Source organism: Maribacter sedimenticola, from assembly GCF_900188415.1.
Lineage (GTDB): Bacteria > Bacteroidota > Bacteroidia > Flavobacteriales > Flavobacteriaceae > Maribacter > Maribacter sedimenticola.
The window spans coordinates 57,672-173,014 of the sequence record NZ_FZNV01000004.1; the positions used below are offsets into that span (position 1 = coordinate 57,672).

The 115,343-nt window shown below is 37.4% G+C and carries 81 protein-coding genes (2 of these 81 cut by a window edge); 48 read left to right on the forward strand and 33 right to left on the reverse strand.

Annotated elements, in window-relative coordinates; all coding sequences use genetic code 11:
- The 7 genes from CHB68_RS12855 to CHB68_RS12885 form a co-directional block, all read left to right on the forward strand.
- Positions 1-1,285 carry the 3' portion of an exonuclease domain-containing protein gene (locus CHB68_RS12855; RefSeq protein WP_089261321.1) on the forward strand. Its footprint begins 98 nt before the window's first position, so only the last 1,285 of its 1,383 coding nucleotides appear in the window; its start codon lies off the left edge, out of view; the stop codon is at positions 1,283-1,285.
- Positions 1,286-1,522: 237 nt separating this feature from the next.
- Positions 1,523-3,946, forward strand: a complete 2,424-nt coding sequence (locus tag CHB68_RS12860; protein ID WP_089261322.1) for a TonB-dependent receptor — start codon at positions 1,523-1,525, stop codon at positions 3,944-3,946.
- Between the two features lie 61 nt (positions 3,947-4,007).
- Positions 4,008-5,135: a PepSY-associated TM helix domain-containing protein gene (locus CHB68_RS12865; RefSeq protein ID WP_089261323.1), complete on the forward strand. Its 1,128-nt coding sequence runs from the start codon at positions 4,008-4,010 to the stop codon at positions 5,133-5,135.
- Between the two features lie 162 nt (positions 5,136-5,297).
- Complete coding sequence (uvrA, locus tag CHB68_RS12870) at positions 5,298-8,129, forward strand: excinuclease ABC subunit UvrA (protein WP_089261324.1); 2,832 nt, start codon at positions 5,298-5,300, stop codon at positions 8,127-8,129.
- Positions 8,130-8,167: 38 nt separating this feature from the next.
- Positions 8,168-8,854: an LOG family protein gene (locus CHB68_RS12875; RefSeq protein WP_089261325.1), complete on the forward strand. Its 687-nt coding sequence runs from the start codon at positions 8,168-8,170 to the stop codon at positions 8,852-8,854.
- Between the two features lie 53 nt (positions 8,855-8,907).
- Entirely contained in the window at positions 8,908-11,712 is a 2,805-nt protein-coding gene (locus CHB68_RS12880) for a gluzincin family metallopeptidase (RefSeq protein ID WP_089261326.1), read from the forward strand.
- A gap of 157 nt (positions 11,713-11,869) precedes the next feature.
- On the forward strand, positions 11,870-14,281 hold the full coding sequence (locus CHB68_RS12885; RefSeq protein WP_089261327.1) for an alpha-ketoacid dehydrogenase subunit alpha/beta: 2,412 nt from the start codon (positions 11,870-11,872) through the stop codon (positions 14,279-14,281).
- Positions 14,282-14,349: 68 nt separating this feature from the next.
- Here CHB68_RS12885 and CHB68_RS12890 read toward each other — a convergent pair whose 3' ends face one another.
- On the reverse strand, positions 14,350-17,130 hold the full coding sequence (locus tag CHB68_RS12890) for a M16 family metallopeptidase (protein WP_089261328.1): 2,781 nt from the start codon (positions 17,128-17,130) through the stop codon (positions 14,350-14,352).
- A 120-nt stretch (positions 17,131-17,250) separates the two neighbouring features.
- Here CHB68_RS12890 and CHB68_RS12895 point away from each other — a divergent pair, with 120 nt between their 5' ends.
- Positions 17,251-19,536 carry an aminotransferase class III-fold pyridoxal phosphate-dependent enzyme gene (locus tag CHB68_RS12895; protein ID WP_089261329.1) on the forward strand — a complete coding sequence of 762 codons (2,286 nt, stop codon included), beginning with the start codon at positions 17,251-17,253 and terminating at the stop codon, positions 19,534-19,536.
- A 5-nt stretch (positions 19,537-19,541) separates the two neighbouring features.
- Positions 19,542-19,919, forward strand: coding sequence for a DoxX family protein (locus tag CHB68_RS12900; RefSeq protein WP_089261330.1), 378 nt, complete (start codon positions 19,542-19,544; stop codon positions 19,917-19,919).
- Between the two features lie 2 nt (positions 19,920-19,921).
- Here the strand turns inward: CHB68_RS12900 and holA are convergent, their stop codons facing one another.
- Positions 19,922-20,923, reverse strand: a complete 1,002-nt coding sequence (holA, locus tag CHB68_RS12905) for a DNA polymerase III subunit delta (protein WP_089261331.1) — start codon at positions 20,921-20,923, stop codon at positions 19,922-19,924.
- 26 nt (positions 20,924-20,949) lie between these two features.
- Between holA and CHB68_RS12910 the strand changes: the two genes are divergently transcribed.
- From CHB68_RS12910 to CHB68_RS12920, 3 genes are all read left to right on the forward strand, one after another.
- Positions 20,950-21,396: a type I restriction enzyme HsdR N-terminal domain-containing protein gene (locus tag CHB68_RS12910; RefSeq protein WP_089261332.1), complete on the forward strand. Its 447-nt coding sequence runs from the start codon at positions 20,950-20,952 to the stop codon at positions 21,394-21,396.
- Positions 21,397-21,408: 12 nt separating this feature from the next.
- A complete protein-coding gene (locus CHB68_RS12915) occupies positions 21,409-22,410 on the forward strand; it encodes a glycosyltransferase family 2 protein (RefSeq protein ID WP_089261333.1) in 1,002 nt (333 codons plus the stop codon).
- Between the two features lie 98 nt (positions 22,411-22,508).
- Entirely contained in the window at positions 22,509-23,363 is an 855-nt protein-coding gene (locus CHB68_RS12920) for an OmpA/MotB family protein (RefSeq protein WP_089261334.1), read from the forward strand.
- Positions 23,364-23,437: 74 nt separating this feature from the next.
- Here CHB68_RS12920 and CHB68_RS12925 read toward each other — a convergent pair whose 3' ends face one another.
- Both CHB68_RS12925 and CHB68_RS12930 read right to left on the reverse strand, forming a co-directional pair.
- Positions 23,438-24,058, reverse strand: coding sequence for an L-threonylcarbamoyladenylate synthase (locus CHB68_RS12925; protein ID WP_089261335.1), 621 nt, complete (start codon positions 24,056-24,058; stop codon positions 23,438-23,440).
- Between the two features lie 45 nt (positions 24,059-24,103).
- On the reverse strand, positions 24,104-26,431 hold the full coding sequence (locus tag CHB68_RS12930) for an ATP-dependent helicase (RefSeq protein ID WP_089261336.1): 2,328 nt from the start codon (positions 26,429-26,431) through the stop codon (positions 24,104-24,106).
- A gap of 206 nt (positions 26,432-26,637) precedes the next feature.
- Between CHB68_RS12930 and CHB68_RS12935 the strand changes: the two genes are divergently transcribed.
- From CHB68_RS12935 to CHB68_RS12950, 4 genes are all read left to right on the forward strand, one after another.
- Positions 26,638-27,948, forward strand: coding sequence for an amidohydrolase (locus CHB68_RS12935; protein WP_089261337.1), 1,311 nt, complete (start codon positions 26,638-26,640; stop codon positions 27,946-27,948).
- Between the two features lie 5 nt (positions 27,949-27,953).
- Complete coding sequence (locus CHB68_RS12940; protein ID WP_089261338.1) at positions 27,954-29,531, forward strand: FMN-binding glutamate synthase family protein; 1,578 nt, start codon at positions 27,954-27,956, stop codon at positions 29,529-29,531.
- 5 nt (positions 29,532-29,536) lie between these two features.
- Positions 29,537-30,307, forward strand: coding sequence for a hypothetical protein (locus CHB68_RS12945; RefSeq protein WP_143815210.1), 771 nt, complete (start codon positions 29,537-29,539; stop codon positions 30,305-30,307).
- Positions 30,308-30,392: 85 nt separating this feature from the next.
- Positions 30,393-30,911 (forward strand): DUF7935 family protein, encoded by a 519-nt coding sequence (locus CHB68_RS12950; RefSeq protein ID WP_089261340.1) that lies wholly within the window; start codon positions 30,393-30,395, stop codon positions 30,909-30,911.
- A gap of 39 nt (positions 30,912-30,950) precedes the next feature.
- Here the strand turns inward: CHB68_RS12950 and CHB68_RS12955 are convergent, their stop codons facing one another.
- Together CHB68_RS12955 and CHB68_RS12960 are read right to left on the reverse strand one after the other, a co-directional pair.
- The gene (locus CHB68_RS12955) at positions 30,951-31,865 is read right to left on the reverse strand and encodes a patatin-like phospholipase family protein (protein WP_089261341.1); all 915 of its coding nucleotides are present in this window, start codon (positions 31,863-31,865) and stop codon (positions 30,951-30,953) included.
- Position 31,866: 1 nt separating this feature from the next.
- Positions 31,867-33,945: a M1 family metallopeptidase gene (locus tag CHB68_RS12960; RefSeq protein WP_089261342.1), complete on the reverse strand. Its 2,079-nt coding sequence runs from the start codon at positions 33,943-33,945 to the stop codon at positions 31,867-31,869.
- 111 nt (positions 33,946-34,056) lie between these two features.
- On the opposite strand from CHB68_RS12960, the gene recG reads away from it, so the two are divergent.
- The 5 genes from recG to leuB all read left to right on the forward strand — a co-directional run bounded on the left by recG (position 34,057) and on the right by leuB (position 41,038).
- Positions 34,057-36,162 (forward strand): ATP-dependent DNA helicase RecG, encoded by a 2,106-nt coding sequence (gene recG, locus CHB68_RS12965; RefSeq protein WP_089261343.1) that lies wholly within the window; start codon positions 34,057-34,059, stop codon positions 36,160-36,162.
- A 105-nt stretch (positions 36,163-36,267) separates the two neighbouring features.
- Positions 36,268-37,686 (forward strand): 3-isopropylmalate dehydratase large subunit, encoded by a 1,419-nt coding sequence (leuC, locus tag CHB68_RS12970; protein WP_089261344.1) that lies wholly within the window; start codon positions 36,268-36,270, stop codon positions 37,684-37,686.
- 83 nt (positions 37,687-37,769) lie between these two features.
- Positions 37,770-38,366: a 3-isopropylmalate dehydratase small subunit gene (gene leuD / locus CHB68_RS12975; protein ID WP_089261345.1), complete on the forward strand. Its 597-nt coding sequence runs from the start codon at positions 37,770-37,772 to the stop codon at positions 38,364-38,366.
- A 26-nt stretch (positions 38,367-38,392) separates the two neighbouring features.
- On the forward strand, positions 38,393-39,907 hold the full coding sequence (locus CHB68_RS12980) for an alpha-isopropylmalate synthase regulatory domain-containing protein (RefSeq protein ID WP_089261346.1): 1,515 nt from the start codon (positions 38,393-38,395) through the stop codon (positions 39,905-39,907).
- 75 nt (positions 39,908-39,982) lie between these two features.
- Entirely contained in the window at positions 39,983-41,038 is a 1,056-nt protein-coding gene (gene leuB / locus CHB68_RS12985; protein WP_089261347.1) for a 3-isopropylmalate dehydrogenase, read from the forward strand.
- 74 nt (positions 41,039-41,112) lie between these two features.
- Here leuB and CHB68_RS12990 read toward each other — a convergent pair whose 3' ends face one another.
- Entirely contained in the window at positions 41,113-42,381 is a 1,269-nt protein-coding gene (locus tag CHB68_RS12990) for a serine hydrolase domain-containing protein (RefSeq protein WP_245838936.1), read from the reverse strand.
- A 348-nt stretch (positions 42,382-42,729) separates the two neighbouring features.
- Here CHB68_RS12990 and CHB68_RS12995 point away from each other — a divergent pair, with 348 nt between their 5' ends.
- Positions 42,730-43,863 carry an FIST signal transduction protein gene (locus tag CHB68_RS12995; protein WP_089261349.1) on the forward strand — a complete coding sequence of 378 codons (1,134 nt, stop codon included), beginning with the start codon at positions 42,730-42,732 and terminating at the stop codon, positions 43,861-43,863.
- The gene (locus CHB68_RS13000) at positions 43,860-45,635 is read left to right on the forward strand and encodes a PAS domain-containing hybrid sensor histidine kinase/response regulator (protein ID WP_089261350.1); all 1,776 of its coding nucleotides are present in this window, start codon (positions 43,860-43,862) and stop codon (positions 45,633-45,635) included. Before CHB68_RS12995 ends, CHB68_RS13000 begins: the two co-directional genes overlap by 4 nt.
- A 75-nt stretch (positions 45,636-45,710) precedes the next feature.
- Here the strand turns inward: CHB68_RS13000 and CHB68_RS13005 are convergent, their stop codons facing one another.
- The gene (locus CHB68_RS13005) at positions 45,711-46,910 is read right to left on the reverse strand and encodes an MFS transporter (RefSeq protein WP_089261351.1); all 1,200 of its coding nucleotides are present in this window, start codon (positions 46,908-46,910) and stop codon (positions 45,711-45,713) included.
- 250 nt (positions 46,911-47,160) lie between these two features.
- Here CHB68_RS13005 and CHB68_RS13010 point away from each other — a divergent pair, with 250 nt between their 5' ends.
- Both CHB68_RS13010 and CHB68_RS13015 read left to right on the forward strand, forming a co-directional pair.
- Positions 47,161-49,314 carry a TonB-dependent receptor gene (locus tag CHB68_RS13010; RefSeq protein WP_089261352.1) on the forward strand — a complete coding sequence of 718 codons (2,154 nt, stop codon included), beginning with the start codon at positions 47,161-47,163 and terminating at the stop codon, positions 49,312-49,314.
- 108 nt (positions 49,315-49,422) lie between these two features.
- On the forward strand, positions 49,423-50,061 hold the full coding sequence (locus CHB68_RS13015; protein WP_089261353.1) for a hypothetical protein: 639 nt from the start codon (positions 49,423-49,425) through the stop codon (positions 50,059-50,061).
- Positions 50,062-50,091: 30 nt separating this feature from the next.
- On the opposite strand, the gene CHB68_RS13020 is transcribed toward CHB68_RS13015, so the two are convergent.
- The 11 genes from CHB68_RS13020 to CHB68_RS13070 all read right to left on the reverse strand — a co-directional run bounded on the left by CHB68_RS13020 (position 50,092) and on the right by CHB68_RS13070 (position 63,342).
- Entirely contained in the window at positions 50,092-51,678 is a 1,587-nt protein-coding gene (locus CHB68_RS13020) for an NADP-dependent glyceraldehyde-3-phosphate dehydrogenase (RefSeq protein ID WP_089261354.1), read from the reverse strand.
- An 86-nt stretch (positions 51,679-51,764) separates the two neighbouring features.
- Positions 51,765-53,030: a threonine ammonia-lyase gene (gene ilvA / locus CHB68_RS13025; RefSeq protein ID WP_089261355.1), complete on the reverse strand. Its 1,266-nt coding sequence runs from the start codon at positions 53,028-53,030 to the stop codon at positions 51,765-51,767.
- A 157-nt stretch (positions 53,031-53,187) separates the two neighbouring features.
- Positions 53,188-54,663 (reverse strand): ketol-acid reductoisomerase, encoded by a 1,476-nt coding sequence (gene ilvC, locus CHB68_RS13030; RefSeq protein ID WP_089261356.1) that lies wholly within the window; start codon positions 54,661-54,663, stop codon positions 53,188-53,190.
- Between the two features lie 41 nt (positions 54,664-54,704).
- The gene (ilvN, locus tag CHB68_RS13035; RefSeq protein WP_089261357.1) at positions 54,705-55,223 is read right to left on the reverse strand and encodes an acetolactate synthase small subunit; all 519 of its coding nucleotides are present in this window, start codon (positions 55,221-55,223) and stop codon (positions 54,705-54,707) included.
- A 59-nt stretch (positions 55,224-55,282) separates the two neighbouring features.
- The gene (locus tag CHB68_RS13040) at positions 55,283-55,861 is read right to left on the reverse strand and encodes an O-methyltransferase (protein WP_089261358.1); all 579 of its coding nucleotides are present in this window, start codon (positions 55,859-55,861) and stop codon (positions 55,283-55,285) included.
- A gap of 18 nt (positions 55,862-55,879) precedes the next feature.
- Positions 55,880-57,613, reverse strand: a complete 1,734-nt coding sequence (gene ilvB / locus CHB68_RS13045; RefSeq protein WP_089261359.1) for a biosynthetic-type acetolactate synthase large subunit — start codon at positions 57,611-57,613, stop codon at positions 55,880-55,882.
- Positions 57,614-57,709: 96 nt separating this feature from the next.
- On the reverse strand, positions 57,710-59,386 hold the full coding sequence (gene ilvD / locus CHB68_RS13050; RefSeq protein ID WP_089261360.1) for a dihydroxy-acid dehydratase: 1,677 nt from the start codon (positions 59,384-59,386) through the stop codon (positions 57,710-57,712).
- Positions 59,387-59,838: 452 nt separating this feature from the next.
- On the reverse strand, positions 59,839-60,678 hold the full coding sequence (locus tag CHB68_RS13055; protein WP_089261361.1) for a 5-oxoprolinase subunit C family protein: 840 nt from the start codon (positions 60,676-60,678) through the stop codon (positions 59,839-59,841).
- Positions 60,671-61,408 carry a 5-oxoprolinase subunit PxpB gene (pxpB, locus tag CHB68_RS13060; protein WP_089261362.1) on the reverse strand — a complete coding sequence of 246 codons (738 nt, stop codon included), beginning with the start codon at positions 61,406-61,408 and terminating at the stop codon, positions 60,671-60,673. The genes CHB68_RS13055 and pxpB overlap by 8 nt, the downstream gene beginning before the upstream one ends.
- Positions 61,405-62,145 carry a LamB/YcsF family protein gene (locus tag CHB68_RS13065; protein ID WP_089261363.1) on the reverse strand — a complete coding sequence of 247 codons (741 nt, stop codon included), beginning with the start codon at positions 62,143-62,145 and terminating at the stop codon, positions 61,405-61,407. The genes pxpB and CHB68_RS13065 overlap by 4 nt, the downstream gene beginning before the upstream one ends.
- Positions 62,146-62,148: 3 nt before the next feature.
- A complete protein-coding gene (locus tag CHB68_RS13070; protein ID WP_179213202.1) occupies positions 62,149-63,342 on the reverse strand; it encodes an Nramp family divalent metal transporter in 1,194 nt (397 codons plus the stop codon).
- Positions 63,343-63,556: 214 nt separating this feature from the next.
- On the opposite strand from CHB68_RS13070, the gene CHB68_RS13075 reads away from it, so the two are divergent.
- Positions 63,557-64,003: a hypothetical protein gene (locus CHB68_RS13075; protein WP_089261365.1), complete on the forward strand. Its 447-nt coding sequence runs from the start codon at positions 63,557-63,559 to the stop codon at positions 64,001-64,003.
- Between the two features lie 10 nt (positions 64,004-64,013).
- A complete protein-coding gene (locus CHB68_RS13080) occupies positions 64,014-64,580 on the forward strand; it encodes a hypothetical protein (protein ID WP_089261366.1) in 567 nt (188 codons plus the stop codon).
- An 88-nt stretch (positions 64,581-64,668) separates the two neighbouring features.
- On the opposite strand, the gene CHB68_RS13085 is transcribed toward CHB68_RS13080, so the two are convergent.
- From CHB68_RS13085 to tilS, 10 genes are all read right to left on the reverse strand, one after another.
- Positions 64,669-66,087, reverse strand: coding sequence for a KAP family P-loop NTPase fold protein (locus CHB68_RS13085; protein WP_089261367.1), 1,419 nt, complete (start codon positions 66,085-66,087; stop codon positions 64,669-64,671).
- 255 nt (positions 66,088-66,342) lie between these two features.
- Positions 66,343-66,732: a hypothetical protein gene (locus CHB68_RS13090; protein ID WP_089261368.1), complete on the reverse strand. Its 390-nt coding sequence runs from the start codon at positions 66,730-66,732 to the stop codon at positions 66,343-66,345.
- A gap of 238 nt (positions 66,733-66,970) precedes the next feature.
- A complete protein-coding gene (locus tag CHB68_RS13095) occupies positions 66,971-67,534 on the reverse strand; it encodes a hypothetical protein (protein ID WP_089261369.1) in 564 nt (187 codons plus the stop codon).
- Positions 67,535-68,293: 759 nt separating this feature from the next.
- On the reverse strand, positions 68,294-68,695 hold the full coding sequence (locus CHB68_RS13105; RefSeq protein ID WP_089261371.1) for a hypothetical protein: 402 nt from the start codon (positions 68,693-68,695) through the stop codon (positions 68,294-68,296).
- A 569-nt stretch (positions 68,696-69,264) separates the two neighbouring features.
- Positions 69,265-69,672: a hypothetical protein gene (locus tag CHB68_RS13110; protein WP_089261372.1), complete on the reverse strand. Its 408-nt coding sequence runs from the start codon at positions 69,670-69,672 to the stop codon at positions 69,265-69,267.
- A gap of 804 nt (positions 69,673-70,476) precedes the next feature.
- On the reverse strand, positions 70,477-70,935 hold the full coding sequence (locus CHB68_RS13120) for a hypothetical protein (protein ID WP_143815211.1): 459 nt from the start codon (positions 70,933-70,935) through the stop codon (positions 70,477-70,479).
- Positions 70,936-70,938: 3 nt separating this feature from the next.
- On the reverse strand, positions 70,939-71,304 hold the full coding sequence (locus CHB68_RS13125) for a hypothetical protein (protein WP_089261375.1): 366 nt from the start codon (positions 71,302-71,304) through the stop codon (positions 70,939-70,941).
- 482 nt (positions 71,305-71,786) lie between these two features.
- Complete coding sequence (locus CHB68_RS13130) at positions 71,787-74,180, reverse strand: penicillin acylase family protein (protein WP_089261377.1); 2,394 nt, start codon at positions 74,178-74,180, stop codon at positions 71,787-71,789.
- Between the two features lie 110 nt (positions 74,181-74,290).
- A complete protein-coding gene (locus tag CHB68_RS13135; protein ID WP_089261379.1) occupies positions 74,291-76,255 on the reverse strand; it encodes a protein-disulfide reductase DsbD family protein in 1,965 nt (654 codons plus the stop codon).
- Positions 76,252-77,559 carry a tRNA lysidine(34) synthetase TilS gene (gene tilS / locus CHB68_RS13140; RefSeq protein ID WP_089261381.1) on the reverse strand — a complete coding sequence of 436 codons (1,308 nt, stop codon included), beginning with the start codon at positions 77,557-77,559 and terminating at the stop codon, positions 76,252-76,254. The genes CHB68_RS13135 and tilS overlap by 4 nt, the downstream gene beginning before the upstream one ends.
- A 530-nt stretch (positions 77,560-78,089) precedes the next feature.
- Here tilS and CHB68_RS13145 point away from each other — a divergent pair.
- On the forward strand, positions 78,090-79,274 hold the full coding sequence (locus CHB68_RS13145; protein ID WP_089261383.1) for a heparan-alpha-glucosaminide N-acetyltransferase domain-containing protein: 1,185 nt from the start codon (positions 78,090-78,092) through the stop codon (positions 79,272-79,274).
- Positions 79,275-79,340: 66 nt separating this feature from the next.
- Here CHB68_RS13145 and lpdA read toward each other — a convergent pair whose 3' ends face one another.
- Positions 79,341-80,747: a dihydrolipoyl dehydrogenase gene (gene lpdA, locus CHB68_RS13150; protein ID WP_089261385.1), complete on the reverse strand. Its 1,407-nt coding sequence runs from the start codon at positions 80,745-80,747 to the stop codon at positions 79,341-79,343.
- Between the two features lie 48 nt (positions 80,748-80,795).
- Positions 80,796-81,254: an Lrp/AsnC family transcriptional regulator gene (locus CHB68_RS13155; RefSeq protein WP_089261387.1), complete on the reverse strand. Its 459-nt coding sequence runs from the start codon at positions 81,252-81,254 to the stop codon at positions 80,796-80,798.
- Between the two features lie 149 nt (positions 81,255-81,403).
- Here CHB68_RS13155 and CHB68_RS13160 point away from each other — a divergent pair, with 149 nt between their 5' ends.
- The 11 genes from CHB68_RS13160 (at position 81,404) to ribB (ending at position 92,409) form a co-directional block, all read left to right on the forward strand.
- The gene (locus CHB68_RS13160) at positions 81,404-82,624 is read left to right on the forward strand and encodes an aminotransferase class I/II-fold pyridoxal phosphate-dependent enzyme (protein ID WP_089261389.1); all 1,221 of its coding nucleotides are present in this window, start codon (positions 81,404-81,406) and stop codon (positions 82,622-82,624) included.
- A 74-nt stretch (positions 82,625-82,698) separates the two neighbouring features.
- The gene (gene nhaC / locus CHB68_RS13165) at positions 82,699-84,177 is read left to right on the forward strand and encodes a Na+/H+ antiporter NhaC (RefSeq protein ID WP_089261391.1); all 1,479 of its coding nucleotides are present in this window, start codon (positions 82,699-82,701) and stop codon (positions 84,175-84,177) included.
- A gap of 223 nt (positions 84,178-84,400) precedes the next feature.
- Positions 84,401-85,045 (forward strand): peroxiredoxin, encoded by a 645-nt coding sequence (locus tag CHB68_RS13170; protein WP_089261393.1) that lies wholly within the window; start codon positions 84,401-84,403, stop codon positions 85,043-85,045.
- A 64-nt stretch (positions 85,046-85,109) separates the two neighbouring features.
- The gene (locus tag CHB68_RS13175) at positions 85,110-85,424 is read left to right on the forward strand and encodes a thioredoxin family protein (protein WP_089261395.1); all 315 of its coding nucleotides are present in this window, start codon (positions 85,110-85,112) and stop codon (positions 85,422-85,424) included.
- Entirely contained in the window at positions 85,405-85,662 is a 258-nt protein-coding gene (locus tag CHB68_RS13180) for a DUF6952 family protein (RefSeq protein ID WP_089261397.1), read from the forward strand. The genes CHB68_RS13175 and CHB68_RS13180 overlap by 20 nt, the downstream gene beginning before the upstream one ends.
- Positions 85,663-85,781: 119 nt before the next feature.
- Positions 85,782-86,285: a thiol peroxidase gene (tpx, locus tag CHB68_RS13185; protein ID WP_089261399.1), complete on the forward strand. Its 504-nt coding sequence runs from the start codon at positions 85,782-85,784 to the stop codon at positions 86,283-86,285.
- Positions 86,286-86,295: 10 nt separating this feature from the next.
- Positions 86,296-86,664, forward strand: coding sequence for a diacylglycerol kinase family protein (locus CHB68_RS13190; protein WP_089261401.1), 369 nt, complete (start codon positions 86,296-86,298; stop codon positions 86,662-86,664).
- Between the two features lie 61 nt (positions 86,665-86,725).
- Positions 86,726-89,095: an FtsK/SpoIIIE family DNA translocase gene (locus CHB68_RS13195; RefSeq protein ID WP_089261403.1), complete on the forward strand. Its 2,370-nt coding sequence runs from the start codon at positions 86,726-86,728 to the stop codon at positions 89,093-89,095.
- A gap of 13 nt (positions 89,096-89,108) precedes the next feature.
- Positions 89,109-89,753 (forward strand): LolA family protein, encoded by a 645-nt coding sequence (locus CHB68_RS13200; RefSeq protein WP_089261615.1) that lies wholly within the window; start codon positions 89,109-89,111, stop codon positions 89,751-89,753.
- Positions 89,754-89,827: 74 nt separating this feature from the next.
- On the forward strand, positions 89,828-91,261 hold the full coding sequence (locus CHB68_RS13205; protein ID WP_245838937.1) for an LptF/LptG family permease: 1,434 nt from the start codon (positions 89,828-89,830) through the stop codon (positions 91,259-91,261).
- 11 nt (positions 91,262-91,272) lie between these two features.
- Positions 91,273-92,409, forward strand: coding sequence for a 3,4-dihydroxy-2-butanone-4-phosphate synthase (ribB, locus tag CHB68_RS13210; RefSeq protein WP_089261407.1), 1,137 nt, complete (start codon positions 91,273-91,275; stop codon positions 92,407-92,409).
- A gap of 1 nt (position 92,410) precedes the next feature.
- Here ribB and CHB68_RS13215 read toward each other — a convergent pair whose 3' ends face one another.
- The gene (locus CHB68_RS13215) at positions 92,411-93,607 is read right to left on the reverse strand and encodes a DegT/DnrJ/EryC1/StrS family aminotransferase (RefSeq protein ID WP_089261409.1); all 1,197 of its coding nucleotides are present in this window, start codon (positions 93,605-93,607) and stop codon (positions 92,411-92,413) included.
- 147 nt (positions 93,608-93,754) lie between these two features.
- Positions 93,755-95,917, reverse strand: coding sequence for a thioredoxin domain-containing protein (locus tag CHB68_RS13220; RefSeq protein WP_089261411.1), 2,163 nt, complete (start codon positions 95,915-95,917; stop codon positions 93,755-93,757).
- Between the two features lie 384 nt (positions 95,918-96,301).
- On the opposite strand from CHB68_RS13220, the gene CHB68_RS13225 reads away from it, so the two are divergent.
- The 9 genes from CHB68_RS13225 to CHB68_RS13265 form a co-directional block, all read left to right on the forward strand.
- Positions 96,302-99,298, forward strand: a complete 2,997-nt coding sequence (locus tag CHB68_RS13225; protein ID WP_245838938.1) for a SusC/RagA family TonB-linked outer membrane protein — start codon at positions 96,302-96,304, stop codon at positions 99,296-99,298.
- A 20-nt stretch (positions 99,299-99,318) separates the two neighbouring features.
- Positions 99,319-100,803 (forward strand): RagB/SusD family nutrient uptake outer membrane protein, encoded by a 1,485-nt coding sequence (locus CHB68_RS13230; RefSeq protein WP_089261413.1) that lies wholly within the window; start codon positions 99,319-99,321, stop codon positions 100,801-100,803.
- Positions 100,804-100,912: 109 nt separating this feature from the next.
- Positions 100,913-104,221 (forward strand): VCBS repeat-containing protein, encoded by a 3,309-nt coding sequence (locus CHB68_RS13235; RefSeq protein ID WP_245838939.1) that lies wholly within the window; start codon positions 100,913-100,915, stop codon positions 104,219-104,221.
- Between the two features lie 210 nt (positions 104,222-104,431).
- Positions 104,432-106,603, forward strand: coding sequence for an alpha-glucuronidase family glycosyl hydrolase (locus CHB68_RS13240; protein WP_089261415.1), 2,172 nt, complete (start codon positions 104,432-104,434; stop codon positions 106,601-106,603).
- 29 nt (positions 106,604-106,632) lie between these two features.
- On the forward strand, positions 106,633-110,802 hold the full coding sequence (locus CHB68_RS13245) for a two-component regulator propeller domain-containing protein (protein ID WP_089261417.1): 4,170 nt from the start codon (positions 106,633-106,635) through the stop codon (positions 110,800-110,802).
- Between the two features lie 208 nt (positions 110,803-111,010).
- Complete coding sequence (locus tag CHB68_RS13250) at positions 111,011-112,162, forward strand: endo-1,4-beta-xylanase (RefSeq protein WP_089261419.1); 1,152 nt, start codon at positions 111,011-111,013, stop codon at positions 112,160-112,162.
- Positions 112,163-112,186: 24 nt separating this feature from the next.
- The gene (locus CHB68_RS13255; protein ID WP_089261421.1) at positions 112,187-113,638 is read left to right on the forward strand and encodes an MFS transporter; all 1,452 of its coding nucleotides are present in this window, start codon (positions 112,187-112,189) and stop codon (positions 113,636-113,638) included.
- Positions 113,639-113,641: 3 nt separating this feature from the next.
- Positions 113,642-114,682 carry a glycoside hydrolase family 43 protein gene (locus CHB68_RS13260; RefSeq protein WP_089261423.1) on the forward strand — a complete coding sequence of 347 codons (1,041 nt, stop codon included), beginning with the start codon at positions 113,642-113,644 and terminating at the stop codon, positions 114,680-114,682.
- 12 nt (positions 114,683-114,694) lie between these two features.
- Positions 114,695-115,343, forward strand: the 5' end (the start) of a protein-coding gene (locus tag CHB68_RS13265) for a sialate O-acetylesterase (protein ID WP_218822507.1). It continues 1,286 nt past the right edge of the window; 649 of the gene's 1,935 nt are visible here — the first part of the coding sequence; the start codon lies at positions 114,695-114,697; the stop codon falls past the right edge of the window.

Genomic DNA, 115,343 nt, shown 5'->3' on the forward strand with positions numbered 1-115,343 from the left:
GGAACATGGTACAAAAACATTTTCCTCCTATATTAACCCAGAGCAAAGAATCCCTTTTTATATAGAACAAAGAACCGGCCTTACTGATGAAATATTGTTAAAGGCCCCTACTTTTAGGGAAGTATCGGAAACCATTCTGTTAGAATTGGAAGATTGTATCCTAGTAGGACATAACGTCTCTTTTCTACATTTTGCGCTACAATCAGAATTTAAATTTTTGGGTCATCTATTTAAAATGCCACAAATTTGTACGCAGCGACTTTCAAAAAAACTACTGCCCCATATGGTGAATTATGAGTTGCCATACCTCTGTAATGTACTCAACATTCCCTTTTTTGACAGATTTGATATTCATGAAGAAAATGATGCGGTAACCACTTTGTTCCAAAGGCTGTTACGGTTAGATGAAGACGATAATTATATCGATACATTCTTATATCAAAAAAACAAAAAAGAAGTATTTGTTCCCAAGTCTACCGCATATAAGTATGTAGAACATTTACCCCCTTTACCTGGCGTATATAAATTTCAAGATATACATGGGGAAGTAATTTATGTAGGGAAGGCCAAAAATATAAAAAAACGTGTGCAAAGCCATTTTTATAATTCTTCGGAAAAAGAATTGCAATTATGTACGGCCACACAAAGTATAGATTTTGAACTTACCGGCAGTGAATTACTGGCCTTGTTAAGAGAGGCAGATTTAATTCAAAAATTGGATCCTGAGCACAATTACATTCAGAAGAAAGCATATATAACCTATCATATTGTACCCCAAAAAGACAAAAAGGGGGTCTTACGTTTAAAGATAGAACGGCGCCCTTATCAACATACACCCACGGAAATCTTTTTAAAACGTGGGGATGCCATTAACCGATTAATTGAGCTTACTGAAAAATTTAACCTATGCCCTACCGCAACAGGTTTAACAAGTAAATTGGGCAAATGCTCGCCCATAAGTTATAATGCTTGCAAAGGAATCTGTAAAGGACTGGAGGAACCCTCCGTATATAATGCCAGAGTATCCCAGGCTTTGGACTTTTTAAATAGGGAAAATGACAATTATGCGATTTTTGAAAAAGGTAGAACGCGATCAGAACGTAGTTTTGTACTTGTACTCCATGGAGTGTATCAAGGCTTTGGTTTTTTGGACCCTTCCATGGCAATTGCATCCATCCAAGACTTAGAAGGGTTATTGATGCCCAAGCGCCATACGTACCATACCGCTAAAATTGTTATGGCCTATAAAAAGAAAAATCCCCATAAAATTACATATTTAAATTAGGCGTATGAAGCTATATTCACCTAACTACAATAGAAAAAATTCCTTTTGACACCAATTATATAAATCTATATTTCACTGATATCCAAACTATTACTAGCATATAGACAGTGAATCAAAATATACTACATTACAATTAAGTATTTGCTTATTTAGATTTAATATAAATAATTTGGCAAAACAATTCCGTCCTAATATATTTGCCAAAATTATTATTTATAATTAGTCTAAATAAAATCAATGAGCAAACTATACATATTACTCGGTATTATATTCATAACGCATAGTGCATATGGACAATCATCAAAAATTACTGGAACCATTACGGATATCAATCAAACACCCTTATTTGGTGTCAATGTTCTGGTACAAAATAGCACTTTGGGTACGCAAACGGATGAAAACGGAAATTTTAGCATTCAACCTACATCCAACGAAAAAATCACCCTGCAATTTTCATATTTAGGTTTTAAAAGCAAAGAAATAAAGCTAGACTCCAACAGTAATCAACACATAGACTTGGGCAACATTATCCTCTATGAAGGAAATGAAATTTTGAACGAAGTAATCGTTGAAGGAGAACGACTAAATAAATTTTCTCGAAAAAAGACTGCATACGTATCCAAGTTACCTCTAAAGGATATAGAAAACACACAGGTATATAGCACAGTAACGACAGAACTTTTAAAATCCCAATTGGTCGTAAATTTTGACGATGCCCTTAATAACGCAACTGGGGTAGAAAGTCTATGGTCGTCCACGGGTCGTGGAGGTGACGGTGCAGGATATTATTCCCTAAGGGGATTTTCCGTACAGCCCCAACTGGTTAATGGCCTGCCAGGTCTAACGAATGGTACCATAAATCCGGCCAATATAGAACGGATAGAAGTTTTAAAAGGTCCATCTGCAACATTGTTCGGGAATGCTGTTAGTTCTTATGGAGGCTTGATCAATGTAGTTACCAAAAAACCTTATGTAGGTACCGGTGGTGAACTTACCTTTACTTCCGGAACGTATGGTCTTAATCAAATTATTGGTGATTTTAACACTGCTCTGAGCAAGAAGGACGACATCTACTTTAGAATCAATACGGCATATACTACGGAACAAAGCTTTCAGGATGCAGGTTTTAGAAAATCCTTTTTTGTGGCCCCATCACTTTCCTATAAGGTGAACAATAAGCTTTCATTCTCGTTTTATGGTGAAATAACACAGGCCGAACAGACCAACCCTACCTTTTTATTCTTGAACAGGGCGGCACCGTCCGTAGCCACAAATCTTGAAGAACTTGGGTATAACAATAAGCTATCGTTTACCAGTAATGACTTAAGTTTGGAAAATCCCACCCAGAATTATAGGGTTGAAATGGATTATAAACTTTCAGACACATGGCAATCCCAAAGTTTACTGTCCAATAGCTCTACTTCTACCACAGGGTATTATACCTATCTTTATGATTACGGCATTTTAGAAGGAAATACCTTTTCCCGTTACTTGAACAAGCAAAACGCCAATACACAGACTACTGACATTCAACAGAATTTTATTGGCGATTTTAAGATAGCCTCTCTTCGTAATAGAATGGTCATAGGTGTGGATTATTTTAACCAGACCCAAACGGATAATAGTACGGGTTATGGGTTTTATGGCAACGTTATGCCAAATGGCGGTTTTAATGGTGATAATCCATTCACGCCTGAGGTAGAGACAGATGCATACCCCCTTTCAACATCTGGCGTAGATGCCGTATTGGCTGCACAAGGGGTAAATAACATTAAGTCCAAGTTTCATATCTATAGCCTTTATGCTTCAGATGTTCTGAATTTAACCGACAATCTATCCGCAATGATCGGTTTACGATTAGACCATTTTGACAACGAAGGTAACCTCTCTAACGAAGAGGATGATTATACTCAAACCACAATCTCCCCAAAATTTGGTCTATTATACCAACCTATAAAGGATCGTTTGACTGTTTTTGGCAACTATCAAAATGGATTTACCAATGTTGCCCCCGTATTGGTTGGCGACCCCAATGATGGACAGCAGACACTAAAGACCTTTGACCCGGAGCAGGCCAATCAATTGGAGTTCGGCGTAAAGACCAATATGTTCAATGGCAGATTAAATGCAACGGTAAGTTATTATGATATAACGGTGAAGGACCGCGTAATAACCGACCCAGCTTCTCCTTTCAATAAAATTCAAGGCGGAGAAGTGGTGAGCAAAGGCATAGAAATTGAATTGAACGCAAATCCCCTAAAGGGATTGAACATAAGGGCCGGATATAGCAATAACGATAGTGAGACCACGGTCTCTGACAATACTGAAATTTTAAACAGAAGACCCTTGGAGGCAGGCCCGGAAACTTTATACAACCTTTGGGCCAATTATGAATTCCAATCAGGCCAATTTGATGGTTTTGGCCTAGGTTTTGGTTTAAATGGATCAAGTGAGCGTTTTGCAATTAATTATGCATCTACCGGTGAATTCATTTTGCCCAGCTACACCATTGCCAATGCATCCATCTTCTATCAAGCCAACAACTACAGGCTGGGGGTAAAATTGAACAACGCATTTAATAAGGAATATTATAAAGGATGGACAACTATTTCTCCACAGACACCTAGAGCATTACTGGCCAACCTTACCTATACCTTCTAAACGAAATGAATTTAACCAAGGGCAACTTTTATATAAAGTTGCCCTTTAATTTCTAAAGGAAATGACAATTAGAAAATTCATATTGCAACTACACAAAATTTTGGGTCTGGTCACGGGCGTTGTGGTTTTTATTGTGGCCATAACCGGTTGCTGTTGGTCATTTAGGGAAGAGATAGAAAGTTTTTATGATGGTTACAAAAAAGTAATGCCCCAAGAGCTTCCTATGCTTACCCCAAGCAAAGCTAGGGATATAGCCATGAAAGTATTGCCTGGACATCATGTACACGGTACCTTGTACCAACAAGCGGATGATGCCATAGAGGTTATTTTTTATGATCTTGAACCAGAATTTTATCAAAGTGTATTCCTTGATCCGTATACAGGAAAAGTTATAAAGGTTGTTGACCATTTTTCCGGTTTTTTTGCCTTTATCCTTGATGGCCATATGCACCTTTGGTTACCTAAAAAAATAGGCGCTCAAGTAGTAGGTATTTCTATACTGGTCTTTATGGTAATAATCATCTCCGGAATATTCCTGTGGCTTCCCAAAAAACGAAAAAACCTAAAACAGCGATTAACGTTCGATTGGAAACAAACCACCCGATGGAAACGTAAGAACTTTGACTTACATACCGTTATTGGGTTTTATATATGTTCACTGGCCCTACTACTTGCATTTACAGGTACCATAATGTCCTATACATGGTTTCATTATGCAGTATATAAGTCAATTGGCGGACAAAAAGATGTGGAGTTCATTATTCCTGCCAATAAAAGTAACGGCCAAGAATTGGGCAACATATTGCCAATGGATGCACTGGTTACCAAATTAAGGCAAGAATCCCCAGATGCCAAAAGTATAGAACTGCACTATCCTGCTACGGAAAATGAAAGTATTTATGTTGAAATTTCTAATAGTGACGGTTTGTATTATAATGCCGACTATAGATTTTTTGACCAGCACACATTGGAAGAAATTGAAACTCCAAGCCTGTATGGAAAATATGAAAACGCCAAGGCCGCGGACAAATTACTTAGGATGAACTATGATATACATATAGGTGCCATAGGCGGACTTGCAGGAAAAACAATCGCATTTTTGATAAGCCTGTTAACGGCAACATTACCCGTAACGGGTGCATTCTTATGGTATGGCAGGCATTATAAAAAAAGGTCAACAAATACATAATGGTTTACATCAAATCACTTCATTGTTCCATAAAAAATCCAAACAATGGTAAGATGTAAGTTTATTAACACATTTATCTTTGCAATAAGGTCATTCAAAGAGTCTTATAGGGGTATTTAATTCGCACTCAAAATCGTACTTTTGCAACTTTGCTATGAATACATGATTGAATACGAAGAAAATATAGAGGTCAAGGGCGCACGTGTGCACAACCTTAAAAATATAGATGTTACCATACCCAGAAATAAGCTTGTAGTCATAACGGGGCTATCTGGCAGTGGAAAATCTTCCCTAGCTTTTGATACCATTTATGCCGAAGGACAACGACGGTACATAGAAACGTTCTCGGCTTATGCCAGACAATTTTTAGGAGGTCTTGAACGACCGGATGTAGATAAGATAGACGGTTTATCGCCGGTTATCGCCATTGAACAAAAAACCACTTCCAAATCTCCAAGATCAACCGTAGGTACTATTACGGAAGTTTATGATTTCTTACGCTTACTTTTTGCACGTGCCGCAGATGCGCATAGTTATAATACGGGCGAAAAAATGGTAAGTTATAGTGATGAGCAGATCAAGAATCTAATTATTGCATCCTATGCCGATAAGAAAATCAATATTTTGGCACCTATAATTAAATCCAGAAAAGGACACTATAGGGAACTATTTGAGCAAATTGCCAAACAGGGCTTTGTAAAAGTAAGGGTAGACGGGGAAATCAAGGACCTGGTCAAAGGCATGAAGGTTGACCGTTACAAAACACATGATATTGAAATAGTAATTGACCGCTTAAAGGTCGTTGAAAGTGAAGACTTTCATAAACGTCTTTCCGAAACCATCAATACCGCAATGTACAGTGGTAACAATGTATTAATGGTCTTGGAAGAAGGTACAGAGGTTCCAAGGTATTTTAGCAGGGACTTAATGTGCCCAACCACCGGCATCTCCTACCCTACACCAGAACCAAATACTTTTTCCTTCAATTCCCCAAAAGGCATGTGTCCCTACTGCAGTGGTCTTGGACATGTATATGAGGTCAATGAAAAGAAGATTTTTCCCAACAAGAAATTATCCATAAAGGCGGGAGGAATTGCTCCACTAGGAGAATTTAAAAAATCATGGGCCTTCAAACAGATAGAAACTATTGCCCAACGGTACAACTTTGAACTGACCGATGCAATTGCGGACATACCAAACGAGGCGATTGATGTCCTTTTGAACGGAGGCAAGGAAAGTTTTGAGGTAGATTCCAAAACCTTGGGGGTTAAAAGAACATACAAAATTGATTATGAAGGAATATCCAACTTCATAAAAAATCAATTTGAAGAAGCAGCATCAACTTCCATTAAACGCTGGGCCAAGGATTATATGGATAAAATAACCTGTCCGTCCTGCAATGGTTTTAGACTTAAAAAGGAGTCGCTTTATTTTAAATTGGAAGGTAAGAACATAGCGGAGTTGGCCAATTTGGATATAGTGGAGTTATCGGCATTCTTTTTAGGGTTGAACCAAAAACTAGAGGGCAACCAACAGAAGATAGCAGAGGAAATTATTAAGGAAATCAATACGCGAATACAGTTTTTATTGGATGTAGGGTTGGATTATTTATCCTTGAACCGTAGTTCCAAATCGCTTTCCGGTGGTGAGGCACAACGCATTAGGTTGGCTACCCAGATTGGTTCCCAATTAGTAGGTGTGCTTTATATATTGGATGAACCAAGTATTGGTCTGCACCAAAGGGACAATGAACGTTTGATTAAATCCTTGGAGTCTCTAAGGGATATTGGAAACTCAGTAATCGTGGTGGAACATGACCGAGATATGATAGAACGGGCGGACCATGTGATAGACATTGGTCCAAAGGCCGGTAAAAATGGTGGAGAGATTATTTCACAAGGTACACCAGAGCAGCTTAAACATGTACATACATTGACTGCGGATTATATGACCGGTGTCAAGGAAATAAAGGTCCCTAAAAAAAGAAGGCCAGGAAATGGCAATGAAATAGTACTGTCCGGCTGCACGGGCAACAATTTAAAAAATATTACGGTCAAGTTTCCATTAGGAAAAATGATAGGCGTAACCGGTGTTTCCGGAAGTGGTAAATCTACTTTGATCAACGAGACGCTTTACCCGATAATGAACGCCCATTATTTTAATGGCGTAAAAAAACCAATGCCTTACAAGAAAATTACCGGACTGGAGCATATAGACAAGGTAATAGATATTAACCAATCGCCGATCGGCAGGACACCAAGATCAAACCCGGCAACATACACGGGAGTTTTTAGTGAAATAAGGTCCTTATTTGCAAAAACCACAGAAGCCTCCATAAGGGGATATAAACCCGGCAGGTTTAGTTTTAATGTTAAAGGTGGTCGTTGTGAAACCTGTCAAGGAGGTGGACTTCGGGTAATAGAAATGAATTTTTTACCTGATGTTTACGTAGAGTGTGAAACGTGTAACGGCAAACGTTTTAACAGGGAAACTTTGGAAATTAGGTATAAAGGTAAATCTATAAGCGATGTACTGGAAATGACGATCAATGAAGCGGTAGATTTTTTTAAACCTATTCCTAAAATATATCGTAAGTTGAAGACCATACAAGATGTTGGACTAGGTTACATATCTTTGGGACAACAGTCTACCACCTTGTCGGGAGGTGAGGCCCAACGTATAAAATTGGCAACCGAACTATCTAAGCGAGATACGGGAAACACCTTTTATATATTGGACGAGCCCACCACAGGCCTACATTTTGAGGACATACGTGTATTAATGGATGTGCTGAACAAGTTAGCCGATAAAGGAAATACCGTATTGGTCATAGAACACAATATGGATGTAATTAAAATGGTAGATTACATTATTGATATTGGGTATGAAGGAGGGCGTTCCGGTGGGCAATTGGTTGCAAAAGGAACTCCAGAAGAAGTGGCAAAGAATAAGAAAAGCTATACAGCTACGTTCTTAAAAAGAGAATTGGCATAAGTTCAATTTAAATAAAAGGTAAGAATACATAAATATATATGAGATCAGAGAAACATCACAAAGGCTGGAATGAAATTAAGACAAATGACTCTTGGGCCATTTTTAAGATTATGGGCGAATTTGTCAACGGTTTTGAACGCATGAGTAAAATTGGGCCTTGTGTATCTATATTTGGATCGGCAAGAACCAAGGAAGAAGACCCATATTATGAATTGGCGGTATCTATTGCAAAATCAATAGCAGAAGCAGGTTATGGAGTTATAACAGGCGGTGGCCCAGGAATTATGGAGGCTGGTAACAAAGGCGCCAGCCTTGCGGGTGGCACCTCTGTAGGTCTAAATATAGATTTACCATTTGAACAGCATGACAATCCGTATATAGATGGCGATAAAAGTCTTGACTTTGATTATTTCTTCGTTAGAAAAGTAATGTTCGTGAAATATTCACAAGGTTTTGTGGTTATGCCAGGCGGCTTTGGTACGTTAGATGAACTCTTTGAGGCAATAACCTTAATACAGACCCATAAGATTGGCAAATTTCCAATTATTTTGGTAGGGAGCGATTTTTGGACAGGTTTAATGGATTGGGTAAAGAACACCATGCTGAAGGTAGGTAATATTAGTCCAGAGGATTTAAACTTGATAAAAATTGTTGATACTGAAGATGAAGTTGTAGAAATTATCGATTCTTTCTATAAAGGTCATTCTATGAGTCCTAATTTTTAATCCTAGCCTTGGCCTCTAAATTCAAATCTTTTTTTTATATCGTTGTTGTCCTTATGCTTATTATGGGCATAAAGGGTCATGCACAATATGAGACAAGTCTAACGGTAAACTTGAACGAGTATACCAAAGAACTGGAAATCAAACAAGAATTTACCTATTATAACAATTCCAATTATAATTTGGGAGTACTCTATTTTAACGATTGGGCCAATGCCTATTCGGATAAAAATACGGGGCTTGCTAAAAGATTTGCTCAGGAATTCAAAAAATCCCTACATCTAGCCAAAGCTGACGAAAGAGGAATTACTACTATAGTCAGCGTTGTAGATGATGCCTATAATGGGTTACAATGGGGCCGTACCGAAGGTAAGGATATCTTGAAAGTTACCCTGAACAAAATGTTACCGCCTAAGGAAACGACCAAAATTTTTATAACCTATAAAGTTAAATTACCTCCCAATAAATTTACACCTTATGGTTATGACCCTAAAGGTGGATATTATTTAAAGGATTGGTATTTGACCCCTGCGGTATATGATGGCAAATGGGCTTTATACTCCAATAAAAATCTTGAGGACCTCCATACCAATGTCACCAATACGGTAATTGATTTTAAATTTCCCGATAGTCTTTACTTGGCTTCAAATTTTAACGTTACCTCATCTTCTTCCTTTCCCAATGGACAATTTGCCCAACTACGGGGAAACTTGCAGAGAGGCGGTGAAATTATATTGAAGACCAATGATGAGTTTATCACCCATACCACGCCGTACATGACATTTTTGACCAATATCAAGGCTCCAAGATATAGCCCAATTGGTCAAGGTTTGTCTATCAATAAAGTAGCGGATTTTATCTACAACAACCTTGGGGAATATCCGCACGAAAAGGTTTTGGTTAGTGAGCTGGATTATAATAAGGACCCTTTGTATGGTCTAAACCAGCTTCCATCGTTCATAAGACCATATGAAGAGCAATTTCAGTTTGAAATGAAGTTCCTTAAAACTGCCCTGAACAGTATATTAAAGGAAACCATGTTCTTAAATCCAAGAAAGGAGCAATGGTTGAACAGTGCCATAGCAAATTATCTAATGATTGCCTATGTGGAGCAATACTACCCTGATCAAAAACTGTTGGGTAAATTATCCAGAATTTGGGGTGTTAGAAGTTTTGAGTTGGCCAAAATGGATTTTAATGATCAATATGCCTTTTTATATAACTTAACTGCACGCAAGAATTTAGATCAAGCTTTACAGACACCAAACGACTCTTTGATCAAGTTCAACCAAAAAATTGCGAATAAATATAAGGCAGGACTGGGATTGGCCTATTTGGCAGACTATATAGGAAAGGAAAAGGTAGATGAGAGCATTAAGACCTTTTATAAGTATTATAAATTAAATACGGTTAAGGTCCTTGATTTTGAATCTATTTTAAAACGTTCCACCACACAGGATATCAATTGGTTTTTTAAGGATTATGTATCTACGGATAGGAAGATAGATTTCAAAATAAAGAAAGTCAAAAAAACTGAAGATTCCCTTTTGGTGACGATCAAAAACAAGGAAGGTACCAATGTTCCTATATCAGTATTTGGCTTAAAGAACGATTCTGTAATATCTGAATATTGGTTCAGTGATATTGCGTTGGAAAAAACGTTTACCATAGCCAACAATCAAGAGGATAAATTGGTTCTTAACTATGATCAAAAAATACCGGAATTTAACCAAAGGGATAACTGGAAATCCTTAAAAGGTTTCCTTTCAAGTAACAAAAAATTGAAATTTACTTTTTTTAAGGATGCTGAAAACCCGTATTTTAATCAGGTTTTTTATGTTCCGGTCTTAAATTTCAACGTGTATGACGGTTGGGTACCCGGCATGCGCCTTTACAACAAAACCTTGTTGGAAAGACCATTTGTCTATGATTTTTCCCCCTCCTACTCGTTTAAGGAAAAAGCCTTTGTAGGATATGGCAAATTCAGTTATAGAAAATACTTGAGCAAGAGTGGTCTCTATGTGGCCAACTACGCCATTGGCGCATCAACATCGCATTTTAATGTAAATTCCAGATATACCTCCATAACACCCTCTTTTAGTTTAGGTTTTAGGCCTGCGGATTTAATTAGTAATAAAAGGGAATTTTTATCTTTTAGGTATGTCAATATCTTAAGGGATTTTGACCCTTCATTACAAAATTTGGCCAATGACCCGGACAATCCGGATTATAGTGTCTTCAATGCGCGATATATAAACAGGAACAATGGTATTTTGGATTATAATTCCTGGTTCGTGGATTTTCAATTGGCAGGAAACTTTAGCAAACTTTCCTTTGAATACGAGTATCGTAAATTATTTGAGAACAATAGACAGCTCAACCTTAGGTTCTTTGCAGGTAAATTTCTGAGTAATAGGACACAGACAGATTTTTTTAGTTTTGCCCTGGATAGACCTACGGATTATTTGTTTGACTACGGCTATTTAGGAAGGTCTGAAGATTCAGGTATTTATAGCCAACAGATTATTATTGCCGAAGGCGGATTCAAATCCTTTTTGGATAAGGAATATCGGTTTTCAAATAATTGGATGGCCACGGTGAACGGAAGCTTTAACCTTTGGAAATGGATTGAGTTGTATGGGGATGCAGGCTTGGTAAAAAATAATGGGTTTAGTGAAAAGTTTGTGTATGATTCCGGTGTACGTTTAAACCTGGTTACGGATTATTTTGAACTGTACCTTCCTTTATATTCCAACAACGGTTGGGAAGTCTCCCAGCCCAATTACGGAGAAAAGATACGGTTCATTATTACCGTTAGTCCCAAAACCCTAACTGGGTTATTTACAAGAAAATGGTTTTAAACTATCAAATTTTAATTCAGAACCTTCTTTTTTGTTATTAAATTAAAAATTATACAGATTTCCACCTTTTTTGTTGACAAATATGGAATAAATTAACTAGCAACGACGTTGCTATAATCTACATGAATTGGTAGTTTTGTAAAAATCGGTAACACACATGGACGTTTCATCAAAAACAAGCAATGATATTTCTTTTGACGACTTTAAGGAGCAGATCATAAGTGATTATGAAATTGCTTTTTTAAGTAGGACCTGTAGTCTTTTGGGCAGAAAGGAAGTGCTTACCGGCAAAGCCAAATTCGGAATTTTCGGTGATGGTAAGGAACTGCCCCAATTGGCCATGGCCAGATCCTTCAAAAATGGGGATTTCAGAAGTGGATACTACAGGGACCAAACATTTATGATGGCTTTGGGCCTATTGAACCCAAAGCACTTTTTCCATGCGCTTTATGCTACAACGGATATAGAAAAAGAACCAATGAGCGCCGGTAGACAAATGGGCGGTCATTATCTCACCCATAGTCTTAATGCAGATGGCAGCTGGAAAGACCTTACCAAACAAAAGAATAGTAGTGCAGACATATCGTGTACGGCAGGACAAATGCCCAGATTATTAGGATTGGCACAGGCATCTAAGGTATATAGAAATTTAGATGGATTGGATAGTGCCAAATTTTCCAACAACGGAAATGAAATAGCTTGGGGTACTATTGGCAATGCCAGTACTAGTGAAGGTATGTTCTTTGAAACCATTAATGCGGCCGGGGTGCTACAAGTACCTATGGTCATTAGCATATGGGACGACGAATATGGCATATCCGTACCGGCCAAATACCACACCACCAAAGAGGATATTTCAAAAGTCCTTTCAGGTTTTCAACGCACAGATACCGATAAGGGATTTGAGATATTCAAGGTCAATGGTTGGGATTATACCGCATTAATGCATGCCTATGAAAATGCTGCGGATATTGCACGTCAAGAACATGTACCCGTATTAATCCATGTAAAGGAACTTACGCAACCACAAGGTCACTCCACCTCTGGTTCCCATGAACGATACAAGGATAACGCCAGATTGGAATGGGAGCGGGACAATGACTGTAACAAACGTTTTAAGGAATGGATATTGGAGTCTGGCATAGCAACCGTAGAGGAGCTGGAGACTATAGAAAAAAGAATAAAACGAACGGTCAGGGAAGCAAAAAAAGAAGCATGGAGCGAGTATCTACAAGGTCTACTCAATGCTAAAAAAAGTTTGATTCACTTAATTGACCAAGCGGCCTCAAAAAGTGCGAACAAGAATTTTTTAAATAAAATTAAGAATGACCTGATAGCCGTAGAGGAACCTATCAAAAAAGATTTGGCCATTGCCGCCCGTAAGTCATTACGGTATCTATTAGGCGAACAAACTGCTGAAAAAAATGCGTTGAATACATGGACTACAAAGTTCCTAAATGATGCCCAACACGTTTACAGCGCACATCTTTATAATGAAAATGAAAACAAGGCTTCAAATATAAAAGCCATACCGCCTACCTATAAAAATGAAAACGAACAGGTTGATGGCCGTGTCATTTTAAGGGACAATTTTGATAAATTGTTTGAAAAATACCCAAATACTTTAATTTTTGGTGAAGATACCGGTGCCATTGGTGATGTCAACCAAGGATTGGAAGGCATGCAGGAGAAATATGGCAAAATTAGGGTAGCGGATACAGGAATACGAGAAACTACTATAATTGGCCAAGGTATAGGTATGGCATTAAGAGGCCTAAGGCCCATTGCCGAAATTCAATATCTGGACTATATCTTCTACGCGCTCCCAACGTTAACAGATGATTTGGCGTCATTGCTTTACCGTACCGCCGGTAAGCAAAAAGCTCCGTTGATCATTAGGACCAGAGGGCATAGACTTGAAGGTATTTGGCATTCTGGTTCCGAAATGGGAGGATTGATCCACTTGCTGAGGGGAATTTATATTTTGGCACCAAGGAATATGACCCAAGCGGCAGGGTTTTACAATACACTACTTAAAAGCGATGAACCTGCTTTGGTAATTGAAAGTTTAAACGGATATCGACTAAAGGAACCTAAACCGAGTAATCTTGGAGAATTCTGTACACCTATTGGTAAAGTAGAGACCATTAGGGAAGGTAATGATGTTACTATTGTCTCCTATGGATCAACCTTAAGAATTGTTGAAAAAGCGGCAAAAGAGCTTCTTGAAGTTGGTATTGATGTGGAAATCATTGACGCGCAGTCCTTACTACCTTTTGATATTGAAAAAGATGTACTTAAAAGTATCAAAAAAACGAACAGGATATTGGTTGTAGATGAAGATGTACCGGGTGGCTGTTCTGCGTATCTAATGAATGAGATTATAGAAAAGCAAGGGGCTTTTAATTATTTGGACAGTGCACCCCAAACGCTGAGCGCCATGGCCCACAGACCCGCATACGGTACCGATGGTGATTATTTTTCAAAACCAAATAGGGAAGATATATTTGAAAAGGTATATGCTATTATGCACGAGGCAAATCCCAAGGGTTTTCCTAAATTGAGATAAGTATTCCTTTAAAATAAAAAGAGCGCCCATCAATACTTGATGGGCGCTCTTTTTAAAAATTACTAAAATCAATTTTTAATATCGGTTTTGGTCGTTTTTACCGCAGGCATTTTTGGGTTACCATCCGCATCAATTTCAATAATAGCATCAAAACCAAGGGCATCTAAATTTTCGGCTATTTTTGCCCTATCCCCTACCATGAACCAATTTACTTTTTCAGGGTGTACAACTTTTTTGCTAACATCCCTTACTTCTGCCAAGGAAAGGTTACGAACATTACTGTCATAGGTTTGATAATAATCGTCCGCTAAATCATACTTTACAATATTGACAATAGATTGGTTTACCGCACTGTTGGTTTCCCATTGCCCTGGTAAACTTAAAATTTGATTGGTCTTTACTTTGTCCAGTTCCTCCTGGGTTACCGGCCTGGTTGAAATAAATTCTGATATTTCCTTTCTAAGTTCAGTAACCGATTCTGCAGACTTGTCCGTTTGCACGGGTGCGTACATAATGAACGGTCTTTCTGCCTTAGCGCCCATTACAAATCCACTTGCTCCATAAGCCCAATGTTTATCTTCCCTAAGGTTCATGTTTATTCTAGATGTAAAATCGCCCCCAAGAATACTCACCATTTGTTCCAGTGCAATTTGTGATACATCCCCATATTTTTCGGTCAAATGCCCGGCCAGGATTACGGACTGTTCTGATTCTGGTCTATCCATGAGATATAAGGTGTTCTTAGAATTTACCTTTGGTGTAGCAAAGTTTATGGTGGGCACATCTGCCTTTTTCCATTTACCCAATGCTTTTTCCAACTTAGATTTTAAATCTTTCATCTCCACATCTCCCGTAACTACCAATGTTGCGTTGTTAGGCCTGATCCAGGTAGTATAAAATGACTCTATATCACTCTTGGTCAACTTATTAACCGTTTCCACATAACCCGTTCCCGTATATGGATTACTGTACGGATGACCTTCACCATATAAATATTTGTTCATTACCCTTAATGCCATGGAAATTGGTTGCGATTTTTCTTGGTTTATTGTGTTGATTTGTTCCTCTTTAAGTCTTTCAAATTCCTTTTCCGGAAAGGCAGGGTTCAAAATTACATCCGCAAATAAATCTATACTGGCGTTAAGACTTGGTTTCAACGTATTTAAATAGACATTGGAATTATCCTGACTTGAATAACTATATAAACTTGCGCCCAACAATTGTAGGCGTTCATTAATTTCCAATGAATTCAATTCCTTTGTTCCCTCATCCAATAGATTCATGGCCAATTCCGCTGTACCCGGACTGGACAGATAATCGGTCTTATAACCGGCATCGAACATAAGGTTCATGACTACGGTAGGAACACCGGTCCTTTTTGCCAATACAATGTTTAATCCATTAGACAATTTATCTCTTTGCAATTCTGGAAATACCGAACTTTTTGCTTCGCCTACCTCTGGCAATTTACTACGATCCACCGTACTTTCAGTAACCGTATATTCTGGAAATGGCTTGCACAATAATACATGTTTACCTTTGGTCAACCATTTTTTAGCGGTTGCCTGTACATCTGCCGTTGTGGCCTCTTCCACATATTTCAAGACCGTTTTATAGTATCCTGCGTCACCGAAGTAGGTCTGGTTGGAGGCAAGAATATCTGACACGCCACCAAAACCACCAATCCGCTCAAGCCCTTTGATAAAATTTGCAAAATAGGATGCTTTTACCCTCTTCAATTCCTTTTCCGTAGGACCTTCAGCAATGAGTCTGGCCAATTCCTCTTCCATGATTTCCTGAACCCGCTTTTCATCGCCCCCAGGTTTTACATTGGCCCAGGTTACAAAATTACTGGCAATTTCACTAGAGGATTGAAAAGACACAACAGAACTTGCTAATTGTTCGTCATATACCAAACGTTTAAAAAGTCTGGAATTTTTACCGCTGGTCAAAATGGCCGAAATCAAATCAAAATGGATATCCTCTTTATTCCCAAATTCAGGTGTGTTCCAAGTAAGTAATATACGTGCTTCTGGCACCCTGTCTTCATAGACTTGATACGAATCGGTAGATTTTACGGGAATATTGACCTCTTGCCTCATAATCGTTGGTCCGGCGGGTATATCCCCAAAATAACTCAACACTTTCTTATAGACCTCTTGTGGCTCCACATCCCCTGCAATTGCAATAACCGCATTGGCGGCACCATAATAAGCCTTAAACCATTCCTGTACATCTTCTAAGGAAGCTGCGTTCAAATCCTCCATTTCTCCAATAACGGTCCACGAATAAGGATGACCTTTAGGATATAGCGCTTTGGTCAGCAATTCCCACTGTTTGCCATAAGGCTGGTTCTCTCCTTGCCGCTTTTCATTTTGGACGACCCCACGTTGTTCGTCCAGTTTTGCTTGGTCAATAGCCCCTAACAAATGCCCCATACGATCAGATTCCAAAAACAGCACTTGATCAAGTGCCGATGTAGGTACATTTTGAAAATAGTTTGTGCGATCAGAATTTGTAGTACCGTTCAAGTCCGTACCACCAATACGTTCCAATGCTTGAAAATAGTCATCGTTGAAATTTTCACTACCATTGAACATGAGGTGTTCAAATAAATGAGCAAAGCCACTCTTGCCCAGTTTTTCATTTTTGGACCCTACATGATACCAGACATTAACCGCAGCAATAGGTGCCTTATGGTCTTCATGCACCAAAAGCGTCAATCCATTGGGCAAAACAAAGCGTTCATATTTTAGGTCGATTTGGTCTGTTGTGAACTGAAAATCCTGTGCAACGTTCTTACCTGCTATAAAAACCACAAGGGAAATACATAAAATAAATTTTTTCATGATGAATGTTTTTTTGATTATCGTAAATATAATAGATTATGTTTGGATAGGACTATGAATATCTTTCATTAAATTTCTAATTATCAAGAGCATACTTCAAAAAACCTAATCTACTTTTGAATGAACACTAAAGAGATAAGATCTGTATTACGACATGAATATGAAATTAAAGAACCTTCTATTATACCTTTAGAAGGATATGACAGTATAAATTTTAAGATTATTGCCAGTGGCCATGTGTATGTATTAAAGGTATACGAAAACCAATCTCAGAACGTACATTCAATTAATGTGGAAAATGAAGTTTTATCATTATTGAATGAACAAGGAATAAAGAGTTCCAAACCTGTACCCACCCTAACTGGCAGTTTATTTTGTTGGACCGATAAATGGATTTATAGACTACTCACTTATTTGGACGGAAATTTCTTGGCCGAGTCTCACCACACTAAGGAACTATATAATTCATTTGGCACCATGTTGGCCAAACTTGACAATTGCTTAGCAACCTATGAACATCCACAAATAAAAGCGAAAGTAACGCAATGGGACCTTAAGCATTTTCAAAAGAATTGGAAATACTTAGAAGAAATTACAATAGCCAGACATAGAAGTTTGGTATATTATTATTGTGTGCAGTATAAGGAACATGTTATGCCTTTACAATATGAGTTAAGACAAAGCTGCATACATAACGATGCAAACGATTGGAATATATTGGTAAATAACGACCATATCTCCGGTATTATAGATTTTGGGGACATGTGCCATTCATGGCTGATCAATGAGCTGGTCATAGGTCTTACCTATATATTAATGAACAAAGAACATCCATTGCAAGTTGCCTCAACGGTAATAAAAGCATATCATAAAATTTTACCCTTAGAGGAAAGAGAAATTGATATAATATATTATTTAATTGCGGCTAGATTATGCACTAGCGTTCTAAATTCCGCTCATACAAAAAAACAAAAACCTGATTCTGCATACATTACCATAAGTGAAAAAGCTGCATGGAAGTTGCTGCACAAATGGATTACCATAAACCCTTTATTGGCGAAAAATGTTTTTAGGAATGCATGTGGTTTTGAAAAAAACAAAACAAAACCTTTACAAACTCAATTAGAAAGGCGAAAGAACAATTTAAGCGATGCTCTTTCTTTGAGCTACACAAAACCAATTCAAATGTATGGCGCTGCATTTCAGTATATGTATGATACAGATGGCAATACGTTTCTGGATGCGTACAACAATATCATTCAAGTAGGTCATTGTCACCCAGATGTGGTTAGGGCCGGACAACTGGCCATGGGAAAACTAAATACCAATACGCGCTATATCTACGACGAACTATTGTCCTATACGGACAAGCTATTGAACAAATTTCCACCAGAATTGAACAAAGTATTTTTGGTCAATTCAGGAAGTGCCGCATCTGATCTTGCCATACGCCTTGCAAAAACACATACCAAAAAGCATAAAACATTGGTATTGGAGCACGGGTATCATGGAAATACACAGAATGCTATTGAAATCAGTCACTATAAGTATCATCATAAGGGAGGAAACGGTAGACAGGAAAATGTTTTACAAACAATGCTTCCCAAACTCTTTAATGTCAAACTAGGAAATGATAAAAAAGCGGCAGCGTATTATATAGCAGATGCCATACAAATCATTAATGAAAATAAAGGTCAAATTGCCGCTTTTATTGCTGAACCAATTGTAGGTTGCGGAGGCCAGGTACCATTACCCCAATATTACTTGATGGAAGTATATAAAGGCATTAGACAACAAGGAGGGGTTTGCATAAGTGATGAAGTACAGGTAGGTTTTGGAAGGTTGGGCAAGTATTTTTGGGGATATCAAATGTATGACGTAATACCGGACATTGTTGTATTGGGAAAACCTATTGGCAACGGCCATCCCATGGCTGCCGTAGTGACCACAACTGAAATTGCCCAAAGTTTTGATAATGGTATGGAGTTTTTCAGTTCATTTGGCGGTAATCCGGTGTCATGTGCTATTGGCGAGGCGGTATTACATGTCTTGGATAATGAAGATTTGCCGGAAAATGCCCATAAAGTAGGGCAATATCTTAAAAATGGCCTAAAAAAATTAAAAGTCGAGTTTCCTGAACTGGCGGACATACGTGGGGAAGGGCTATTTTTAGGTGTAGAGCTTTTGGACCACAAAAACCTACCGAATACGGTTTTGGCAAAAAAAATTAAAAATGAACTACGGGAAAAACATATTCTTATAAGTACGGACGGGCCGTATGACAATGTATTGAAAATTAAGCCTCCCCTGTATTTTACTAAGGAAAACGCAAATTTGTTATTGAGTGAATTACGTATTATTTTAGAAAATCAAAAAAAAATCGATACTTTTAAGGTATATAATTAAAACGCATGAAAAACCCCCTATTTAAAGATGTAGGCCTGGCTTTTTTTAGAATAGCCGTATCTGCAATGATGTTGACTCATGGTCTACCAAAATTTCAAAAACTTATATCTGGAAACTTTGAATTTGGTGATCCCATAGGTATAGGTGCCGCCCCATCATTATTTTTGGCGGTTATTGGAGAATTTATTTGTCCTTTACTTATTATTATTGGTTTTAAAACCCGTTTATCCGCGATTCCTGCCGCTATTACAATGGCCGTTGCAGCTTTCATAGCTCACGGTGCAGATCCTTTTGGCACAAAAGAAAAGGCCTTGTTATACCTTGTGGCCTTTATTACCCTTGTATTGGTTGGCCCTGGAAAATACAGTATTGACAAAAAATAAATTTAAACGATTTTATAGAGCAATTCCTTTAACAGGTCTGCGTCGTTCATATTAGTGGTGCCCACACCTTTACCCTTTAAATCCATTTCACGTAAATTGGAAATAATGGCACTTACCTTTTTCATAGGGTAATTTCTGGCCGCAGTCTGTATCTCACTTACAAAATAAGGATTGATTCCTAAGGTTGAAGCTACATTTTTGGGAGAATGGTCGCTGAGACCGTGATATTGTAAAAGTTGGGTAAAAAATGAATTCAATAACGTTACCGTCAACACAAATGGGTTATCCTTTGGGTTATGGGCAAAATAAGTGATGATCTTGGCAGCTTTTACAATATCGCGCTCACCAATGGCTTTTTTTAATTCAAAATTGTTATAATCCTTACTTATACCAATATGTTCCTCTATATGTTGTGGAGAAATATCGGTCTGTGGCGGTAGGGCCAATTTCAACTTATCCAACTCTTTACTTATTTTGCTTAAATCGGTTCCTAAGTATTCCACCAAAAGAACTGCCGCCTTATGGGTAATAGTGAAACCATTGCTTAACAAATTCTTTCTGATCCAATCTGCCACTTTATTCTCATAAAGTTTTTTACTTTCAAAAATGACACCGGACTTTTTTACAATCTTATATAATTTTTTACGCTTGTCAAGCTTTTTGTATTTATAGCAAATTACCAATACCGTAGTCTGCTGTGGGTTTTCCGCATAATTACATAATTGCTCTATGGTCCTGGAAAGGTGCTGTGCCTCTTTCACGATAACTACTTGTCTTTCTGCCATCATAGGATAACGCTTGGCATTGCCAATGATATCATCAATAGAAACATCCCTACCATAGAGTATGGTTTGGTTAAAATCCCTTTCCTCTTCCGCCAAGACCTTATTACCAATGTAATCGGATATTTTATCTATAAAATAGGGCTCTTCCCCAAATAAAAAATAGATCGGACTTATCTGCCCTTTCTTAATTGCATTGACTATTTGTATTGCTTCATCCATTCAGAAAAATTCATCAACTTTGTACCATGCAGCCATTAAATTTTCCCAGCTACACCTTTAGGGTCAAAAATAGCGAAAATAGAACCTTGATCTTTGACGATGTACGTAAAAAATTTGTGGTGCTTACACCAGAAGAATGGGTAAGGCAACATGTGGTTCAATTTTTAATGCAGGAAAAAAACTATCCGTTAAGCCATATCAACGTAGAAAAACAGATAAAGATGAACGGTTTGGTCAAAAGATATGACGTCGTTGTTTTCAACCCTACCGGGGAACTGCATTTACTGGTTGAGTGCAAAGCTCCTGAAGTGAGCATATCCCAAAATACGTTTGACCAAATTGCACAATACAATATACAATTAAACGCTAGCTACTTAATGGTAACGAACGGCATATCCCATTTTTACTGCCAAACAGATGCCCAAGCGGAAAAATATGAATTTATGCGGGAGATTCCTGATTTTAGCCGTTAATTTGCCTTCGTTTTGAAAATTGCAATAGTCATATTAAACTGGAATGGGGAAGTGCTGCTAGAGCGTTACTTGCCGTCTGTCGTTGAACATTCTGGGGATGCGGTTATTTATGTAGCGGACAATGCATCTACAGACGATTCGGTCGCCTATGTACAAGCAAATTTTCCTACCGTACATATTATTCAAAACAAAGAGAACGGAGGGTTCGCCAAAGGATATAATGATGCTCTGGCACAAGTGGATGCAGATATTTTTTGTTTATTGAATTCTGATGTAGAAGTTACGCCCTATTGGATCACTCCTATAAAAAAAGCTTTTTTGGAAAGGCCGGAAATTGCGATTGTTCAACCCAAAATACTTGATCTTCTAAAAAGGGACTATTTTGAATATGCGGGTGCCGCAGGCGGTTTTATTGATCAGTTGGGATACCCTTTCTGCAGGGGACGTATATTTCAGACCTTGGAACGTGATCATGGTCAATATGATGATATTAAGGAAATATTTTGGGCCACCGGCGCATGCATGTTCGTAAGAAGAAAAGTATTTAATGAGCTAAATGGTTTTGATCCAGATTATTTTGCCCACCAAGAAGAAGTTGATTTTTGTTGGCGCGCCAAAAATCATGGGTATAAAGTTTTTTACATAGGTACCTCTAAGGTGTTTCATCTGGGTGGATCCACCTTAAGCAATATGAACCCTAAAAAAACATACTTAAATTTTAGAAATTCATTGTTTTCCATTACCAAAAACCTACCCTTAGGAAAAGCATTCATCATTATTTTTTTAAGATTGCTCTTAGATGGCATTGCAGCATTACGTTTTATCTTTCAATTTCGTTTTAAACATTTTCTGGCCATCTTTAGGGCGCATTTAAGCTTTTATAGGCAATTCAAAAAAATGTATACTAAGCGTGAAAAAACAAAATTTATAAGAAAATATTACCTTACGACATCTATAGTATGGTCATATTTCGTACATAACATTAGAAATTTTAACATTTTAGTAAAAGATTAACTATGCAGCTTTATAAGTGAGTTGGTAATTATATAATTTTGGACTCGCTTAGATGCGAAAATTAAGTAAATAACTAAATATTAATATAGATTAAAATTATGAAGAAAATATTTTTAGGATGTCTTGGAGTAACGCTTTTATTATCTTCATGTGTTTCACAGAAGAAATATGCAGATCTTGAAGCAAAACATAAGAACACTCAAGATTTATTGAATTCTGCAACCGTAAAATTAAATGACTGTTTGGAAGAAAAAGCTACAGCTTCTTCAAGACTTCAAACATTAGAAGATCAAAATGCATTTTTAAAGGCGAACAATCAAGATTTGATCAATAATATGGGGAACTTGACAACCTTGACTACCAAGGGTGCCGAGAACTTGGAAAAATCTTTGGAAAGTTTACAGGAAAAAGATTTGACCATTCGTAAATTAAACGATGCAATTACCCGTAGGGACTCTGTAAACCTTTCTTTGGTACAGAGCTTAAAAGGTGTATTGGGCAATATGGATGACGATGATATTGAAATCAGCGTTGAAAAAGGTGTTGTATTCGTATCTATATCAGATAAATTATTGTTTAGCAGTGGTAGTTATAATGTAACTAGCAGAGCTAAGGAAGTTTTAGGTAAAGTTGCCAAAGTGGTAAACAACAAACCTGATTTTGAATTTATGGTTGAAGGTCATACAGATAATGTTCCTTACAGAGGTAACGGTTCTTTATTGGACAACTGGGATTTAAGTGTTAAGCGTGCTACTGCAGTTGTGCGTATCTTACAAAATGATTTCAACGTTGATCCTAAGCGTATGACAGCAGCAGGTAGGTCAGAGTATGTTCCTGTTTCAGCTACGGAAAAATCTAAGAACAGAAGAACGCGTATTGTTGTTCTTCCAAAAATTGATCAATTCTACAGCATGATCGAAGAAGGAATGAAAGATCCTGCAATCAATAAATAATTCTAATTTTAGAATATAGGAAAAGCGGTCCAATTGGACCGCTTTTTTTATGCGCATAATCTTCAATAATTCAATTAAAGGATATCCAAGCTACCCTTCCCTTCCCTTATGATTTCCGGCTCTCCTGTAGACAGGTCTATAATGGTAGAACCTATGTTGCCACCATAGCCACCATCTATGACGATATCCACTAAATTATCCCACTTTTCAAAAATCAATTCTGGATCGGTAGTATATTCCAATACATCATCGTCATCACGAATAGAAGTGGATACTATAGGATTACCCAAAGCCTCTACCAAAGTTTTTATAATGGTATTATCGGGCACACGGATACCTACTGTTTTCTTTTTCTTGAATTCTTTGGGCAAATTATTGTTACCCGGCAAAATAAAGGTATAAGGCCCAGGTAATGCCCTTTTTAGTATTTTGAAGGTTGCAGTGTCTATTTGACGTACATAATCAGACAGGTTGCTTAAATCGGTACAGATAAACGACCAATTGGCTTTTGCTAATTTTATACCTTTAATCCGTGCAATTTTTTCCAAAGCGCGGGTATTGGTAATATCACATCCAAGGCCATAAACGGTATCGGTAGGATAAATGACCAAGCCCCCTTTGCGTAATACTTCCACTACCCTTTTAATCTCTTTAGGGTTAGGGTTTTCCTCGTAAATTTTTATAAACTCAGCCATTACCTTTTAAATTATAGATAGTTATGTACTATTAAATATACCAAACTATCCCAATACTTCTAATTTGGCAAAGCGCAATAACAATTTTTTAATATCACCTTTGTCAAATAATATTTCTGCTTTTCTATCATTGCCCACTCCTTCTAACTTTACCACTTTACCACGGCCAAATCTACTATGGTTTACCAGGGAACCTACCGCCAAATTGGGATCTATATTATTGGTATTCCCTACTGGAACGGCCAATTGCGGCTTTATTTTTCTCAGTTTTTTTAGTTGATTTGTATTAGGCTGGCCAATACTTGGTGGTGTGCCCCTAGTGGGTTTCACCTGCCTTAACCTACTCTTGTCCACCTCACCAAATATATCTGCATTGATGAGGGACTTATAACGGTACCCGCCATCTACAGGAGTTAAATTCTCAACATATTTTTCATCGATTTCCTCCAAAAATCTACTAGGTTCCGCATCTATCAACTTACCCCAACGATATCTGTTTTGGGTATAGGTAAGATAAGCCTGTTTTTCTGCCCTGGTAAGCGCTACGTAAAATAAGCGTCTTTCTTCTTCCAATTCGCTTCGTGTACTCATGCTCATCCCGGACGGAAAGAGATCTTCTTCCATACCTACGATATATACGTAAGGAAATTCCAGTCCCTTTGCCAAGTGTATGGTCATGAGGGCCACCCTATCATCATCTCCAGTATCATTGTCCAAATCGGTAGCCAAGGCAACATCTTCAAGAAATTCTGTAATACTGCCAGTAGCTTCATCTATCTCTTTTTGCCCTTCTACAAAATCCTTGATACCGTTCAACAATTCTTCTATATTCTCCATTTTACCGATCCCCTCTGGTGTACCGTCTTTTTTAAATTCCAAAAGTATACCGGTTTTCTTAGCTACATGTTCGGCCAAGGTAAAAGCATCTGCAGATTCGCTCATGACTTGAAAACTCTTGACCATAGTTACAAAATCAGTAAGTTTACGTTTGGTGCCCGCATTTATCTTAAGGTCAATTTTATCAATATTCTCCATCACCTCAAAAATTGAGCGATTGTAATGGTTTGCAGCGACAACAAGTTTGTCCAACGTTGTACCCCCAATACCCCTAGCAGGAAAATTTATGACCCTTTTTAAGGCCTCTTCATCTTTCTGATTAATGACCAATCTTAGGTAGGACAACACATCCTTGATTTCCTTTCTTTGATAAAATGACAATCCGCCATAAATACGATAAGGGATATCGCGTTTTCTCAAAGCATCCTCTATGGCCCTGGATTGTGAATTGGTTCTATATAAAACGGCAAATTCACCATTGGACATTTGCTCTTGCATTCTATGCTCCCATATAGAATTGGCCACAAACCTCCCCTCTTCTGCATCCGTTGGGCTTCTATGTATTTTTATGGCAGCGCCGTCATCGTTATCCGTCCAAACTACTTTTTCTATTTGATTTTGATTTTTGCCAATAATAGAGTTTGCCGCATTTACGATGTTACGTGTAGAACGGTAATTCTGTTCCAAACGGTACATGCCCACATTCTCGTAATCTTTTTGAAAATTTAAAATATTACTGATATTGGCCCCTCTAAATGAATAAATACTCTGGGCATCATCGCCCACTACGCAAATATTCTGAAAACGGTCTGCCAAGGCCTTTACGATCAAATATTGGGAGTGGTTGGTATCTTGGTACTCATCTACCAGAATGTACCTGAACCGATCTTGATATTTCATAAGAACATCTGGATAGCGTGTCAACAGCTCATTGGTCCGTAAAAGCAAATCATCAAAATCCATAGCTCCTGCCTTAAAACAGCGATCTACATAATTTTCATAAATATCTCCTGTCCTGGGTTTTTTGGCCATGGCATCCTGCTCTACCAACTCCGGATTATTACGATAGGCCTTTACTGTTATTAAACTATTCTTGAAAGACGATATCCTGTTTTGAATCTGCTTGTATTTATAGATGTCCTTGTCAAGCCCCATTTCCTTTATGATCGAAGAAATTAGTCGTTGTGAATCCTGAGTATCATAGATGGTAAAATTTGCAGGGTACCCCAACTTATTACCATCTATACGTAACAATTTTGCAAAAACAGAATGAAATGTACCCATCCAAAGGTTTTTTGCTTCACTTGCACCAACTATTGTTGCAATACGCGCTTTCATTTCACGAGCGGCCTTGTTGGTAAATGTCAATGCCAAAATATTAAAGGAATCTACACCTTGCGCCATTAAGTGTGCAATTCTATAGGTAAGAACACGTGTTTTTCCGGATCCTGCACCCGCAATTACCATTAAAGGTCCGTCCTTATGTAAAACAGGGGCTTTTTGTGCCTCGTTCAATTCATCTATAAATGAGCTCAAATCTACTTGTATTTAGAGCGTGAATTTAGCCATTATTGGGGGATACTAAAAGTGAACGCATTTAGAATTATAAACAATGGATGGTATTTCTTTTCAATTTGAATATATTTAAACTTTTATTACCTATTATCAGGTTAAGGGTCGGTAAAAATGATGTCGACACCCCACATGATGAAGGAACCATCATTAATATTTAAATACTGATTATGAGAAAACTAGGATTATTGGCCCTCATACTATTTGGTTATTCTGCCTATGCACAAGGACCAAATTTGGACAAGGACTACAAAGCCATTGAGGACAAGGTTATAGAATGGAGAAGGGAAATCCATCAAAATCCAGAATTGGGCAACCGGGAATTTAAAACTGCAGAAAAAATTGCAAAGCATTTAAAGGCACTGGGCATTGAAGTACAAACTGGTGTTGCCCATACCGGAGTAGTCGGTATTTTAAAGGGAGATTTGCCAGGAAAGGTAGTTGCCTTAAGGGCAGATATAGATGCCTTGCCCGTTACGGAAAGGAACGACCTACCTTATAAGTCTAATGTAACCTCTGAATTCATGGGCGAAAAAGTGGGTGTTATGCACGCTTGTGGCCATGATACCCATACGGCTATCTTAATGGGCGTAGCGGAGGTTATGTCCAAGAACAAGGATAAGATCAAAGGAACCGTAAAGTTTATTTTCCAACCTGCGGAGGAAGGTCCGCCGCCAGGTGAGGAAGGTGGTGCACTATTAATGGTAAAGGAAGGTGTTATGGACAATCCTAAAGTAGATGCCATATTTGGTTTGCACATTAACTCCCAAACACCCGTAAATACCATTAAATATAAGTCTGGCGGAACAATGGCCGCTGCACAAAGTTTTACGATAAAGGTTATGGGCAAGCAATCTCACGGCTCCCAGCCATGGTCAGGTGTTGACCCTATTTTGATCAGTGCCAAAATTATTGATGGCTTACAGACCATCATCAGTAGAGAAACCGACCTTACCAATGAAGCCGCCGTTATTACGGTTGGCAAAATAAAAAGTGGTGTACGCTTTAATATCATACCAGAATCAGCTGAAATGATAGGTACGATCAGAACCTTGGACTATGATATGAAAGATAAATTGAACAAACGTATGGTTGAAATGGTTAGCACAATAGCCAAAGCATATGGTGGTGAAGCTACCTGTGAAATAAAAGATGCTACCGATATTACTTATAACAACCCTGAATTGGTAGAACAAATGCTTCCTACCATTAAACGCGTTGCGGGAGAACCCAATGTAAGTATACAAAAGGCAGTTACCGGTGCAGAAGATTTTTCCTATTTTCAGCGAGAGGCTCCAGGGTTTTTCTTTTTTCTTGGAGGAATGACTCCCGGTAATACGAAATCTTACCCACACCATACTCCAGATTTCTTGATAGATGATAGTGGGTTATTATTAGGCGTACGTACACTGACGGAAATGAGTTTAGATTATTTAAATAGTGACAAAACCCCTCGTTTGGACATAAAACCAAAAGGATAATATTGATGCGTAATTTTATAAACTATATTCCAAGTCTACCCTGGTGGACTTGGATTTTTTTGTTTCTTTTCATCGTTGCTATTTGGGATATCTTTATTCAAAAGCGACATACCATAAAACATAATTTTCCCATAGTAGGCCATTTAAGATATTGGTTAGAAAGTATTGGTCCGGAAATGCGCCAGTATTTTGTAGCGAACAACAGGGAAGAACTACCGTTCAACAGAATTGAAAGAGGTTGGATCTATGCCTCTGCAAAAAAGGAGAACAATTATGAAGGTTTTGGTTCTGACCGCGACCTTTATGCTCATCAACATATTTTTATTAAAAATAGAATGATGGCCTTTTCAGTACCTAATGGTCACCCAAATGCATTAGAGCCAACTTTTATTCCTTGCGCTAAGGTAATGGGACAATACAACAAACGTAAAAAACCGTTTAGGCCAGCAAGCGTGGTCAATGTATCGGCCATGAGTTTTGGCTCCCTATCCGCAGCGGCAGTAGAGGCTATGAACAGAGGTGTCAAAAAAGCAGGTGCTTACCACAATACGGGTGAAGGCGGTTTGTCTCCCTATCATAAACATGGAGGTGATATTGTATTCCATTTTGGTACCGGTTACTTTGGGGTTAGGACGCCAGATGGTAATTTCTCCATGGAGAAGATGAAAAAGTTGGTTGCGGACAATCCTTGCATTAAAGCTATTGAAATTAAGCTGTCCCAAGGGGCAAAGCCCGGAAAAGGCGGTGTATTACCCGGTGCAAAAATTACTCCAGAACTTGCTGAAATAAGAGGTGTTGAAGTAGGTAAGGATGTGCTCTCCCCTGCTACCCACAAAGCTTTTTCAACCGTAGAAGAACTGTTGGCATTAATAGAGGCCATTGCAAATGAAACAGGATTACCCGTAGGGATCAAAGGGGCAATAGGAAAATTGGATCAATGGGAAGAACTTGCGGATTTAATGATAAAAACCGGTAAAGGACCCGACTTTATTACCGTAGATGGTGGCGAAGGGGGAACGGGTGCCGCACCACCATCATTTGCAGACCATGTTTCCCTACCATGGGTATATGGTTTCTCCAGTCTTTATAAAGTATTTTTGAATAGAAGCCTGACCGATAGAATTGTATTCATAGGATCGGGTAAACTAGGCTTTCCCGCCAAAGCGGCCATGGCATTTGCCATGGGAGTTGACTGCATTAATGTGGCACGTGAGGCAATGATGAGCATTGGCTGTATTCAAGCACAGGTATGTCATACCAACAGATGCCCAACAGGGATCGCCACACAAAGCAAATGGTTGCAGAAAGGAATAGATGTTCCCCTTAAATCTGACCGATTGGCACAATATTTCAATACGTTCCGAAAAGAATTGTCAGAAATAACACATGCGGCAGGCTATGAACATCCTAGCCAATTTACAATGGACGATGTACAGGTAAACGTTGATGACAACGACCTTAATAGAAGTCTGGCGTCTACCTATGGATATAATAAAGCCAAAGTAGCCTTTACAAGTGTTCAGGAATTAAAAGACTGTTCGTATCTTGGCGGCAAATTTGAAGACAAAATAATAAAAGCATAATACAGATGATGAAACTATATGTATGTTCACTACTTTTTTTGGTTGGTCTAAGCAACCTACAAGCCCAAAAAAAAAGTGACCTAATAGCACAAAACCAAGAACTTAAATTTCAGCTAGATTCCATAAAAAGAATTGTGAACACTGCACAGCGCAATGAAAAATTAGGATTGTTAAGGGCAGAGGAAATGCAAGTTCAGGTAAAGGAACTACAGGATGCGAATGCCACCCTTATGAAAAATCTGAACAGTTTTGCCACCCTTTCCAGTCAAAACTCGGAAAACATTACTAAAACCTTGGCCACCTTAAAAAGAAAAGAGGAACAGATTAAAGGTATTGTTGACGGCATTGCAAGTAATGACTCTACCGCAATCATGGTACTAACCCATGCAAAACAGACTTTAGGCGAAAATGCCAATGTAAATGTTGCCAATGGAACAGTTATCATTTCAGAAAAATTGGATTTTTTCTTTGCGGACGGATTGGGAAACAAAGTCTCTACGGAAGCCAGTGCCTGGCTAGAAAATATTGCCAATCTCATTAAAGCCAATCCTAAGAGCATGATAACCGTTGCTAGCATGAATATTACAGGAGAATTAGACCTTGCCCTACAACAGGCAACATCAGTAGCAAGTATTCTAATAAAGGATTATGGTGTTCAAGGTGATCGTATAAACACAGTTGGTGCGGATGGTAATTTACGGGAAGCCATACAGATTAAATTTCAACCGGATTACAAGGCATTTTATGATATGGCAAAGGGAGATGTAAAAAATTAATCACTTGCATTTCATCGATTAGCCTTTATACTAATTGAACATATTCACCGTTTAATAGGGGTATTAAATTTAAATAACACTAAAAATGACCTCAGACCAAATATTTCAACTTTTTGCTTATCTATTGCCTTCAGTAGTAACAGGTGCAATTGCATTTTATTTCTTTAGGATGCATACCAATAACGAGGAAGGCAGAAGGCGTTTTCTGCTTCATAAAGATTCACAAAAAGATACGTTACCTGTTAGGCTGCAGGCATATGAAAGAATGGCCCTGTTTTTAGAACGCATTTCCATACCTAACCTAATAGTTCGTGTTGCCCCACATTCCAAGGATAAAGCCGCTTATGAAAGTTTATTGATAAAAAGTATAGAAACGGAATTTGATCATAATCTTTCTCAGCAGATCTATATGACAGATGAATGTTGGAACATTATAAAGGCCGCTAAAAGTGCCACTATTCAAATGATACGTAAAGCGGCAATGAGCGAAACGGATTCTGCCCATAAATTAAGGGAGGATATTTTAAATGAAACTATGGAAAAATCCTCTCCATCTGCAACTGCACTTTCATTCGTTAAAAAGGAAATCAATGATTTATGGTAATTGCCCAAAGGGGCAATTGTTCATTTTTCCTTAAACCAATTACTCATTGACATTTGGCTCAATGGGGTTGGTTTCCTCATTTTTGTTCTTGGCGTACAAATATCCCCTTTTCCACCATAAGGTCATTTTTTGCTTGTCGAAAATTAGGGAATTGGTCGTTAGAATTGTAGGCGTATAATAAAGGTTAATAATGGCATTTTTTTGATTGGCCACCAATTTTCCAATTCTGATATTTTGGTTTTCTATACGATCAAGGATAAAGCTCATCATCGTCGTTATCAACTCAAACGGATTTCTAGAGGCTACTCGGTTTAAATAATTTACCTCTGTATGCAATACCACCACATCTACCTCTGTGGCCCCTCTTTTAATGGCCTCCTCTATAGGGACAATACTACCAAGGCCCCCGTCCGCATATTCACATCCATTTTTACGCACCAAACTCATAAAGGGTGTGTAATTGGCCGAAATCCATATCCAATCACAATATTCATCGTATGTGCAATCCTTTATAGACTTATATTCCACTTGGTTCAAAGAAAGGTTAGATACGGTAATGACCACATCCTTAGGGCCATTTTTTAGGGTTTCAAATTCTTCTACGGTAAGACTTTTTCTAATGAGTTTTCGTAAGTTCTCACTTTCGCCAAACGTTTTTTTCCCCTTTAAAAAATTTCCCAAAACCTTCCAGTGGTTTATAGAAATTTCTTCATTGCCATGTATTTTCTTTATTAAGAAAGGGCAATTATTAAATATACTTTGTTGATTGACATTGGAATATATTTCCTTAATCTTTTCTAATTTTCCTAGTGCTAGATGGGATATTAAAAGACTACCGGTAGAAGTACCTACAAATAGGTCATAGGTCTTACCCCCTTCTTGTATTAGGTATTGGGCCACGCCCCCAGCAAAAGCCCCTTTACTACCACCACCAGAAATTACTAAAGCCCTCATGCTATTTCATTTTTTTCTTAAGGTACTGCAAATCCTTTGTATCCATCCTCATTGATAAAGAATCTATTCTTTGTCGTTGATCTTCATCCTGTAATTCCTCATCAAGCATTCTTCTTGCAAATGTCCTAAATTGCCAAGAATGATGATTGGTGGCCTTTATTAGATTTTCCAAAGCTTTCCCTTCCAAAACTTTTAAATTGGCCAGATACATAAATGCATTCTGCCTAACCTCTGTATTGTAACGGGAAGAAGTATAACTTTTAAGCTCTTTTAAATAACCGGATTTTTTAACCAAATTATAACTTGGTGTAACCATTGCCAAAGCTAACCAAAGCGTACGTATATTTTTACTTGGCAAACCAATTTCATCTTTGAGTATATTTAAATATTTACTCCTTTCCTCAGGAAACTCAACCCATAATTTATAAAAGACAGTTTCTTTAGTCACATAACTATCGTCAGTTAACATAGATTCGAACAAAGGTTTTAAAGTTTTAAAGATAGGGTCTCGTGAAATGGCCAAATATTGCCTGGGCATTATTTCCTTTGCCTGCAACAATTCACTTAAAGTAGCATCACTGATTTTGGAATGAAAATCTAAAATAAACTGTTTTTTTAAATGAACTGAAGTAGAATCGTTCCAGAATGAAGTCATTATGGAATCTTTATAATAGGTTTCTGTTGTATCAATTGCATCCGCTATAGCTTGATATCTCTGTATTGAGGCACTTTTTTCATATAAATAAGCCATGGCTTTTTCATACGGAAAGGCAGTATTAACCAGCCATTCCTCTTTGAAGGAATTTAAATTTTGTCCACTTACAGCCTCCATTTCCTTTAAAAAATCAGTAACGGTAGCGTTACTAAAACTATACTTTTTCAAATAGGAAGCTATACCCTGCCTAAAAGCCTGGTCTCCCAACTGTTCCCTTAACATCAACAATGCCCAAGCGCCCTTTTCATAAAAGGTTAAACTATCTGCATTAGGATCAAGTAATGATTGTCCTTTGCCATCTTCTGACAGATTTTTTAACGAGGCAGCCGTATCATAATACTTCCAATAAAATTTATCCTCCCCAAAAATGGACCGTTCGGCCAAATAAGCGTAGTAGGTAGCAAAACCTTCCTGAAGCCAATGGTGGTTACCACTTTCTTCCGTAACCAAATTACCGAACCACTGGTGCGCAAGCTCATGGGCATTGACATTTACATAATTTCTATCTTTAAAGGCCACACTATCGATCAAATAACTATCAGAAAATAATGTTGCACCCGTATTTTCCATTCCTGCATATAGAAAATCATGTACAGGAACCTGTTTATAGTTTTGCCAAGGGTAGTCAAATTCTATTTCTTTTTCCAAGAAATCAAATATCCTTTTAGTATATCTATATGTGGGTTCTACTTTTAATTCCTCTTGAGGGTAATAATAATTCTCTATAGGAATACCGCTCTCTGACCTTAATACTTGTTTTTTATACTTACCAATTGCAAAAGCGATCAAATAGCTACTCATTGGTCTCTCCATATCAAAGCTCCATGCCAATTTACCGTCAATGGGAGTCTTATCTACCAATAAACCATTCGCAATAACTTCGTTGTTTTTAAAATATATTATTTTAAGGTCAACCTCTACCTTCTCGTTCATATCGTCAAAAGAAGGTAACCAATGACTGGTATATTTTCCCTGTCCCTGTGTCCATATTTGTTCATTACCACTTATGGCATCATTGAATCCTACAAAATATAAGGCTTGTACGGGCTGAGCTACATAGTCTAGTTCTACATGATGCTCCCCGTTCTTTTTAGGGGCCCTAAATCCAATTTTTTTACCATTATTGAACACTTGCCGCTTACGACCATTAAGCCTAAATTCAATGACATTGATGTTTACACCATCAATAAATATAGAATCTGTTTCCGAATGTTGAAGAAAAGTATAACGGACCTTTCCTTGTATTTCCTTAGCTAGCGTATCTGGACTAATGGTTGCGGAAATCCTAACAAAATCCACATTCCTGTTCTGGGCATTACCCAAAGCAAAAGTGAAAATCAAGAAAAGAAAAACAACAGGTTTCATAATGTAAATATATTTGGCTTTAGCTATATAAAAAAATGTAATTCAAAAGACCTTTTCAGCAAAAATGCATAGCTACTTGTACTTAAACGTGTTTAGATCTAAATTCGTGTTATGAACAACAGTTTTCTGCAAACGCCAATAGTATATTTAAAGGGGGTTGGACCCAATAGGGCAGAAATTTTGGCTTCAGAAATTGGCGTTTCTACATACCAAGACCTTTTAAACCTTTTCCCCAACAGATATATTGATAAGACCCAATATTATAAAATTGGTCAATTACAACGTAGCAATGCAGATGTACAGATAATTGGCAAAATCGTTCATATAAAAACCGTAGAGCAAAAAAAGGGTTCTAGATTGGTTGCGCGCTTTATAGATGAGACCGGTGAAATGGAACTGGTTTGGTTTAGGGGACAAAAATGGATTCGCGAAAATCTTAAGTTGAACATACCCTATGTCATCTTTGGTAAATGTAATTGGTATAACGGTACTTTTTCTATGGCCCATCCGGAAATGGAGCCTTTAAAGGAACATCAACAAGGTACTAAAGTATATATGCAGCCTGTATATCCTTCCACAGAAAAATTAAGCAACAAGGGAATTACAAATAAGGTTGTCAGTAAACTCATGCAGCAACTGTTTATGGAAATTGGTGGTAGATTCTCCGAAAGCCTGTCCAACAAACTGTTAGATGAGCTTAAATTATTGCCCAAACCAGAAGCAATGTTCAATATCCATTTTCCTAAAAGTCAAGAGCTTCTGGCCAAGGCACAGTTTAGGCTAAAATTTGAGGAACTCTTCTATATTCAATTACAGTTGATCGGAAAAAATGTTTCACGTAAAAAGAAAATTAAAGGATTTCCCTTTCATGAAGTCGGTGAATATTTTAATGATTTCTACACCAATAAACTACCTTTTGAACTAACCGGAGCACAGAAACGGGTAATTAAGGAAATACGGGCAGACCTTGGCAGTAATGCCCAAATGAATAGATTATTACAGGGCGATGTGGGCTCAGGTAAGACTATTGTGGCGGTAATGACCATGCTTTTGGCCATTGATAACGGATTTCAAGCCTGCTTAATGGCGCCTACCGAAATTTTGGCCAATCAACATTTTCAAGGAATTTCAGAGTTATTGAAAGGAACCGAAATTACATGTTCCCTACTTACGGGATCGGTTAAAAAGTCGGCAAGAAAACCTATTCATGAACAACTTGAAAATGGGGAACTGAACATTCTTATAGGTACCCATGCACTCTTGGAAGATAAGGTAAGGTATAAAAACCTGGGTATGGCCATAATTGACGAACAACATCGTTTTGGCGTTGCCCAACGTTCCAAACTCTGGCATAAAAATGAATTTCCGCCACACATTCTAGTCATGACAGCTACACCAATACCAAGAACATTGGCCATGAGTTTATACGGCGATTTGGATATTTCCGTCATTGACGAACTGCCTCCTGGCCGTAAACCTATCAAGACCGTTCATCGTTATGATGGCAACAGGTTAAAGGTATTCCGCTTTATACGGGATGAAATTGAAAAAGGACGTCAGGTTTATGTGGTATATCCATTAATACAAGAATCCGAAGCAATGGATTATAAAGATTTAATGGATGGCTATGAAAGTATTGTGCGCGATTTTCCACAACCAAAATATCAGATAAGCATTGTACACGGGCAAATGAAACCGGCGGACAAGGATTATGAGATGGAACGTTTTGTAAAAGGTGAGACACAAATTATGGTGGCAACGACCGTTATAGAAGTTGGGGTCAACGTACCAAATGCATCTGTTATGATAATTGAGAGCGCAGAACGTTTTGGTCTATCACAGTTACATCAGTTACGAGGTCGTGTAGGGCGAGGTGCCGATCAAAGTTATTGTATTCTAATGACCGGACATAAGTTATCCAATGATTCCAAAACCCGATTGGAAACAATGGTGGCCACCAATGATGGGTTCGAAATTGCAGAAGTAGATCTTAAACTCCGTGGTCCGGGTGATATTATGGGCACCCAACAAAGCGGACTGCTAAACCTAAAGATTGCGGATATCGTAAAAGATAATGACATCCTTAAAACTGCACGTTACTATGCGCTTCAATTATTAAAGGAAGACCCTACGCTAAGTAAACCTGAAAATCTAATTATCAGACATATGTACGCCCAATTGGTAAAGCATAAAAATATCTGGACATATATCAGTTAGTTTTATTCTTAACACTTTTACCGTTGAACATCGTAATTTAGGATGGTGTTAATTTCCAAAAAACCCTTGGTTTTAATAGATTTGTGCACTTAGATTATATAGAATATGAGCGCAACAAAAACATTATTTGACAAAGTGTGGGATTCCCACGTAGTACATAAAATACAAGATGGTCCAGATGTGCTGTTCATTGACAGACATATGGTACATGAAGTAACCAGCCCGGTTGCTTTTCTAGGCATTAAGAACAGAAACATTCCTGTAATGCACCCAGAAAAAACGTTTGCAACAGCTGACCATAATACTCCTACGATCAACCAACATCTACCTGTTGCAGATCCACTTTCTGCAAACCAATTAAAAATGCTGGAGGAAAATGCCAATGAATATGGTATTTCCTATTGGGGATTGGGGCATGCAAAAAATGGTATTGTACACGTTGTAGGACCTGAATATGGTATTACCCAGCCGGGCGCTACCATAGTTTGTGGAGATTCACACACCTCTACCCATGGTGCTTTTGGAGCAATTGCTTTTGGTATTGGTACATCTGAAGTTGAAATGGTATTGGCTACACAGTGTATTATGCAGCCCAAGCCAAAGAGAATGCGTATCAATATCAACGGAAAAATGAGTAAAGGGGTTACACCTAAAGATGTTGCTCTATTCATTATCTCTCAACTGACTACTTCTGGTGCAACTGGTTATTTTGTAGAATATGCAGGTGAAATTTTCAGGGAAATGAGTATGGAAGGTCGTATGACCGTTTGTAACCTAAGTATTGAAATGGGTGCCCGTGGCGGTATGATCGCTCCTGACGAAAAAACGTTTGAATATATAAAAGGTCGTGAGTTTACACCAAAAGGTGCGGATTGGGACAAGGCAATGGCCTATTGGGAAACTTTGTATACAGATGAGGATGCTATTTTTGATAAGGAATTGACTTTTGACGGCTCATTGATCGAACCTATGATTACCTACGGTACCAACCCAGGTATGGGAATGGGTATCTCTAACGATATTCCAATGGCAAGTGCTGTACAAGGTGGTGCTACTACCTACCAAAAATCATTGAAATATATGGATTTCAATGAAGGAGACAGCATGATGGGCAAACCAATAGATTTTGTGTTCCTAGGAAGTTGCACCAATGGCCGTATTGAGGATTTTAGGGCTTTTGCCTCTATTGTAAAAGGTAGAAAAAAAGCGAGCAACGTAACCGCTTGGCTCGTACCCGGATCGCATAAAGTAGAAACCGCCATTAAGGAAGAGGGTATATTGGATATTTTGACAGAAGCCGGATTTGAGCTTCGTGAGCCTGGTTGTTCAGCATGTTTGGCTATGAATGATGATAAGGTACCTGCTGGTAAATTGGCAGTAAGTACATCCAACAGAAATTTTGAAGGAAGACAAGGCCCAGGATCAAGAACATTATTGGCAAGTCCGCTAGTTGCAGCAGCAGCGGCCGTAACCGGTAAAGTAACAGACCCTAGGGAATTAATGGAAGAAATGGTTGCAGGTTAATGGTTGTTGGTCAATTGTGGATTTTTAAAATACTAAACCAGCTCACCAACAACAAATAACTATCAACGAAAAATTAAAGAAAAATGGCATACGATAAATTCAACATATTAACATCAACAGCAGTCCCCCTACCTATTGAAAATGTAGATACGGATCAAATTATACCTGCACGATTTTTAAAGGCAACTGAGCGTGTTGGTTTTGGAGATAATCTTTTCAGGGACTGGAGATATAATCAAGATAATACCTTAAAGGAAGATTTTGTCCTTAACCAAGATAAATACAGTGGTAAAATATTGATTGGCGGCAAAAACTTTGGGTCGGGTTCATCTCGTGAACATGCTGCTTGGGCGGTTTATGATTATGGTTTCAGATGTGTAGTATCTAGTTTCTTTGCAGATATTTTCAGAAACAACTGTTTAAATATTGGAGTTTTACCCGTTCAGGTAAGCGCAGAGTTTTTACAGAAAATCTTTGACGCCATAGAGGCAGACCCCTCTACCCAATTAGAAATCAATTTGCCAGAACAAAAAATAACATTGTTGCCAACAGGGGAAAGCGAGTCTTTTGACATCAATGACTACAAGAAGAACAATATGTTAAATGGTTTTGATGATATCGATTACCTTTTAAACATTAAAAAGGATATTGAGACCTTTGCAGAAAACACCCCGCTATAATCCAATTTTCATAACGGAACACACTAATGAAAAGAAAATTGGAAATCATGGATACCACCCTAAGGGATGGTGAACAAACCTCGGGCGTTTCCTTTTCTGCATCGGAAAAATTGACCTTGGCAAAACTTCTATTGGAAGAATTAAAGGTTGATCGTATTGAAATTGCATCTGCACGTGTATCTGATGGTGAGTTGGAAGCCGTACAGAAAATTACGGAATGGGCTGCCGCTAGTGGATATCTAGAGCGTGTAGAGGTCCTAACCTTTGTTGATGGTGGCATATCATTGGATTGGATGCAAAAATCTGGCGCAATATCCCAGAATTTGTTGACCAAAGGATCAATGAACCATTTAAAGTATCAATTAAAGAAAACACCTGAACAACATTTTGCCGAAATTGAGGAAATCTTCAATCAAGCTACGGAAAGAGGTATTATAAACAATATCTACCTGGAGGATTGGAGCAACGGCATGCGCAACTCAAAGGAATATGTATTTCAGTTTTTGGATTTTCTATCCACACAAAACGTAAAAAGAATTCTTTTACCGGATACTTTGGGTATATTGACACATACTGAAACGTATGCGTTTTTAACGGAAATTGTACAAAAATATCCAGATTTACATTTTGATTTTCATGGCCATAACGATTATGACCTAGGAGTAGCCAATATTATGGAGGCCGTTAAAGCAGGCTGCCATGGGCTTCACCTTACCGTAAACGGTATGGGAGAACGAGCAGGCAATGCCCCTATGGCAAGTGCCATTGCCGTAATCAACGATTTTTTACCAGAGGTTACCATCAATGTAAATGAAACCTCATTATATAAAGTGAGTAAATTGGTTTCTGCCTTCACCGGTTTCACCATACCTGCCAATAAGCCTATTGTGGGCGATAATGTATTTACGCAAACCGCCGGAATTCATGCAGATGGAGACAGTAAAAAGAATTTATACTTTAGCGACCTTATGCCTGAGCGTTTTGGAAGAAAGCGTAAATATGCATTAGGAAAAATGTCCGGTAAGGCAAATATTCAAAAGAATTTACAGGAATTAGGTTTGACCTTGAACAATGAAGAGTTGAAAAAGGTTACCGCTAGAATTATTGAATTGGGCGATAAAAAAGAGCGTGTTACCAAAGACGATCTTCCTTTTATCATATCTGATGTGTTGGATACAGCAGATTATAAGCAAAAAGTATTTATAAAATCATATGTGCTCACCCACGCCAAAGGACTTATGCCCTCCACTACCCTTTCCGTTGAAATTGACGGAAAAGTTATTGAGGCACATGCCCAAGGTGATGGACAATATGATGCTTTTATGAATGCTCTTAAAAAAGTATACATTGCAAAAAAAATACCCCTTCCAAAATTAACGGATTACGCAGTAAGAATACCACCTGGAAGTACTTCAGATGCATTATGCGAAACAGTGATCACCTGGGAACTGGACGGGAAGGAATTCACCTCTAGAGGATTGGATTCCGACCAAACGGTGAGTGCCATTAAAGCCACCGAAAAAATGTTGAATATAATTTAATAATAAATAGCTTAAACGTAATACGATGACCGTATAACGTGTAGCGCATAGCGAAAAGCGAAAAGCAATTAGACCATGAAATTAAATATTGCCTTATTGGCCGGTGATGGTATCGGTCCAGAAGTTATTGATCAAGCAGTAAAGGTATGTGATGCCATTGCAAAAAAATACGACCATGAAATCAGCTGGAAACCTGCTTTGACAGGAGCTGCAGCTATTGATGCCGTAGGTGAACCTTACCCAGATGAGACCCATGAAATTTGCGCCAGTGCAGATGCCGTCTTGTTTGGCGCAATTGGCCATCCACGTTTTGACAATGATCCATCGGCAAAAGTACGTCCGGAACAAGGATTGTTAAAAATGAGGCAAAAATTAGGGCTGTTTGCCAATGTTAGGCCTACGTTTACATTTCCTTCGTTAATAGACAAATCGCCTTTAAAAAGAGATCGTATTGAAGGAACGGATTTAATTATCCTAAGGGAATTGACCGGTGGAATCTATTTTGGGGAACGAGGGCGAAAAGATGATGGAAATACCGCCTTTGATACCATGACCTATCAACGTTTTGAAATAGAACGTTTGGCTAGGAAAGGTTTTGATATGGCCATGAAACGTTCCAAAAAATTATGTTGTGTGGACAAGGCCAATGTATTGGAATCCTCTAGACTTTGGAGAGAAACCGTACAAGGTTTGGAAAAAGAATATCCAGAAGTTGAAGTTTCCTATGAATTTATTGATGCCGTAGCCATGAGATTGATCCAATGGCCAAAAGGATATGATGTAATCATTACCGCAAATCTATTTGGTGATATCCTAACGGATGAAGCTTCTGTCATTGCGGGTTCCATGGGTCTTATGCCCTCATCTTCCGTAGGAAGTAAAGTATCTTTATATGAGCCTATACATGGTTCTTACCCTCAAGCAGCCGGTAAGGATATTGCCAACCCATTGGCAACTGTTCTTTCTGCCGCTATGTTGTTCGAAGATTTAGAACTTGTAACCGAAGCAGAAGAGATCAGGCGCGTAGTCAATAAATCTTTGGCCGAGGGTTATGTAACAGAAGATCTTGCAGATGGTGGCAAGAGCTATAAGACCAGTGAAGTTGGTGACTGGTTGGCAAGCAACATTTAAATTAAATACCCACATAATAAAAAAATCCCTTTGAAAATTTCAAAGGGATTTTTTTATTAATAGTAATGAATATCTTAAATACTGGAAGCATTCTCTATTTTTTGTTCGTAAATACCTTTAACTATAGCGCGTAAATCCGGCACCACGGTTTTGACCAATTTAGACGGTCCATTGATCAATACACAAATACCCAAATCAGCATCAGGAAAAAGTGCGATTTCATTTCTATAATTATTTACGCTACCACCGTGATGCCAAATGGTTTCTTCGGGAGCATTATCCTTTTCTTTAACGGTATGTATTCTCCAACCAAATCCATAAGCAGATTTTACATGTCCAGGCCATTTCTGATAATATTTATGATGTCCTTTTAACTCAATGAAAGGGGTAAATGCCGCTTTAATCTGTGCTTTGGTCATTACATTTGGGTTATGTCCCAACAAGAATTGCATCCACTTTGCCATATCCTTGGAATTGGCATTGATTCCACCAGCTGCTATAGCATTGTAATAATTATCCCTGGGAGTTAAGGTTTTCCATTTTTGTCCTCTTTTAATATGTGGAAAAGCAATATTATTGGTATAGATCAACGTTTCATGATCCATGGATATGGCATCCATACCAAGAGGTTCAAAAAATTTATTGGTCAACAACGTTTGTATATCATTACCTGTTGCTTTCAGCATCACTTCTTGAGCTACAGAGAACATGGCATTCTGGTAACTATACTGCGTACCAGGTACACTAATAGGATCAATGGAACTGAATTTTTTACTAATTGATGACATGGGCAGACCCGCTTCGACCAAATCTGTGTAACTATGATATGGTGTACCCGTTGTATGGGAAAGCAAATGTGCAATTTTAATTCGTTGTGTATTCTGTTGATTTCCAAACTTAAAGTCAGGCAGGTATGTGGTTACCCTATCATCTAATTGCAATATACCCTCATTGTTCAAATTCGCTGCAAGAATACCGGTAAAGCCTTTGGAAATGGAACCTAGCCTAAATAAGGTTTCCCCATCCACTTCTTTGGAATCATCTACCTTTCGTTTTCCAAAACCATCAGAAATGATAATGGAGTCCCCTTTTACAATACTTACGCCGACCCCAACAATATCCCCTGATCGGATAGCTTCTTCAAAATAATCTTTTAAAGCCTGCTTCAATGCATTTTTTTGAAACATATAAAGTTCTATTTCACGCTTTTCCGCTAAGGTTTTAACAGATTTATCAATTGGAACAATCACTTCTACATTGCTTGGTTGTACCGATGAAGAGGTCAAAAGCATTAGAATAATTACGAAGGTCAAAACGCCTAAAAACAGTTTGGTTTGTTTCACTATAGTAAAGATTTGGTTTTTTAAGAACGTAAAAATTTACTTTTAAGTACCGTTGTAGTTAGCTAATTGAAAATTTTAACAGGTTTTGCCATAACAATACTTCTTATATTTTATTGGTGGCAATAGCATAAACATACATAAACAAATAGTATTAAGTGTTCCATTTACATTAAAATTTTTATAAGAAAAATTTCTAGATACAATCACAAAACATAATTCAATGCTATGTATTTTAATTAAAACAGCTATCCTTAAATCAATATGCTAGAAATTCAAAAAAAAAAGAGTGTTACATATTATTTTTAAAAATGTTACGTTATATAAATTGTAGTCATTTTCTTACAAAATATGAGAATCTTTCAACAACTTATAACATCAAAAGCGCAAATAGAGGCGCTTTCCCTAACATTTGTTCCAGATGTAATCTTCTTATTTGCTTCATTGAAGTTTGAGGATATAGATAAGGCACTAACCAGTATTCAGCAAAAATATACTCAGGCCATAATCATTGGTGGCACTACTGCAGGAGAAATAATAGATCAGCAAGTAATAGATGATAGTATTGTATTATCGGCAGTGAAGTTTAATGGTACTAAGGTAAAACTTTATGGCAAAGACCTACCAACGGATGTAAGTCAGTATTTTGAAGTGGGCAATAAGTTCGTACAGGACATAGACCAAGAAGACTTAAAACATATTTTTCTCATTTCAGATGTGCAGACCTTACATGCCTCTAACCTACTAAAGGGTATTAATCATAAATTAAAATCGCACATAAGCGTTACCGGAGGATTAGCGGGTAGGGAATCCTATATCGGTTCCAACTATATTATAGATCTGGGCTCATTAAAACGAAATAGGGTAATTGCCCTTGCCATGTATGGTGACCGTTTACAGGTAAATTACAATGCACAGGGCGGTTGGGACAGTTATGGAGTTGAGTGTCTGGTCACTAAATCAGAAAAGAACCAAATCCTGGAAATAGACGGCCTACCAGCCCTTGACTTTTACAAATCTGTGGTAGAGCCAAATATTTTATCCGATGTAAAACAACTTGGTTTTAAACATCCTATAAAAGTTAGGAACAAAGATCATTCCAATCCTGTAATTAGAGCATTATTGGATATTGACGAATCCAATAAAAGTTTGATAATGGCAGAGGAGATTCCTGCCGGCTCCTATGTGCGTATTATGAAAGCCAATGTTGATCGGCTAATCCTAGGTGCGGAAAATGCAGCAAAAACAATTGCGCAACAAAATAAACATGAGCATGAATTGGCCATCCTCATAAGTTGCTCCGGCAGAAGAAAGGTCTTGGGCAAATTGGCCAAAGAAGAAGTGGAGGCCGTTGTTCAGCAATTTCCTTCCACTACAAAATCTATTGGATTTTATTCTTATGGTGAAATATCACCCTTTTTTGAAAAACCAAAAACCTCTTTACATAACTTGACCATGTGTGTCACTACATTTTCTGAACTATGAAGTACCATAGAAGACTACAAAGACAATTATGTGAACTGAATCTTGACCAAAAGGTTCTTGACAAAATAGCACCATTACTTCATATGGTTGATAACAGCTATAAAGTAATGGATGCAGATATGCAGCATGCAGAAACCATTCTTGAAGAAAGTTCAAAAGAATTGTATCTAAGAAACTTACAATTAAAAAATAATGTTGAAGAAGTTACCAGTCAGTTGACCAAGGTGGCAAGCAACATTAAGGATGTCATCTTTGAAATTGATCTTTCCGGACGTTGGTCCTATCTAAATTCCGCTTGGGAAGAGATGACCGGTTTAAGCGTAAAGGAATCTATTGGTAAATCCATCGAGGAATGTTTAAAGAATGTAGACGGTAAACCATATTCCAATTTGTTGGACCTTCATAATCCAGAAGCAAATACATTTAATAAAACATTGGAATCCCTAGGTAAAAATGGTGATAGAATTTGGTTGGAATTCACTATAAAGGGAATTAAATCTGACTCCGGAAAAGTAGAAGGATACATAGGCACCATCGTAAATATTACCAATCTTAAATTAACGGAATATGAACTGATCAAGGCTAGGGAGAAAGAAGTAAAGGCCAATAAGGCTAAAAGCGAATTTTTGTCCACCATGTCCCATGAAATCAGGACACCTCTTAATGCGGTTATTGGTATTGCCCATTTATTGCTCATTGAAAATCCAAAACAAGAACAAATAGAAAATCTGAGTACCCTTAAATATTCTTCTGAACACCTATTAGGGGTTGTAAACGATATCCTTGATTACGATAAAATTGCCGCAGGTTCCCTAGAACTGGAAAAAGCAAATTTTAGCTTAAAACAAGTATTGAATACGGTACAAAGTATTTTCACCAATAAGGCGTCCAAAAAAGGAATTTCATTTCAAATTAAAAAAGATTCCCTATTGCAGGATACCATGATCGGTGACAGTACCCGCTTGTCACAAATACTGACCAATTTGGTAAGCAATGCAATTAAGTTTACGGAATATGGAACCGTTTCTTTAGAAGTTGAAGTACTTAACGAAACGGAGAATAATACAAAACTTTTATTTTCTGTGAACGATACGGGTATTGGGATTGAAAGCGATAAAATTGATAAAATCTTTGAATCCTTTGCACAGGCACATGTAAGTACAACTAGATTATATGGAGGTACAGGTCTGGGCCTAGCCATCTGCCAACGCCTATTACAACTTATGGGCACATCTATTAAGGTAGAGAGCACACCAAATGTGGGCTCATGTTTTAGTTTTGAATTGGACTTTAGAAAAGGAAATCCTATAGCTTCTATTCTTCAAGAAGAAAACAATTCCGCTTTAGGAACAAATGACTTGGAAGATTCTAAAAAACTTCATGGTTATAAGATATTGGTAGTTGAGGACAATAAGATCAATATCTTTCTAATTGAAAAATTCCTAAAAAAATGGGGGGTTGATTATGATGTGGCAATAGATGGTAAAGTTGCGGTACAATACGCATTCAAAAAGGAATACGACCTTATTCTTATGGACCTTCAGATGCCCGTAATGAATGGTTATGATGCTAGTTTGGCCATTAGGGCTTCGGAAAGTATTCATAATCAGACCATACCAATTTATGCACTATCTGCATCTACAGGAGAAAGTATTAAAAAGGATTTACTTAGTCATGGAATGAACGGTCTAATTTGCAAACCCTTTAATCCTAATGAACTATACCATACCATTTCTGAAATCCTGATAGGTAATGTCAAAGAAAATACATAAAATTTATAAATGATTGGGCATTAAAAAAAGGAACTTATATTTTAAGTTCCTTTTTCTTGTTCGCATTATCTTATATCAACAGCTAATAGCCATTTTTCTATATTTAATTGCCCTTCTTTTTCTTACTAGTAGAATTGCCACTGCAATCATCACCCCGGAAAAAGCTAGCAAAGCCCCAACTAAACTACTATATAAAATGCCGTAACCAAATGCCATTGGAAGCCCCGCTAAATAGGCACCAGATGCATTTCCCATATTAAAAGCACTCTGGTTCATAGAAGAACCCAACATTTCCGACCCTTTAGAAGTATTAATGATCGCCATTTGTATAGGGGTTGCCACGGTAAACGAAATTGCACCTATTACAAAGGTCATTACCATTAACAAATACGGATTGGTCGCAATGACCATATTGGCCAATAAAATGGCGCACATCATAGAAAGGCTTATTATAACCGCTCTTAAAGGGGAAAGCAGCTCTGCCATTTTAGCACCTAAAAAATTTCCTGCTACCATTCCCAGACCGGCCAACATCATGGCGTACCCTACAAAATGTTCAGGTAATCCGGCCACATTGGTGATAAGGGGAGCAACATAGCTGTACCATGCAAAAAATCCTCCGGTACCAATAGTGGTAAGCGCAATTAAGGCCCAAAGTTCCGTATTTTTCAATCCTTGTGCTACAGTAACCTTTTCACTTGATTCCTCAACCTCAATTTTGGGCATCCATAAATATATACTGCCCAAAGCTAACAAGCCTACAAAACCAACAAGGTAAAATGATACGCTCCAGCTAAACTGTTGTCCTAAGTAAGTTCCTATGGGAACACCAATGACATTGGCCACCGTTAAACCTGAAAACATGATGGATATGGCCTGTGCCGCTTTTCCTTTTTTCGCAAGCTTTGTAGCTACTACTGCTCCTATTCCAAAAAAAGCACCATGGGGAATACCGGACAAAAATCTTAAAAACAGTAGACTTGAATAACCGGAAGCCAGTCCAGAAAGTGTATTGAATACCGTAAACCAAATCATCAATAAAAACAGCATTTTCTTTGGGCTAAGTTTGGCACCCATACCTGTAAGCAACGGCGCCCCTACCACTACCCCTAAGGCATAGGCCGCAATAAAGTGACCGGCTTGCGGTATAGTAATACCTAAAGAACCGGAAACCTCCGTCAAAATTCCCATAATCACAAATTCGGTAAGTCCTATTCCAAAACCTCCGATGGCCAAAGCGAACAATGCTTTTTTGTTTGATTTTATTGTTTCCATACTTCTAATTTTAGTTCTTACTTCAACATTCTAATTAAAGCTCATAATTAAAAGGACAAAGTTAGAACGCATATGTCGTCAAGAAATCATATTAATTACCACATTTATGTAAATAATTACCCTTACCTAAGTATTACATACCTCCCCTAACTACAATTCAGTCCAAAATTTCTACAACTGGGAAAATCATTTTCCAGAAAATATCCATTGCGATACATATTTGCGGTATCAATCAAAAAAAACAATCAACATGAGAACACTATTATTATGTGTACTAACACTAGTCCATATTAGCTTAACCGCACAGACTACGGTATCCGGAAGAGTGCTGGACCACAACGAAACGCCCATAATGGGTGTAAATATTTATCTCAGTGGCACCTATGATGGTACAGCCACCAATGAAGCGGGCATATTCTCCTTTAATACCAATGTTACAGGTATGCAGACACTGATCGCTTCGTCCATATCCTATGAGACCTTTTCAAAAACAGCGGATGTAACCACATTTACAAACATCACCATTAAATTAAGGGATGATGTAAACACATTGGATGCCGTTACCGTAAATGCCGGAACGTTCAAGGCCGGGGACAATGCAAAGGTTACCGCGTTAAAACCATTGGACATAGTAACCACGGCAGGTGCCCTTGGGGATTTTGTGGGGGCATTACAAACATTACCAGGAACCTCTAATGTTGCCGAAGACGGCAGACTCTTTGTACGAGGTGGTGATGCTGAAGAAACCCAAATTTTTGTAGACGGTATGCGCGTATTTACACCCTACTCCCCTTCTGCAAACAATATTCCTGCAAGGGGTAGACTTTCCCCTTTTCTTTTTAAGGGGATTACATTTTCCACAGGGGGCTATTCTGCAGAATACGGACAAGCCTTGTCCAGTGTATTACTTTTAAATAGTATCAATGAACCGCAAGAGGAAAAAACGGAAATTTCATTGATGACAGTAGGCGTAGGTCTTGGAAATACGCAAAAATGGAAGAAAAGTGCATTAAGCATAAATACAAACTACATTAATCTAGCGCCATATCAACATTTATATCCGGACAATAACGAATGGCACAAACCTGTTGAATCTTTTGGCGGGGAAGCTGTTTACCGGTATAGATTTCAAAACGAGGGACTATTAAAAGTATACGGAGCCTACAGTGCTTCAAATTTTGAATTGACGCAAGCGGATATCAATGAGGTTAACGGTGTTAGGTTTGGTCTTAAAAACAATAACCTCTACATTAATTCATCATATCAAGACTTTCTGGAAAAAGAGTGGAGCTTTTCTTCTGGGGTAAGCTTTGCCAATGATCAAACTGATATAACCTTAAACTCGTCTAATATTACGGATATAGAAAATTCCGCGCATTTAAAAATTGCATTGCAAAAATATTTTTCCAGTAGGTATAAATTAAATTTTGGAGCAGAATATTTTATAACGGATTTCAAGGAAAATTATAGAGACAACACCGTAAATACAAGCTATACATTCAACAACAACCTTTTGGCCAGTTTTGTGGAAACGGATGTTTTTTTCTCTAAAAGATTAGCGACCAAAATTGGATTACGTGCTGAATACTCATCATTATTACAAGAATTTAATTTATCACCTAGAGTATCATTAGCTTATAAATCTGGAGAAAATGCACAGTTCTCTTTGGCCTACGGTGAATTTTTCCAGAACCCAAAAAATGGGTATCTCATATACAACGCTGATTTTACTGCGGAAAAAACGTCTCATTATATTGCCAACTACCAATATGTAAAAAACAAACAAATATTCAGGGCCGAAGCCTATTATAAAGATTATGGCAATTTGGTAAAATATAATACGGAGTTTGCCTTGCCTTCATCTATTTTTAATAACAATGGTAATGGCTTTGCCAAGGGTCTAGATCTCTTTTGGAGGGACAATAAAACAATTAAAAACACAGAATATTGGATGTCCTACTCATTTTTGGACACAGAAAGGAACTACCAAAACTACCCCAATACCGCAACTCCAAATTTTGCCAGCAAACACAATGCATCCCTTGTAGTGAAAAGATGGGTAGAAAAATGGAAAAGTCAGATTGGGTTCAGTTATAATTTTGCATCGGGCCGTACATATACCGACCCCAATAAAGGAGGATTCTTATTGGAGAAGGCAAAGAGCTTTAATTCGTTAAATGTGAATTATGCCTATTTAATTGACCAACAGAAGATACTTTACCTATCCGTAAGTAATGTATTGGGCACCAAAAATATTAATGGATATCAATATACCGATCAACCAAATACGAACGGCATTTTTGAAAGAAGAACAATTACGCCTGCAGCAGACCGCTTCTTTTTCGTAGGATTCTTCTGGACCATTAGCAAGAATAAAAATGATAATCAACTTGATAATCTGTAATAATTACAATTCAATACCATTAATCAACAACTGGGTCAACGTTATTATTAAACAGCTTTGAATACCTGGATATTTGAATAACAAAACAATAATTAAACATTAAATATTATGAGAACTTTATTAGTAATTAGCGCATTCGTCCTTACTCTTCAATTAACGGCACAAACGCCTTATGAAACAGGGATGAACAATGCCTTTGCCCTTTGGCAGGATCAAAAGAATACTGAAGCCGTTCAACTCTTTGAACGAATTGCAGCCGCTGAAAGCGACAATTGGTTACCCCCTTACTATGCTGGCCTTATTGAGATAGTCAGTAGTTTTGGATTAAAGGACGAAGCTTTACTGACCACAAAACTTACAAGGGCCAAAACTTTTTTGGATGCTGCTTCTGAAATATCTGAAAACAATCCTGAAATACTCATTTCCTATGCCCTATTAAATACGGCTTACATTGCATTTGATGGCGCAAAATACGGAATGACGCTTTCAGCAGAAAATGCCGCCATTTATGATAAAGCACAAAAGATAGCTCCAAATAACCCAAGGGTAGTCCTAAGCAAAGCTGAATGGGATATGGGGTCGGCAAGATTCTTCGGAAAATCAATTGCTCCCTTCTGTGCGGATATTGAACGGGCAATTGGGTTGTTTCAAGAAGAAGAGCAGACCATTAAGTATTATCCATACTCTGGCTTGGACAGAGCAAAGGAAATAAGTGCCAATTGTAAAAAAGAAACCTCTCCCGAATAGGAGAGGTTTTTATATTCAATTTTGAAATGGCTATAAGATATAGTCCGTACTTACAAAATTAGAAAGCTTTGCTTCCAATAATTGTTCTACGATTTCCGTATTCAGTTCATTATCCTTAAAGGCCACGAAAGTCCGTATAGAGAATGAACGCAAGGCATCATGAACACTAAGGGTAGCTTGGGCAGAATCTTTACGGCCCGTAAACGGATAAACATCCGGACCTCTTTGACAAGAACTGTTCAAGTTTACCCTACAAACAAGGTTTACCAAAGTATCTATCAGTGGAGACAATGCATACACATCTTTTCCAAAAAGACTTACCTGTTGCCCATAATTGCTGGCTGCCATATCGTCCAAAGGTTCTTCAATATCCGAAAAAGGTACAATTGGAATAATAGGACCAAACTGCTCCTCCTTATATACGCGCATATCTTTGGTTACCGGATATAAAACGGCTGGCCATATATAGTTATCATATCGTTTACCACCTTTCTTGTTTAGAATTTTGGCTCCTTTAGATAGCGCGTCATCAATCAATTCCTGTATATAATCTGGTTTTCCGGGTTCTGGTAGCGGCGTTAATTTTACACCATTCTCCCAAGGGTTTCCAAATTTAAGCTCATCGACTTTTTTGGCAAAGCTATCATTGAACTTTTCACGAATATCCTCATGCACATAGACCACTTTCAAAGCGGTACAACGTTGACCGTTAAAAGATAGCGTACCGGCCAAACATTCATTTATGGTCAGTTCCAAATCTGCATCAGGCAATATTATGGCAGGGTTTTTAGCTTCCAGCCCAAGTACCAGTCTCAACCTGTTACTTTTTGGGTGTTGCTCTTGTAGAGCATTTGCAGATTTACTATTACCGATCAAAGCCAGCACATCTACCTTTCCGGTTTGCATTATAGGAGCCGCAACGGTTCTACCACGGCCAAATAGTACATTGACCACACCTTTAGGAAAACTTGTTTGGAACGCTTCTAGTAGTGGGGTTATTAAAAGTACACCGTGCTTTGCCGGTTTAAAGATGGTTGTATTACCCATGATAATTGCGGGAATAAGCAAAGCAAAGGTTTCGTTTAACGGATAGTTGTAAGGCCCAAGACAAAGGACTACGCCCAACGGTCCCCTTTTTATATGTGCATAAACCCCGTCATGCTTGGTGAACTTTGCCGCATCGCGATCAAGTTGTTTATAATCTTCAATAGTATCCTCAATATACTCTACCGTACGATCAAATTCTTTTTGCGAATCCGGTAATGATTTACCAATTTCCCACATTAACAATTTCACGATCTCATCTCTTTTGGTCTTCATTTTTTCTACGAAAACCTCCATACATTCTATACGATCTTTTACATGCATGGTCGGCCAAACCCCCTGTCCCTTATCGTAGGCGCCTAGAGCGCCATTTAATGCATCTAAGGCTTCTGCTTCCTGTAAATCTGGGATACTACCCAATAAAGTGGGTTTGTATTCCTTAGTTGAGGATATGGTAGAGTAGACTTCCGTTGTTTCACCTTTCCATTCCTTTAGTTCTCCATTGACCAAATAATGTCGTTGATCTATTGTTGATGTAATCTGAAATTCTTGTGGAATTTTTATATCGCCCATTACTTTTTATTTATCTATGATTGATAATATGTTTTTCTTTTTAGTACCTATATAACGATATAGGAACATGGAAGATTAAATGTAGTTTAAACCAAATATTCAAACAAATCTGGTTTATCATTTATATAATCTCCATAAAAATTGTTAGTTTTCATGCGTTCTATTAAGGGCTTTAGGTCTTTGGGGTCCTTTAGCTCTATCCCAACGACCGCTGGTGCATTTTCCCTGCTTGATTTTTTTGAATATTCAAAATGTGTGATATCATCCGTAGGCCCTAAAATATCCACAACAAATTCCTTTAACGCTCCCGGTCGCTGTGGAAATCGGATGATAAAATAATGCTTTAGTTTACCATATAACAACGCCCGCTCCTTTATTTCAGCTGTCCTGGTGATATCGTTGTTACTGCCGCCAATGATACAAACTACGTTCTTACCCCTAATTTTGTCCTTATACTGATCCAATGCCGCAATAGACAAAGCACCGGCAGGCTCTACCACAATGGCATCTCTATTGTAAAGGTCTAAAATGGTCTGGCATACCATACCCTCATCAACAGTAATCATATCATCTAAATACCAATTGCAAATAGGATAGGTCAACTGGCCCACTTTTTTCACCGCGGCACCATCTATGAATTTATCTATATCTTCCAGCGCAATTATTTCTCCTGCCTCAATTGATGCTTTCATGGAAGGCGCTCCTTTTGGTTCAACGCCAATAATTTTGGTATTAGGTGAAAGTTCGCTAAAAACACTAATTAGCCCAGAAGCCAACCCGCCACCTCCAATACAAACAAACAGATAATCTATTGGTGCTTTGGATTGAGATATCAGTTCCAGACCAACCGTAGCCTGACCTTCAATAATTTTTGGATCATCAAAAGGATGTACGAATATTTTACCCGTTCGTGCTCCATATTTACTTGCTGCCAACGAGGCATCATCAAAAGTATCCCCTTCCAAAACAATCTCCACCCACTCACCACCAAATAATTTAGTTTGCTCAACTTTCTGTTTTGGTGTAACCGAAGGCATATATATAGTTCCCTGTATCTTTAAATGAAAACAGGCAAATGCCACCCCTTGTGCATGATTACCGGCACTTGCACAAATGACACCTTTAGCTCTGTCTTCATTTGATAATGCACTTATTTTATTGAACGCACCCCTAATTTTATAAGAGCGTACCCGTTGTAGATCCTCACGTTTTAACCTAATTTGACACCCATATTGCTTTGACAGCCTAATACTTTCGGTTAAAGGTGTTTCTTCAGCTATCTCTGCGATTACCTTGGCTGCAAGCCTAACATCGTCCAATTTAGGCAGATAGGATGGTTGCGCTGATTTCATAAAACAATTAAATAATTTATTTGAACATTTATCTGTGGGCACGAACTAAATTGTCCGCTCAGGAACACTTCCTTAAAGTTAACAAAACTACTTAAGATCGTAACTCTTGGAATGTACCTAACCGGACAATCTAAATTTTAGTATTCCTATACCAACCCTAAACAATAGGCTTCATGGCAGTCATTGATTCACGTAAACGTGCACCTACAATTTCAACAGGATGCTCACGTAAAGCCTTGTTTACGGCAATTAGTTGTGCATTATCCACATCATTGTCCATACCCTCTGAGAAATTTTTACCGATTACGTTGGTTTCTATGCCTTTCATAAAATCGGTCAATAAAGGTTTACAGGCATGATCAAAAAGATAACAACCATATTCTGCAGTATCAGAAATTACACGGTTCATTTCAAACAATTTCTTACGTGCAATAGTATTGGCGATCAATGGGGTCTCATGCAAGGATTCGTAGTAGGCAGATTCGGCAATTATACCGGATTCTGTCATTGCCTCGAAAGCCAACTCTACACCTGCCCTGACCATGGCCACCATAAGGACACCATTATCATAAAATTCCTGCTCGGTAATTTCTTGATCACCTGCAGGTGTTTTTTCAAAAGCTGTTTCTCCAGTGGCAGCTCTCCAAGTCAATAAATTTTTATCATCATTGGCCCAATCCTCCATCATGGTTTTGGAATAATGACCGGTCATGATATCGTCCATATGTTTTTGAAATAAAGGTCGCATTATATCCTTTAGTTCCTCTGACAACTCAAAAGCCTTAATTTTGGCCGGGTTGGTAAGACGGTCCATCATATTGGTGATACCTCCATATTTCATACCTTCCGTGATAGTCTCCCATCCGTATTGTATCAATTTAGAAGCATAACCTGGGTCTATACCTTTTTCGATCATTTTATCAAAACATAAAATTGAACCGGTCTGTAACAATCCACAAAGTATGGTTTGTTCTCCCATTAAATCTGATTTCACCTCGGCAACAAAAGAGGACATTAATACGCCGGCCCTATCACCGCCCGTACCCACTGCATATGCTTTGGCTTGCTCCAAACCTTTTCCTTGAGGATCGTTATTAGGATGAACAGCAATTAATGTAGGAACCCCAAAACCTCTTTTATATTCTTCGCGCACCTCAGAACCCGGACATTTTGGTGCCACCATAATTACTGTTATGTCCTCACGTATCTGCATTCCTTCCTCTACGATATTAAAACCGTGAGAATATGATAATGTGGCTCCTTTTTTCATCAATGGCATAACCGCACCAACAACAGCTGTGTGCTGCTTGTCCGGAGTAAGATTGATCACTACGTCCGCACTAGGAATCAATTCTTCATAAGTCCCAACGGTAAAACCGTTTTCAGTAGCATTGACATAGGATTGTCTTTTTTCCTTAATTGCAGCATCTCTAAGCGTATAGGAAATATCAAGTCCGGAGTCTCTCATGTTCAAGCCCTGGTTCAATCCTTGAGCACCGCAACCTACGATTACAATTTTTTTGCCTTTTAAAGCATTTACACCATCTGCAAACTCAGACGAATCCATGAAGCGGCATTTTCCAAGTTGCGTTAATTTATCCCTTAATGATAGCGTATTAAAATAATTGGCCATTTTGTATTTACTTTATTTGATTATTGATAAAATTCTATTAATTAAAATTCTTTTAGAATGGTAGAAATTTTCATTTCATCCTTGGTAACGGATATTCTGCCTGAACGTACAAACTGCATTATTCCATAAGGTTTTAGCTGATCGTGCATTTCATCGATTTCATTTCTTCTTCCGCTTTTGGCGATAACAAAAAAATCTCTTGACACCGTTACTATTTGGGCATTGTTATCCTTAATTATATTCTGTATTTGACGTTCATCGAACAAAAGACCAGAAGCAATTTTGAACAAGGCGGACTCTTGGTAAATAGTTTCATCATCTGTATGATAATATGCCTTAATTACCTCAATTTGTTTCTCTATCTGCCCTACGATGTTATGTACCCATTTTTCTGTAGTATGCGCTACGATCGTAAACTTGGAGACATCGTCTATCTCAGATTTGGAGACGTTTAAACTTTCTATATTAATATGTCTCTTTAAGAATATTCCTGATATCCTGTTCAGTAATCCAACATTGTTTTCTGAATATACCGATATCGTAAACCATTTATTTTCCATAAGCTTTCATTACCTACTCCTTTTAAAAAAGGATTTTATGGTATCGTTATTATTATATATTATTTTTTTACAGCCATAATCAAGCCTGTAGACCAATTCATTTTTGTCAATTGTATATCTTTTCTTTGTTCTAGATATGCAATAAGTGCTGTTACATTGTCTGAATGACCTTCTGGCCAATTAGGTTGTTCCATCATATCATCTATGATATAAAAACCACCAACGTTCAGCATTTGTAGGACCTCATTGATTTCACTGTATTTACCCGGCCATGCATCAGCGAAAATCAAATCGAACCGATCTTCTTGATGTTCCTTTATCCAAATTGCGGCATCCTTACATACAAGCTGTACCCTTTTGTCCTTCCCAAAATATTGGGTGGCTATGGAAATCAACTCTTGATCATTATCTATTGACAATAAAGTAGCATTAGCGTCCATACCGTCTATCATCCATGAAAGACTTAGACCAATACCTGTACCGATTTCCAAGAATCTACCTCCAGGTTTTGAAGATATCAAGGTCTTAAGAAAACTACCCACAAAAAGGTCTGACGGCATCGTAAAACCAATTTCCTTAGATTTTTGCTGTATCTCTTCGTGCAATTTTGGAATATCCTGTATGTTGGTATCGATCATGGTTAGGTTTATTACCTATTATTTTAACCTAACCTCAGATACCGAAGCACCGGAAGGTATCATTGGAAAAACATTATCCTCTTGTTCTACCTTCACTTCCAAAAAGTAAGGTTTGTCAGAAGCTATCATTTCCTGAATGGTCGATTTTAAATCCTTACGTTCAGAGATTCGTTTGGCCTCAATACTATAACCTTCCGCTATTTTTACAAAATCTGGATTTACCATTACGGTAGACGCATATCTTCGATCAAAAAACAATTCTTGCCATTGACGAACCATGCCCAAATGCTCATTGTTCAAAACAACGATCTTGACCGGTAAATTATGCTGAAAGATCACCCCAAGTTCTTGAATAGTCATTTGGTAACCTCCATCACCTATAATTGCGACCACTTCCCTGTCCATTGCACCCATTTTTGCCCCTATGGCTGCGGGCAATGCAAAGCCCATAGTACCCAATCCGCCAGAAGTAATATTACTTTTGGATTGTGAAAATTTGGCATATCTGCATGCAATCATTTGGTGCTGACCAACGTCTGATACTATGACGGCCTTATTATTGGAAGCCAGGTTTATTTCTTCGATTACCTCTCCCATGGTCAGTCCTTCCTTCGTTGGGTGGATATCGTTCTTAATAATAGTATCGAACTCTATTTTATATTTCTCCTTGAACTCGTTATGCCAAGCATCATGCTTGTTTTCGTTCAACAAAGGTAGAAGCAATCCTAAGGTTTCTTTTGAATTTCCTAAAACCGCTACATCTGCATGAACATTTTTATTGACTTCTGCGGGATCAATTTCAAAATGTATGACCTTGGCCTGTTTTGCATAATCCTCTAGCCTACCCGTTACACGATCGTCAAAACGCATACCTATGGCGATCAATACATCACATTCATTGGTCAATAGATTAGGGCCATAATTGCCGTGCATACCAACCATACCCACATTTAAAGGATGTGCGGTATCTAACGCAGATGCCCCCATGATGGTCCATGCAGCAGGAATACCCGATTTTTCGACCAATTTTTTCAATTCATCTTCCGCCTGTCCCAAAATAATGCCCTGTCCCCAAACAATAAAAGGTTTCTTGGCACCATTTATCAATTCTGCAGCAGCCTCAATTGCCTTTGCACTTGGTTTTGGAACCGGTTTATAACTTCTTACACCGGTACATTTTTCATAGGAGAAATCCAATTCATCTATTTGTGCATTTTTAGTAATATCTACCAATACCGGACCTGGCCTACCAGATTTTGCCAAATAGAACGCCTTTGCCATAACTTCAGGAATTTCAGAAGCCTCGGTAATCTGATAGTTCCATTTAGTAACCGGTGTGGAAATACCGATAATATCCGTTTCCTGAAAGGCATCTGTTCCCAGTAAGTGTCTGGTAACCTGACCTGTAATGCAGACCATTGGAGTAGAATCTATTTGCGCATCTGCAAGACCCGTGACCAAATTAGTTGCACCAGGACCAGAAGTAGCAATAGCCACACCAACTTTACCCGAAACACGTGCATACCCTTGGGCCGCATGTGTAGCGCCCTGTTCATGTCTGGTAAGAATGTGTGTAAGTTTATCCTGAAATTTATATAGTTCATCATAGACGGGCATAATTGCACCACCGGGGTAACCATACATTGTATCGACACCTTCGGCCAATAAACAATGAATTAATGCCTCTGCCCCAGAAATCTTGATAGTTTTCTTGGCAGTTGTACCTTTCTTCTTCTCTTTTACTGTTTCCATAATTAATGATCAAATTCAAGCATTGCATTACTGATTACCCTGCCCGACATTATATTGCATCTAGTACTTAATTAAAAGTATACTACTTTTAATTGTTTAAAATTCATCTGTAACACAACCTTGCGAGGCCGATGATACCATGCGGGCATATTTATATAAACTACCCCTTTTCACTTTCAATTCCGGTTGTTTCCAATTCTTTCTTCTCTCTGCCAATTGCGCATCGGTAAGGTTCACGGATATTTCATTCTTTTCCGCATCTATGGTAATGATATCACCATTTTCCAAAAGACCAATTGTTCCTCCATCTTGGGCTTCAGGCGCAACGTGGCCAACCACAAAACCATGGGTACCACCAGAGAAACGACCATCTGTAATCAAGGCTACATCCTTACCCAGTCCGGCACCCATTATGGCCGCCGTTGGTTTTAACATTTCTGGCATTCCAGGTCCACCTTTTGGCCCTTCATACCGGATAACCACAACATCTCCTTTCTTGACTTCGCCCCTACCTATACCTGCATTTGCCAAAAACTCGTCATTATATACCTTTGCCGGTCCAGAGAAGTACAGGCCTTCCTTTCCGGTAATTTTGGCAACGGCACCTTCCGTGGCAAGGTTTCCGTAAAGAATACGCAAATGCCCAGTAGGTTTAATAGGGTTGTTCAACGGTTTAATTACTTGCTGATGCTCCAATAATCCAGGTAGCTCTGTCAAATTCTCCGCAATGGTCTTACCAGTAACGGTCAAGCAATCTCCATGCAGCATACCGTTTTCTAACATAAATTTCATTACCGCAGGTACCCCGCCCACACGGTGTACATCTTCCATTAAAAATTTACCGCTAGGCTTTAAATCTGCCAAAAACGGGGTGGTGTCACTTATTTTCTGAAAATCATCAAGCGTAAATTCTACATCTGCGGCTTTGGCTATGGCCAAAAAGTGGAGAACGGCATTGGTAGACCCCCCTAAAAGCGTTAGCAAACGCACTGCATTTTCAAGGGATTTACGGGTAATGATATCACTTGGTTTAATATCCTTTTCCAACAAGGTCCTCAAGGCCTTACCTGATTGTATGGCATCATTCTGTTTTGCTTTTCCTATTGCCGGATTAGAAGAGTTATAGGGCATGGCCATACCTAAGGCCTCAATAGCGGATGCCATGGTATTTGCCGTATACATACCACCACAGGCACCTGCTCCGGGACATGCGTTCTGGATAACTCCCTTGTAATCCTCTTCGTTCATGGTACCAGCAACTTTTTCTCCCCAAGCTTCAAAAGCGGAAACGACATCTAACTTTTTATCCTTAAAACAACCAGAAGCTATAGTACCACCATATACCAAAACAGATGGTCTATTTAAACGGATCATGGCCATTAAGGCTCCCGGCATATTTTTATCACAACCTACAACGGTAACCAAACCATCATAGTTCATGGCCTGTACTACCGTTTCCATAGAATCAGCAATTATATCCCTAGAAGGTAATGAATAACGCATTCCGTAAGTACCCATGGATATACCGTCACTAACACCAATAGTATTAAAAACAAGACCTACCAACCCACTATCATTTACACCGGTCTTTACTTCCTGTGCCAAATCATTTAGGTGCATATTACAGGGGTTTCCTTCATAACCAGTACTCCCTATACCTATTAACGGCTTTTTTAAATCATCTTCCGTTAGACCTATGGCGTATAGCATTGCTTGTGCCGCTGGTTGTGTTGGATCTTGGGTTACATTCTTACTGTGCTTGTTCAATTCCATAATGTAATTCTCGTATGCTTATCTTATTAGGTTCAGCTAGTATACCAAAGATAAAAGTTTATAAAAGTTTATAATTTTAACAATATTGGACAATATAAATTCATTTCATTTAATTATCACTTAACTAATTGTAATTCAATTAATTAAATAGGTAATTTATACCATATTCAATACTTCAAATCAACTAACAATTCCTATGGATTCTATAAAAAAACCTGTATCAAATTTATCTGATACAGGTTTTTTCCAATAATGAAAAGCTATATCATTCCTACTTTAAGGAATGACACGGACCACATTATGAAAGATATTAATTGATAGCATACTACAATACTACATAATTTTATGATAGGATAAAAATCAATATTGGTTTGTATTATAACACTATACCGGATTCTCGTTAAATAACAATTGAAGATATAAAGACTACTACCAAATAATAGTTTGATTGATTACACCAGTTTAAAATTTATGGGATTACCCACCCTTTTCTGTGCTAAAATACAGATGGCCTTATCCGTTAATTGCAATACCCTAGGATAGCCCCCAGTGGTTTGTCCATCCTTCATCAAGATAATCAACTTTCCTGCGGGAGTTAATTGTACCGTTCCAGGAAGTGTTGCGGAAGTGAGCATGGATAGGTTATGGGGAGTTATTGTTTCATGTACCTGATAGGCCATTCTGTTGTTTTCTTGTGCAACGGTAAATGTTTTTGAAAAAAGTTCCTCTAATTGCCTATCCGTTAAAAGGTCAAATTCCGGTCCTTTACAAACATGAAGGATGGTATCGTCCAGGAAGGAGGCTACTTTAAGCTCGGAAATTTTAGGTTGAAACAATTGTTGGTATTCATAGGCAACAACATCGCCATCCTTAAATCTATTGCTTTCTGTAATAGGTTTATAGTAAGATCGACTTCCCAATATTTTCTTAGCCGTAAAACCACCCTTGACCCCTAGGTAACATCTAAAACCTTTGACCAATTTGCCAAATGAAACAATATCACCGGCTTCTATTTGATAAACCTTATAATTCTGTATGGGCAAGTTGTTCAATGTCGCTAACATTTTTGCTCCTCCCAGCACTATATACGTTTCTTCCTCAAATACCAACGTTGGACCCGTCATGGTAATTTCCAAGACTGCCGCAGTACGTTCGTTTTCCAATAAGGAATTTACCTTGAAAACGGACATTTCGTCCATAACTCCGGAAACGGGCACGCCTTTATTTCTATAAAAGAACCTACCTTCATCTTGGACCGTAGTATAAAATCCCGCTTTTAAAACTTTAAGCATTCAATTGTATTTTTTCCGGTTGATAAATTCCTACTTCGGCCTCAATCTTATGAAGCTTATAGGCCGCTCTTGAAATTTCAAAAAATTCTATTTTATCACCTACATTGACAAAACACGGATTTTCCTTGGATGCATCAAAAATTGGGACGGGACAATTTCCTATAATATTCCATCCTCCTGGAGATTCCTGGGGATATATCCCTGCCTGCTTACCTGCAATACCCACTGCACCTTTTTCTACTTTTGCCCTGGGTGACACTTTTCTGTTGACCTCTAACTTTTCATTTAGTCCTCCTAAATACATAAATCCGGGTAAAAACCCAATACCAAAAACGGTATATTGGGCACCGGTATGCATTGCTATAATATCTGCTATGGAGATATTCAATTTTGCACCTACTTCTTGTAGGTCCAAACCAAATTCTTGATCATAGCATACCGGCAAACGCCAAAGAAATTTGCTTGTTTTGTCCTTATGACCCAATTGAGTATAATAATTTTCCAATTCCAAGGTCAACTTGTTATGATCAATTTCATGCTTTCTATTGACCAACATCAATGAATTATAGGACGGTACCATTTCCCAATCAGGATCGGCAAAACCATTAGATTGCAATATGACCTGATATTGTAATATAATTTCTAGGATTTGTTCATTGACGGTATGTGGCCATTCTATTAAAATAGCATGTACACCAAACGGTTTAATTTTGATTTTAGGGGAATTCACGGTTTGAGTTGTAAATTAAATTCTGGTAATTTAGATGTAATATACGTTAAAATATCAGACGCGGCTGGGGTATCTCCATGAAAACAATAGGTATCCGCATGAATGGGGACATTCATGTTTTCTATAGTTTTTACATGATTTTCTTTTACCATTAATAGTAAATGTTCCCATACATCCTTAGCATTGGTAATTAAGGCATTCTCTTCCTTTCTTGACACCAAACTTAAATCTGTATGATAATTTCTATCCGCAAAGGCTTCCCGTTTAATGTTCCAATGAGCGGAAATGGCCAATTCCGCTATTAAACTGCCATAAGGAACATATAAATACGTATTCTCCCTATATGGTTCAACAGCGTTCAAGAATACCAATGCCAAATTCCTGTTATTGGCAATATCATTATATAATGCACCATGAGGTTTAATATGATGCAATGGCATATCTAGCTTATTACAGATGTTCGTAAATACATTTAATTGCTCCCTAATTTGGCGTATTAAGTTGGTATGTGATATCGTCATGGATACCCTGCCAAAATTTTCCCTATCCGGATATGAAGGATGGGCACCAATAGCTACCTCATGAATTTTTGCCAATTCTAAACAAATTGCTATACTTTCCGCAGAACCTGCGTGACCACCACATGCTATATTACATGAACTGATCAAGGGAAACAATTTTTCCTCATTGCCTACCCCTTCTCCAACATCACAATTTATATCTATGCTTTTCCCCATGTATTACAACAGACCTATAACGCTTAATATACTTTTAACCCCTAAAATTATGGACAATATGATGATAAAGATTCCAATACAATTTTGTACCAGATTATTTTTATAGCTACCCATTACCCCAGCCCTATTGACAACCCAAAGTAAGAAAACTGCTATTATAGGCAACAACAATCCATTGGTTATTTGGGCAAACTTAATTACCTGTATGGGTTTAATTCCAAACGACAAAAAGAATACACCAAGAATTAAGATGATCATCCAAACCAATCTAAATCTGGTGTCGTTTAATTTCGCCTTCCATCCAAAGCAACTATTTGCAACATATGCTGCCGCCAATGGCGCTGTGATTGCAGATGTAATTCCGGCCGCAAATAGACCAATACCCATAAAATAAAGTGCCGCAGAACCGTACAACGGTTCCAAGGCCTTGGCCATATCCATAACACTGTTGACTTCTGTAGTGGTTATGGCAGTAGCAGAAATCATGATACTAATGGACACCAAGCCACCAAGAAAAATAGAAATCAGCGTATCTCGCTTGGCAAGATTCAAATCGCTTTTCAACTTCCACTTTTCACTTACCAATGCAGCATGTAAAAAAAGGTTATAGGGTACTACGGTTGTTCCTACCAGTGCTATGATAGTGAGAATTCCCTTTTCCGGAATTGATGGTATAAACAAACCTTTTAACAATTGTGCAATATTGGGACCTGTGAGTAGCGCAGTTGCCAAGAAAGACAAACTCATGATCAATACCAAGAAGATAAATACCTTTTCCAAGGTCTTATAACTCCCAAAATACAATAGAATAAAAGCGAGGCCACCTAAAATATAAGGATACCAATTACTGTATGACATACCAAACAGTGCTTGCATACCTAACGTAGCACCACCGATATTTCCTGCTTCATATGAGGCATTGCCAATAATAATTGCGCATAGAATTAAACCTATGACACTATTACGAACCCAAGTCGTATGCAGTTCTTGCTTAATAACATCTGCCAAACCTTTTTGGGTAACAATACCCAGCCTGGCCGACATTTCCTGTAAGACATAAGTTGCAAATATGGATAACACCATGGCCCACAACAAACTAAATCCAAAGTCTACACCCGCCAAGGTACATGCGGTAACGGTACCGGGACCAATGAAAGCGGCCGCAACAAGAACACCAGGTCCTAATTTCTTAAACATATGAATAATTATGGGTTGTGTAAATATAATTTTAAAAATATAAAATCGCTCACCTCTTTCAATTTCTATTTCACCACAATTTTAACATTTTAAAATGCAGTTAATCTAAAAATTTGCAGTTCGTCTAAAAGTTGGGAGTCATTCATCGAAACAATATACTATTCTTAAAATATCACGGTTATACATATCCCAAAACTTAAAACTTAACCTATTAATGACTTGTTTAGAATGTAAGAAAGAACTTGGTTATATAGATCATAAAAATGCAATGGATACTGTGGGTGTTGAACTATGCTCAAAACACTACAAGCGTATAGAACTATTAATCAAACAACATGATACCCCACTAGAGGCCGTACAATTGTATTACGCCTTAAAAGAGGCAGGAGTAAATTCTATGTTAGAATGGTGGGACGGTAAAAAATCTATAGATATCGCCATATCACGTGTAAAGTTAAATATAGAAATAGATTCCAAATATGATAAGCTTACGGAACATGAAGCGATCAATAATTTAGAAGAGGCCATGCATTCTTTTAGAAATGGTTTTACGACCATAAGGATTCCGCATATTGTAGTAAGATATTATTTAAACGAAACCGTAAACAATATTATAGGAATCATGGAAGGCCTAAAGGCCAATATCAAGGTAATCAACTAATACAACGACCATGGAGAATTCCAAAAAAGTATATAAAAACCAGATAAGGGCAGCATTGGCAACCTTACTAATAGGTTTTCTAATGCGGGTATTGCATTGGCCCTATGCAGCAGGAATTATCTTTACATCTTTTGCCGCTATACTAATCTTGTATGCGGTAAGGTTTTACAAAAAGGAGGAAAAAAAACCTGTAGACCTGATAAAAATGGCTATGGTCCTGTTTTGGACCACCAATGGACTCCTAACGATCTTAAAATTTCCATATACCCTAATATTCCAAATTGGCACTGCCTTGACCTTTATAGCCTGGTTTGCCATGGAAGGCACGTCTTATTTTATGGACAAAAACCGAAGCATTAAAAACAGCCTTGCAGAAATCATTTGGAATTTTGTAATGGTAGTAGGTGTTCTGACCATTATCTTGGGCGGACTTATGCACTTATTAAGCTGGGATTATAGTATACCTACATTAACGGTTGGCCTTACCATTGTTACCAGTTATATCCTAAAAGATATATTTACATCTTCCAAACCACATAAGGAAGATGACATCAATAACGAAGGTTTATATTTTTAATAAAACGTTAGCCCAACCATCCTTCCCTATCTAAACTTCTGCTCTGGATGGTATTTAATTTATAACTCAATATTTTTATTCAAATATTTTAATTTATTACAAACGAATCAGAGAGGTTTATTTTATTTATAAGTTTATCTATTGATTCGTGATTATATTTAAATTTTTGAAAGAATGCTTGAACACTTAAAATTATGTTTTTATTTAAACTTTGGTATTTATTTAGACTAACATTTAACTTTGGTTCGCCTGTATCTTCCATGTAAGATAATATTCCCAGTGTATCCTTGTTTGTTTTTAAGAAATTATCATACAAACACAACATATTCGACATTAGATAGGATTGATATCTATTACCACTTCTAGAACTGCCTAATGGTATTATTTCCTCAATTTTAACTACTAATTGCTGTAGTGATAGAGAACCTCTTGATAGATTTTGATAAAACACTATGTGGTTTATTTTACAATGAATTAAAAACAGCAAGCTAACAGGAAATATATTCTCATGTTGTTCAAATGTATTTAGTACAATAGCTGTATGACCATAGATTTTTTCTATTTGCCTTAATATTACATGATTATTTGAAAAAATTATTTTTGAAATGGCTTTAAAAGTATCTTCCTCCCCTTTAAAATCATTATTATTCTTACGAACAGGTAGGTTGAAAAAATGACTAAATCCGAAATATTTAAATAAATAATCACAGAATGCATTTTTATCAGGTTCAGGAATTGAATATTCTACATCTATGAATCTTCTTAAATATTCTTCAGAATTTATACTTTCGCTACCATAAAAACCTTTAACAGCATTTTCCAACTGTTCTTTATCAATTGATAATACAAACACAATACCCTTTACACTGAACAAATGTTTTATTTGTTCCAAAACTTCAACTGAATAATTAGGTCTACATCTATCCAATTCATCAATTATAAATATGACAGGCTTATTAGAATCAATAGTAGCTACATATTGTTCTAGAATATTTCTAAATTCTGTTATGCCTTTTTTTTTGTTATTATATTCTTTTAAACTATCCTCAAGCTCTTTTACAGAATATTTACCAATACCATTTAACAAATCGGCTGTAGATTCTCCTAACCTTTTTTCTACAGTATGTTTAATTATTTCTGGAACGGCTTGCTTTATAAGTGGAAGTGCCTTTGAAAGTACAGTTTTAAATAACTCTTCTCCTTTTCCTACTATTTCCTTTAATTCTGCTAAAAGTGCGATTATAACATCTTCTTGAAAATCATTTTCCCAAGCATTAAAATATAGAGTAGTGAAATTTTCGTTCATCAATTGTTGTTGCCACATTTTGACAAATGTAGTCTTACCACTTCCCCATCGATTGTTAATAGCTAAAACAAAACCATCATTATAAGTACCAACTATTGAAGTTAGTATTTTTGCATATTTATCTCGACCAAGCTTACAATTAAGAAATGGTTTAGAATCTTTTCCCTGCGGGATATAAAGCTCTTCATGTCTAATTACCATAACAAAAATATAGTATAATTAATTTTAAACTCTTACTTGTAATTATATTAATATAGATTAACTTGTTCATGATAAAATATAAAAACTAGATTTTTACTTAAAAGCAAATAATTATATTTAGTATCGCTAATACCTCTTAATAATAAATGATCTTAAAATAAAAGTGCTCAAGTTCATAAATTTATTATTCAAAAAAATAGATAAAATATGCAATCCTTTCGTTTTAAATAACATATTAAAATCCTAGAATACTCATTACTTTAATTTAGATTTAAGTTCTTCTAGTTTCTTTTCCTTTAAAATTATAAGTTCAAACACGTCATCATTTGCAATTTTCAAATGTTCAACCCTTTTCCTTGCGGTAAAAACTCTTTTTTCGGCTCCTTTTAATTTTGTTGAATATAAGTCAATAAGTGCTGCAATGGAAGGTGTTCGCATTCTTTCTTTTTCTAATTCTTTCTTATTAAATTCTACCTCCCATTGTTGATTTTTTAAATTATTGACAGCATTATTATAATTTAAAATTGCATCATGAGAATGTAATTCTAATAATTCAACTTTTAAAAGTGCAATTTCTTCTTCTATTTTTTCTTTTGATTCGCAGGATATTAAGATTAAAAGAAATATTAATACGGCTTTTTTCATTTTAGTGAATTTAATTGAATCTAAAACTACAAAAATACCTTTCCATTAAATTACCACAAGCACCATATAGCCCATTTAAAACAATTTAAATTTAAAGCAGTTAATCCATGTTGTTAGCCACTTTAAAAATCTACTAACATTTTATGATGGAAAGAAATATAGGTAAGTCTAATTAAATATAGAAAATAACTCATTTGGAAGGAAAACTTTAAATTCGTTATTATAGGACTGGATTAGATTAAAATATAGAATCCTCGTAAACCGCTATCAATAAATCTGATTTCAATAATTGTTCTTTTAATTTATTATTTTCCTTTTTAAAATCAGATTTCAAACTATCGATTTTGTTATTGATAGAATTTATCTCTTCTTGAGTAATATCCGATTTTTTTGTTAATATAGAGTAACTTGAAAATAATAAACTCATGGAAGATATTACAATTGGTACCCACCAATAAAGAGTTTTTTTATTAGAAGCCTTTTTTACTTTCCTTTCCATGTGCAAATCCTTTTCATTTTGTTCATATAAACTTGTAAATCCACCAATTTTTAAAAAGGATTTTGTTAAATCAGTCTTATAATATATTATTCCTGAATCGTTTTGATCATATTGTATGCCTTGTCTAATTTTAAAATATTTATGGTGGTGTGTAAATATATTTTGGGCAACATCTCTAAATTTGTCTATGTCGTTCATAGGATTACCAAGAGCCTTGTACACATTTTCTGCCTTGGAATTATTATGATTCATTACATATGTTAATATTCTATCTTTTAATTGTGCTATTCCTAATTCGTCCATTCTTAATGTTTTTTAATAATAACTTTCGTAATATTTATCAGAAAAATAGTAGATTTTAAAATGCTTTTTTACCTAAAATTTTATTAGTTATAAAATTTACCTAATTAAAAAGAATGAAGTATAACTAATATAATAGTTATTCTTACTATTATATTTTTTTTTAAACTACCAGGCCAATATTGTTTTTATAAATTTCGTTCCATCAATCTTTTTTTAGAACAAAATCGCATTTATATAAGCTCATTGAATATTTAAATAATTTCAATTCTTTGATAATAATATTAAGCTATCAAATAAAAAATCATTGAATATTAATTACAAATTATTAAAAATAGTTTTTGCTTATAACAATTTAGTGTATATCGATTTAATACTACAACATATCCAAGTAAGAAAAGAGATGAAAAATTAAAAGTATAATTACGGAACTAAAATCACATTTGGAATACTTTATATTACTTGAAACTCTGTTTCCTATCCAATATGTTGCTATTGAAAAAATTGAAACCAATGTTATTGCTCCAATTAGAATAATACCGTCTGAAACAAGTTTAGACATAATAAAAAAAACCTTTTGTAGGATATCCCAATAGATAAAAGAGAAAAGACTTGACAAATACCCCCGCATAAAGTCGAAACTATGACAAAGAGAGCTAAATGCTCTATAACAAATTTTAGATATCTTAAGGAAAGGCTCTCTAACTTTTTAGAGGGTTCTTCTACCTTACTTTCCATAACTTAAAATAACAAAAAATAGGCTTAACTCGTAAGAAGCCAAGTAAATACTGCTCCTATCGCAGCACCAATGGCGCCAGAAATTATAGTGCTATTATTAATCTTATTCCAAAGATTCATCATATATGACGGATTAAGCCTTTTCTTTTCCTCCTCAACGAATTTATACGCCCCTTTAATCTTTGCTTCCGCAAAATTCTTCCCCTCCAAAAAGACAAAACAATCGTGCTTTATAGGCATATTCCTTTCAATCGTTCGGTTTAGCACATTATACTGAACTAATCTATTGGCCATTAAATCGGTAGGCTGTGGATTGTTTGTTATTTCCAGTACCAATTTTCCCTCTCGGCTCACAGTTTGCATAATCATATCCATCTTTTTGCGCTCTTCATCAATGCCCATTAATCTTATTGTCATTTTAGCCATTATATAAAATTTAGATTAAAACATCCTACAAAATTACTTAATCCTACAAAGCCTAACTGCCTGTTTTGTTAATAGTTATCAACCTAACAAAAGCAACTTAACAGGCTATACCTTTAACCCCTAACCACTTAAAATATTATTAATAATAATTGTATTTTTATAGAATCCCAATTATAGTAAGGATAGGAAACCTCGTCCAATGGCAAAAATGTTAAAGTTTACTAAATCTACCAGACAACTTACAATCAAAAATCCGGATACTGGAGAGTTTTGTATCTGTATACAACTCATTTTAAATCTTGCTATAAAATAGATTATACACTAATTTACAACAGGATTAAACTAATGCAGAACCTTGAACGCGATAGAAAGCAATCAATGACCCTCGGGCTTAGAAAGGTAGCCGAAATACTCTGCTTTTATCTGATACGAAAATATAGGAGTAATTGAGAAATAGCCAAGGTCAAAACGTTCGCAAAGTACAATATCCCAGAGAGCAGGGTACGGACCTTTTTAAAAAAGTGGGAATGTTAAAAGAGTCAAGCCCTGTAATTAAGTTTTAGAGATTTTTAAACTTTGTACCCAAAACCGGATAAAACCATTTCGATAGGAGTCCACACAATCAGCTCATGTATCTCGTAATAGCAGTAGATTAAAAACAAAGCTCCCAGAAACACTACAAAGGCCGTTCCAATGTAATCTGATATATCTCCTCCTAAATCTTTGAACCATCCTATCATCCCCTTAAAGAAAAAAATATCCATTAGATAGAGAAAGTATAATGCACCACCGTAAAGGGGTACTAGGAATATAGTACTTAGCTTTAGCAATATCCCAATAATTCCCATATTTGAATCATACTCCATATTAATGGCCAAAAGAACATAAACCAAGAATGCATAGGCAAAGAACAGATATAAGGTCTTGTTATTCGCATAGTCCCGTTTTACCTCGTAAATAGTCTCTTTTAGCTTCAAAATAACGTAATTAGGTAGTATAGCCCAATAATTATAATGTGAAAATGGGGTAAATATTGCATGATTTGATCAACTTGTTAATGATACCAAATATTATATATATAACAATTGTATTTTAATTATTAACGTAAATAATATTTATAACATATTGTTATATTTAGTAATGTCTATAGTGTCGGAATTCTAAATGTTAGAGCTATCTAATGGATAGTGGTGGTATGATCAGTAGGGATATAAATTACGCACTAAAAAGACAAAAAGCCTTTTAGAGGGTGGTAATCCATAGAATTGTATTTTTCAAATTCAATATAGATACCTTTCCTAACTCTTTCGGGAGAATAAATATTAGTTGTTGCCGCCCTATCGGTCTTAATCTTAGCCCTCGACGTATTTATTTTAGTCTTGACGTTATTCTCTAGAGACGTGATCTCTCCACCCAAAAATATACTGTCTACAAACATTTGAATTGTTTGGTATTCGCTTACCCTAACTATTTCATATTCTGATTCTACTCTGTAATTGAGTATAATAAGGGGTGCAATAATCAAGATTATTCCTAGAACGGTTAAAAATTAATATATTGAATCGGTTGGTATACTGTCGAATTCCATTTAATGGGTTTATAGTTCGTGAAAATTACAAATCACATCTATAAAACACTAATGAGGAGATGAGAATAACACTAGGTTTTGGCTATTATACAGCCTAATAAGCAAGTGGATTATAAAGGTATTTCTAATTGCTGAATTCGTTAGCGTAATACTAAGGTATCTCAGCTATATTCAATTAATGTCTATATTTAATTCAAAATAATTCTTCCGAATAACCTTCGATTTTTTTTAGTAGTTTTTCTGCTTTTTTATAAAAATTTTTCTTTTCGTCTTTAGAAATATCATCTTTAAAAGTTTCCTCAATTGTATTTATTACCTTGTGGGTTAAATCAAAATAATGCTCCCTAATTTCCTGCTTCATTTTTTCTTGATATTTATGACGTTCATCTTTACTTTGGGTTTTAGTCGCATCCTCCAATTCAAAAAGTATCTTGTCTTTAATCATTTTGGCCTCTTTAAGAAGCATTTCACGTTCCATCATAGCTTCTTCTTTTAATAATAAATCAACTTCCTTTTTTTCAAATTTAATTTTTAGTTCTTCTTCACTCAACCTACTTTCATCTTTAGCGCCATTTACATAGCTTATTATCGACCATAACAACATAAAGGTTGTTATGACACAAATTATAACAATAAAAAAAAGATTATTCATAGTTTAAAATTTGAAAAATGCATTTCCATCAATAATATGGTACTTCAATCTCTCTATTATATGAACTAGGCAAGTTCCTATTATTGAATAATAAGCTGCACTAATCAAGCCTTGTGTTATTTCTAATTTTTCATCGATACTATATAGAAATCCAAATAATAAAGAAAGAAGTATCGCCATTGAAAAAACACCGCTATTTCTTGAGCTTACGCATACGGTAATTGGGTATACCGAGGCGAAAAGGAATAGTGATTTTACTTCTAATTCTTCAGCTATAAACTCAATAAAAATTGGTGCAGCTGGAATTATTAATATGAATATGATACTTGAAATAAATGAATTTAAACCACCTTTTTTATTTGAAGCCATAAAAATTTTAATATTTTAATAAAAACAATTGCTTATTATAGAAAAAACCAAAATAAGAAAAATCGATTTATTATTTATATTTACATAAAACAAATGTCCGTCTTTAGATGGTTGGTTACCTCCCCAACCTTTAAATGGATTATGATATACTTATCTGAGTCCCCCACTTGTACGGCAGCCTTATAGTCTTGGTCTAGCCAGTAAGTCACAACAGGCATACCAGTTATGTTGAAGGTAATATCTAGGCTAAACCAATTATCTTTAAAGCTTACGCTAATCCACTTGATATACTTACGAATGAAGCTCTGCTTATTCTTGAAGTAGGTATTCCGTTATATGTAGCCTAAATCCGTCCCTACCTGCTTTAATTTGTCTTTGAAGTTATGGTAAGATTTCAATTCCTTTATCAATATTTACCTCAACTACTATCGTTGTGGCTTCTACACCAAAAACTGCACTCCCATAAACTTTTGTAAGCATTTTTAATCCTTTGGTCTAAAAATAAGGATTTCTTTACTTTTTTGAATTTCTTCCTTGTTCATCATCATTTTCCTGAACTTACCATCCACATACATTTGCGCCTGGTCTTGATAATGCCTACTAAAAGGATTTCCTGATTGGCCAGTGGGCAATATGCTTACACTGTTCTCCACATCAGAAAAATCTATTATTCTTCTGGTAGATGGTCCAGAACTGGTTTTGTACAATCCCGTATCATCATAAGGAAAGGCCATATTACTGATGACTTCCCTAGACCCCTCAACCTCAAAGGGACCTACGTTAAAAAATGAGCGTAATGCAGCAATCTGACCTATAGGATGGGTGTGCTCCAAAGTATGTACTTTTTTCCATTGCCATTCATTAATATTGGTACCAAAATCATCCCTTAACGAAACAAGAGCCTGTTCAAATGAACTATTGACAATATCGTTTATTGTTTCCTCACGGTCATTGGTCGCAATATCATCCCACCATACAGAAGCGTCATTTTTGGATAAAGGTGCAATTATCCTTTTCATTAGATGGGTACTTAAGAACTGAGAGAACAACTCATCACCTAGTTCATCTTTAAAAGTTTGCTTTAACAGATAATATACCCAGCGGTTATATACCGTTCCTTCAATAGATGAAAGCTCATAGTTGCCATCCCACAGATTTAATAAATCAATGACCTTTAATTCCTTTTCCTTCAAGGTAGAAATATCAATATACTTCGTTAGATTATAGACGATTTCGGGTTCTACCGAAGAGGTAACATCTGTAATCATTTGAGTGGCCGAATTCAAGTCCCAGTCATTTTTAGGCTCCAATAATTCTACGATTCTTTTAGCCCTGTTCTCTGGTAGATAGTAACCAGGATAAAGCATACCCGCTATGGAATCCGGCTGATTATTGGCAGAATACACATAATGGGAAGGCGGGTTTATGGCCTGTGGATTTTCATGAAAGGGCAACCATTCCTTTTCTACTGGAAGCCCCTGCCCTTCTTCATAAATAAATTTTGTATGGACCGAATCAGGAATGTGATAAAGTTTTGCCGTAGCGAACCAGGCAATATTACCTTTTGCATCGCCATACATAACATTTAGACCAGGCGCATGAATTTTAGGCAAGGCAGATTTAAACTGCGTGATATTTGTGGCAAAACTTAAATTAAACAAGGCATCTATAACCTGGTTTTCCGTTTGCGTATAAACCCATGACATGGCTATGGGCCTGTCTCCGGTTATTTGGTCCGCAATTCCATTTAAGACAGGCCCATGAACCGTTTTACGATACTTAAAATTTACAGCTTGTGCATCTTTGACCTTAATGGTCTTTTCTACAATTTCATAATCGACAAACCCATCTTGTGCCCAGTATTGGTCCTTATTCGTAGGGTTTGGCCGTTCGTAATAAAAGTCTACATCATCATTCTCAAACATGGTCAACCCATAAGCAATTTCCCTATTGTGACCCAGTAATGGAAAAGGAATACCAGCTATATGATATCCGTATTTAGTATACGATGGTGTTTCTATATGTGCTTCATACCAGACAGATGGTTGCGCAAAACCTATATGTGGATCATTCGCAAATATTACTTTTCCGTTTTTTGTTTTTTCAGGAGCAATGACCCAGCTATTACTACCTTCAAACAACGGAATTTCCAAATTGCCCAATGCATTATTAACCATTGCAGTTAATTGATTTTGAACGGAATCATTAGGAGTTGGCTTATAATTTTTTATCCATTCCGTATCTACATTGGAACCCACCTGAAGGTCCATTAAATATTCCGGCCCTAATTTTGCATGAATAGTGGTTAACAATGGATCTGTTTTATGTGCCATGGCAAAACTAAAGGCCATATAACCAATGGTATTGTAAATATCCTCCAGGACAAAATCTCGCTTGTCTATACCGGTCAAATAAAACTCTATAGGGGTTGGGCCTTCCGCGATAAATTGATTAATACCCGATAAATAGGCCGAAGCCAATTCAACTCCTTTATTTTGTCCATCTAAATTGGCGACCGTTTGCTTAGTGGCGTCTGAAATACCCAATGACAGAAAAAATTTATCGGTATCCACCAAATCCGGACCAAATACTTCGGAAAGTCCACCACTTGCTATTCTTCGTAATAGCTCCATTTGCCATAAACGGTCCTGGGCATGTACGTATCCCAATGCCCTGAAAGCATCTTTTTCGTTGGACCCGTAAATATGGGGAACACCATAATCATCATAATAAACACTTACCTCCTGTTGTAAACCTGAAAGTTCCTTATTGCCAGAATAATCAGGCTTAAGGGTATAGGTAAATATTCCTACTGCTATAAGCAACAAGACAATGATGACCAGCAAAAATTTGCCAATTTTTTTTAATGTTTTCATAGTTATTTCGGGGAAAGTTATTTCCACCAAGTTATAACTATTTTTAACATAAAGGGCTCGCAACTCTGCTTTTTACTGACAAGTAGTCAACATCTTACAAAATTAAAGGTCTATTTTGCATTCCCTAGGCCTTCTAAAAGCCAATTTTTATACGTGGGAATATCGGTATTCTGTATAGCAGTATTCAAAACCTCCAAATCTGGGGACAACAGCACATAATAAGGTTGGGAAATTGAATTAAAATTTACTTCCTGAAACGTACCCCATTTTTGCGCAATATTATTGATTTTCTTAACTCTACCACTTTCAAATTGGAAATTGAATTTTTCGGATTCCGGTAATTCCTTTCTATCGTCCGTATATAATGAAATCAATACAAATTCATTTTTAAGCAATGGATATATTTCACCATCGCTCCATACGTTTTCCTCCATCTTTCTACAATTCACGCATGCCCAGCCGGTAAAATCCAATAAAATGGGCTTATTGACCTCTTTGGCATATGCCAGACCACTCTCAAAATCCTTAAAACAATCTATACCTAAGGGACAATCACTTTCTTGTTCAAAAATGCTATAAAATTCCGGTGGCGGAAAACCGCTCAATAATTTTAAGGGAATAACCTTAACAATACCCAATACGAGATACATGGTAAATACCAAACTGACCACCCCAGTAAATTTACGTCCAAGCGATAGTTTTTTTACCGGTGCATCATGCGGAAATTTATAGAGCCCAAACAAGTATAAGGTCATAGCAACACCAAGAAGAATCCAGATTCCTAGGAAAATTTCACGCTTTAATATTCCCCAATGACCTACTAAATCTGCATTGGAAAGAAACTTTAAAGCCAGTCCTATTTCCAAAAACCCAAGCACCACTTTTACGGTGGTCATCCATCCACCAGATTTGGGCAAGGAATTCAACCAAGCCGGAAACAATGCAAAAAGTCCAAAAGGCAATGCCAATGCCACACCAAATCCGGTCATTCCAGCAGTAAGGTTGGTAGCAATTTCACCCTCTGCCAAGGTTGTACCACCTAATAGACCGCCCAATATTGGTCCAGTACACGAAAAGGAAACAATGGCCAAGGTGACCGCCATAAAAAATATACCCAAGACCCCGCCAACTTTTGATGAGGCAGCATCCATCTTATTGGCCCATGAGCTAGGCAGTGTTAATTCATAATAACCGAAGAACGAAAACGCAAAAAATATAAAGATGATAAAAAACAAAAGGTTCAACCATACATTGGTGGCTATGGAGTTTAATATCTGCGAATCTACAGAATCAAATAAATGAAAAGGTAAGCTTAACAAAAAGTAAATCAGCACAATAAAAAAGCCATACAGAAGTGCATTAATAATCCCCTTTGATTTTTTCTTGGTCTGTTTGGTAAAGAACGATACCGTAAGCGGTATCATAGGAAATACACAAGGTGTCAATAAAGCAATTAATCCGCCAAGAAATCCCAGTCCAAAAATTACCCAAATATTGGTGCCAGCCGTAATATTCTCCTGCCCTTTAACAAGAAGTTCCTTGTTCGTTAAGTCTAACCGAAGTTCCTTGCTCAACGCCAAACTCCTATCATCTACAGTTACCTTCTTAGCTTCTGCCGTGGAACCATCCAACCTAAAAACAAATTGCTTGTCCATAGGAATACATACCTCCTTACATACCTGAAAGAACAAGTCAACCACAATTTCATTAACAACGGTATCCTTTAATTTTATACGCTGTGTAAAAATGGCATTGTCCTTAAAATAAGTCTCGTCCACTTCAAAAATATCACTATACTCTACAATAGTTTCACTTTCATTAGTGCCCCCTATCAACTCATAGACCGTTCCATTGCCATTATAAGTAAATTCACTTGGCAAGGAACCATTTTCTGAAGTAAACTGGGAATACACATGCCATCCATCCATGATATTGGCTTTCATAACCAAATCATATTCCGTCTCTGAAATTTTATTGACCTGCTGTTCCCAAACTACCGGATTTTCATCTGTCTGTGCTTTTACGGCAAATGGCCATACACACAAAAAAAGAATGAGCACTAAATTTTTTATCATGTTATTTCTATTTTTAAAATCTTTTGGGCATTATCCACGACCTTAAATCTATTGTCCGCACGCATTCCTACCACCCAAACAATCTGATCTTGCGAGCATAACAACCAAATATTCTCTTTTGATAGGATATCCAATTTTTCATCCTTAAAAAATTTGGCCAATTTTTTTTTGCCATTTAACCCTATTGGATAAAAGTAGTCGCCCTTTTTCCATTTCCTTAACGTCAAAGGATATTTTAACGTATTTTTCTGTACGTAAATTATGTCTCTTGAATTATCATAACGTTGAGAGACCTCTGAAAATTTAAGTGATACCGGGTGTTTAACAACTACTGCATCCTCCCTAATATCATAAGAATGTTTATCATTATGAGTTTGTACAGGAGAGAGCAATAAAAACTCACGATTCTTTACCAAAATATGTGTATTGGACCGTATAAATTTACCGCTTAATCCGTCCAAAATGGATTCAAGATTTTCCAGTGCCCTAAATCCGTATTCATAAAATAGTCCATGTAAGTAAGTAGACAATGGATGTAGCTTCTTTAATTTGATAATAGGGATTTGATATCCATTTCCCTGTGGAACGAACAATTCTTTCTTTAATTCTTCTAGATATGCATTGGCTATCGTGTTGGTTTGTTCTAAATACCGCAATGTATTTTTAAAATTCTCCGAAAAGGTTGGGTGAAGTTCCTTTAGAATTGGAACAAGATCGATCCTAATTTTATTTCTAAGATACTTGGTATCCGCATTACTACTATCTTCCCTCCAACGTATATTATTGTCCTGTGCATAGGAAGCCAACTGCTCCCGTGTAAAAGGTAATAATGGCCTTCTTAAATATGTTGTTTTGGCCGGTATTCCCGTTAGGCCTTCAATACCGCTTCCCCTTGATAGGTTGATCAAAAATGTTTCAAGATTATCGTTGGCATGATGTGCGGTCAACAGTAAAGAAATGCCTTGTTCGCCTAAAATTTTAAGAAACCAGGCATAACGCAATTCCCTACAGGCCATTTGCATGGAAACTTTATGTTGGTTGACATAGCCCAAGGTATCAAAACGGGTTACAAATATTTGACTATTAAGTGATTTTGCCAATGATCTTACAAAATCTTCATCTCCATCACTGGCATGACCACGTAGGCCAAAATTGCAATGTGCCATTGAAAACTGCAAACCTAATTCCTTACAAAGTACGCAAAGAACCACACTGTCCAATCCACCACTACAGGCAATTAAAAAGTGATTGGTCAATAACTCCGGAAAGTCTAATTCAATATGTTCCCTAAAGGCTTTTAACACGGGATAAAGGTACAGAAGTCACATAAGATTATTAAAAACATATACCAGTATTTTTAAGCTTACTATTTTAATGGTATAGAATTAATGCCCAAAAAGAAGCTTTACCTAAAAAGACATGTCATTTCTTTTTAGATTTCTTTACTTTCACTAAAATATACTATACTTCTACGACTACATTACCTTCTTATCCGCTTTAATTCTTTTCAACTACATTTTCCTTCTTAAAGCTATCACATAAATGTTGCCAGTTATGCCGTTACAACTCCATACCGCACATTCCTAAAATATGTCAAATGACCTACCATTAAAATTTATTCATGCCAACTACAGAGTTAACTTGACCAACCTATGATTGTTAGATTTTGAAAATTTGATACCCACAAATATTAAAAGCAAACCCAAAAGCCCTAATTTATAGAAGATTAGGAATTTATTTTAAATACGGAATACCTTAATTTATTTTATCTAATTTTGCGCCAGTGAACATCCAAACATACTGTTATAGAAGTATATAGGATATATAAAAAGTAATGAGCAACGCTAGAACCAGATTGTTTTTTTTGGATGCCATACGCGCTTGGGCCATTTTGATGATGCTACAAGGGCATTTTATAGATGGACTTTTAGACAATGCCTTTAGGGATAGCTCAAATTTAGTGTTCAGCACTTGGAAATATTTTAGGGGTATTACCGCGCCAGTATTCTTTACCGTATCCGGATTCATTTTTACGTTCTTATTGATTCGTTCGCCCCAAACGGGCTGGAACAATCCCCGTGTAAAAAAAGGTTTAAAAAGAGGATTGGAGCTATTGGCAATCGCATATTTGCTAAGAATGAATCTTTTTGGCCTGTTCAAAGGGGAAATTTATGATTCATTTTATTTGGTGGATGTTTTACACTGCATAGGTCTTTCATTACTATTTATTATAGCGTGCTATTTACTGACGTTTACCAAACAAAAATGGATTTTCCCTGGTGTATTGGCAGGCACAACGTTGGTTTTGTTCATTTTTGAGCCGATTTATAAATCAATGAGCTTTGAGATATTACCTCAATTTCTCGCCAATTACTTTACAAAAGCACATGGTTCGGTATTTACGATTATACCATGGCTGGGCTATGCCTCTGTAGGTGGATTTCTTTCCGTTATTTTCACCAAGTTTCAGGAACACAAAAAGTTGTACACCGTTCTTATACCAGCATATATTGGTGTTGGATTGACTTTGATTTTTCTTTCATCGGATTTTTTCAATACGGTTCACGAGATGACCGGTATAGCTTTATTTGAAGCGATATATTCTAACAATTACCTATTTATTAGACTTGGTGATGTGTTATTGGTCTTTTCCCTATTTATTCTTCTTAGAAGTTTCTTAATGAACGCTACGTGGTTAAAAATTGGTCAGAGTACATTGTCCATCTATGTGATACATTTTATCATTTTGTACGGTAGTTTTACAGGAGTAGGCCTATATAGGTTTTTTCATCATTCCCTAACTCCGTGGATAGCCATTCCCGGGGCAATAATGTTTATGTTCATTTGTTCTTTTTTGGCCCTGAAATATGAAGACCATAAAATAGAATTTAAAGCCGGTATTTCTTCCTTTTTATCCATAGTAAGGATTTATTTGGAACAATTTGCACTAATAGCCTTTGAAGTCTTAAAAAGCGTTACGGAAAAGGTATTACGCACTTTAGGCCTAATTAAAAATTAATTTTTGTTCATAAAAAAAGCAGCCTGTTCAAGGACTGCTTTTTTATTTAATTATTACAATCAATATTTATATATGCAGTGCGCGATCGTCAGTTGCGGCCAACGCTGCCTCTTTAACAGCTTCCGCATAAGTTGGGTGTGCGTGGCTCATACGCGAGATATCTTCTGCTGAAGCCCTAAATTCCATAGCTGTAACCGCCTCTGCAATTAAATCCGCACAACGTGCCCCGATCATATGAACCCCTAAAACCTCATCGGTCTTTTTATCGGCCAATATTTTTACAAATCCATCCGTGTCCATACTGGCCCTGGAACGGCCCAGTGCACGCATTGGAAACTGTCCAACCTTAAAATCAACGCCCGCTTCCTTCAACTCTTCCTCGGTCTTACCTACAGCGGCAACCTCTGGCCATGTATATACAACGCCAGGAATCAAATTATAATCAATATGGGGTTTTTGGCCCGCCAATTGTTCTGCAACCAAAGTACCTTCCTCTTCTGCCTTATGTGCCAACATTGCACCTTTTATAACATCACCTATAGCATAAATGTTATCTACATTGGTCTTTAAATGCCCATCTACGATCACTTTGCCCCTATCATCCAAGGCAACTCCTGCAGCCTCAACGTTCAACCCATCTGTAAATGGTCTACGTCCAACGGCCACTAAACAATAATCCCCTTCAAAAACAACCTCTTGCCCTTTTTTGTCATCAGCCTTTACTATTACCGTATCCCCTTTTCGTTCAACGGATTTAACTTTATGGGATAATGCAAACTTTATCTTTTGCTTTTTCAACACTTTGGTCAATTCTTTGGAAAGGGCACCGTCCATTCCCGGAATAATACGGTCCATAAATTCCACTACCGTAACCTCCGCACCAAGACGCTTATACACCTGACCTAATTCAAGGCCAATAACCCCACCGCCAATTACGATCATGTGTTTGGGTACCTCTTTCAACTTTAATGCCTCTGTAGAAGTAATGATACGTTCTTTATCCAATTTTATAAAGGGCAAGGTAGAAGGTTTGGAACCTGTTGCTATAATAATATGTTTAGCTTCAATATCTTCTGACTTACCATCGTTCTTTTTAATAGAGACATGTGTTGCGTCCTTAAAGCTCCCAACACCCTCATAAACGGTAATCTTGTTTTTATCCATTAAAAACTCAATACCCTTAGTAGTCTGATCAACGACACTTTGTTTACGGGCAATCATTTTTTCCAAATTGACCTTTATTTCTCCTGGTATTTCAATACCGTGCTCATCAAAATGTTTAATGGCATCCTCATAATGATGTGAAGAATCCAACAACGCTTTTGAGGGTATACACCCAACATTTAAACAGGTTCCGCCCAAAGTGGAATATTTTTCAATTATTGCTGTTTTCATTCCTAGCTGTGCACAACGTATTGCCGCTACATATCCACCAGGTCCAGAGCCTATAATGGCTACATCATATTGATCCATAAAATATTTGTTTTCTAATGTCTTACAAAATTAATACTATTTTTAGTTTTACAGGGGTATAGCCGTAGAATGCTTTACCTCTTTTATGGTAAAAGAACTCTGTGTACTACCAATATGGCTCATAGCCGTAAGTTTATTGACCATAAAATGACGGTAAGCATCCATATCCTGCACATGTATCTTCAACAAATAATCATAGTCACCGCTTAAATGGTGGCACTCTACTACCTCTTGTAATCGTAATACCTGAGCCTCAAACTGAGCAATATTATCCTTGACATGCTGTACTAGTTTTACATGGCAAAAAACGGTAAAATTTCTATTGACCTTGGCCTTGTCCACTAAAGCTACATAATTCCTAATGGCCCCGGTACGTTCCAAACGCTTTATACGTTCATAGATTGCGGTGGTTGACAAACCCAATTGCAGTGCATATTCCTTATTGGTTTTCTTGCTATTGTCCTGTAAAAGAGCCAATAGCTTAATATCCTTATCGTCTAGTTTCATTTTGATTAATTATCTAAATAACAGATGTAATAGCTGTAAATATAAATTTAAAATCTAAAAAAATATATATTATAGAATTAAAATCTACAATTGAACAAATGCATTGACAATTATTTTACTATAGACTAGATTTACTTAAAATATTATTCATGAGCACAAAGCATAGTAACAACTTACAGGACCTTCAATATTTTGGAGAATATGGTGGAGTCAATCCATCTATTTCGGATTCATCTACCTATACCTTTATCTCGGCCAAAACCATGTTCGATACCTTTGAAGGTAATACGGAAGGGTGTTACCTATATAGTAGGCATTCCTCACCGTCCAATCTATATCTGGGCGAAGCCTTGGCCGCACTGGAAGGCACGGAGACCGCTAATGTTACGGCAAGTGGCATGGGTGCCATTACCGCAGTAATACTACAATTGTGCAATACCGGTGACCACATTATTAGTAGCAGGACCATTTATGGAGGTACTTATGCGTTCATGAAAAACTTTTTGGTCAAATTGGGGATAACCACCACATTTTTGGATATCACAGATTTAAAAGCGGTGGAGAATGCCATAACCCCAAATACTAAAATGATCTATTGTGAAAGTGTGAGCAATCCCCTATTGGAGGTAGCCGATATTTCTGCGCTTTCGCGCATTGCCAAACAGAACACCTTACCATTAGTGGTTGACAATACGTTTTCACCGCTTACCGTATCTCCTGCAAGACTTGGTGCCGATATTGTTATCCACAGTCTTACCAAATTCATTAACGGAACCAGTGACTGCGTTGCCGGTGTGGTCTGCGGCTCAACCGAATTTTGTTTAGCCCTTAAGGATGTGAACAATGGAGCGGGAATGTTATTAGGAAGTACTTTGGACAGTATGCGGGCAGCATCTATCCTTAAAAATATGCGCACCTTACACATTAGAATGAAACAACATAGTACAAATGCACTATACTTGGCCAAAAAATTTGAACAAGACGGTTTAAGGGTCGTATATCCTGGGCTATCATCTCACCCAGGTCATTTAATTATGGAAGACCAAATGAATCCGGAATATGGCTATGGCGGATTATTGACCTTAGATGTAGGTACATTGGAAAATGCCAATACCTTAATGGAATTAATGCAAGAACGAAAATTAGGCTATTTAGCGGTCAGTTTAGGGTTCTACAAAACCTTGTTCAGTGCGCCTGGAAGTTCTACCTCTTCAGAAATTCCTATTGAGGAACAGGAAGAAATGGGCCTTGGAAACGGCCTAATTAGATTTTCCATAGGTCTTGATGACGATATTGAACGCACGTATTCTATGATGAAAAAATGCCTTATGGACCTTAAGATATTGGATTCCACCGGCATAAAAGCCTAATAATCGATTTTATAAACGGTTTGCACATCAATCCCATAAATCGTAATATTACGTAGAATCCAAACTCATCTTTAATGGCCGACCATAATACCAATGAGCATAGAGAAAATGAACATATTGTACAGAACAGGGAACTGAGTATTTTAGAAGCTCTCATTCCGGTTATAGCCTTAGTAGGAATGCTAGCCTATAATGTATATGTTTTTGGGGATGATGCGTTAAGCGGGTCCAATCAATTCATACTATTATTAGGAGGCGCCATAGCCGCAATTGTAGGTTTTTTTAATAAAGTTTCCTATAAACAAATGTTTGCGGAAGTTGCGGAAAATATAAAAGCTACGACCGGAGCATTACTGATTTTATTAATGGTTGGCGCCTTGGCCGGTACATGGCTGGTAAGTGGTGTAATACCGGCTATGATCTATTATGGTCTTCAAATCTTAAATCCCACTATATTTTTGGCCGCCTGCGTTATCATTTGTGCAATCATATCCGTGGCCACCGGCAGTAGCTGGACCACCTCTGCAACAGTTGGTATTGCCCTTATAGGTATTGGTGAAGCCTTAGGTGTTTCCTTGGGAATGACGGCAGGGGCCGTATTATCCGGTGCATATTTTGGAGACAAATTATCTCCTTTAAGCGATACTACAAATTTAGCGCCGGCAATGGCCGGTGGGGAATTATTTACCCATATTAAATATATGTTATGGACAACGGTTCCAACAATTTCAATTACGTTATTGGTGTTCATAATTATTGGACTTAACATAGATACGAGCGGTGTTGCGGATATCGACTCCATTTTATCCTCTATAGACGCCACCTTCAATATAAACGGATGGTTATTTTTAGTTCCAGTGGTAGTCGTCGCATTGATAGTAAAAAAAACACCTCCATTGGCCGCATTGCTCATTGGTACCTTGCTGGGTGCATTATTTGCCGTCATTTTTCAACCTGAGGTCGTTGCAGGAATAACGGACAGTAAACAGCTAGATTTTCATTCGGCCTACAAGGGTATATTACAGGCAATTACTGTTAGCACTGAAATTCCAACGGACAATGAGGTGTTGAGCGATTTGTTTTCCGCAAAGGGAATGGCCGGTATGATGGGTACTATTTGGCTTATTGTTTGCGCCATGGTTTTTGGCGGAATTATGGATGGTATTGGAGCATTGTCCCGTATTACAAAGGCCTTATTAAGTTTGGCTAAATCTACATTTGGTCTATTCTTTAGTACAGGTATAAGCTGTATTGTGCTAAACGGTACTGCATCTGACCAGTATTTGGCCATTGTGGTTCCGGGCAAAATGTTCGCCAAAGCATTTAAGGATAAAGGTCTAGCTCCTGAAAACCTGAGCAGGACCTTGGAAGATACGGGAACGGTAACTTCCGTACTTATTCCTTATAATACCTGTGGAGCATATCATAGCGGTGTATTAGGTGTTAGTGTAGCGGAATACTTTGTATATGCAATTTTTAATTGGTTAAGCCCGATCATGACTTTTATATTTGCCGCCCTCAATATTAAGATCAAACGCATATTCACCAAATAACTCATTTGCGCAGTTTGCTTATAAGTTCCTACCCCGGTCGTTAAAGTAACGATCTGATAATTTATGGCACCTATAATTAACACTTCAACAAGAAAAACATACAAATTCTTACGCCATTCAAAATAGTTATTCTTGCATTGAAAATTCTAATTTTGAATGCTGCAATACAGGTTTTCATGCACTAATTTTGCCTTACAAATAAATCAATAAACGAAAACATATTATGGCATTTGTAGGAAAAAAATTCCCAAATCTAAGCGTTAATGCAATGAACGAAATGGGCGATACTTTTAAGATCAACGTATTGGAAGAAGCTCAGAAAAACAATAAAAAAGTAGTTCTTTTTTGGTACCCAAAGGATTTCACTTTCGTTTGTCCTACCGAACTACATGCTTTTCAAGCAGCTTTAGGTGAGTTCGAAAAAAGAAATACAATGGTAATTGGAGCGTCATGTGATACTGCAGAAGTTCATTTTGCTTGGTTAAGTACAGATAAGGACAACGGAGGAATTGAAGGTGTTACCTACCCTATTTTAGCTGATAGCAACAGAAATTTAGCGGCTACTTTAGGTATTCTTGACACAACAAATAAAGAATACGATGAGGTCAACGATATCATTACCGTTGAAGGCGATAATGTTACTTACCGCGCCACATACTTAATAGATGAGGAAGGAACCGTTTTCCATGAGGGTATCAACCATATGCCTTTAGGTAGAAATGTAAACGAATATCTTCGTTTAATAGACGCTTACACCCATGTGCAGGAAAAAGGAGAAGTATGTCCTGCCAACTGGGAAGAAGGCAAAGAAGCAATGTCCGCCAACAGGGAGGGTGTAAAATCCTATCTATCCGCACACGCTAACTAAACAATTTTTATCATAGGGCATGAATGATTTCATGCCCTTGTTAATCCATTAAACAATTGAAGTTATGTTACTAGAACTAGAAGAAGATAATCTACAGGAAATTATAGCTAATAATGATAATGTTGTTGTTCAGTATTCGGCCACTTGGTGTGGTAACTGTAGAATCATGAAGCCTAAATTCAAAAAAGAGGCTTCAACCAATGAGAACATTACCTTTGTCATAGCCGATGCCGAAAAATTCCCTGCCTCAAGAAAACTTGCCAATGTTGACAATTTGCCAACGTTTGCATCTTTCGAAAAAGGGAAATTAAAGAATCAGGTCCAGACCAATAAATATGACCTTTTAAAAGAATTGATCAGTGAGGTTGCCTATAATTAAATTACTGACGGAATTTATTGAGGAAAAGGACAGTGATTACGTTCTGGAAACCATTGAAACCTTAGAAGCCCTTACGGAATTACCCTCATTAAAAGATGAAGAGCTTGATGTTATAGGAGAATTGATTTCCAATATGTACGGTGCTCTTGATGTAGCGCAGAGCATACAGGATGGTATTCCAAAAAAAGATGCCATGAACCAATTTATGCAACGGGTTCTTGGCTCCATTGATAAATAAAATACCCAAATAAATTTTTAAGGTTCTTTCATGCATGAAAGAACCTTTTTTTTATCCTTTAATTTACGTTTAAGCTTTATATTTTATAATTTCACAACTTTAAATCTTAAACTTAAAACATGGCTTCCGTAACACTAAAAGGCAATACCGTACATACTATAGGATCATTACCAACTAATGGTAATAAGGCTCCAGAATTTCAATTGACCAAAAACGACCTATCTACCGTTAAACTTTCGGATTATGAAGGTTCTAGGGTAGTTTTAAATATTTTTCCAAGTGTGGACACTGGCACCTGCGCACAATCCGTAAGACAATTTAACCAAGAAGCTGCAGAGCTGGACAATACCATTGTATTATGTGTTTCCAAGGATTTACCATTTGCCCAAGCAAGATTTTGCGGTGCGGAAGGTATAGAAAACGTAGAAATGCTTTCAGATTTTAGGGATGGCAATTTCGGTAAAGCGTATAACGTGGATTTCTCTGATGGACCTTTAACACCACTACATTCCAGAGCTGTCGTTGTACTGGATGAAAAAGGAAATGTCATCTATACGGAACAAGTAGCGGAAATAACCGAAGAACCTAATTACAAGGCGGCATTGGAGGCGTTGATGAATTAAAAATAAATCCATGCCCAAAGAATCCTTTTTGGTCAACCGTATCAAAAGTGTTGGTTTCGCCTTAAAAGGAGCCTGGTTATTGGTACGCACCGAAGCAAGTATAAAAATCCAAGTGGTCATTGCCATAGTGGTTACCATAGCCGGTTTTTATTTTGAAATTTCAAGCACGGAATGGATTCTGCAGATTTTTGCCATTGCCCTAGTTTTAGGTTTAGAAGGCTTAAATACGGCCGTTGAAAAAATATCAGATTATGTACAGCCAGAATTTGATGTTAAGATAGGCTTCATCAAGGATATTTCTGCCGGTGCCGTTATGCTGGTTTCAATAGCTTCGGCAATTATTGGGCTCATCATTTATATTCCTAAGATTTTCCAGTAAGCGCCAACATTTCCAATTGCTCAACGTAAATTTGTAATTTAGCACCAGAATAAAAGATTTAATGGCAAAGAAGGCAACTAAATCAAAGCCAAAACCTACTAAAAAAGGAACATCGTTTAAATTGTCCAAACAGAATAAAATTATTTTGGGCAGTTTACTCATGCTTTTTAGTATTGCATTGTTTTTTTCATTTATATCCTTTTATTTTAATTGGCAAGATGACCAAAGCCTATTGACGGAATTTAAGGACCGTAATGAACTTGCCAAGAATTTATTGAACAAATTTGGTGCTAGCATCAGTCATTTTTTCATGTATAAAGGCTTTGGACTGGCCTCGTTAATTTTCCCGTTCTTAATTTGTATAACCGGCATTTATCTATTTTTAGGATTGCCTTTAAAAGCCCTGATCAAAAAATGGATATGGGGGCTTTTATTTGTAATATGGATTTCAATCGCGTTAGGGTTCTTTGCCATTGAAACCCCTTTATTAGGTGGATTGATCGGCTATGAAATGAATGACTTTCTGCAAGACTACGCCGGCAAAATAGGAGTATTGTTATTATTGCTCTTTGGACTGATTTTCATTGTGGTCAGATTATTTGAGCTTACGCCAGAAGCTATAGGCTCATTCTTTAAATCAAGAAAAGAGGCCATTTCATCAGAATTTAAGGCAAGTAAGGAACGGAAGAAAACACTTGCAGAGGAAGAAGAGCTGATAACCTCTTCCTTAGAGGAAGAGTCCCCTATTGTAGTTGATACCTACACTCATAAAACCGAAATTCCCCACTTAGAACCAGAACCGGAATCCAAGGATTTTGAAGTTGTTGCCCCTGAAGAAGAGGAAACCTTGGATATGGAAGTGGAACAGGTTATTGAAGAACCTGAGGAATTAGATTTATTGGCCAATAAATTGGTCGACGACTTTGGTGAATTTGACCCTACGCTAGAACTGGGTAATTATAAGTTCCCAACCATAGAATTATTGGATCAACATGGGGTAACCGGTGGTATTACCATAAATCAAGAAGAATTAGAGGAAAACAAGAACAAAATTGTAGAAACCCTTAAAAATTACAAAATTGGGATTGCCCAGATTAAAGCAACCATAGGACCTACCGTTACCTTATATGAAATAGTACCGGAAGCCGGTATACGAATTTCCAAGATAAAAAACCTTGAAGATGATATTGCCCTGTCGTTGGCGGCCCTGGGCATACGTATCATAGCACCCATACCGGGTAAGGGCACCATTGGTATTGAGGTACCCAATAAAAACGCGACTATAGTCTCCATGCGTTCGGTAATTGCGTCAAGCAAATTTCAAAAGGCCGAAATGGAACTTCCCATTGCATTTGGAAAAACGATCAGTAACGAAACTTTTGTAGTTGATTTGGCTAAAATGCCACACTTGTTAATGGCAGGTGCCACAGGTCAAGGTAAATCCGTTGGTTTAAATGCGGTATTAACCTCGTTATTATACAAAAGGCATCCAGCTGAGGTCAAATTTATTCTTGTTGATCCCAAGAAGGTAGAATTAACCCTTTACAATAAAATTGAGCGCCATTTCTTGGCCAAACTACCCGATTCAGAAGAAGCGATAATTACGGACAATACCAAGGTAATCCACACCTTAAATTCCCTTTGTATAGAAATGGATAATAGGTATGAGCTCTTAAAATTGGCTATGGTCCGTAACCTTAAAGAATACAATACTAAGTTTAAAGCGCGTAAACTTAATCCGCATGACGGACATAAATTTTTGCCCTATATCGTTTTGGTGATCGATGAGTTTGCAGATCTGATCATGACCGCGGGCAAGGAAGTAGAAACCCCTGTTGCAAGATTGGCGCAATTGGCAAGGGCCATTGGTATCCATTTGATCATTGCAACACAACGACCATCCGTGAACGTTATTACAGGTATCATTAAAGCTAACTTCCCGGCAAGGCTCGCATTTAGGGTAACTTCCAAAATAGATTCAAGAACTATATTGGATACTGCCGGTGCCGATCAATTAATTGGTAGGGGTGATATGTTGTTTACCCAAGGTAATGATGTAACCCGTATTCAATGTGCTTTTGTAGATACTCCAGAGGTAGCTAAAATTGTTGAGTTCATAGGCAGTCAACGAGCATATCCAGATGCCCATGAGCTACCTGAATATGTTGGCGAGGATTCTGGCACGAGTCTTGATAACAATGTGTCTGAAAGGGACGCTAAATTTCGCGAAGCTGCAGAAGTTATCGTAATTGCCCAACAAGGCTCCGCCTCATTGATTCAGCGTAAGTTGAAATTGGGATATAACAGGGCTGGCAGAATTATTGATCAGTTAGAGGCAGCAGGAATTGTAGGTCCATTTGAAGGCAGTAAGGCAAGACAGGTTTATGTAACGGATATTGCCGCCCTTCACCAAATTTTGGATAATGAATAATATTAAAAACATGATGAAAAAAATTATTATTGTATTTACGGCTATTTTAATGACAACTTTGGCCAACGCACAAAGTTCAGATAAGGCAAAATCATTATTGGATGAGGTATATGCCAAAGTAAAGAGCTACGACAATATATATGTAGATTTTAAATTTGACCTTAAAAATGCGGAAGCGGGAATAAATCAAGAGACCAGAGGTGATGTAACACTTTCCGGCGAAAAATATATATTCAATTATTTAGGGTCCCAACAACTCTATGACGGTAAGAAAGTGTATACCATTGTACCTGAAAATGAAGAAGTGACCATTGAAGACCAGTCTGATGACGAAAACGCCATGACCCCTTCTAAAATGTTGACATTTTATAAGGAGGGCCATAATTATGCATGGGATATTTTACAGAATGTGCAGGGTAGAAAAATTCAATATGTAAAATTGACCCCAATAGATTCTGATACCGAAATAAAATCAAGATTATTGGGAATAGATATGGGTACAAAGCATATCTATAAACTAATTGAAACCGGAAAGAATGGCACAAAGACAACGATCACTGTTAATTCTTTTAAAACAGACCAAGATTTGTCCAAAACCTTATTTACTTTTGATGAAGCTAAATATAAGGATGAAGGCTATTTCATTCTAAGAAATTAGATCTATTGAGAATTCTAGACCGTTATATCCTATCAAGGTTCGTCTTTAATTTTGTCAGTTCGTTTGTAATATTGATGTTTATCTTCATATTTCAAACGATCTGGTTATTTATTGACGATATTGCAGGTAAAGGTCTGGATATCATCATTATAGGAAAATTTCTTTTCTATCTACTACCAGACCTTACCGAAAAAGTTTTACCGTTAACGGTACTATTATCCTCTATACTTACTTTTGGGTCCATTGCAGAAAATTATGAGTTTGCAGCAATGAAGGCTTCGGGTATTTCGTTGCAGCGCTCAATGTTGAGCTTGATAATATTTGTGGTCCTATTAGGGGGTGTCACCTTCTTTTTTGCCAACAATGTCATTCCACTATCCCAGCGTAAAATATACAATCTTAGGAGAAATATTGCCAAGGTAAAACCTGCCGCCGTTGTAGCAGAAGGTGTTTTTAGTGATTTTGAAGGGATGAACATTAAAGTGGATGAAAAATATGGGGAGAACGATCGCTTCTTAAAAAACGTCATTATCCATATAAAGTCCAAAACCAATTTGAATACTACGGTCATTAAATCCAAAACGGGAGAATTGATTAGTAGTGAAGATTCTGATTTAATTCAATTGGTATTACATGACGGGCATTACTATGAGGATATTGTCACTAAAAGTAATGACAGCAAAATGCAGTTCCCCTTTGCACAAGCCAATTTTGATACCTACACCATGAATATTGAAATTCCCGACATCAACAATGATGAATTGGAAGAGGAACGGGACATCAGTACGGATAAAATGAAAAACATTTCAAGGTTGTCCAAGGATATTGATTCCTTACGGGGAGACAATTACAGGATAGTACGTGCGTTTTCAAAAAATATTGAGAGTAGAATTGGCCTATTTGCTCCTTTGGTCATTAAAAATACAGATTCCGTTAAAGCGGATATGGTTTCCAAAAAAGATTCCATTACCGCGGAAAAAGCAAAATTGGCCAGAGCAAACACGGCCCTGCAAGATTCTATAAAGGAAAATTTCCTTGTGCTTTTCCCAGAATGGCAACAGTTGCAAATACTAAGCAGTGCTAAAAATGCAACTAGTAGTATTTTAGGTTCTGTAACCGGTAAAAAAGAGGAAATGCAAAAGCGTTATAAAATATATAACATGCACATACTTTCACTTCATAGTAAGTATGCCTTGGCATTTTCCTGTATCATATTATTTTTTGTGGGTGCCCCTTTAGGTGCAATTATTAGAAAAGGCGGACTAGGTTTACCCATGGTTATTGCCATAGTGCTGTTCCTTATCTACTATTTTATAGGTGTTTTTGCCGGAAATTATTCCAAAGAAGGAAATATTCACCCTATGTTAGGTGCCTGGATAGCTACATTGATTATGCTGCCGTTAGGAATATTTTTAACTAAAAGGGCAACGGAGGATAAAGGAATGGTCGATTTTGGTTTTATAACCGATTTCTTCAAAAGATTATTTAAGAAAAAAGACAAAAGCTGATTGTTAACATCATGACAGATCAAATTAAAATACAATTAAACACTATTGAGGAAGCTATTGAGGACATCCGTTTGGGAAAGGTCATTATAGTGGTCGATGATGAAAATAGGGAAAATGAAGGGGATTTTTTGGCTGCAGCCGAGCTGGCAACCCCAGAAACCATAAATTTCATGGCTACGCATGGCAAAGGACTTATATGTGCACCGTTGACCGAAGGTAGATGTAAGGAATTAGGACTTCAATTAATGGTAAATACCAATACTGATCCGTTTGAGACAGCTTTTACGGTTTCCGTAGATTTAAGGGGCAATGGAGTAACCACTGGTATATCGGCTTCTGACCGTTCTAAAACCGTTTTTGCCCTTACCGACCCTAATACCAAACCTCATGATCTGGTAAGACCTGGACATATTTTCCCATTGGTTGCAAAAGAAGGCGGTGTTCTTCGCAGAACTGGACATACAGAGGCAGCAATTGATTTTGCTAGATTGGCCGGTCTTAAACCTGCCGGTTATATCGTTGAGATAATGAACGATGATGGCAGTATGGCGCGTTTACCACAGTTAATAGAAGTGGCCAAAAAATTTGACCTAAAGATCGTTTCCATAGAAGACTTGGTAGCCTATAGAATGGAGCATGATAGTTTAATTGAAAAAGAAACAGATTTTAATATTAATACGAGGTTTGGCGAATATAGGTTAAGAGCCTATAAGCAAACAACCAATAACCATGTTCACCTAGCATTGACCAAAGGTACTTGGTCTGCAGATGAGAAAATTCTAACTAGAATTAACTCTACCTTGATCAACAATGATATTTTAGGAACCTTGACCCATAATCCCGATGAAAAATTGGAGGATATGTTCAAAAAAGTGAATGATGAAGGTAAAGGTGCCATTGTTTTCATTAATCAAGATGTAGAATCGCTTAATTTACTATCTCGATTAAAGGAACTCAAGGAATTGCAAAAACAGGGAAAAATGAAGGCTCCAAAAATTGAGATGGACAGTAGGGATTTTGGTATTGGTGCCCAAATACTACATGACCTTGGTATTCACAAAATGAAATTAATGACCAATAGTCTACAGACAAAAAGGGTGGGTATAATAGGATACGGTTTGGAAATAGTAGAATATGTATCCTACTAATTTACGAAAGCAGCCCGGTTAATACATCTTTCATTTTATCCGCTCGTTCTTTTACCTGTTCTTCAGTCCAGCTAAGTTTAATGAGACAAGATATATTTCTACCTACCCAAACATCAGATTTTGAAAAGTCGGCCTTGGTATAATCCGGTAATTGGTCCAATACTTCTTGAGGCAATTTCCCCAACGACTTGGTATGTGCAAGGTGCTCCCATTTCTTGTAATAATGCCAATTATTGTCATACCAATAAAAACATGCATCCAAACCAGCGTTGGTTAACGCCTGATGCGCTTTTTTGGCCAACTCGGTTGTCGGCATGTAAAAATTCAAGAAAGAATAATTTTCAACTCCACCATGGGGTACTCTTCTAAAAGTAATTCCCTCAATGGGAGCCAATATAGTTTTTATAAGTGTATAATGTTTTTCCTGAATTGTCAAAAACTCATCTAAACGCTTAATTTGAGCACAGCCCACGGCAGCGTTTAATTCGGATATTCTATAGTTATATCCTAAAAACGGATGGCTTTCCGCTCCCCTATTCGTTCCAATATGATCATGGCCATGATCGGAGAAATGATCAGCATGCAATTTAAAAGCATCGTTATTGGTAATAAGCGCTCCACCTTCTCCACAAGTAATGGTTTTGACATAATCAAAGGAAAAACATCCTAAATCACCATAACTTCCTAAAGGTTTACCGTCGTAACTACCTCCAATTGCTTGGCATGCATCTTCCAAAAGCAATAACCCGTATTTTTCACAAATGGATTTTAACGCACCCAAGTCTGCCATGGAACCGCACATATGAACAGGCATTATAACCTTTGTATTACTGGTAATTGCCTCTTCTACCGCAGCAGGATCTAAAGTTAAAGTATCATCAACATCTACCAAAATAGGCACTGCTCCTATTGCTAAAATAGATTCAAAACTAGCAACAAAAGTAAATGTGGGCATAATGACTTCATCTCCCGCACCAACACCGGCACTGGCAAGGGCTACCGTTAACGCCGCAGTTCCACTACTCACCAATTGAGCGTGTTTCACCATCATTCTTTTAGCCAATGCCTGTTCTAGCTCAACCGCTTTCCACTGACCGTTACGCATACCGTCAAATCCATAACGCATTAGAACTCCGGTATCCAATACCTGTTGTACTTGACTTTTTTCTTTTTCCCCAAACAGTTCAAACCCTGGCATTTTATTACATTTTATTGTTGTACAAATCTTGTTCAAATAATTGGTAATAGCAAAGTTTTCTGGCCAGCTTTAAGATTAATAAATTCATTCGTCAATATGAATAGCAAATACCTATTGTAACCTGCTTGATTTTAAACAGATCCTTTATTATTTACTAAATTTTTGGGTAGTCTCCAATCCTTGGTATCCAAATGATTTCATTTGCCCAATAGCCTCTATGGTACTCGTTACCGGCAATTTACACGTGTTGTTTTGGCAAACATAGACAAACGTACCATCGGCATCATAACGATCCTTGAATAGAGAGATGTCACTTGAGCGTTCACTACCGACCACTAAAGTATTGGCTAGGTAAAAACCCCCTAATTCCTGTACCAGATTTTTAGCTTGCTCCCCTACCACAGCTATTTCATAATAAGGGTAAGCATGGTTTAAAAGTAGTGTTCCCCATGAACCATAATTAAGAGCATAATTCTCAAAATCATCCACTACCAAAGAGGTCATGCTTTTGGCATCATTTAAATATGACGTATTATATTCCAAATGTCCTATTTTAAATAAGTTTTGAGCCATAATAGCATTGGCAGAGGGGATGACTCCGTCTGTTGTGTTGATCATTCTTGGCACCAAATCATTGGGTAGATTATAATAAAACAAACCAGACTTGCTCTTATAGGTTGTAAGTGCACTACCAATTAATTTATTGGCCTCTTTAAGGTAATCGATATTTAGGGTCACTTCATACAGACTAATTGCTGCCTTGGCCAAGAACGCATAATCTTCCAAAAAAACTTCTTTTTGATCGCTATTGGCAGTATAGGAATGAACCAATTCCCCGTTTTTATAATTATGATCTTTTAGATTGTTAAATATTAATTTTGCCTCATTAAGGTAACGTTCATCTTTAAAGGTTTTATAGGCATCTACCAATCCATCGATTAAAAGTGCATTCCAAGAAGTTATGATCTTATAATCCCTTGAAGGTTTATCCCGTAATTGACGAGCATCATACAAAGCCTCTTTCCATTTTTTAAGTTTAATAGAAAATTCAGATTGCGATATTGAATTGTTCTTAGAGAATTCCGCTATGGATTCAGTAGTATAAAGTACGAAACTTGAATGCTCCCAAACCTCACCATCGTTTATATTGAAAAACTTGGCAAAAAGCTCATAATCAGTATTAAGTACCGATTTCAATTCCTCAATAGACCAAATATAATAGATACCTTCCTCTCCGTTGGTATCTGCATCCATTGCACTAAAATACCCACCTTCCGGATTTTTCATTTCAGAAGTCAAGAAATGAAAAGTATCCTCTATTAAAGATTTGTAGGTATTATTTGCATTTAATTTATATGCATTGGACAATACGCTTAACATTTGTGCATTGTCATAGAGCATTTTTTCAAAATGCGGCACTTTCCATTTAGGATCCGTGCTATATCTAAAAAAACCTCCCCCAATATGGTCATATATGCCTCCTTGAGATACTTTATCCAATGTTTTAAAAACAAAATCTTGTGCATTCTTATCCTGCTCCAAGACCGCATACTCCAATAACATATTTAAATTTGCCGGAATAATGAATTTTTGCTGTTCGGTATTTCCTCCCCATTCCCTATCCCACGAGTTGGACCAGGTAGATATACCGTTTATAATTTTTGTTTTGGAAATTTCATTGGCCAATTGTTTTGCCGGTTGTTCATAAACCTCTTGTACACCATTGGCGAGCATGGTAGCATATTCTTTCATTTTTTCTGGGTTAGCCTCATACTCGGTACTAAACTTGGTGAGAATATTTTTCCATTCCTCTTTTGTGCTATAAGTGCCTAGGTATATAGGGCTACCATCTGGCAAAATGATTGCGTTCATAGGCCATCCACCAGTACCATTGACCAATTGCAGGGCCGTTTGGTAAACCATATCCAAATCTGGTCTTTCCTCACGGTCAACCTTTATACTTATAAATTTGGCGTTCATCAAATTTGCCACCTCCAAATCCTCAAAAGACTCTTCTTCCATTACATGGCACCAATGACAGGTAGAATACCCTACACTTAAAACCACCAGTACTCCCTTATTTTCAGCTTCCTTAAATGCTTCTTGTGACCAAGGTTTCCAATTTACCGGATTATGGGCATGTTGTAAAAGATATGGGCTAGTCTCATGGATTAGTTCATTCGTAAACTCATAATTGCCATTTTCATGACTGGAAGAAAGATCTTGGGAATGTTCCTTATTACTTTCTTTACATGAGTTTAAAAACCCTATAAATAATAAGGTAATGATTAAATAAGACCGCATTTTCATAATGAACAAGGTATAGGATAAAGCTTCAAAGATAAATTTAATTTATATGTATTTCCCGCTTTGGTCCAAGTAACATATTAGTTCAAATATATAGTTATCCAAATGCTATTTGTCAAAAATATTGTAATACATCATTATTGAACAAAGTCAGTGATATGCAGATTATTTATCAATATGAAAAATCTACCCCTTGTATTTAAAGAGACTCATAAAAAAATATAGCTAAAAATGCCGTATTACTAATAATAACAGAAGCGCTGCATCAAAATTACCAGTGTTCGCTTCATTTCTTTTACTCTCCACATAACCTCCAAATTATATTTGTTTCGTTACTATTTAGCATAAATGTGACTCGAACGAATAACAACTTAAACTTAATTAATTATGAGTAAACTCAAAATTACATTCATTGCCTTTATTGCAATGTTGGGGCAATTTGCCTTTTCACAAACAACTACCCTCACCGGTGTTGTTTCTGATGAAACGGGTACACCGCTTCCCGGTGCATCTGTAGTGGTTTCTGGCACCACAAATGGAACCCAGACAGATTTTGATGGAAATTTTTCATTGGCGAACGTTCCTACTGACGCTACCCTTACCATCAGTTACATTGGCTATTTAACACAGCAAATACCTGTAAATGGACAAACTTCCTTTAATGTGTCAATGGAAATTGATGCACAGACTTTAGATGAAGTGGTCGTTGTAGGTTATGGTGCCCAAAGTAGGGCTGCCGTTACAGGGGCCATTTCCAGTGTAAAATCTGAAGACCTTAATGCTGTTCCGGTTGCAAATGCCACAGAGGCATTGCAAGGACGTGCAGCGGGTATATCCGTTGTAAACACGGGAACACCTGGTTCAGAGCCATCAATAACCATTAGGGGTCTTGGTACATTTGGTAACAACTCTCCATTATTTGTAGTAGATGGGGTAATTGTTGGCAACCTTTCCGGTATCAACCAAAATGACATTGAAACCATAAACGTATTAAAGGATGCCTCTACCACCGCGGTGTATGGCGCCCAAGGATCAAACGGGGTAATCATCGTTACCACTAAGAAAGGTAAAAGTGGTAAAACGCAATTATCCTTTAATGCCCATACAGGTTTTCAACAAAATACCAATAGATATGATGTGTTGAATACGGAGCAATATTTACAATATGCCAATGATGCCTTTGGTATTGTACCTAATACACCATTGTCCTCATCTGGTCTAAATACAAACTGGCAAGACGAAATATATACCTCTGGAATTATAAGAAGCTATGACATGGCTGCATCCGGTGGTAATGAAACCAGTAACTTCAGAATTTCTGGTGGATATTTTGAGCGTGAAGGTATCGTTATAGAAACTGGCTTCCAAAGATATTCCTTTAGGGCCAATAGTGATTTCACCTTCGGAAAATTAAAGCTTGGACAAAACATGTCCGTTAATTTTAACAAACAGAACCCAGACCCAACTGGTGTAGGTGGTCGTTCTCTTTTGGAGCACGCTATAAAAGCTGCACCATATTTACCGGTTTACAATGAAAACAACCTTGGTGGCTTTCAGGGACCAAACAGTGCTGGTGATGGTCAAGATGCAGAAAACCCTGTTCGAGTTTTAAAACATGGAAATGCAGTCAACAATACGTTCAGCTTGGTTGGGAATATTTTTGCCGAATATGACATTTTTGAAGGTCTAAAGTTTAAATCACAAGTAGGTTTGGATTATTACAAGGCTACCAGTGACAGGTTTATCCCATCTTTCAACGATGATAGTTTAGGAGGAACACACCAACAAGCATTTGCATCAATCACAAAAAATGCATCTGATGGTCAAACATTAATTTTCACCAATAGTCTAACGTATAACAAAACTTTTGGAGAGGCACATAATTTTGAGGCCCTTTTACTATCGGAAAAATTTGAAAGTAAAGGTACAAGCATCAATGCCAACAGCCGTAATTCGGTTTCAGATGAAATTGACGAATTATCCAATGAAGATTCTAGCTTACAGAGTACTTCTTTTGAGTATAATAGATTAGGATTTTTGGGAAGGTTGAACTATAACTATGACGACAAATATATTGCAGCGGTATCCTTAAGACGTGATGCTTCTTCTAAGTTTGGATCTAATAACCGATGGGGATGGTTCTCTTCTTATGCCTTGGGTTGGAACGTTGCCAAAGAAAATTTCATGGTAGACACCAACGTAAGTACGTTGAAGTTAAGAGGTAGTTTAGGGTATTCCGGTAATGATAGGATTGCCAATTATTTATATAGCGCAACATTGGTGAATGATTTCCTTTACCCAATTGCAGGATCAAATGCAGTAGGTACCACCGCTTTTGGTTTGGCTAATCCAGATTTAAAATGGGAGGAGACCAAGCAGATGAACATTGGTGTTGATTTAGGTTTTGCTAACGATAAGTTCACTGCAGCTCTAGAATACTATGAAAACCAAAGTGATGATCTTTTAATACGGGTTCCTACATCTACCTCTCTGGGTATCAATGAAGGCAGTCAAGTAAGAAATGTGGGATCAGTAGAGACTACAGGTTTTGAACTTAGTTTAGGATATAATGATTTTGAAGGTGACTTTAAATGGTCTGCCAACGTTAACTTGTCCACTAGTTCCAACACAGCTCTTTCTTTAGGTGGAGTAGACGAACTTATTGGCGGAAATTTTGAAAGTCAGAACATTACAAGGGTTGTTGAAGGCGAATCCTTATTTCACTTTTACGGATTGGTAACAGATGGTATTTATCAAAACCAGGCCGAAGTTGATGCAGTATTTACTGCCAACCCAGGTCAAACCACAGTACAGCCAGGTGACATTAGATTCAAGGATTTGAACAATGATGGTGACATTACTTCAGAAGATCGGGCCATTATAGGTGATCCGCTTCCGGACCTGACCTACGGTCTTAACTTAAGCGCAGATTACAAGAATTGGGATTTTAATATGTTCTGGACCGGAATTTACGGTAGGGATTTGTACAATACCAACATTTATGACCTAGAAGGTATGCCAAGATTGTTTAACGCCGGAGTTGGTGTATTGGATAGATGGACGCCGACCAATCCTTCTACTACGGTTCCAAGAGCTGGTGGAGCTCCACAAAACCTTCAATTATCCGATCGTTTTGTAGAGGATGGATCATTTTCAAGGCTTAAGAACCTTACTATAGGGTATACTATACCAAGCAACGCATTTGGCAAAGAGTTGTTCTCAAAGTTTAGGGTGTATGTTAGTGGTCAAAACTTGATTACCATTACAGAATACTCTGGTCTAGACCCAGAAGTAGGAAATGGGGATTTATTTGAGTATGGTATCGATAGAGGTGCCTATCCACAACCTAAAACTTACCTAATAGGTTTACAAGTATCATTTTAATTGCTAAATAGAAAAGAAATATGAAAACAACAAAAATTATTTTTTCAATGTTCGCGCTTTTTACCGCACTTGTGGTAATAAATGCGTGTAGTGAAAATGATTTGGAGCTGGTAAATCCCAATGGATTATCTCCCGAAACATTTTTTAAGACCGAAGCACAGGTACAATCTGCAGTAAATGCGGTTTATGCCAACTTACAGACAAGAGGCCTATATTCCAGGCATATGTTTTTCTCACAGGACAACATGTCACATGAGAACGATGGTAACCCACAATTGGAGGCGGATAAAAGACAATACCTGGATTTTTCATTTGATTCTAGCCATGGACCCATCGCAGATTATTGGGAAAGTTGCTACAGAGGTATCAACAAGGCCAATTTCGTCATTGGCAATGAAGAGGCCATCAACGCCATAGATGATGCTATTGTTAGCAGTGCCACAAAACAGAAGTTCATTGGCGAAGCAAAGTTCTTGCGCGCACTTTATAACTTTCTATTGGTAACAAGATTTGGTGATATGCCGTTAATTACTGAAATACCTACTACCACAGAAGGTATTGGCAAATCTCCCGCTAGTGAGGTATATGCTTTGATCATTTCAGATTTACAAGCGGCATCTGCAAGTTTATTGCCTAAGAGCGAAGAGGATAACGGTAGGGCTACCAAAGGTGCGGCAATTGCATTATTGGGAAAAGTCTATTTGTTCAGAGGTGAACATGCCTTGGCGTTGGCCGAGTTTGAAAAGCTTTCAGGATATGCATTGGAACCAAACTATTTTGACAATTTCACGGAAGAGACAGAGCATGGTATAGAATCCATTTTTGAAATAGAGTATGATGATGCCTTGGGAGCAAGCGCTAAATGGAACTCATCTGTTACAGGTGCCGGACCTAACGAAGCTACTTTTAGAGGTCAGGAATACGGGTTTAATGATTGGTTCAACGTTTTTCCATCAGATGATCTATTGGATGAATTTGAGCCAGGAGATACCAGATATGCGGATAATTTCTACTCGGTGGGCGATACGTTTGCCGGTGGTACCGTTACTGCTGAAATGTTGACCGCCGGTGAAGAAAGACGTGCCGGATGGAAAAAATATCAGAACTATTACAAGGATGCCAATGAAGATCAAGAATCCGGTATCAACTTTAAATATTTACGTTATGCTGATGTATTGTTAATGATGGCAGAGTGTGAAAATGAAGTAGGTACACAAGATGATGCCATTGATTATATTAATGAAGTTAGGGAAAGGGCATCGTTAGGTGATCTACCATATGGTTTATCTAAAGCTGAAGTTTTTGATGCTATCGTTCATGAAAGAAAGGTTGAACTAGCAGGTGAGCAAGTTCGCTTTAATGATATCTTAAGGTGGAACCTAGCCGCTACAGAATTGGCAGGAACTAATTTCCAAGCTGGTAAAAATGAGCTTTGGCCCATACCGGACAGGGAAATTTCATCTAATGAAAATGTAACGGCAGCAGATCAGAATCCTGGATATTAAAATAGTTTTTTTGAGTTAGTTTAGTTTGATTTGGGCAGCACGTGAAAACGTGCTGCTTTTTCAATATTATTGAATAGTTTACCTTATTTTAATTGCAAATTACAGTACTATGAAATTAATGATGATACTTAGACCACTAATCTGTTTTTTAGGGGTATTGACAATGGTCAATTGTACAAAAAAGGCAGCTCCGGTTGAAGGTAAAATCTTTTCTATGCTTACTACTTCCCAAACTGGTATTGATTTTAGCAATACCCTTACCGAAAACGATTCCTTAAACTATTTTACCTACTCCTATCTGTATATGGGCGGGGGTGTAAGTACTGGTGATATCAATAACGACGGACTTTTAGACTTATACTTTACCGGTAATCAAGTACCCAATAGGCTCTATTTGAACAAGGGAAACCTACAATTTGAGGATATTACCGATAAAGCGGGCGTTGCAGGTGACGATCGTTGGTATACAGGCGTTACCATGGCAGATGTCAACGGCGATGGCTATTTGGACATTTATTGCTCCGTTGGCGGAAAATTCGGACCAAAGGAGAATCAACTGTTTATTAACAATACAGACGGTACATTTACTGAAAAAGCTGCAGAATACGGTGTTGCCGATATAGGTAATAGCGTACAAGCCACCTTTTTCGATTATGATAAGGATGGGGATATAGATATGTACGTAGCCAACTACCCCCCTACAAATTTTAAATCGCCCACTTTCTATTACACCTTTAAGATGAACAATCTGGAAGATACGGAATCCGATCATTTATATAGAAACGATGGAGGTTCCTTTATAGATGTCACCGAAACCGCGGGAGTAAAGAATTTTGGACTTACCCTCAGTGCCACGGTTGGGGACATCAATAATGACGGATGGCCGGACCTATATGTTTCCAATGATTTCAATTCTCCGGATTTTATGTATCTCAACAATGGAAACGGCACATTTAAAGAAGTTATAAAAGAAGCCACTGCACACACGGCCTTTTATGGCATGGGAACGGATATTGCTGATATTAACAACGATGGTAACCTTGATATTTTTCAGGTAGACATGGATGCTAGGAGCAATAGAAGAAAAAAAGCAAATATGGCCAGTATGAATCCGTCCCTGTTTTGGGATGTGGTCAATGCGGGTTTTCATTATCAATATATGCACAATTGCTTACAATTGAATTCCGGGGTCTATACGGATGGTGTTCCACATTTCTCCAACGTATCCCGAATAACGGGCACCTCGTCTACAGACTGGAGTTGGGGACCTCTTTTTGCTGATTTTGATAATGACGGCCATAAAGATCTATTCGTATCTAATGGTACCAGAAAGGAAATCAACAACAATGATTATTTTAATAAACTAGATAAGATTAAGATTGAAAATGACACCCTTTTACAATTGAGCCATAGCATACCATCAGAAAAAATTGAGAATTTCATTTTCAAGAACAATGGAGATTTGGATTTTGAGATGGCCAACGATAAATGGGGAATAAACTATAAAGGTTTTTCCAATGGTGTTGTCTACGCTGATCTGGACAACGATGGAGATTTGGAAATCATTACCAACAACATTGATGACAAGGCATCCGTGTTTAAGAATACGGGCATCAATTCAAATACATACCTAAGCGTAAAGTTTCAAGGAAATAAAGGAAACACTTCCGGCTTGGGCAATAGGGTTTATGTAACCACGGATGAAGGTACCCAGGTACAAGAATTGACTTTGAGCAGAGGCTTTCAATCCTCTGTTGCACCAGAACTTCACTTTGGACTGGGCAACCATAAAAAGATCAAGGAATTAAAAGCGGTCTGGACAGATGGTACCGTGCAAACATTATCCAATGTAGACACTAACCAACAATTGGTACTATCCTATAAAGACGCCAAGTCACATGAGGATAAATCTTTGGAGCTTACACAGTTGTTCACAACGGATACGACCTCTATTTTTCCATCGCATAGACATAAAGAAAATTATTATGATGATTTTGCCACCCAGGTCTTATTACCGCATCAAATGTCGGCATTTGGCCCAGCATTGGCCATCGGCGATATTAATGGGGACCAACTGGACGATTATTTCGTTGGAGGCTCAGCAAAGCAAACAGGGGGCATATTTATACAGGGGGCAAATGGATTCAAAAAACTGGAAAGTCCGTTTTTAGAGGAAGACAATGCAAAAGAAGATATAGGAGCGCTATTTTTTGATGCCGATGCGGATGGGGACAACGACCTTTATGTGGTAAGTGGCGGCTATGAGTTCTCGCCGCAATCAGAACTATTAAAGGACAGACTTTATATCAATGACGGTATGGGTAATTTTAAAAAATTGGAAGATGAAAATCTGCCGGATATGAGAACAAGCGGTTCTAAAGTTTATGCAGCGGATTTTGACAAAGATGGCGATAATGACCTATTGGTTTTGGGAAGACAGGTACCCGGAAATTATCCAAAACCCACAGATAGTTACATCTTGGAAAACGTGGGGAATGCAAGCAATCCTATATTTCAATTAACGGAAAGAATGATGCCCAAGGAATTTAAGGAATTGGGCATGGCAACTAGTGCCGTGATTTCAGATTATAACAATGATGGCTGGGAAGACATTATCATTGTTGGCGAATGGATGCCTATTAGGGTATTTAAAAATTCCGAAAAAGGCTTTACGGAAGTTTCCCAAACATTGGGCCTAAACTTAGACACTACAGGATGGTGGTGGAGTATTGAACAAGGCGATTTTGACAATGATGGCGATATGGATTATATAGTGGGCAATAATGGGCTTAATTATAAATACAAGGCCACGGAAGACGAAACTTTTGACATATTCGTAAACGACTTTGATAAGGACAGTAAGGATGATATTGTATTAAGTTATTATAATGAGGGCAAGCAGTATCCTTTAAGGGGCAGACAGTGTTCCTCCCAACAAATACCAGCTATAAAGCAAAAATTTCAAAATTATGAAAGTTTTGCAGAGGCAACCTTAGAGGATGTTTATACAGAAAAATCCTTAAAGGCAGCCGTACACTATCAAGTAAAATCATTTGCCAGTGTATATCTTGAAAATGACCAAGGCAAGTTTATTGTACATGAATTACCTGTAGAGGCCCAACTATCCAGCATTAATCAATTTTTGGTAAATGATTTTGACAAAGATGGGAATTTGGATATAGTCTTGGCAGGAAACCTATTTGTTTCTGAGGTAGAAACACCAAGAAACGATGCTTCTCACGGACTACTTTTAACAGGTGATGGCCAAGGTAATTTCAAGGCAAATCCCGCAAGTAGCTCAGGTCTGTTCATTCCTGGTGATGTAAAGGCCATGGCCACTATACGCAGTAAAAACAACGAAGCATATATTATAGCTGCTAAGAATAACGATTATCTGCAATTTATAAAGTGGAATTAACGAAAAGGTTATCGTATCCACTTTAAAAAATATTCAAAGCGGTCATCAAAGTTTAAAAGCGTAATGATAGCTTTCAATAGAGGTAATTATCACATTTGTCCGTATGATGGGTACAATTAAGCCATCATCTTTGAAGATATCATAAAATATATCGGAATAATTATAAATATGCTATTTTTAAAGGTATCACGATTATAAATAATCATCAAAATGAAACAATTTAAAATTGTAATCCTCTTGTTTACGCTGTATACCGCATCAGTAAAAAGTCAGCATTTAGAAGATTACAAACTGTGGTTAAAATATGGAAGGATTGAATCTAAAACGGTATTGCAATCATACGCGGATTTAGTATCGCAAGTTTATTTTCCCGCAGGTAATGAAGTTTTAGAAAATGCAAAAAATGAATTGGCCACTGCCCTACCCAATATGCTGGGCAAGCCGGTGGAGTTTTCTAAAAATTTGGCAGAAAGCACACTAATAATCGATCGGTATGACCAATTGCCCAATGCACTGCAAAAATTGATCAAAGAGGATGTAGATAATCTAAATGATGAAGGCTATGTAATAAAGACCGTTGCTTATAACGATAAAAACATATCCCTTGTCAGCGCCAAAACCAATATTGGAATTTTGTATGGCACTTTTAGATTGCTGAACCTTATGCAAATGAATGAGGATCTAGCAGGAGTTTCATTAGCGGATAGTCCTAAAATTGACTTAAGAATATTAAATCATTGGGACAATTTAGATCGTAGCGTAGAACGTGGATATGCCGGATTTTCGCTTTGGAACTGGCAAAAACTACCGGAATATATTGACCAACGCTACATAGATTATGCAAGGGCAAATGCTTCTGTTGGCATCAACGCTACAGTGCTTACCAATGTAAATGCCAATGCATTGGTATTGACCCCTATGTATTTGGAAAAAGTTGAGGCCCTGGCCAAAGTTTTTAGAGGATATGGCATAAAAGTATATTTGACCGCCAGATTTTCCGCACCAATAGAAATTGGAAATTTAAAAACCGCGGACCCCTTAAATGAAGAAGTTCAAAAATGGTGGTCCAATAAGGCAAAGGAGATTTATGCCCGTATACCCGATTTTGGCGGATTTCTGGTCAAGGCAAATTCAGAAGGGCAACCAGGTCCGCAAAATTATGGACGTAACCATGTTGATGGTGCAAATATGATGGCCACCGCACTAAAACCTTTTGGGGGAAATGTTATATGGAGGGCATTTGTATATTCTGAGCATGATGATACGGACAGGGCCAAACAAGCATATGATGAATTTTTACCCTATGACGGCAAATTTAAGGACAACGTTGTGGTACAGGTCAAGAACGGGGCCATTGACTTTCAACCTAGGGAGCCTTTTCACCCTTTGTTCGGTGCATTAAAGGAAACCCCTATTGCCATGGAATTTCAAATTACCCAAGAATATTTAGGTTTTAGTACGCATTTAGTATTTCTACCCAAATTATTCATAGAGGTCTTGGAGGCGGATACCTACCAAAAAGGGCCAGGTTCTACGGTAGCCAAGGTTGTGGATGGTAGCTTATATAACAACGCTATAAGTGCCATGGCCGGAGTGTCCAATATTGGAAATGACTTAAATTGGACGGGACACCCATTTGCCCAAGCCAATTGGTACGGATTTGGACGTCTAGCCTGGAATCCTTATTTAAGTGCCGATGAAATTGCGGAAGAATGGTTAAGGACTACCTACAGTAATGACAAAAAGTTTATAGAACCTATAAAGGAAATGATGCTCACTTCCCGTGAAGCTGTTGTAAACTATATGAATCCACTTGGCCTGCATCACATTTTTGACACCGGTCACCATTACGGACCTGGACCTTGGGTAGATAATTTGAGTAGACCGGACTGGAACCCCGTATATTATCACAAAGCGGACGAAAATGGTATTGGTTTTGACCGTACCGATACGGGTAGTAATGCTACCGAGCAATATGCACCGTTCTTGGAAAAGAAATTTAATGATCCAGCAACAACACCGGAAATGTTTTTATTATGGTTTCACCATCTGCCATGGGACTACAAACTTAAGAGCGGAAATAGTTTATGGGACGGCATAGCTTTAAAATATCAAAAAGGTGTTGACCAAGTTAGTACTATGAACGCTACATGGGAAAATGCAAAACCATTCTTAACAGCACATGAATATGAAGAAGTAAAAATGCTTTTACAGATTCAACTAAAGGAAGCAAAATGGTGGCGCAATGCGTGTTTGTTATATTTTCAGACTTTTTCAAAAAGGCCTTTACCAAAAGGAGTAGAACAACCTAATAAAAGTCTTGAAGAATACAGGTCCCTTAAATTTCCTTTTGCACCCGGTATTCGTCCACAGTGGAATTAGCAAAATAAATAGAGTAAAGATGTTGTAATATGAAAATACAAATTAGGTATATATTTAGCCTGTTAGGTTGCTTTTGTATGTTTATGGCAACAGGTCAGAATATTACGGATACCTATAACTTTTTCACTATTGACGAGGGTATTCCAAAAAGTGCAATTACAAAAATTGTACAAGATCATAATGGTCTAATTTGGATAGCCACCTATGGTGAAGGTCTTTATAAATATAACGGCACGGATTTAAAAGCGTATAAGCATCAGGTCAATGACAGTACCACCATCCAGAGCTCTATTGTCAATACCCTATTTCTAGATTCCAACAATCAAATTTGGGTAGGTACGGATGAAGGTCTGAGTATATACAATCCCACCTTCGACAATTTTTCAAGAATTCAGATTGTAAATCTTAAAGGAAAACTGAAGAAATCCCAAGTTTACTCCATTGGCGAGGATATTTCAGGTACCATATACGTTGGCACGCCCACCCACGGCCTTTACCAAGTGGATCCTAGTACATTTGACATACATATAGTACAGGAAGAATCCAATGGCAAAGGGTCAAAATCCGTAATTAACGCGTTAGTACCCTTACCAAATGGTAATATGTTGGTAGGTTCTAATTTAGGATTATACACCTATGACAAAAAACAAAATGAGCTTAAACAAAAAATGTTCTTGACCAAAAAAGGCAACCAGAGCATTACACACTCCATACAATCCCTTTTACTAGAACAGAACGGCGATATTTTGATAGGAACGTTTAAAAACGGATTGGTAAAGGTGAAACAAGAAACTACAGGGTACTTCACGATAGAAAAGTTTGGTTTTACGGATAAACGTATTTTCGATATTAAAGTATTAAAGGATAATACCATTCTGTGCGCCACGGAAAATGACGGTTTATTTTTGTTGGATGGGCTGGGCAATCCAATACAAAATTATACCTACAACAAATCTGAATACAATAGTATTCGTTCAAATTCCATCTGGTCTATTTTTGTCGATAACCAAGAACGTATTTGGCTTGGGTATTACAATAAAGGCATAGGGGTTTATGACAAGTTGTATGACAAATTTGAGAACATCCAAAGTCTTCCTTATAGCTCAAACTCCTTACAATCACCTTCTGTAACCGGCATTGTACAAACCAGTGATAACCATTTATACATTGCAATGGATGGTGGCGGCATAGATAAATATGACCAAGTCAATAATAAATTTTATCACCTTTCGGATAGTAAGAGCAGTGGTTACAAAGGATTTGAAAAATTAGATGTACAAACCTTATACCTGGATTCCAAGGAAAATCTATGGGCCGGCACATGGAGTTCCGGAATTTATTTCCTTCCCAAAGGAGAACGTACCTTTATAAATTACAATATAGAAACCACCAATGGTGGACTGACCTCCAATAGTATTACAAGTTTTGCGGAAGACGCTGAGGGTACGGTATGGATCGCTACATTTTTTGGCGGATTACATTCTTATGACCCAATTAACAAGGAGATAAAAAACCATACCAATACCTCGTTCAACACATCCTTGGGTATTGAGGGCCACATACGCACCTTAATGGTTGATCATAATGACAATATTTGGATCGGTGGCCCAAACGGTCTAGTTCGTACCAATGGATCTAATGAGGACAGTAAACTACAGTCCCTATTATTGAATTCCTTTTTATCCGAAAATCAAAATTTAACGGGCACAATAAATGTTAGGGCCCTATATGAGGACGAAGCAAAAAATATATGGGTAGGTACCTACGGCAAGGGACTATGCAAGATAAGCCCCCAAATCAACGAAGTGGTTTGGTATACTAAGGAAGATGGTCTTTTACTGGAAAATATATCATCTATCATAGAAGACAACAACCATAATATTTGGGTTAGTGGTGAAACGGGGTTGGCAATGTTGGAGACTAGCTCCGATCAATTTTCCAATTACAATAGGGAAGATGGACTATTGGCCAATAATTTTAATTATAACGCCGTTACCAAGGACCGGAACGGTATTTTGTATTTTGGCAATTACGAAGGGATAGATTATTTTCATCCAGACAATATTTTACATAATGAGACGATACCCAAGGTCTATTTTACAGATTTAAAATTATTCAATAAATCTGTCTCTCCAACGGCTAAGAATTCACCCATAAGCAAAAGTATAAATGAGGTTGAGCAGTTGACGTTAAAACCTAATCAATTTGTATTTACCCTAGAATTTGCCGCTATTAACTTTACAAGGGCAAATAATAATGAATATGCCTATTATTTGGAGGGTTTTGAGGATAATTGGAACTATGTTGGCAATACAAGAACGGCCACCTATACCAATTTATCACCAGGAGATTATGTATTTCATGTAAAAGCTTCAAATAATGACGGTGTTTGGACAGAAAGTCCATTATCATTGCCCATTACCGTACTAGCGCCTTGGTGGGCCACAAGATGGGCAATTTTAGGATATTTAATCTTGACCGTTGGTTTTGCGTTATTGCTCAATTGGTTTCTTCATAAAAGAATTGAGGAAAGACGCATGATAAAGTTTGAAAGGGCACAGCGCCAACAAGAAGAATTGTTGAACGAAAAAAAGATTCAGTTTTTTACAAATATATCCCATGAATTTAGAACGCCATTGACATTGATAATAAATCCAATAATGGATATTGTAGAAAATAGTCAATATAAACTGAATAAGGGACTAAAGGAAAAACATAGAATAATCTACAGGAATGCGCAACGGCTAAAAAATCTCATTGATGAATTAATGGATTTTAGAAAGTTGAATTTAAATAGGTTGACGCTAAACGCATCTAACATCAATGCCCATAAATTTGTCAAGGAAATTTCAGAACATTTTGAGGAAGAGGCTTTTGAAAAAAATATCTTGATGTCCATTGAGACAGATGATCGCGATACCGATTTCTGGGGAGATCCCGGTCTTTTGGAAAAAATACTCTTCAACTTACTCAGCAATGCGTTTAAGGCCACATCGGAAAATGGCGTAATTACCATTAGTGTCTATAAATGCAAAGAGAAAATTATATTTCCACTGATCAATGAAGTAGAACCCATCAATGCCTTAGAGATCAGCATAGAGGACACTGGCACAGGCATTAGTAAAGAGGACATTGGCCACATTTTTGAACGCTTTTATCAAGCTTCCGATAAAAACCAACAATATTATGGGGCAACAGGTACCGGTATTGGACTAGAACTGGTTCAAAGCTTTGTTCAGTTACATAAAGGAATTGTTGATGTGGAGAGTGAAGAAGGTCAAGGAACTAAATTTAAGTTGTTCTTTCCCTTGGGCAAAAACCATTTAAAAGCATCGGAATATACGCCCAACGTAACATTGGATACGGATATAATTTCTTCGAATAAACCTAATATTAATCTTGAAGCCTTTAATGATACCGTCTTACTTGGTACTGAAAAAGACAAAAAAACGGTACTAATAGTAGAGGACAATATAGAGTTAAGAAATTACCTTAAGAACAAATTACGTGCAGATTATATAGTTGTAGAGGCGGACAATGGCCATATTGGATTACAATTGGCCCTAAAAGGTATACCGGATATTATTATAACCGACATCATTATGCCGGAAATGGACGGTTTTGAATTTTGTAAAAAAATAAAGGATGATTTAAAGACCAGCCATATACCCGTACTTATGCTCACCGCCAAGGCAATGAGCAGTGAAAAAGTAAAAGGTATAGATGCCGGGGCAGATGCGTATTTGACCAAGCCTTTTGAAATGAAAGTATTACGGTCATACTTAAAACGATTAATTGAAAACAGGCAACAATTTCTTGAGCATAATATCAACGACAAGAACAAGATTACCTTGCTACAGAACACCACCAAAATAGACAAAACCTTTATGCAGAAGGTGTTGGACTATGTCAACGAGAATATTGGGGAAACGGACTTAAATGTAGAGCATTTGGCAGATGATATGTCATTGAGCAGAAGTCAGTTATATAGAAAAATTAAGGCGATTACGGGCATGACGGCCAATGAACTTATTAGAAAAATACGATTGGAACGAGCAAAGCAAATGATTGAAAACGGCAGTGAATCTATTAGTGAAGTTGGTTTCAAGGTAGGTTTTTCCTCTCCCTCCTATTTCAGCAAATGTTTTAAAAATGAATTTGGTATGCTCCCAACAGAATTGAAAACAATAAACGAATAAAACCCGCTAACTTAAAACATATCAATATTTTACGTTTTTGAAATTTACAGGAGCTATTTTTAGCAAATCAATTTTTTTTAGTTATGTTTTCTGTCGATGCAACAAGTTTATTATGCATTGCTTCAATTGTTACAATGACTTAGAAATGCAGAACGTACTTTTAAACACTTAAATAAACGAAAACTCAAGCTTAACCAATCAACATCATATGAAACAACTTTATAGTCCCTCTAATTTATGCAAATACGTTCTATTTTTTTGCTTAAGCACAGTATTGCTAAGTTGCAAGCAAGATCATCAACCAGAAAAAGTTGAAGTAGAACCAACCCTTAAAGAAGCGTACAAGAATTACTTTTTGATAGGTAGCGCAGTAAATGACAATCAAATTAGCGGTAAGGATAGTCTAGGTGTACAATTGATCAAGGAACAGTTTAATACCATTACTCCAGAAAATTCAATGAAATGGATGTATATGGAGCCGGCTCAAGGTGAATTTAATTTTGAAATGGCAGACCGTTATATCGATTTTAGCAAAAAAAATAATTTGGTTTTCATTGGCCACAATCTAGTTTGGCATAGTCAATTGGCTCCGTGGGTCAACGAGATTAAGGATAATGAGGAATTATCAAATAGTCTAAAGAACCACGTACAGACCATTGCATCTCGTTATAAGGGCAAAATACATGGTTGGGACGTGGTCAATGAAGCATTAAATGAGGATGGTACTTTACGAAACTCATTATTTCTGGAAAAATTAGGACCGGAATATTTGACCAATGCATTTAAATGGGCACAGGAAGCAGACCCTAATGCAGAGCTTTATTACAATGATTATAACATGACCAAGCCCAAAAAACGGGAAGGCGCCATTACATTGGTAAAGAACCTCAAGGAACAAGGAGCCAAGGTAGATGGTATTGGTATGCAGGCACATTGGAGCTTAGAGGGGCCGTCATTGCAGGAAATTGAAGAAAGTATTATTGCGTATTCAGAATTGGGCGTAAAGGTCATGATTACGGAATTGGATGTAACCGCATTACCAAACCCATGGGACTTGGAAGGGGCTGAAGTCAGTCAAAACTTTGAAGGAAGTGAATTTATGAATCCGTATACGGAACAACTACCGGATTCGGTATCCAACCAATTGGCAAAACGCTACCGGGATATTTTTGCATTGTTTAAAAAGCATCAAGATAAAATTAGCCGAGTTACATTTTGGGGCGTTAACGATGGACAGACATGGTTGAACAATTGGCCTATTGAGAACAGAACCAATTATCCACTTTTGTTTGACAGGCAGTTTAAACCAAAAGCAGCATACCATAGTGTCATTCAGGTGGCAAAAGACAGTACGCTATAATACTTACAACCAAACTCATCCTAAATGAACAACGAACATAAAGTATCCCTAAAAGAAAAGATTGGATATTCTTTAGGGGATTTATCCGCCAATCTGGTTTTCCAGACCTTAGTTACCTATCTAGCCTATTTTTATACGGACATCTACGGATTAGAAACCCAAGATGCTTCTTACATAATATTTTTGGTAGGTATGATTGCGGCATTTGCTTTTAATCCCATAGTAGGTGCATTGGCGGACAGGACCAGAAGTAAATGGGGAAAGTTTAGACCGTGGATTTTGTTTACCTCCATTCCGTTAGGTTTAGTGGCACTTTTAGCTTTCAGCACACCAGATTTTGATTATACGGGCAAAGTAGCCTATGCGGCCGTAACCTATACCCTACTACTTTTATTATATGCCGCCAATAATTTACCCTATGCCGCATTGAGCGGGGTAATAACCGGTAGTATGAAAGAACGCAACAGTATATCGTCCTATCGCTTTGTAGCTGTAATGTTCGCCCAGTTTTTTGTTCAGGTATTTATGCTGCCCATAATTGAATATGCAGGTAACGGTGATAAGGCCGTAGGTATTGAAAAGGTCATGACCTATTTGGCGATCATTGGTACCATTATGTTATTGATCACATTCTTTACAACAAAGGAGCGCGTAATACCTACCCCGGAGCAAAAATCAAGTTTGCGAGAGGATTTGGGTGATTTGATTAAAAATAGGCCATGGATCATAATGTTGGTATTGACCACATTAGTGTTTATTACCTTGGCCTTAAAGGGTGGCTCTTACGTTTATTATTTTGAAAATTATGTCGATGCCAATAGCTTAGCGGCATTTATAGGTCCGCTTCTCAATGGTTTAACCAATATTGGAGTCGATTTTTTTGGTGACAACCCCATATCGGCAGGATTTGGACTTTTCAATGCCGGTGGAATAATATTTATGATCGTAGGTATTTCCTTGTCCAAAGGGTTGGCAGATAGGTTTGGGAAACGTGATGTCTTTGGCGCTGCACTTTTTATATCTACCTTGTTCATTGCCATTTTCTATTTCTTTGCCCCTAACTCCGTAGAATTAATGTTTTTATCTCAAATATTACATGGTTTCTTCTATGGCATTACCATACCCCTATTATGGGCAATGATCGCCGACGTTGCAGATTATTCTGAATGGAAGAACAACCGCAGGGCTACCGCCATTATATTTTCTGCAATGATGATCGGTTTAAAATTGGGGTTGACCATTGGCAGTTCATTAGTTACATGGATACTTGGTCTTTATGATTATATCCCCAACAAATTTGGAAATTCAGAAACCATAATCCAACCCGACACAGCCATACAAGGCACTAAAATGTTGGTCAGCATTTATCCGTCAATTGCATTTTTCCTGGCCATTGCCCTATTGTTCCTATATGAAATAAATAAAAAGATGGAAGTTCAGATTGAACAAGATTTAATAACCAGAAGAAAAGCGTAAACTATGCCAGAAGAAAGTATTGACCATATTGACTTTGATGAATTAAATAAAAAAGCAATATCAAAACCTTTGGTCACCCATATTTATACCGCAGATCCATCTGCACACTATTTTGATGGGAAAATATATATTTACCCATCTCACGATATAGACGCAGGTGAAGCTTTTGATGACTTGGGAAGCCACTTTGCTATGGAAGATTATCACGTATTGTCCATGGATTCAATAGATGCAGAGGCCAAAGACAATGGCATAGCATTACATGTAAATGATGTACCATGGGCGGAACAGCAAATGTGGGCACCAGATGCAGCTAAAAAAGATGACAAATATTATCTGTTTTTTCCGGCAAAAGGGTATGATGGTATATTCAAGATCGGCGTAGCGGTGAGCGATAGTCCTATTGGGCCTTTTACACCCCAACCTAAAGCAATTGAAAATAGTTTTTCTATTGATCCGGCCGTTCTAGAAGATAATGATGGAAATTATTATATGTATTTTGGAGGCTTATGGGGAGGTCAATTACAACGTTGGCGCACTGGCGAATATAATGCTCAAAATCCGGATAGTCCAACAGCAAATTTACCGGAAGATAATGAACCGGCTCTACTCCCATTTGTTGCTAAATTAACCGATGACCTTTTGGAATTTGCAGAAAAACCAAAGGAAATAGAAATTTTAGATGAAGATGGTAATTTATTATTGGCCGGAGACAATAACAGGCGTTTTTTTGAAGCGGCATGGATGCATAAATACAAAGGAAAATATTACTTTTCCTATTCCACTGGAGATACGCATTTTATTTGTTACGCCATAGGGGATAATCCTTATGGTCCATTTACATATGGCGGCAGAATTTTAGAGCCTGTTGTTGGATGGACCTCCCATCATTCAATATGTCAGGTAGAAGACAAGTATTACTTATTTTACCATGACAGTAGCTTATCTAAGGGCGTAACGCATTTAAGATCCGTAAAAATGGTAGAAATTGAACATATGGAAGATGGGCATATAAAAACCATTTCCCCATACAAAAACATATAGATCAAAATAATCGTGAAATCTGCAAAAATCATACTAAGTCTCTTATTTGGCCTATTGTTCTCACCGGACACTATGGCCCAAGTAAGATTGCCCCAAATATTCAGGGATAGTATGGTATTGCAACGAAATGCTCCTATAAAAATATGGGGTTGGGCTTCCAATCATGAAGAAATTACACTAACCCTAAAAAATCACACTCGTAAAACAAAAGCTTCGGCCAGCGGTGAATGGGAAGTGGTTTTCCCCAAAATGAAGGCTGGCGGCCCATATAACCTTCAAATATCAGCTACTAACAACCTTACGGTACATAATATTTTAATTGGTGATGTATGGTTGGTTGCCGGACAATCCAATATGGAACATCAATTGTTCAGGCATGATGTTACCTATGCCAAAGAGATAAGAGAGGCCAACTTTCCCGAAATCAGACATTTTAAGGTACCAAGAAATACGGAATTGAACGGACCTAAAAACAATATGGACGGGGGTAAATGGGAAGTAGCCGTTACAAAGGAAATACCCAACTTTTCTGCGGTCGCCTATTTTTTTGCCAAGCAGGTTTATGACAAGTATGGCATTCCCATAGGATTGATAAATGCCAGTGTTGGGGGCACCCGCATAGAGGCTTGGACGAGCGAAAATGGTTTTCACAACAACCCTG

Bases quoted from the DNA above. Each gene is read 5' to 3' on its own strand.
- CHB68_RS12860 (WP_089261322.1), top strand. From the start codon at position 1,523: ATGAGCAAACTATACATATTACTCGGTATTATATTCATAACGCATAGT.
- CHB68_RS12865 (WP_089261323.1), top strand. From the start codon at position 4,008: ATGACAATTAGAAAATTCATATTGCAACTACACAAAATTTTGGGTCTG.
- uvrA (WP_089261324.1), top strand. From the start codon at position 5,298: ATGATTGAATACGAAGAAAATATAGAGGTCAAGGGCGCACGTGTGCAC.
- CHB68_RS12875 (WP_089261325.1), top strand. From the start codon at position 8,168: ATGAGATCAGAGAAACATCACAAAGGCTGGAATGAAATTAAGACAAAT.
- CHB68_RS12880 (WP_089261326.1), top strand. From the start codon at position 8,908: ATGCTTATTATGGGCATAAAGGGTCATGCACAATATGAGACAAGTCTA.
- CHB68_RS12885 (WP_089261327.1), top strand. From the start codon at position 11,870: ATGGACGTTTCATCAAAAACAAGCAATGATATTTCTTTTGACGACTTT.
- CHB68_RS12890 (WP_089261328.1), bottom strand. From the start codon at position 17,130: ATGAAAAAATTTATTTTATGTATTTCCCTTGTGGTTTTTATAGCAGGT.
- CHB68_RS12895 (WP_089261329.1), top strand. From the start codon at position 17,251: ATGAACACTAAAGAGATAAGATCTGTATTACGACATGAATATGAAATT.
- CHB68_RS12900 (WP_089261330.1), top strand. From the start codon at position 19,542: ATGAAAAACCCCCTATTTAAAGATGTAGGCCTGGCTTTTTTTAGAATA.
- holA (WP_089261331.1), bottom strand. From the start codon at position 20,923: ATGGATGAAGCAATACAAATAGTCAATGCAATTAAGAAAGGGCAGATA.
- CHB68_RS12910 (WP_089261332.1), top strand. From the start codon at position 20,950: ATGCAGCCATTAAATTTTCCCAGCTACACCTTTAGGGTCAAAAATAGC.
- CHB68_RS12920 (WP_089261334.1), top strand. From the start codon at position 22,509: ATGAAGAAAATATTTTTAGGATGTCTTGGAGTAACGCTTTTATTATCT.
- CHB68_RS12925 (WP_089261335.1), bottom strand. From the start codon at position 24,058: ATGGCTGAGTTTATAAAAATTTACGAGGAAAACCCTAACCCTAAAGAG.
- CHB68_RS12935 (WP_089261337.1), top strand. From the start codon at position 26,638: ATGAGAAAACTAGGATTATTGGCCCTCATACTATTTGGTTATTCTGCC.
- CHB68_RS12940 (WP_089261338.1), top strand. From the start codon at position 27,954: ATGCGTAATTTTATAAACTATATTCCAAGTCTACCCTGGTGGACTTGG.
- CHB68_RS12945 (WP_143815210.1), top strand. From the start codon at position 29,537: ATGATGAAACTATATGTATGTTCACTACTTTTTTTGGTTGGTCTAAGC.
- CHB68_RS12950 (WP_089261340.1), top strand. From the start codon at position 30,393: ATGACCTCAGACCAAATATTTCAACTTTTTGCTTATCTATTGCCTTCA.
- CHB68_RS12955 (WP_089261341.1), bottom strand. From the start codon at position 31,865: ATGAGGGCTTTAGTAATTTCTGGTGGTGGTAGTAAAGGGGCTTTTGCT.
- CHB68_RS12960 (WP_089261342.1), bottom strand. From the start codon at position 33,945: ATGAAACCTGTTGTTTTTCTTTTCTTGATTTTCACTTTTGCTTTGGGT.
- recG (WP_089261343.1), top strand. From the start codon at position 34,057: ATGAACAACAGTTTTCTGCAAACGCCAATAGTATATTTAAAGGGGGTT.
- leuC (WP_089261344.1), top strand. From the start codon at position 36,268: ATGAGCGCAACAAAAACATTATTTGACAAAGTGTGGGATTCCCACGTA.
- leuD (WP_089261345.1), top strand. From the start codon at position 37,770: ATGGCATACGATAAATTCAACATATTAACATCAACAGCAGTCCCCCTA.
- CHB68_RS12980 (WP_089261346.1), top strand. From the start codon at position 38,393: ATGAAAAGAAAATTGGAAATCATGGATACCACCCTAAGGGATGGTGAA.
- leuB (WP_089261347.1), top strand. From the start codon at position 39,983: ATGAAATTAAATATTGCCTTATTGGCCGGTGATGGTATCGGTCCAGAA.
- CHB68_RS12995 (WP_089261349.1), top strand. From the start codon at position 42,730: ATGAGAATCTTTCAACAACTTATAACATCAAAAGCGCAAATAGAGGCG.
- CHB68_RS13000 (WP_089261350.1), top strand. From the start codon at position 43,860: ATGAAGTACCATAGAAGACTACAAAGACAATTATGTGAACTGAATCTT.
- CHB68_RS13005 (WP_089261351.1), bottom strand. From the start codon at position 46,910: ATGGAAACAATAAAATCAAACAAAAAAGCATTGTTCGCTTTGGCCATC.
- CHB68_RS13010 (WP_089261352.1), top strand. From the start codon at position 47,161: ATGAGAACACTATTATTATGTGTACTAACACTAGTCCATATTAGCTTA.
- CHB68_RS13015 (WP_089261353.1), top strand. From the start codon at position 49,423: ATGAGAACTTTATTAGTAATTAGCGCATTCGTCCTTACTCTTCAATTA.
- CHB68_RS13020 (WP_089261354.1), bottom strand. From the start codon at position 51,678: ATGGGCGATATAAAAATTCCACAAGAATTTCAGATTACATCAACAATA.
- ilvA (WP_089261355.1), bottom strand. From the start codon at position 53,030: ATGAAATCAGCGCAACCATCCTATCTGCCTAAATTGGACGATGTTAGG.
- ilvC (WP_089261356.1), bottom strand. From the start codon at position 54,663: ATGGCCAATTATTTTAATACGCTATCATTAAGGGATAAATTAACGCAA.
- ilvN (WP_089261357.1), bottom strand. From the start codon at position 55,223: ATGGAAAATAAATGGTTTACGATATCGGTATATTCAGAAAACAATGTT.
- CHB68_RS13040 (WP_089261358.1), bottom strand. From the start codon at position 55,861: ATGATCGATACCAACATACAGGATATTCCAAAATTGCACGAAGAGATA.
- ilvB (WP_089261359.1), bottom strand. From the start codon at position 57,613: ATGGAAACAGTAAAAGAGAAGAAGAAAGGTACAACTGCCAAGAAAACT.
- ilvD (WP_089261360.1), bottom strand. From the start codon at position 59,386: ATGGAATTGAACAAGCACAGTAAGAATGTAACCCAAGATCCAACACAA.
- CHB68_RS13055 (WP_089261361.1), bottom strand. From the start codon at position 60,678: ATGCTTAAAGTTTTAAAAGCGGGATTTTATACTACGGTCCAAGATGAA.
- CHB68_RS13065 (WP_089261363.1), bottom strand. From the start codon at position 62,145: ATGGGGAAAAGCATAGATATAAATTGTGATGTTGGAGAAGGGGTAGGC.
- CHB68_RS13070 (WP_179213202.1), bottom strand. From the start codon at position 63,342: ATGTTTAAGAAATTAGGACCTGGTGTTCTTGTTGCGGCCGCTTTCATT.
- CHB68_RS13075 (WP_089261365.1), top strand. From the start codon at position 63,557: ATGACTTGTTTAGAATGTAAGAAAGAACTTGGTTATATAGATCATAAA.
- CHB68_RS13080 (WP_089261366.1), top strand. From the start codon at position 64,014: ATGGAGAATTCCAAAAAAGTATATAAAAACCAGATAAGGGCAGCATTG.
- CHB68_RS13085 (WP_089261367.1), bottom strand. From the start codon at position 66,087: ATGGTAATTAGACATGAAGAGCTTTATATCCCGCAGGGAAAAGATTCT.
- CHB68_RS13090 (WP_089261368.1), bottom strand. From the start codon at position 66,732: ATGAAAAAAGCCGTATTAATATTTCTTTTAATCTTAATATCCTGCGAA.
- CHB68_RS13095 (WP_089261369.1), bottom strand. From the start codon at position 67,534: ATGGACGAATTAGGAATAGCACAATTAAAAGATAGAATATTAACATAT.
- CHB68_RS13105 (WP_089261371.1), bottom strand. From the start codon at position 68,695: ATGGCTAAAATGACAATAAGATTAATGGGCATTGATGAAGAGCGCAAA.
- CHB68_RS13120 (WP_143815211.1), bottom strand. From the start codon at position 70,935: ATGAATAATCTTTTTTTTATTGTTATAATTTGTGTCATAACAACCTTT.
- CHB68_RS13125 (WP_089261375.1), bottom strand. From the start codon at position 71,304: ATGGCTTCAAATAAAAAAGGTGGTTTAAATTCATTTATTTCAAGTATC.
- CHB68_RS13130 (WP_089261377.1), bottom strand. From the start codon at position 74,180: ATGAAAACATTAAAAAAAATTGGCAAATTTTTGCTGGTCATCATTGTC.
- CHB68_RS13135 (WP_089261379.1), bottom strand. From the start codon at position 76,255: ATGATAAAAAATTTAGTGCTCATTCTTTTTTTGTGTGTATGGCCATTT.
- CHB68_RS13145 (WP_089261383.1), top strand. From the start codon at position 78,090: ATGAGCAACGCTAGAACCAGATTGTTTTTTTTGGATGCCATACGCGCT.
- lpdA (WP_089261385.1), bottom strand. From the start codon at position 80,747: ATGGATCAATATGATGTAGCCATTATAGGCTCTGGACCTGGTGGATAT.
- CHB68_RS13155 (WP_089261387.1), bottom strand. From the start codon at position 81,254: ATGAAACTAGACGATAAGGATATTAAGCTATTGGCTCTTTTACAGGAC.
- CHB68_RS13160 (WP_089261389.1), top strand. From the start codon at position 81,404: ATGAGCACAAAGCATAGTAACAACTTACAGGACCTTCAATATTTTGGA.
- nhaC (WP_089261391.1), top strand. From the start codon at position 82,699: ATGGCCGACCATAATACCAATGAGCATAGAGAAAATGAACATATTGTA.
- CHB68_RS13170 (WP_089261393.1), top strand. From the start codon at position 84,401: ATGGCATTTGTAGGAAAAAAATTCCCAAATCTAAGCGTTAATGCAATG.
- CHB68_RS13175 (WP_089261395.1), top strand. From the start codon at position 85,110: ATGTTACTAGAACTAGAAGAAGATAATCTACAGGAAATTATAGCTAAT.
- tpx (WP_089261399.1), top strand. From the start codon at position 85,782: ATGGCTTCCGTAACACTAAAAGGCAATACCGTACATACTATAGGATCA.
- CHB68_RS13190 (WP_089261401.1), top strand. From the start codon at position 86,296: ATGCCCAAAGAATCCTTTTTGGTCAACCGTATCAAAAGTGTTGGTTTC.
- CHB68_RS13195 (WP_089261403.1), top strand. From the start codon at position 86,726: ATGGCAAAGAAGGCAACTAAATCAAAGCCAAAACCTACTAAAAAAGGA.
- CHB68_RS13200 (WP_089261615.1), top strand. From the start codon at position 89,109: ATGAAAAAAATTATTATTGTATTTACGGCTATTTTAATGACAACTTTG.
- CHB68_RS13205 (WP_245838937.1), top strand. From the start codon at position 89,828: ATGTTTATCTTCATATTTCAAACGATCTGGTTATTTATTGACGATATT.
- ribB (WP_089261407.1), top strand. From the start codon at position 91,273: ATGACAGATCAAATTAAAATACAATTAAACACTATTGAGGAAGCTATT.
- CHB68_RS13215 (WP_089261409.1), bottom strand. From the start codon at position 93,607: ATGCCAGGGTTTGAACTGTTTGGGGAAAAAGAAAAAAGTCAAGTACAA.
- CHB68_RS13220 (WP_089261411.1), bottom strand. From the start codon at position 95,917: ATGAAAATGCGGTCTTATTTAATCATTACCTTATTATTTATAGGGTTT.
- CHB68_RS13225 (WP_245838938.1), top strand. From the start codon at position 96,302: ATGAGTAAACTCAAAATTACATTCATTGCCTTTATTGCAATGTTGGGG.
- CHB68_RS13230 (WP_089261413.1), top strand. From the start codon at position 99,319: ATGAAAACAACAAAAATTATTTTTTCAATGTTCGCGCTTTTTACCGCA.
- CHB68_RS13235 (WP_245838939.1), top strand. From the start codon at position 100,913: ATGAAATTAATGATGATACTTAGACCACTAATCTGTTTTTTAGGGGTA.
- CHB68_RS13240 (WP_089261415.1), top strand. From the start codon at position 104,432: ATGAAACAATTTAAAATTGTAATCCTCTTGTTTACGCTGTATACCGCA.
- CHB68_RS13245 (WP_089261417.1), top strand. From the start codon at position 106,633: ATGAAAATACAAATTAGGTATATATTTAGCCTGTTAGGTTGCTTTTGT.
- CHB68_RS13250 (WP_089261419.1), top strand. From the start codon at position 111,011: ATGAAACAACTTTATAGTCCCTCTAATTTATGCAAATACGTTCTATTT.
- CHB68_RS13255 (WP_089261421.1), top strand. From the start codon at position 112,187: ATGAACAACGAACATAAAGTATCCCTAAAAGAAAAGATTGGATATTCT.
- CHB68_RS13260 (WP_089261423.1), top strand. From the start codon at position 113,642: ATGCCAGAAGAAAGTATTGACCATATTGACTTTGATGAATTAAATAAA.